Raw genomic sequence first — 115,343 nt, 5'->3', positions numbered from 1 at the left:
GCGCGCCAATATCCAGAACGTCACCGGCGCCAACTACTGGGCCACGACCGGGCGCGGGATTCTGAGCCCGGGCGCGCCGCGCACGTATCTGCTTTCAGCGAGTTTCGATTTCTGATTGGACGAGAAAGAGAAATTTGCCAGGGGACGCCAATCTGGTGAATGCTGACTCCGCCACATGGATCCCGCGCCTCCGGCGCGCGTTTATCCGGATACACCGATGGCTTGGATTCAGCGCCGGCGTCATCGTCGTGTTGGTCGGTCTCACCGGCAGTTTCATCGTCTTTTACCGGGAGATCGACGCGGCGCTGAACCCGGCGCTCTACGCTCCGGTTGGCCCAGAGCAAACAGTCGCTGTCAACGAAGTGATGCGGGCCGCAGCAGAAGTGGACGCGGCGCCGATCACGGCAATCGTAGCTCCAGACCGGATCTGGCCTGTCTGGGTCGTGATCCACACCCACCCGAGCAAGAAGGGCCGTTATCCAAATCGCTGGACGACCATGATCGATCCTTCGAACGGGCAAGTGCTCGGGCACCGCGACTACACGAACGCATTCGCGTTCACAGTCTATCGTCTGCACTACACGCTGTTGCTTTATGAATGGTGGGGCCGGGATCTGGTCGGCGTGGTTGGGTTGGCGCTCCTGGGTTCGACCCTGTCCGGTTTGTGCTTGTGGTGGCCAAGGCGAGGCGGTTTCCGGCGATCGATATCGGTTCGCAACGGCGTTTCGCCCCAGCGATTCACTATCGACCTTCACAATGCGGTCGGCTTTTGGGCGCTGATCGCGCTTGCCGTGATCTCGGCCACGGGTGTCGGCATCGTTTTCCCCGAGGCCATGCGTCCCGTCGTTAGCCTTGTGTCGCCGGCGACACCCTACCCCTCACCAAAGGTCGATATCCCACCCCCGAAAGGAACGCCGCTACTGTCGGCGGATGCGATCGTCGCGATGGCGCGGGCAACAAAACCGAGGCAGGACATCGCGGTCCTGAACCCTCCGGTCGAGATGCGCAACACGTGGCGCGTGCTGTTCCGCCCGGCGGCGGGAACCGATCCCGCCGTGCGTTCGCGTGGGGCGATCTGGTTTGACCCGTGGAAAGGCGCGGTCGTGCACGACCGCTTCTCGGACATGTCGATGGGCGATCGCTACATGACCGAACAGCTATGGCTCCACAATGGAGGAACGCTCGGCTTTGTCGGCCGCCTGATCGTATTCATATCCGGCTTCGCACCACTCGCCTTGTTCGTGACCGGCTGCACAATCTGGCTCAACCGGCGATCAGCAAGGAAGGCCTTGCAAAACTGACCGGTCGACCGCCGTGGCGGTCCTGATGCCGACCGACACCGCGAGCCAATTGATCCGCCTGGAGATGCAGGGGGCACTCTTGGAGATTTATTCAGAGATTTGCGCCAGCCCAGATTGGCTGGCGCCGCGCCTTGGGTTAGGCTGTGGTCGGCGAGCCCCAACGCCAACATGCCATGCTATGCCGCGCCAATCGGCCCTATTCGCCGCGCATCAGCGGCTACCGCGGCAAGACTATTACGATCGACATTTGGCTTCAGCATCGGCTCCAGCTCGCTCGCCCGCTGCGTTCCGCACCCAGCCATTGCCGATGTCGCAGCGCGGTTGGGTCGCTGCCTAACCGGCCACTGGAGAGCAGCTAGAATCATTCCAGTTTAGAACATTTCTTTTTGCCTGCGACATTTTGTCATGCCATTCCATGCGCACCTAATCGAGGGGGCGAGCATGGAAAAGAAAAGAACGCTGGCGCGGACCGCGCTGGCGTTGGGGATGCTGTTGTCTGGTTTCACGGCGCTAAGTAGTGCCGCGCAGGCAGAGGATTACACGGCATGGCGCGATATAGAGACCAAGTACATCTTCGGATTCACCACCGGCTCCGGCATCGGGCTGGAGGGTGAAAAGGAGTTCACGGTCGACGCCATCGGCCGCTTCGGCAAACGTGACGGCAGCTATGGGGCCAGCGAAACCAAGTACGAGTTCGAATTCACACCGTCGCAGTTCATCCAGATCGAGTTCGGCGCGCTTGGATCGACGCACGATATCCACAACGTGCCGGATCTGGATAATCGGCGGCAGGTCGCGCTCGCCGGTGGATTCGCCGAATTCCGCTATCTCGCGATCGAGCGTACGTCGAGCAATCCGCTCGCGGTGACGCTGGGGCTCGAGCCGACCTTCCGCCGTATCGATGAAACCGGCGGCGAGCGTATCCACAACTACGAACTCGAGACAACCATCAATGCCGATCTCGAGTTAGTCAAGAACCGGTTGTTTGCCGGATTCAATTTCCTTTACGAGCCGGAGGTTACCCTTACTGCACTCGATGAAACCGTGCGCGAAGCCAAGCTCGGCGGTTCGGCCGCGCTGGCGTGGCGAATCGCGCCGAACGTCGTGATCGGCGGCGAGGTCTGGTACCTGCGGCACTACGACAGCATCGGCCTGCAGGACTTCACCGGCGACGCGGTGATGCTTGGACCGACGCTCTACGTCCGCTTCGCGCCGAAGATGTTCATGACCGCAGCCTGGAACACCCAGGTCTGGGGCCGTGAAATCGGCAATCCGGTTTCGCTCAATCTCGCCGAATTTCAGCGCAATCGCGCGCGACTCAAGTTCGCCGTCGAGTTCTGACACCCAGCACTGGAGATATCTTCATGTTATTTGCACGCACGGTTCTTCTCGTCACTGCTTCGGTAGCCTTCGGCATCGCCGCTTCCCTGCCGATTGCACACGCCCAACAGGCGACGAGCCTGACAGTCACCTACGCCAACGGCAAGTTTCAGCTCTCGGCCTTGCATGCTCCGGCCAACACGCCGCTGGCGCTGACGGTCAAGAACCTCGATGCCAAGTCGATGGAATTCGAGAGCGCCTCCCTGCGCGTCGAAACAGTCATCGACGCGAAAAGCGAAGGCGTTATCAAGCTGCGGCCGCTCAAGCCGGGAAAGTATGATTTCTACGACGACTTCGGCGGCAAGGCGGAAGGCACCCTGACGGTCCAGTAACCGGTGCCGGCTCGATCTTCTGGCTTCACCGGCCAGGTCGCAATACGGTCGAAGCCAATGGCAACGACGGTGCATTCACAGGATGTATACATACAAGTAACCAAGTAATGCTCGACACACAAAACCTGATCGCTCCCGACGCCATTCGTCGGTTTGTTGGGGCCGGATTGAACGCCGATAGAATATGTCCTCGGCTTACGGCTAACCAAGGGCGCCTTATTCATCGACCCTCATTCATTCGCCATATACTTTTGCCGTATATTGCGCCGGCTCTATCATCCAAGAAGACACGGCTGTGAAAAAGCTCCTTCCGCTTGCATTTGTTGCGCTCTGTCTCGTTCCCACCGCTTCTCAGGCACACGATGGCCAAATTGCTGCCGGGGTTGCCGGTGGGCTTCTTGGTGGGATGCTGCTAGGCGGTGCATTAGCCCCCCGCCCTTACTATGCGCCCGCTCCGGTCTATGTTGAGCCCGAGCCCGTCTATGAGAGACGCTGCTACTGGTCCCGTGGGGAAGCCTATTGGGATGACTGGCGCGAGCGTTGGGTGCGCCCGCGAGTGCGGGTTTGTGATTGACACCAAGGCTGCCCGACCAGGGCGGCCTTCTTGTTTTTAGCCGCGATGATAACGAAAGCATTCAACGGGAGGCATACGACGCGTCGGTCCGCAATCCGCATCGCCGCGCGGGGCCGTTCTTGTCAACGGCGTGGAGATGGAGCACGCATTTGATCTCTGCGGCGACTATCGCAAAAAAGGGTTGTTTGCGTTTATGACGTGCGTCCAAAAATCTCGCGCAATAGTTGTCTGATTAATCGAGCAATCATAGTCGTCCGTACTAACACGGTCATTTGATGAATCCCCCCGATGCTGCGGGCGGTTGCCGATCGATGTTCATCGATGGTTCATCTGCTCCGTGAAAGATATGATGCGAGGGCGATATCTCTCATGATGGGAGAAACGTCATGACCTCCACACCTAAAATTAGAAAGACAATTACCGCTACGCTCGCTGCTGCGTTTGTCACCGCTGGCGTGATGACCTGGTCCGGACCGGCCGAGGCGCGTTTCGGCGGCGGTGGCATGGGAGGCTTCCACGGCAGCATGGGTGGCGGCTTCCACGGCGGTGGCTTCCATGGTAGCGGCTTCCATGGTGGTGGCTTTCACGGCGGTGGCATGCAGATGAGCGGATTCGCCGGACGCCCGTTCGTACACTCGGGGTTCGCCACCCACAGGGCCTTCTTCGGGGGCCACCGCTTCCACCATCGCAACTTCTTCTTCGGCCCCTCGTTCGCGCTGGCAGCCTTCGGCGCGCCCTATTACTACGACAACTACTATGACAATAACTACAATAACGATGATAGCTGCTATATCGTGCGAAGGCGTCACATAAATCAATGGGGCTACGTGGTAAGCCACCGCGAACTCGTGTGCTATTAAGAAGCTGTCGCCGGAGCAGGGCAAGAGTTGCCTATGCCCCGAAGTTCTCGCTGGACTGTGGCATCTTCTGAATTGCTGTCATGGCTGCCTTTCGCGACGAATGCAGCGCACCGAACTCGCTGGTCGCAGGCCGAAACCGGGACTTGTGCTATTCGATCTATCAAGCGGTCGGCTACCTGCCGAGAACCGGCTTCGGCCTCAAGGCGTTAGTCTCGTAGTGATACCGCCAGACGGTGTCGCCGCCACCCTGAGCGTGCGGTTCGGCGACGCCGTCGGCGATTTCCTGGGCAAGCGGTTGGCGAGCGGCGGCATGGCGTTGAGTCGATACACCGCCTCTGTCGCCCTTGCGGTGTTTATCGTCGGATGCATCGTATTGCCAAGGCCGCCGAAACCTGCGCGCAGAGCGCAATTGTTGAGGGCGTCGCGGTTTCCATGGACATCGAGCAGCTCACCTATGAAGCCGGACGCTTGGAAGAGAAAGGTCACTCCTTGAGGCGATTTTCCTCCTGGGCCTCGAAAACACGCTGCGCATAGCTTTCGAGCAACACTTCGCAATCCTTCAACTTCCTCTCCGCTTCAGTGGCTAGCGGGGCACCGTAGAAATCAAGTTTCTTGATTTTCTCAAGCCACCCCTGGAGCTTCTTGAGATCAGTGTCCTCCTCCTCGAGTTCGGCGTACGTGAACTTGTTGATGGAGAACTCCTTCGCAATCTCCTTCTCGAAGCCTACACAGCGCCCGAGGAATTCCCGGTACTGGTCGTCCCGATCGGCCTTGAAGCGGTCGACGACTTTCTCCTCTTGGCGTTTGTCGAGTGCAACCGTTTCCAGAATGACGGCGTCGCCGCCCATTTCGGCGACCTCGTTCTCGACCATTTTCAACTTCCGAACATGCGCATCCGTCTTCGGCAACAGGCAGACGCCGTTCTGAAGATAAACCGCGCCCATGCCTTTTAGACGGCGCCATAACGCGACCCGCCTGGCGCCCGGCTCCGCAGGTACTTTGTAGGTCAACAGTAGCCAATTTAGCTGTTGCATAGCTACAATATAATGATACGACTGTTACAAATCAAGCGAAATGGCTATGAATGCAACCTACCCTAGCGTCGTTCACTGTCGCGGTCTGACGAAGGCGTTCGGTGTCGGTTCTACCGCAACGTACGCGCTGCAGGGAGTCGATCTCGACGTCAGAGTTGGCGAGATATTGATGATTATGGGGCCTTCGGGATGCGGGAAGACGACCCTGCTTTCCGTAGTTTCTACCCTGCTCGACCTCGATGCGGGGACTTGCGAGGTTCTTGGACGAGATCTTGCGCGAATGAACCAGATCGAGCGTTCACGCTTTCGCTGCGCGACGATGGGGTTCGTTTTTCAAAGGTTCAATCTACTGCCGGGCGTTTCGATCCTCGACAACGTCACCGTCCCTCTTCTGATCGGCGGGCACTCCCGCAAAGACGCCGAAAGCAGGGCCGTTAGGATTCTGGACGAACTGGGTCTTCGCGATCGCACTTCGGCGTCACCGAACGAGTTGAGCGGAGGCCAACAGCAGCGAGTGGCTATCGCCCGCGCCCTCGTCCACAACCCGAAACTCATCGTTTGCGACGAGCCAACGAGCGCGCTTGATCAAAATACAGGACAGGTCGTGATGGAGACGCTACGCGACCGGGCTCGACAGACCGATCGCGCGGTGATCGTCGTTACCCACGACACACGCATCGTGAACTACGCGGATCGGATCGTGCGGATGGAAGATGGAGTAATCATCGGCTGCAACGGTGCCATCGAAGCGGAGATGCCGTCATGATCGGCAAATACGCATTGCCCGCGTTGGCGATCGTGGGCCTTGCTGCCGCCGCCTTCGAAATCCGCGCCGGGGAACACTCGCCCGCCCACTCGGCACCGGTTATCCGCTCGGTCGAATCTCCCTTCACCTCGAACGTGGCGGGTACGGGTATTGTCGAGGCCAGCACCGAGAACATTGCTATCGGAACGCCAGTCTCTGGCGTTGTTGCAAGCGTGCTGGCGAAGCCAGGTAGCCATGTCCGTGCTGGCGAGGCCCTCTTCAGGATCGACGATCGTGAATTGACAGCCCAACTGCTGCCGGCGACTGCTCAAGTGGGCGAAGCAGAGGCGACCCTCGCCAGGGACAAAGACATCCTCGACCGCGGAGAGGCTCTGTCAAAGGCCAACCGGGATGCCATTACTGTCGAGGAGTTACGACGGCGGCGCTTCGTGGTCGCGATCGATCAGGCCGCACTCGATCGCACAAAGGCCGACGTCGAGCGTCTCAAGATACTGTTGTCGAGATATACCGTCACCGCCCCGGTGAACGGACTCGTGATGCAGGTGAAAATCCGCGTTGGCGAATTCGCAACGACCGGCGTACTTGATCCCCCGCTGATGGTCCTGGGCGACGATGTACGGCTGCATGTCCGCGTGGACGTTGACGAACAACAAGCCTGGCGGGTGAAACAGGAAGCCCCGGCAGTTGCCTTCGTCCGGGGGAATCCTGACCTCAAGACATCGTTGAAATTTGAGCGGCTGGAACCGATGGTCGTGCGCAAGGCGTCGCTGACGGGCGAGAGCATCGAGCGGACCGACACGAGGGTACTGCAGGTGATCTACAGCTTTGATCCGGCCGCTCTGCCCGTCTACGTGGGGCAACGACTGGACGTGTTCATCGACGCATCACCGGACCAGCGCGTCGCGGGTGGAGTTCGATAAGTGTTTCGCCTGGGCATGCGGATGCTGATCGCCGACCGGGCCAGATTTCTGGCCCTGCTGTTCGGCATCGCATTCACCGCTTTTCTGGTCTCTTTCGCCGCTTCCTATTTCTGCGGGTTCATGACACGCAGCTTTGCATTGATCGCGGAGAATCCCGCGGCGGACGTTTGGGTCATGGACCCGGCGGTCGTGACGCCCGAGCAGACCGTGAACATGCCTGGAGCTACCCTGAACAGAATCCGCAGCGTCGATGGCGTGTCGTATGCAACACCGCTGATGCTCGGCTCTTCGGCCGTCCGATTCAGCAACGGCCGGATTCAGGTCTTTCAGATCATTGGCGTCGATGACGCCACGCTGGCTGGAGCGCCCTCGCTTGAGGACGGCCTTTCACAGACGGTGCTTCATCGCCCTGATGCCGCCGTTGCCGCAGCCGGCGGCACGGAGGACAAGCTGGAGACTCCGGCGCGACCAGCCGACCTCTGGCCGATTGATGGCCCCCATCTCGACATACCAACCCGGCAAATCACTGCCGGGGACGAGGTCGTGGTGAACGGACACCGCGTCAAGATCGAGGGCGTCGCATCGGCCTTGCCGCGCTTCCCGCCGCGGCCCCTCCTCTACATGACGTTTGCCAATGCCTCCCGCGTCCTGCCGCCCGAGCGTCGCATCCTGACCTTTGCACTGGTTAAGGCCAAACCCGCAACCGATGCACACGAACTCGCGTTACGCATCCAAGCATCGACAGGCTTGCGCGCACGAACTGCGCAGGATTTCCGGTCCGACACTGTCTGGTGGTTCCTGCTCAACTCCGAGGATGTTGGCGACGTTGCCTCGATGCTGGTGCTGGCCATGGCGTCGGCTTTGGGTTTGCGGGTGTGATGCTCTACATGTTTACCCACGCAAGCCTTGGCCAGTACGCTGTCCTGAAGGCGATGGGCGCGACGACGAAGATGTTGATGTCGATCGTCTGCGCTCAGGCCGGGTTTTGTGCGCTCGTCGGAACCGGCCTCGGCCTTGGCATGTGTGCGATCGCAGGTCATCTGGCGGCCTCTCAAGGATATCCGTTCCGGATGATGTGGTTCACTCCGTTAGCAGGCACCGTTGCGGTTCTTGTAGTCAGCCTGGCTGCGGCACTGATCTCCTTCCGTCCGGTTTTAAGACTGCAGCCGGCAACGGTGTTTTCGACCAATTGAACGTCGGCAACAATCCGCTCATCCCGTACGTCAAGGCGCGCATTTAGCGTCAAAGGCTTCTTTCCACTTTGGCGCGCGTTACCTGACAGGTCGAGGCTGGACAAGAGAGCCAGAATCAGCCGCTGAGGCGCTCCCCCGAGTTGGCGACCTCTTTCATTTCTTGCCGTTCTGCATGGCGACTGTGGTGGTCGGGAAATCATCCCCCACGACCCAGCAATCGAGGCCACCAGCCCTTCCTTTCGTTGGCCACGTTCCAACCGCAATCTATTCAGCCGCAGTTAATTCGGCGCGTCCTACGTTGCACCTCACATTTGTGATTGGAGGCTTCGATGAGAATGGTAATATTTGCAACTCTTGGACTTGGTGCGTTGGGTGCCGTTGCGGCAACGTCAACCGCAGTCTCTGCTATGCCGCTCCCGTCGGTTGCGGTGCCATCGTCAAACGCCGAACAAGTCCGCTACGTTTGTAACGAATGGGGCCGCTGCTGGTGGCGACCAGACTACCGTGGTTACGGCTATCGATATCGCCGCGATGACGATGAGGGGCCTCGCTATTATCGACGACCCTATGGCTACTATGGCGGGTATGAGGATGGTCGTCGTGGCTGGCATCACCGTTGGCACCACGACGACGACTGATGATATCGACGAAGTGTTGGCGTTATCGATAATGCGGCAATTGAAATTCACCGGTGCACTTCTCAGTCAGGCCATTGGCGGAAACACCGGAAGAACTCTCCTCGGCGCTGGCGCTGGCGTCCTGCTTGGGGCAGCAGTCGCTGACTCAACCAATCCGTGTCCGGGCGGTCCGCCGATATGAGGGGGACAGAATGCGCTTGCCTCGCGGATCAGGCACGTCACCGTCGAATCCATCTGCCATATCCTAAGCTGGCGTTAGGACGTTGCAGACCGGTGCTAATCGCTATCGGCAGAATGGTCTGAACCCCACCATAATTTGGACCGCTTTCGTTCAGACACCATTCAGGCCACACCTGCGATCAAATGCCAATTGGTACTGCGATGACCGGAGCAACACCCATGCGTGTCTTGGCCTGCATTGCGCTCGCCCTTATCGCACTCACGTCGTTATCTCCAACCAACGCGCAACAAGCTGAAAAGCGCGTTGCTTTGGTGATCGGTAACGCCGCCTATCAGTCAGAAGCATTGCCGACCACTGCGAACGATGCTGGTCTCATCGCCCAGACACTGCAGGCTGCCGGATTCGATGTGGTCGGCGCGCGCGATCTCGACCAGGACACGCTGCGCCGTACGTTCCGTGAGTTTCTCGACAAGGTCAGCGCGTCCGGACCAGACACCGTCGCCTTCATCTATCTCGGTGGATATGGCGTACAACTCGAAGGCGAGAATTACTTCGTACCGGTCGATGCGAAGCTCGCGCGCGATACCGATGTGCCGCTCGAAACGCTCCGGCTATCCGACTATATCCGGCCGCTGGCGGCGCTGAAAATCAAAGCGGGTATTGTCGTCCTCGATGCCGCGCGCGCCAATCCGTTCTCCGGATCGGACCAGCCGTTGGCCAGCGGCCTCGCACTGGTGGAGCCCGAACCGCACATGTTGATCGCCTTCAATGCGGCTCCCGGCACGGCGGCGCCGCAGGAGAAGGGGCCGTACGGCGCTTATGCGCAGGCGCTCGCCGAAATGATCCGCACCGGCGGCCTGCCGCTCGCCGATGTGTTCGACCGGACCCGTCTGCGCGTCAATGAAATGACCAAAGGCGGCGAAGTGCCCTGGAGCGCGTCGAAGATCGAGGCGCCTTTCATGTTCTTCGACCGCGCGCCTGACGCTCCACCACCGACCGCGTCAAATGAACAAATTGCCACGATGCGCGCGCGACCAATTCGCGATCTCGACGCGCAGGATGCATATGTCGCCGCGCTGGAACGCGATACGCTGCGAGGGTATCTCGATTTTCTCGCCGCCTATCCGAACGATCCGATGGCGAGGCGTGTCCGCGCCATTGTCGCCGCGCGCCGGGAAGCGATCACCTGGCGGTACACACGTAGCGTCGACACGCCACAGGCCTACTGGTCGTATCTGCGCCGCTATCCGCGCGGACCGCACGTCGCCGACGCCCATCGCCGCCTCGCATATCTCGCCGCTGCGTTCGAGCCGCCCCCGACTTTCACTGCTATCAGCTATGACGTCCCGCCACCGCCCGAAGACGAGATCGTGTATTTCCGTCAGCCGGTGCTGGTCTTTGACGATCCGGACTATGGATTCGCGCCACCGCCGCCACCGCCGGTGTTCTTCCTGCCACCGCCACCACCGGATTTCGTCGTGCTTGCACCACCGCCACCCGTATTTGCGGCGTTCGTGCTGCCGGTCCCCGATTATGTGCCGATGCCGGCATATTACAGCCCGCCGCCCTATGTGGCGCCGCCGCCGCAGAACGTCATCTATAACAACATCCACAATACAGTGGTGATCAACACCACCACCAACATGGTCACGATCACCAGGCCAGGCGGTCAGCCGCAGACGGTGACGCCGGCGCAGGCGCTTGCGTCGCAACCTGTATCCGCAACTCCGGCAGCAACACCAAGCGCCACACAGCAACCTGCCGCGCAGCAGCCTGCTGCGCCTGCATCGGGCGCGCCTACCACGCCGACCGCTCCCGGTATCGCAGCTACACCGCCGCACGGCGTATCTCCCGGCGTCGCTGCCGCCGGAGCGGCCGTCGCTGGCGCCGCTCTCCTCGCACCGGCATTACCGAAAACGGTGGCCAAAAAAGCGGCGATGATCCGGCCGCAGAATCCATCGGCACCGGCGCAACAATCAAAGTCTCCGGCTCAAGCAGGACAACCCGGGGCCGCACAGTCCGGCCAGCCGAACGCCGGTCGGGGACAGACAGCACCTGCCTCACTCGATCATAAGTTGACATCGCCGCCATTGCCGGGCGGTCCCGGCGGACAGCCGCTGCCTTCCGCGAACGGCAAACTACCGATCAAGGGCCAGCCACAACATTCTTTGCACGCGCCGTCAGGCGGCAAGGCAGCTGTGCGACCTCTACCAAGCCCCAGCGGTCAGCCGGGCTCTCCGGTGCAGTCGCCGAAGCGGGACACCGGTGCAGAACCTGTTGCCAGTCCACCGCAGACCTCGCCATCGCCTGATCATAAGCCGGCCGCACAACGATTGCACGGCGCGCCATCGCTCCCCTCCGTAAATGGCAAGCCACCGGTTCCAGGTCAGCCACACCGTCCGCAAACGCAGCAAGAAACGCTGTCGCCACCCGTTGCATCGCCTGCGCAATCGGGTCGCAAAACTGTCGTCCGGCCGCCAACTAGCCCGCATGGTCAAAGCGATCGACAGGTTTCACCAGCGCACCCTGCGCGACAAAAGCCTGTTGCCTCACAGCCTCGGACACGAGCCGCGTCGCCGCATATCGCACGTCCGACACCGCCGCCCGCTGTACGCTCCGCCCCACGTCCGGTCTCGCGGCCAGCACCTCCGCCGAGGATGCGGCCGTCGCCGCCACCCCAAATGGCGCGCCCACCTGTTGCGCGTCCTACGCCACCTCACGTGACGCGACCGACCCCACCACCCAAGGCCCATCCGACACCGCAGGCCACTAAGCCGTGCGTCCACGGACAACCGTGTAAAAGATAGGTCGATTTTCGGCTGGGAAGCGGCTGTTCATGGCGAAAAAGCGCGCGAAGCAGGAATTGCTTCTGCCTTCGGACTCGAAGAGATCGGTGTTACCCTAAACGTCTCAGAGCACCTCGTCGACAAAGTGGCACGTAAACTCCGCGCCAAGTTGAACGCAACGAGCCGCACCCAAATCGTCGCGCTCGCGCTCAGGCACAACATCATCCGCTAATCAAGGTACGGATTCGCGTACTTGCCCCCCCGGCTTCCTTTTGCCCTATTCGGCTTGGGCTTAGGTAGGGGATTTCGAATGATTCACATCGTCACGGCGGAAAATATCGGTGCGTACCAGTACGAGATGGAGCAGGCTTATCGATTGCGTCACAATGTCTTTGTTGACGAAATGGGATGGGAGGATATGCGGAAGCCTGATGGCCGGGAGATCGACCAGTTTGACGACGGCCGCGCAATCCACATGCTCCACGTCGACGAGGGTCGCGTCCTGGGATATCAAAGAATGCTACCCACGATGCGCCCTCACCTCCTCACCGAGGTGTTGCCCAACCTGTGTGAAGGCGATTTCCCTGTAGGGCCGCATGTTTGGGAGTGGACACGCTATTGCGTGACGTGTGAACATCGCGATCGTGGGCGTATTCTGAGTCCGGCCGGCAACCTTCTTTTGTCATCCATTGTCGAATGGGGCCTGGCGAATAGCGTCAAAAAAATCGTCATCGAGATGAATCCGTTGTGGCTGCTTCGCTTGGTGCAATTGCACTTCCGCGTGACGTCCCTTGGTTTACCCCAACAGATCGGGGAGGACTCCATTGTCGCCGTTACCGCGGCGTTCGACCGACGTACACTTAGAAAGCTGCAAGAGATGCGTGGCAATGACCTCCCGGCCATTGTGACCCAACCGGAAGCCGACCGGCGGTCGCTCGCTTAGGCAAGCGATTCCAAGTGGCGTCGGTCCCTTCAATCTGTGTCTCGGCCATGACCCGTCCCTGCATCGCGCTTTCGATGACATCGTTCTTCGATGGTAGACCTGCTTTCTTTTGATTTTCACGATCGCTTGGGTGACCGACCCCCACGAAGTAGTCCGTTTGGAATGTTAGCAACAGGGAATTTACAGGGAATTTGCGGATGTTCGGCCCCCACGGACGATTTGAGTATACCCCATGGCAAACACACGCCGAAGCGGCCGTATCGCGCGCGCTTAATCGCTTTGTCCTTCGGTGACTTATGTTATATATATGAATATATATCGATTGGCGGCGGCGCTAATTTGCCGCCCAACATTTCGTATGCGAGACAATCCTGATGACTGATAGCATATACGCGTCAACCGTGAGTTCGGAAATCGGACGTCCAGTGCCCGACGCGGGCAAGGCAGCAGGGCCCTTCCAGCTCGGCTTGTCCGGCTGCGCAGGCGGCCTTGAATCGATTTCGACCTCCCAGATTCTTGATCTGGCCGAGAAAGTCGAGACTTTGGGCTTCGCCGGGATCTGGCTCAACGAAGAGCACTTCCAGGGCAGCATCGTGGAGGTCGAGGGTCGGCGATGTCACTCCCCGCTCGTCCTGGCGTCCGCGATCCTGGCGCGTACCAAGCGGCTGCGCGTCGGCTTTTCCGTGCTGTTGGCGGCACTGCACAATCCGGTCCGTCTTGCCGAAGAAATCGCGACGCTCGATGTGCTCTCGGACGGCCGCGTGGACCTCGGCATTTCCCGCGGCAACAATCCCCGCTATCTCAATGCCTACGGCGTCAAACCGGAAGGCACCGCCGACCATTTCAGGGATATGCTGACATTCCTGCCCCGCGCCTGGGCGGTCGGCACGCTGCCATTCGGCGAAGCCAGTCACTCGATCGAGCCGAAGCCGATCCAGACGCCGCACCCACCCATTTATGTCGGCACCAACACCAACGAGACCGCCGCGTGGGCGACGCAAAACGGCCACAGGATCATCTGTCATGGCATCATCAGCATGCCGAACCAGCGCCGGCTGATGCGCGCTTATGTCGATGCCGGCGGCGATCCCGCGGAAGTGCCGTTCGGGCGCTTTGTCTATGTCAGCGAGACCGATGCTTCTGCGCGCAAGGAGTTATGGCCGACCATCGAGAAGTTGACCACACGGCTGAAGGGCTTCGGCTTGTTCAAGCGCGAAGGGATAATCGACGAGGCGCGCCTCCAACCGGAGAACTTCTACAGCGACATGGTGATCGCCGGCTCACCGGAGACCTGCGCCGAGAAGTTCATGGCCCTTCACGACGAACTCGGCGTGACCTACCTCAACGCGCTCTCCGCCTTCTTCGGCTTCCTGCCGCTTCCACTGCTCGAACGTTCACTCGACCTGATGGGAAGCGTGTTGCGGCCGAGACTCGAAAAGGCGCTGGCGACCGCCGCCTGATTCGGCAAAGACAAAAAAAGCGGCGCGCGGCGCATTTGCGCGGCGCGCTGCTTGATTTCGTCAGAACCTAATCGACAGCGATCCCACTACCGTTCGCGGCGCGCCAGCGTAGTAATTGGCGCCTGCGCTGAGATCAGTATCGTTCGGCGAGATTTGGGAGACGTAGCGGCGATCGAAGATGTTGAGCACTGAGAAGCTCGCTTTTACGCTTTCGATGCCGAGGTGCCTGCCAAGGTCATAGGATGCTGTGAAGTCGGCCACCGTGTACCCCGGGACGCGTTGCGTATTCGCGGCATCGCCGTAGCGCGGGCCGATGTATCGGACGATCGGCGAGATGGAGAGACCGTCCCACTGATAGGTGACGCCGCCCTTCACCATGACTTGCGGCGCGTTGGGGATTTGCTTGCCCTTGGTCGCCAGCGTGGCGCCGCCGCTGAGTGTCGGCGTGTCGGAGTCGAACGTCTCCGAAACCCATGTGCCGGTGCCAAACACGGCCAAACGCCCGGTTAGCGCATATGACGCTTCGAGTTCGGCGCCATATTCAGTGCTTGAGCCTGTGCCCTGATAATAGGCGATGTTCGGCCCGATCGTCGGGTCGACGATCTTGACCTGCTTGTTCTGATGCTTGGCGTAGAATACGCCCGGGACGATGGTGAGGCCGTTGTTGCTGTACCGCAGCGACGCATCGAACTGGTCCGCGATCTCCGGCCGAACCTTGTCCACCAGCGTCTGCAGCGTATAGCCTTTGCCGAGGAAGGTGGTGCGGTTGGAGATATAATTGCTTGCCTGCGGACCCCAGTCCGGGCGTCCGAACCTGCGGCCGTAGGAGACGTTGGCGCTCAGGACCGAGTTCAGATCCTGCCGGACGGCGATGTTAGGTAGCCAGGCGGTATAGTCGCGAGCCTGTACGTTTGCATCGGGATAGAGTGCCGGATTGGTCGCCAGTGCTTGATCGTAGGTGCCGTCGGGAATGCCCGCCGTGTTGAAGTATTGCATGTGCGGCGCGCCCAGGATCATGTAGCGCACGCCGGCGGTCACGAAAGTAGCACCGAACTGTTGCGAGACCTGGAAGTATGGACTGTTGACCGAAAAGTCGTCGATTTTGGCAAGGCTCTGCCAGTTGGCGAAAACCAGATTGCCGGCATTGACGGTGAAGCGACGCTGGTCTGTAGGCGGCGGCGGCGGTTGCACCGATTGCCACCAATAGCCGGCGACCACGTCCGTCCCGGTCGCAAACTTGCCCGTATACTCGAAGACATTGCCGATGTTCTGGTTCTGCTGACGCCAGATCTGCACCTGATTGCCTGCAGCCGAATAGTTGTAGCCGTTGTTGTTCCAGAAATACGGCTTGAACAGCAGATGCTGGCCTGGCGCAAAGTTGTAATCGACCTTGGCAAGGACCGCGAAATCCTCGGCGGTGGTACGATTGTATTTGTAATAGTTCACGTCGGTCGCCGGATTGCCCGTCAGCACCGTGTTGTAGTCGAACATGTAGTTGTGGCGGATATCCTGCGTCTGGGCGTAGCTCAGCCCGCGGTAGGCATTGCCGTCGAACTTGTTGTAGACGGCGTTGACGTCCACCGTAATGCGTTCGCCGATCGCCTGATTGATGCCAAGGGTTACGTTCTGGCGCTCGTTATCACCAGCACCCTTCCATTTGTCTGCACCGATGTTTGATAAGGACATAAACGCCTTGGTCCCCGTCTCCGGCAACAGCCCTGTATCGACACGAACGAATGTCTTGTAGAAACTGTCGCTACCGAATGCCTGCCGGCCCGTGACCCCCGCTTTGTCTTGCGGGCCGAGAATAAGCTGGTTGATGACGCCTGAAGCATTCGACAGACCAAGGCTTTGATCGGATGGTACCGCGCCGCGGTAGATGTCGATCCTGCGGATGTTTTCCAAATCGTAGAGGTCGGTGCCGCCGACGATGCCCATCAGCGGCAATCCTTCGATATTTTTAGAGAGATGGAAGTCGCCCTTACCGCGAATATTGATATTGCGGGTCGGGCTGAGACCGTACGGATCAGGGCTTTCAACCAGCACCGACGGCGTCATGGTCAATGCCTGGTAGAAGCTGGTCTGCGCGGGGCCGCCGAGAATGGCGATGCCCTGCGGTGTTACGCTGCTGGCACCAGCCGGCCGCGGGGCGGTGCTGAGAATCTGGTTTTGCGGCGCCAGCACACCGACGGGTTGCTGTTGTTGCTGTTGCTGCTGCGCCGGTTGTTGATTTTGCGGCGCAGCCTGACGCGAACGTCGCGCGGTCCGGCCCCGCGTATTCTTTTTCCCGTTCTGCTGCACGTTTTTCGGCTGGCCGTCGGCGGTAACGGTCACCGGCGGAAGCTTCTTTGAATCCTGCGAATCCTGCGCCACGGCCAGCGTGCCATACGACCCGCTGCTGAGCAGGGCACCGATGAACAGTATTCTCTTCACGATTTGGTCCCCCAATATTCCACGCAACGGCGCACAACCGCGCCGCCTCGCTCGCAATGTGTGAAAAGGTGCTGTATCCCCCGATACAGTCATCTGCTGCCCGCGCGATCCGTGGATTTCTCAGATCCGACCGGACCGATTTCGGTCATTCTCGCGCGCGAGGCGCGGCTCCCGACCAAAAAGCGGGAACGGTTTGAAGCATCGTGACGCGAGTACTTCAAATCGTTATATTTATAAAAATATCGCGTATAGAATGGAACTTACTGCGTCAAGCAACTCAGAAGCGAAGTCGCATGTAAGCAGCGCGAAATCCGCTCGTGACGTGGAGAACCTGTTTTGATTCAACGTAAAATAGTCGAACGCAGGCCGGTTGCACTTTTCGCGTGCGTTGCGGCGCTTATAACGTGGACGACATACGCGCTGGCTGACCGCACGATCACAGACATGGCAGGCCGCAGCGTGGTCATCGCCGATCGTGTGACGCGTGTGGCGACCATTGGCCCTGTCCCGGTACTCAACAGCTTCGTGTTCGCACTTGGCGAGGCAAAATCGCTCGTCAACGGCCTGCCGCCGAACCTGTCCGGTCCGCGCTGGCGCATGCAGTATCTGGTCGATCCCGATATCGCCCAGCTCCCCGTACTGCAGAGCGGCGGCGGCGCGCCGCTCGTCGAAGGCCTCGTCGAGACGAAGCCGGATATCATCCTCACCATGGACCGGCAGACTATCGATCTTGTGGCCCGCGCTCACACACCCGCGGTATTCCTGGCATGGCGGCAGCCGGAGGATGTGAAGGCGGTGATGCGTCTGCTTGGCCAGATCTACGGCAAGGCCGAGGCGGCAGAAGCCTATTGCAGCTACTTCGATGCCACCCTTGGCAACATCAGCGCGCGGTTGGCGCAGCAGCCGGCGCGGCGGCCACGGGTGCTCTATGCCAATCTCAAGCGCATGACTCAGCCGCACCTTATTGCCGAGTGGTGGATCACCAAGGCCGGCGGTCGCAGCGTCACGGATGGCGAACGTTCCACAGAGGCGCTCACCTTCTCCCGCGAGCAGCTTCTGGCATGGGACCCGGAAGTGATGATTCTCAGTGGCGCGGTCGAGGTTGCCGAGGCCTACGCCGATCCACGCCTCAGCACCGTCTCGGCCATCCGCAATCGTCGCGTCGTAGCTATTCCAGCCGGCGTGCATCTGTGGGGCAACCGCACCGTCGAGGAGCCGCTGACCGTGCTCTGGGCGGCGCAGCTTATCCATCCCGATCTGTTCAAGGATTGGGACATCCGCGACGAAGTCGCCGCGTTCTACGCGATGTTTTTTAAGACGCCGCTGACAAAGCCGCAGGTTGAAGACATACTGAGTGGCCGTCACTGAGAGATGGTGGCACGCGATTTCACGCCCCAATCGGCGACACACGCTCCATCGTCGGCACGATCACCATCCGGCCTTCGGCGTTCGTCAAGGTCGAGACCGCAACACCGTAGAGCGCGCGAATGAGTGATGGCGTGATAATTTGTGCTGGTGGGCCATCCGCCATGATCGCGCCGTCGCGCAGCACGGCTATGCGTGTTGCGGCCTGCACCGCGTGTTCCGGATTGTGGGTGCTCAATAGAATCGTGCGGCCGCTGCCCGCCAGATCGATCAAATGCTGCAGCAGCCGGACCTGATAGCCATAGTCGAGCCCCGTCATCGGCTCGTCCATGACGAGGATGCTGGCGCCCTGCGCGAGTGCGCGGGCGATCAGGGTCAATTGCCGCTCGCCGCCTGAAATCTCGGTATAGGGGCGCGCAGCAAGATGCGTGATCGCCAGCCGCTCCAGAACTTCCCCCACCGCCTGATGATCGGCGGGCTGCGGGGTGCGGAAGATGCCCGTCTCGGCAAGCCGGCCAAGCAGCACGACGTCGTGCACTCTATAAGGAAACGGCGCGATGTGCGCTTGCGGCACATAGGCGATGCGCTGCGCCAGCGCCCGGCGTGAAAATGCCGCGAGCAGTTCATCGTTGAGCCGAACCTCGCCGTGCTCGGGTTTGAGAAAGCCCAGGAGGATGCGAAACAGCGTGCTCTTGCCGGCGCCGTTGGCTCCGAGCAACGCGACGATCTCGCCCGAATGGAGGCGGAGGGTGATGTCAGACAGAATGACGCGCGTCCCGCGCCGGAAATGCACAGCGCGTGCCTCGAGACATTCGGTGGCGATTGCGGCCGTAATCATGTCCAGCCCTGCCGAGCCCGACGCAACACGATGATGAAGGCTGGAATGCCAAGCAATTCCGTGAGAATACCGATCGGGATCTCGGATCTTGTGATGCTGCGCGAAAGACAATCGGCGGCGACCAGAAAAATCGCGCCCGAAAATGCGCTGGCCGGAAGCAGCCGTGCATTGCCCGGCCCGAGCGCAAGACGCACCACATGCGGCACCACGAGACCGACCCATCCGATCATACCGGCAAGCGACACCGATAATGCGGAGACCAGCGTCGCCGCACCGATCACGCCGTAACGCACCTGCTGCGCCGGCACGCCGAGCGCGCGCGCCTCGTCGTCGCCCATCGACAGCGCATCGAGCGCTCGGCCGAACAGCGCGAGCACCATGAGCCCGCCGACGATCGGAATCGCGGCCCAGCGGATTTGCGTCATGTCCAAGCCACCCAGACTACCCATGAGCCAATACACGATGGCCGGCAATTGCTCGTACGGGTCTGCGGTGTATTTCACGATCGACAGCGCCGAGGTGAATAGTGCCGCCGAAATCATGCCGCCGAGCACCAGCATGATCATCGAGGCCTGGCCGAACATGTTGGCGATCAAAAGCCCGACGCCGACTGCGACGAGCCCCATGGCGAAGGCCGAGAGCTGGATCAACGCCCAGTTGCCGAACAGCAAGATCCCCAAAGCCGCGCCGAAACTCGCACCGCCGAGAACGCCGAGAATTCCGGGCGAGACCAGCGGATTACGAAATACCGCCTGAAATGCTGCGCCGGATGATGCCAACGCGGCTCCAACCAGCGCGGCGCCGAGAATCCGAGGCAGGCGGATTTCTACGATGATATTATGAAGCAGTTGATAGCGGTCCGGCGCCATCGGCTTCAGTCCGGCCATGGCTTGAAAGAAGGCAGCGATGTCTCTGATCTCGAGCGGATAGCGGCCGATTGTAAGAGCAAACAGGATCGCGCCGATCAGCAATAGAGGCAAAAAGATCCGACGCGCCATACGTATTTGCTCTTCCTTGATCGACGGACTGGAGCAGGCTGCGGGCTGCAGCGGTCGAAGCGCTATCATACCTCATATACAACGTCGATGGCAGCGGCACTACTGGCGGCGAAGGCCGCTTGAAATGTATCAACCGGAACTTCAAGGCTGCACGCGAGGCCAATCCAAACATTTTCAAATACAAAAGCTGGTATTATGAACGCTGCCGCAGCGGCCGGCCCCGGCTTACGGGCGCCCCGGTGCCCAGACCAGCGCGAGACGCTGACCCTCGTGGATCTGCGAGGGAGACATCTTCGAGGCCACGGCGTTGCGCAGCCGCAGGAAGTAGTCGCGATCGCGCCGCAAAGCGCGGGCAGCCGCCAGATTTAGTCATTTATAGGCCAGCACGACGTCACGCCGTACGCCGTGGCCTTTGTCGTACATCAGGCACAGCATACCCTGCCCGAATGGATTACCCCGGGTCGCCGCGTCGATATGCAGGTCAACCGCGGCATCAAAGGCCTGCGGCGCGCCATAGCCGTTTTCGTACATGAAGCCGAGAAAGGCTGCGCATGGCATTGCCCCGCAGGCCGAGTGGCTGTTAATCGGCGTAGAATCCCGACGCCGATCAGCGCGCTAAGCTATTGATCTGCTTGGCGCGCGAGGGGTCACTCTCCGACGCCTAATCACAGGTTGTCCCCTCGCATAATGGCCGGAGCAGTCCTGTGAGCCCGTTGGGACCCTGATCGCGCTCGTTCGGACATAAACTTCCACGACCCGCCGCCACCTGCCACCCACTGCCCTGCTGATATGCCAACGGCTCGTCGCCGGACGCCGGACGAATGTGGCGGGTCGCGCCGTTGGTGCGCAGCGTGTAGTTAGTAGTTAATGGTCACGTATTTCCCGACGCTAACCCGCTCAGGCGCACCGAAATGCGCCGGAGCCGGTTCATGATCGTGGTCATGTGATCATGCGTCGTGAGATACTACCATTCCAGCTTCTCCATCTTACGCACAACGACGTGCGTGTCGCGTGTCATGATCCCGGTGGGGCCCCAGTAGTTCCAGCCGTACGTGAACTGGGCATAGCCACCGGCCAGGAACAGCGGGTTGATGCGAATACGCGTCAGACTGTTGTGTCCACCGCCACGCCACTTACGCTCCTGCGATTTCGGAATGTACACCGTACGCTCGACCGCGTGGTAGTACATGCAGGTGCCAGGCTGAATACGGCGACTCACGTTGGCGCGGGTCACGACCACACCGTTGTCGTTGTAGACCTCGACCCAGTCGTTATCCTCGATCCCTACCTTCTCCGCGTCCCTGTCATTGATCCAGACCGGATCCATGCCGCGAGACAGCAACAGCAAGCGGTGGTTATCTTTGTAGGTCGAGTGAATGCTCCATTTTCCGTGCGGAGTGATGTAGTTCAGCACCAGAGAGCGGTCATCGACCCGGCTTTTCACGATATCGCCGGTCTTGCGCGGATTGAGCCGCGGCTTGTAGGTCGGTATGTGCTCGCCGAAATCAAGGTACCACTGGTGGTCGAGATACAGCGACTGCCGGCCGGTCAGCGTCCGCCAAGGCACCAGGCGCTCGACGTTCATACACCACGCCGAATACGCGCGACCGTCGTTAACCATGCCCGTCCAGCAGGGGCTCGTAATGATTCGCCTCGGCTGACGTGTGAGGTCATAGAACGTCGCTGAAACGTTTCGGTTAGGTTCAGCCAGGTCGACGAGCGGGAGACCAACATGCTGCTCCTCCTGAAGGAAGCCCTGATAAGAAGCCTCGCCGTTCGATACCGGAGAACACATCAGCACCGTGTTGCAGGCGTCCAATACGTCCTCAAGACTCGGGTAACGCTTGCCACCCCACTCCACACACCGCATATGCCTCGGATCAGGCATCGGCATGACGGGATTGTCGAGCATCTGGTCATACTGCTTCTTGATCGGGATCTGCACACCGACGGCCGAAACACCGTCCTCCCGCGCCTTCGGTCCGAACGAGATGAACTTGTTGTACAAATTCGCGTAATCGCGTTCGACCACCCGCACGTGCGGGAACGACTTGCCCGGCACCAGTTTGCACTCGCCCTCGGCCCAGTCGAGAATCTCCGGCTGCGCCATCTCGTCCGGCGTATCGTGCATGAGCGGCTGAAGGATCATGTCGCGCACCGGCTTGGAGAACGCCAGCGGAGCCAGCTCGCTGACCTTCTTGGCGAGCAGCTTGAAGATCTCCCAGTCCGTCTTGGACTCCCACACCGGCGGAACCGCCTGCCCCAGCACATGCAGGAACGAGTGCATATCTGTCGTGTTGAGGTCGTTCTTCTCGTACCAGAACGCCGTCGGCAGTATGATGTCGGAGTAAAGCCCCGTCGTGTTCATCCGGAAGTTGATGTCGACCACCAGGTCAAACTTTCCGCGCGGAGCTGTCTCGTGATACTTAACCGTCGTCGACTTACCTCTCGCACGATCTTCTGCGACCACGTTGTCGTGCGCCCCAAGGTAGTGACGCAGGAAGAACTCATGCCCCTTGGCGCTCGACTGGATCGCGTTGCCGCGCCAGATGAACCACACCCGCGGCCAGTTCTCGGCAGCATCGGGGTCTTCGATCGCGAGCCTCAACTTCTTGCTCGCGACCTGATCCGCGACGTAAGTCTCAATATCTTCCGTCGTCTTCGCGCCGGCACGTTCGGCTTCAGCCACGACCTCGATCGGGTTGCGGTGGAAATTCGGCGTAAACGGCATCCAGCCACAACGGACCGCCTTTGCCTCAAGGTCGATCGCATGACCCTTGGCCCATTTCGGATTCGGCGCCGTCAGGCCGTACTCGGTAAACTCCGCCTCGTAGCGCCACTGACAGCTATGGGCGTAGTGCCAGGTCGACGACTGCACGACCCGCGGCGGCTTGGCCCAATCGAGAGCCATCGCAACCGTGGCCCATGGCGCAACGGGCGCGAGCTTTTCCTGACCGACGTAGTGGTTGATGCCACCACCATTGACGCCGCAACAACCGCACAGGATCAGAGCGACCGTAGCCGACCGGTAACAAAGGTTGTTGTAGTACCAGTGATTGGCGCTGGCGCCCACGATCACCATGGATTTGCCGTTGGTGAGTTCTGCGTTGGTCGCAAACTCACGCGCAAACCTGATCGCCGTCTCACGACCGATACCGGTATGACGCTCCTGCCATGCCGGCGTATAAGGCGCATCCTCGTCGTCATAGCTGGTCGCAAAGGAGCCTTCCAGGCCGCGGCTGATGCCGAACTGGGACATCATGATGTCGAAGCCGGTCGCGCACAGAATCTCGCCCTTGTCCGTGGCGACGCGCTTCACCGGGACGCCACGCGCGACGACACGCCCGTTCGAGAAATCGTCGAACCCAACCTGCACCACGTCATCGGATCGATCGATAAAGCTCAGCACCGGATCGAGCGGACTGTTGTCCAGGGTGTCCTCGCCGGACAGGTTCCATTTACCGTGCACAGAACCCCAGCGGTCGCCGACCTGACCCTTCGGCGCCCGTAGCTCGCCGCTGTTGGCGTCAAGCAGCAGCATCTTCCAGTCGCCGTTCTCGACATCCTTGTAGCGAGGAACGCGGTTGGAACGCAGCAAGCGACCCGTCTTGTAGGTGTTGCCGTTGGACTCCAGTTCCACAAGGAACGGAAGGTCGGTGTAACGCTTGATGTAGTCGACAAAATAGGGAACCTGACGATCGACGTAGTATTCCTTGAGGATGACGTGATTGGCCGCCATCCACAACGCCGTGTCCTGTCCGGCCTGAATCGGAATCCATTCGTCGCAGTATTTGGCGACCTGGCTGAAGTCCGGCGAGAGAACCACGAACTTGGTTCCCTCGGTGCGCGCTTCCGAGATGAAATGCACGTCGGGGGTGCGCGTCATGTTCAGGTTCGACGCCATCGAAACGATGAACTTGCTGTTGTACCAGTCCGCGCTTTCGCACACGTCGGTCTGATCGCCCCAGATTTCCGGGAACGAGGTCGGCAGATCGGCGTACCAGTCGTAGAAGCTCATTAACCCGCCGCCGAAGAGCGACAAAAAGCGTGTGCCGGCCGCGAACGACAGCATCGACATCGCCGGGATCGGCGAGAAGCCCATCACCCGGTCCGGACCGTACTTACGGGCCGTATGCAAGCTGGCAGCGGCAATCAGCTCGACCAGCTCTTCCCACTTGGCGCGACGGAAGCCGCCCTTGCCGCGTGCCTTCTGCATGCGCGCCCGCTTTTGCTCGTCTCCGACCAGCGCACCCCAGGCCTGCACCGGATCGGCACTCGACGCCTTCGCTTCGCGCCACATGTCGAGAAGCGGACCGCGGACGTATGGATATTTCACCCTGATCGGGCTGTAGACATACCAGGAGGCGGAGATGCCACGCTGGCAGCCGCGCGGCTCATAAGGAGGCAGACTGCGCTCAAGGAGCGGATAGTCCGTCTGCTGCATCTCCCAGGTGATGATCCCGTCCTTGACGTAGATCGCCCAGGAGCAGCCACCGGTGCAGTTGACGCCGTGCGTACTGCGGAAAACGTTATCGTGGGACCAGCGGTTGCGGTAGAACTCTTCCCACTTGCGCTCCCGGGGATTAACGAGGTCAAGTATCCAGCTCATCAACGTCTCCTGTTTTTCGTCCGGCCGCGAGGCCTGTCGTCACTCACATTCTTTAACCGGCGTCTCAAACCTGCCATTCAGCCGTCGGCGCACTACCCGTAAACCGACCGCCGTAGTACGGACCCGTATTCGTCCGGTCGCAGATATCGGCCACGCCCGCGCTACTGAACGCGCAGGATCCATCGCAACCAGCTTGTCGGTCATACATTTCCAGCCTCAACATCAACGTGCGCGCTCAACTCCTCCAACTTCTCGAAGTGCGTGCATGGATGCCGATCACTCTTCTGGCGGGTGCGAACACCTGCCCAGGCTGAGATAGCGACGCGCTTCGGTGCAAGAAACGACTTGCGCCAAATACGATTGCGGCAATCTCGACAAGAAACGCGGGCTGAAGCTCGCGAGACCGAAAATGATCAATCCGATAACTGCTACCCAGCCGCCGGTTCGGTCAATGAACTCGGTCGCAGGCTTCTCGTCTAACCGCTATCGATACTGCCCATCGCACCTTTCCTTCTCCAAAGGATTACCCTTCGCCGGGAGGTGTTATTCCTCCGGTCGTTTGTCGTGCGCAGGATAATCGCGGCGAAAGCCTGCCTGCTCATTGCAGGAAAACAAGAATCCACCAACCTGGTAAGCTCGGGATAAACATCCCCACCGCGATCAATACCGCAGTAGGAGACATCAGCCTTGCAGCGGTTTGGTAGGACTTCACCCCAGATGATTGCCCAGCATAGACCCGAGCTTTCGGCTTTTGCAACGGCGCAATCCATGCGCGATGCGATGGTCTCCTCTGTGGTAATCGCGATGGTCGACCAATTGCGCAACGTTGACCAAGTGCACCCGGTGATGCCGATGTCGATTGCGCACAGCAAAGGCACGCCGTCGTCTGCGCAATCGGCCGTCGTCTTCTGCGAGCATAAGCGCTCATTGTTGACCCGCTCCGCGCAACGCGCAAAACTGGAAACAGGGAATGGTGTCTCCCTTTCACCGCCGACTGGCTGATGACTCCTGCTGACTGAAAGCGCGGCAAGCGTCCGGTGCGTGATGACCGGATGACGACGTCAACAGCCGCGCATTGTGGTGAGCGAGAGGTCGCGCGGCTCCATTTCGTAAAGGTTTCCCAAGCAGACCATTTGTCGTTGAGGTCATCCGTTCGCGCAGGGGACCGCCGCCGGTCTTCGTCATTTGTCCCGTCTGCCATCACGACAGCGTCAGAGCGAGGACCAGGTACATTGGTGCTCGTCCGACATGGGAAAGTGAATTTTCACGCCAAGGCCACGACAGCCTTCTTGTGGCTCGGCTTCGCGCGCCAACACCGCAAGCATGTCGTCCAGCACGCCCATCTCGATCCAGCGATAGTAACGCCGTCACCGCGCGGTAGTCGCCCAACCGCTCCGGCAGGTTGCGCCAGCGCCCGCCCCAACGGGCCATCCACAGCAACGCATCCAGAAATTTGCGGTTGTCGGTGCGCGGGCCGCGCTTGCCCCTGGTCCCGCCCGGTACAAAGCCCTTGAGCCGTTCCCACGGATCATCCCGAAGCGCATCGCAGTCCAGCGCTGACCTCCAAAATCAGCGTTGAATCGCGCCTCCGTGGGAATCCCAATCCGTTAAATTGTCACTACGGCCCAGTCGATCAACAGACAGTCTTTTGGCCGCGGCAGGCAGGCCGTCAGCCCGTCCTCATCGGCGTCCGACGTCCACCACGTCTCGGTCGGCCTCGGAGTAGACACCGACCGTCTCAATCTCAACTGGGCAAGATCGAAATTGCCACGTTTTAATCAAGTCTTCAGCCGACGAGTCCGCGGACCACGACGTAGACACCAACGCTCGCGACTATCACGGCGAACACAATAGACAGGGTTCTCTTTTGGCTTGCCAGCCGCGCGGCAATCCGGCCGCCGAAAAGACTGCCGGCGATGCCGCCCAGTACAAACAGGACGACCAACTGCCAGTCGATTAATCCGGAAAGGGCGTAGTTCGCGGCCGTCGTAAGTCCGAAGGCGAAGACCGACACCAACGACGATCCGATTGCACCCAACAAGGGCATTCTAGCTCCGGCAACGAGGCCCGGCACGACGAGGAAACCGCCGCCGATACCGAAGAATCCTGCTAGCAGACCTGCCCCGCCTCCGAAAACCGCCAAACGCGGTGCTACCGCTGCCGCATTTTCCCTCGTCAAGGGTACGAATCCCTTGATCTCGCCTCTCGGTCCTCTAAGCATCGAGAGTGCGATGACGATCATTAGCAATCCGAACAGGAAGAGCAGCTGTTGGCCATCGAACGACTTGCCTATCGTCGAACCCAGACCGGCGCCGACGATGCCGCAGGCCGCGAACACGAGCGCGCAAGGCCAACGCACATTGCCGGCGCGGGCATGAGCGACCAGGCTCGATAGCGCGCTCAGTGCGACGGCCACCGCGCTAGTCCCGATGGCCACGTGTGTTGATTGTACGCCTACCACATAGACGAGAAGCGGGACGGCGAGGATAGAACCTCCTCCACCGATCAGTCCGAGAACGAACCCCACCAGTGTCCCGGATCCGACCGCGAGTGCGTCATGAACCATGGACGCGCTCACCCTCAGCGCACGTCTGGAGCGGCCATCCACTCTTTGCCCTTGAGCATCGCATGCCAATAGATCGGCGGCAGGACTCTCTGCTTCAGCCACCAGGCCGCTCGGGTCGGCTTCTTACCGTTCAGGATGAAGGCAGGGAAGCTCGGCAGAAGCTTTCCGCCATATCCAAACTCGGCCAGAACAATCTTGCCGCGCTCGACGGTTAACGGACACGATCCATAACCATCATACACCGCCTGTTTCGCTCGGAGACGCAAATCGACGCATATATTCTCGGCAACGATCGGCGCCTGCTTGCGGGCCGCCGCGGCAGTCTTGGCATTCGGGGCCGAGCATACATCGCCCAGAGACCAGATGTTGTCGTATGTCTTGTGCCGCAGGCTTCCCTGGTCCACGTCGACCCATCCGGATACGTCCGCCAGCGCGCTGACACGGATGAAGTCCGGCGCGCACTGCGGCGGCGTCACGTGGATCATGTCGAATTGCACTTCGACGGTCTCCGCCGGACGATCAGGAGAGGTTTTGGTGAAGTAGGCCTTCCTTTCCGGCCCGTCGATGGCGACGAGATTGTGTTGGAAATTCAGCTTCGCATCATACTTCTTTACGTATTCCATCAAGGCAGGCACGTAATCGGCGACGCCGAATAGCACGCTACCGGCGTTATAGAATCCGACATCGATGTTGCGGAGGTGGCCACGGCGATACCAATGATCCGCCGACAGATACATCGCCTTCTGCGGCGCGCCCGCGCACTTGATCGGCATCGGCGGCTGCGTGAAGACAGCCTTTCCGGATTTCAGTGAACGGACAAGTTCCCAGGTATAGGGCGCAAGGTCGAAGCGATAGTTGGAGGTCACGCCGTTGCGACCGAGCGTTTCGGTTAACCCATCAACCTTCGACCAATCGAGCTTCAGACCGGGACAGACGACGAGGCGGCTATACTTGACGACGCGACATCCTTCCAGAATGACAGCGTTCTCGGTCGGCTCGAACGCGGTGACGGCAGCCTTGATCCAGGTCACGCCCGAGGGCACGACCGACGCCATCGTATGGACGGTGGACGCTGCGTCGAAGACACCGGCTCCGACCATGGTCCATCCGGGTTGGTAATAGTGAATATCGGCAGGATCGATGATGGCGATGTTGAGGTTGGGCGCGCGCGCCAGGAGGCTCGACGCGCAGGCGATGCCAGCGGCGCCGCCGCCGACAATGACGGCGTCATAGCTTGCGTCTGCCAGGTGCACCGGGGTCTTGCCGCCATTGGCAATCCTCCGCACGATGCCAGACATATCGTAGCCGGCTGCTTTGGCCGCTCCGAGAAGTGCCGGAAGGGGTTGCGTAGATGCATTCGCCAAACACCAAAGTGACGTGGACCGTGTTCCGGTACGGCAGAATGCCAAGGCCGGTTTCGGCAGGTTCTTCAATATCTGCCCAAATTTCACGGCGTCGCTATCGGACATCTTGCCGGAAACAACCGGCAGATAGACGAACTCAAGCTCACGGGCGGACGCTGCCGCTTCCAATTCCCGAGCCGTTGGTTGATCGGCGGCCTCGCCGTCTGGTCGATTGCAGATGATCGAACGGAAACCGGCCTGCTTCAGCGCGGCCATATCGTGCGGCATAATCTGTGCCGATACGCTCAGCTCATCGGATAATTTCTTCACATCCATGCGTTCTTCCTTCCCGCTCATGTTCAACTTGTCGCTCGGTTCTTAGAGTGCGTTGACCGGCACTTTCAGAAAGGTCTTTCCGCTTTCGTCCGGTTCGGGCAGGTGTCCGGCGCGTGTGTTGACCTGAAGCGACGGCACGATGAGCCGCGGCATCGAAAGGGTCTTGTCGCGGGCTTCGCGCATTTGCACAAAGGTATCTTCGCTCACACCATCGCGAACATGGATGTTGTGCATACGCTCTTCGCGGACAGTCGTTTCCCATCGAATTTCGCGACCGTTAGGTCCGTAGTCGTGGCATAGAAACAACCGGGTTTCTGGCGGCAGTGTCTCAAGGAGTTGCCGAACGGAGCGATAGAGTGTGCGGGCGTCGCCGCCTGGAAAATCCGCCCGCGCGGTACCGCCGTCAGGCATGAACAATGTGTCGCCGGTGAAGGCCGCGTCTCCGACGACGTGGGTCGTGCAAGCCGGCGTATGCCCCGGAGTGTGCATGACAAACGCAGTGATATTGCCGATCGAATAGGTATCGCCATCCTTGAACAGTCGATCGAATTGACTGCCGTCGCGCTTGAACTCCGTGCCTTCGTTGAAGATTTTTCCGAAGGTCCCCTGCACGATCACAATGTGTTCACCGATTCCGAGTTTGCCGCCCAGCTGTTGCTGGATGTACGGCGCGGCCGAAAGATGATCGGCGTGTGCGTGGGTTTCGATGATCCAATCGACCCGTAACCCTTTACGACGGATATAGGCGATAATCCGATCTGCCGATTTGTAGCTGATACGGCCAGCCGCGTAGTCGATGTCCATGACAGAATCGATAACCGCGCAGGACGACGAGAACGGATCTTTGACAACATAGCTGATGGTGTTGGTCGTCGGGTCAAAGAACGGAGTAACCTCGGGCTTAACCGCAATATCGATCGGATAGTTCATTTTGAGACTCCCTGGGTCTCCGACCGCTCCCCCATCATCGCGCCGAGGAACGTCCGCAGAATCTGCCGAGTTTTTCCGCCCTCTGCAGACCAACGTCATCAAGGGTGGTCATGACATCGGCCGCCTGCCGATCACTTACATAACATTACATACAGAAACTTATATGTATGAAATTGATAGATGTCAAGGTAAGGATTGCGATTCCTGCGGCTTGTATCTATCTAATTATTTTCATAGTTATAGGATAATGTAACTGTGCTAACCAAATTAATCGCACGATGGGAACCTGCAGGTGACTCCAAGATGGCTCTTCTGATGAACGACGTGACGCCTCGCCCCGCTCCTTCACCCTTGCGGATGGGGGACTCCGCTCCCGACTTCGAAGCCCGATCCACGAAGGGCCCGATCCGGCTTTCGGATTACAGAGGCCGATGGCTGGTGTTCTTCTCGCACCCGGCAGATTTTACGCCCGTATGCACGACCGAGTTTGTTGCGCTGGCCAAAGCGCGAGACCGCTTCACCGCGCTGGACTGCGCCCTCTTGGGCCTTTCGGTCGATAGCCTCTATTCACACCTCGCCTGGACCCGGACGATCACAGAACTGTTCGCGGTGGAGATTCCATTTCCAGTGATCGAGGACCCGTCGATGATGGTAGGCCGTGCCTACGGCATGATTGACGAAGCTGCCGAGAACAGCGCGAGCGTGCGGGCAACCTATTTCATAGATCCCGAAGGCGTCATTCGCGCGATCACCCACTATCCGCTAACGATCGGCCGCTCAATCGACGAGATGGTGCGGATGGTGGCGGCACTGCAGGCGACCATGTCGGGCCAGAAGTTGGCGCCTGCCAACTGGCAGCCCGGAGAAACGCTGCTGCTGCCTGCCGATGAAAAAACGCAAAAAGATACTAACTGGTTCTGCCGGAGCGCGGCATGATGGCGTTATGGCAATCGCGCGAGCAAGCAGACTTTGCAGCCGATAAATTGCGCAAGTTCGCTCAGCCTCAGCGCCTGATGATCCTTTCGCTGCTACGGGAAGGCGAAAAGTCCGTGACGGAAATCGATGTGGCAACCAAAATCGGACAGCCTGCGCTCAGCCAGCAACTCGCGGAACTCCGTAAAGCCGAACTCGTCACGACGCGGCGCCAGGCGAAGCAGATCTATTACAGCCTGGCTCATGAATCGGTGGCGCTTTGCGTTCGCAGCATCGAGGCCGTCTTCAATGCCGGGGATCCCGAACAGGCCTTGTTGAACATGGTGAGGCCCGTTCTCCGTCTAGAGAGTGAAGGCGTCGTCCGCGGAGCGGCGAATTTCGCGCGACTTCGTTGATCGTACGGCTTCTTGACGCGCCAACGCCAGCAATCTGTTGTTAGTCTTGGCGGGCCTTTCTGCCATGAAAGAAGAAAATTCTCTAAATTTCGGACTACGTGGCTGGCGGCGCAGTGCTGATTGCACATGCCTCCACACAAATTCCAGCTAACGGGGAATTCGCTCGTTTGGCGCGTGAGAGCAAATCGGATGCGAGAAGTGTCCGTATTGCAGCCACTTCTGGAGCAATTCCCTGCAAAAACTACCAGGGAATATTTTTCTTGCTGGTCGATGAACGCCGTAGCTCAGCTCGTTGGTGAGCGAAACCTCGGCGATCATCGTGTCGATCGCCACGTGCAACTGCGAGGATGCTCAATCCTCGATATTCGCTCGTCATTCTGTTCTCTCCATCTTCAAATTGAAGACGGGAATAGATCGCGTGCTCTCAAAATACGCGTTACGTTATGTGCAGGCAGATGGGCAGAGGCGGTTTGTTGACGGCGGTTACCAAGACGACGCATGACCATCCTCTGTTAGGGCCAGACCTACGGCAACCGAGAGCAACTCCCGAATGCAATTTCGTGCTTCATGGACGCGAAGCTCATTGACGCACGCGCGGCATCATTGCGGAGCCTGAGCCGGAGCGTCCTGCTTCGGAGCGCCGTCCTGCAGGTTGAAACGCTGGCCGTTGACGTCGATCGAGCGGATGGTCGCGCCGAGACCGCCACCGTTTCCACCTCCCGTATGGCCGCGGTGGTGGCTGGTCTGCGCAGTACGACGACGCTCGCGCTCACGTTTGCGCCGGTCGTCATCGGCCTTGACGGCGTCGTCAACTAACTTGACCGACTCCTCTACCGCCGCCGACTTCACGGATTGCGCAGCCGCTGCGCCGGCGTTCGCCAACGCGGGATCGGGCGGCGTTAGGGACGAGTTCTGCACGTTGCTCGTGATCGCATTCGCTATACTGCCCGCTTGCTGGACCAGAGCCTGCTGGGCAGCCGCACCCCCGGCCGTTGCACCCCCGGCCGTTGCACCCTCGGCCGTTGCACCCTCGGCAGTCGCAGCCGGTGCACCGGTGTTGGTGTTGGTGCCGCCACCTACAACCGTGGGAGCGCTCCCGGTAGTCCGCGCATCAACAGCCTGTTGCACTGCTGCCTGCTGCGCCGCCTGCATCGTGCTCTGGACCGTCGATGGTGGAGTCCCGCCCGGCAAAAAATTATCAGACAGGGACTGAGTGTTGCCAGGCCAGTCTATACCGACAAGTTGTCCAGGCCCCCTCCCTGGCCAGACCGCCCCGTGAACGTTCTCTGTAGACGTTCCGTAGGCATGAGAGTTGGTATCCACGCTCCCGTTGAAGTCCTGATAGCCAACCAATGTGCCGATGTTGTTGAAGTAGGGGAACGTAAGGTCTGGCGTATCCGTGTTGACGATCACCTTGGAAGTCGTGTTGCCGTCAACGATGGTGGCATTGTTCCGTCCCACCAGCCCGCCGGCGTTCTGGCCGGAGCCGGCGAGCGCCATCCAGTTGACGGTCACAGTCCCTGAGGAGAAGACGTGATTGAGCGCCGCGACACCACCGACGCTGGCGTTATACCCGGCGAAACCACCTACGGTACCACTATTCGCCGTCCATATGTCGCCGCTGGCATAGGAATTGGAAATGATGCCGCCATTGTTGTACCCGACGAATCCGCCATAGTAGTTGCTGCCAAGGTAGCCACCGGTCGAGTATTGGCCGCCTGACACCGTGCCGGTGGCGTAGGAATTCAGAATGATACCGGTCTGACGGTTAACGGCACGGGTATTCGACCCGACCAGTCCGCCGGTCGAGCCAGTTCGGCTGTAAACTGAAACGTCGGAATGGGAGTTGACAATCAGGCCGGTATTGTTGCCGACCAGTCCGCCAACACTATTCCCCCCCGAGAGCGCAGCGGTTATCTTCACCGAGTTCGTCTCGGGCACCAGTGTTCCGTCGAACGCACTTCCCGCCGGCACTTTCGCGTCGGGGTTACCGGTCGCGAAGGCATTGACGATGGAGCCGTAGTTGAGCGCCACCAGCGGGCCGACCGTGCCGGCGCCGATGTCCGGGTTCACCATGCTGCCATCGATCTCGACCCTGACAATGCCGATATCGCGCACCGTGCCGCTCGAAAGGCCGCCGGCGCTGGTTCCGAGAGTGCCGATCAGCCCTATGGTGCCGTCGGCCGCCTTCACCGGAACGATCGTCATGTTGTTGATGGTATGTCCAAGTCCTTCCAGGGTGCCGGTAAGGGTGGCGATGGGCGAAGATGTGTAGATGACCTGTGTCGCGCAGGTCGAACTTACACCGCAAGCCTCGATATCCGAAGCGAGGGCATAGTAGTTCGTCACAGCGGCAGGCGCCACCGTGGGTTTACCGGTCGCCGCCGTCGAGGCAAACCCGTCCAGCATGTCCAACTGCTGCATGCTGGTGATGAGGACGTAGTCATGGCTGTTGATATTAAGCGGATGGATAGCGGTATTGTTCACGAAATCGACCCTGCCAATGAAGGTTCCACTCGCGGGGTCGAACAGCGGATTGATACCGCCGTAAAGCGTTCCATACGTTTCCGTCGGCCTTGTGTCCGGGGTGGCGCCAGAATTCTTCGTGGCGATCTCCGTGCTCGTGTTCATCCCGGTATTGTAGCTCATCACCAGGCTGGCCGTTCCAGACGCGGTCATCACCGCGTTGAGATTGATGAAGCCGCTGGCGGTGCCGGGCTTCAGCGTCAGCGTTCCGGCGGACCAGGCGACCGTATTGTTGATCGTGACATTGTTCCCGGTAAGCATCAGATCGTTGTCGCTTGACCAGGACATCGCGTCGTTGAGCAAAACATTGCCCTTATACGACGTGAGCTTGAGATCGCGGACCGCCAAGTTGTTTTGGACGAGGTCGGCCGTGAAGGTCTGCCCCCAGCCTATCACGATATCGGCGTTCTGACTGTACGACCACGTACCGCTTATCCCGGTGTCCAGCAAAAAGCCGTTGTTGACCGCGATGACCTCGCCAGCCGTCTCGAAAATGCCGCCATTGCCACCGGTGGTGGCCGACGCGACATTGACGTTGCCGCTGACCGTCGTGGTGCCTGTGACGTCGGCAAGCGTGTAGCTGGTAAGGCCCGGCTCGGCCGTATTCATGGCCAGGGTCAGGTTGTTGACACCTGCCAGCACTGCCGAACCACCCGGCGCCTTTAGGCTGCCAGAGTTTGTCACGCCGCCATTGCCAGCGAGTATGATGAATTCGCCGCTTGCGGCGGTGATGGCGCCCCGGGCGGTAACCGATCCCATCCCGTCTAATGCCGCAAAACTATAGTTTCCGTTGGCAAAATCATTGTCGCTGATGTTCAACGTGCTCGCAACCAGCGCACCGACATTGACCTGTGACGTGCTGGAGAACAAAATTCCATTCGGGTTGACGATGAAAACCCGGCCAGTCGCATTCAATGCTCCAGCAATGACGCTCTGTTCATTGCCGGTCACTCTGTTCAGAATGACCGAGGTCGAAGACGGCTGAATGAAATCGACGGTTTCGTTACTTGCGATATTGAAGCGTAGCCAGTCGATGATCGTGTTGGGTAACGTCTGGGTCACGACCGTCGTAGTACCGAAGGAGGTGATGTTCGTGCCGTTAGGGACATGATCCACGGCAAGGCTGACGTTGCCGACTACGACCGAGCCGGTCGCGCCGATGAGCGTATAATTCGGGTTGTTGACCGTCGCACTGCTGAAATTGACGATGGGCTGAATGCCCGCGGCTGTTCCGGCCAGCGTGACAGTCCCGCTCAGGGCGACCTGATCACCCACGACCATGTTCTTGACGAAAAGATTGCCGGCCGCGAAGCTGGTGTTGTTTGCCGCGACTTCCGTCCCGTAAAGATCCAGCGGCCGTGGCGAAATCGTCGCACTCGACTGGATCGAGGTGGCTTGCAGCGCATAGTTGCTGCTGTCTACCCCCGTCAGAGTGAGGCCAGCCAGGGCGACCGTCTTGCCAACGGCTGCATTCGCATCGTTGAATTGCGCGGAAGTGTAGTTAAGAACGACATTGTCGCTGCCGATGACTCCCGGCAATTGCGTAGTGGCGACAGTGGCGTTAACCGAGCCATCATAGGTCTTGTCCAACGCCGTGAACCCGGCGCTGAGGGTTTTCGGCGCGATCGTCGCAGTAGCTGTGGTGGCGATGGTGTAATTGGTCAGTTTGCCGCCGTTTGTTCCATCGGAAGCGGTGTAAACAACATCCGCCGTTTGCGATCCAGCATTCCTGTTATTGAAGACAGCAGATTGATACGTGACATCCAATGTCTGGTCGCCGACGAGACCGACAAGGCCGTCGTTCGCCAGACCGTTGTTCACTGTGGCGGCTGTAGTGCCATCATAGGTCTTGTTCGAGACGACACCGCTTGCAAGCGTCAACGTCTTTGGATTGATGGTGAAAATACCCTGAACATTCGTATAGAGCGACGATATCAGGGCATCACTTACGAGATGGATGCCAGCATCGGGATAGCCGGTCAGTCCGAACTGATTAAGGGGAGTACCTGTATAATACTGTACCGAATTATCGCTGTTGTAAAAACTATAAACGGTACTATCAATACCCTGCGCGCCCACGACGGTGAAGTAATTACTGGTAAGAAAGGTGCTCGCCGCAGTGCCATAGCTCGCCACGGAAGATGTGGGTCCGACCAGAACCGGAAGTTGCCGGAGGATCGGCGTATCATTGACGATTAATGTACCATCGTCCTTGAGGTTGCTGACGCCGTTGAGGAGTGTGGTACGGCTCGCGCCTCCCCAAATGGCCAGATCGAATCCGACGAAGCTGGTAATATTGTTCGCTGCCAATGTCGTCACTTGCGTCGCCGTTACTCCCGCTGGACCGGCGCTTACTGCAGTATCGCCCCTCACGACATAATAGTCGTTCGTGGTTGTCCCGCTATTATTGATGGCCACAAACCCATAGGGGATGTTGCTGTTCGTTTCGGCATACGACGTGGAGATCGTACCGGAATTGCTGTAGGCGAAGCCGGAATCCCAATGCGGCTGACCTACTATATCCTGTGAACTGACGAGCGCTTGCTGCGGCGCCAGGGTGTAGGAGTTTGTGATGGTGCCCGCGTTGTCGCCGACGAATCCGGCCGTGTGCGTACCGCCTACTTCCTGCGCACTCGTGACTTGACCGAAACTTACATAGGATTGATCGATCGTACCCGTGCTCGTGTTGTTGCCGACGAAGCCGGCGGCAATCATAATGGTGGATTGTGGCGTGGAATCGCCGGGCTGCACAATTCCAACGCCTGCTCTATTGTAGCTCTGCGAGATCAAACCGGCGTTTTCGCCCGCAAACCCGCCGGCGTAGGCAATCGACGTCGTCGGCCCCCCACCGACCCAGACACTGCCGGGGAAGCCGCGGTCATTCAACCGAACGGCACTGGTGTAGATGGAACCGTCGGTCTCGTTAAAGCCGACGAATCCACCGACGTTCGTTGCGCTAGCGCCCAGATTGGCTGTCGTGCCACCAACACCGACGCCGCCGAGAGTATAGCTGTTGGCGATCAACCCGAAATTCTCGCCGACAAAACCGCCGACGTCGGTGACGGAGGCGTTACTCTGCACCTGAACGGTGCCGGTGCCGGAGGGACCCGCTGCGAAGCTGTTGAAAATGCTGCCCCTGTTGATATCGGCGAACAGGCCGAGCGCGGTCAGGTTGGCGGTCGGATCGGTGGTATTCGCGCCGAGGTTGTTGGCGGCGGTTTTGACGAGTCCGTTGACGGTAAGGTTGCTAACCACACCGGTCGTGCCGATGGTGTCGAAAAAGCCAGTGCCGGTGGTTTGGGTATTGACGGTGATCGTGTGGCCCAATCCGTTGAAGACACCCACGAATGGGTCGGCAGCCGTTCCGAGGCTCGTCAGCGTGCTGACGCTGAAGTTGGCGCCGATAACGTAATTACCGCTCATTGTAACCGACGGGAGACCCGTTGCACTGCTTATGACGGTATACTGCGTCCCGTTTAGTGTGACCATTCCGGTGCCGCTGAAATCGATGCGGCCAGCGAACGCTCCAGAGCTTGCGACACCCTGCAGCGTGTAGAGTCCGCAGGGCGTAACCTCATCTGCATTGACGCCAGTACCGGTGACTGTCGCGGAGACGCTGCCGTTCGAATTGATCACATGCCCGTAATTGGCGGCGAAATTCGCCGTGCCGGTCGCCGTCATGACAGCATTGACGTAAACATTGGCGCCGGCGTTCAGCGTCAGCGTGCCTGCCGACCAGGTTACCGGCGCGTCGACGTTGATGTTGTTCGCCGCCGCCAGGATCAGCGAATGGGTCGATGGCGTCGCCGACGTCGCAGACCAGTTCAGCGCCGCATTGATATTAATGTCGCCCGCGCCGGTTCCGGCCGAGGACGTCACGATTGTGACGTCGCCATTCGCAAGATTGCTCAGAAGCGTAGCGACGCCGATGCCACTGTCGGTCTGGGCACTGCTGCCGGTAACGATACTGAAATCCGTCGGATCGATCAGCCAGGCGCCGCTGTTGCCGCTCGCGGCCTTGGTGGTGATCACCGCATCGTCCGCGATCTTGACGTGATCGCCGCTCGTCTCGATGAAGCCGCCGTCGCCGCCTTTTGGAGCGGAGGCGTCGAGCTTGCCGGAGACCTTGGCGGTGCCGCCCTGCGCCAGCAGCTTGATCTTGCCGAGCTTCACGGTGCCGCCGTTGGAGCCCCCCTTCAGCGCCGCCATGGTGCGGGCCTGGATGATGCCGGAATTGTTGACCTGCGCCGACAAGACCTGATCGGCCGCCTTCGCCGTCATGATCACCTGCCCGCCATTGGCGATGATCGCGCGCTTGTTCTGCACCAGCGCGTTCAGCGTGCCCTTGTCGATCGTCACATCCAGCAGCGAATCGCCGCCGAAGTTCAATGTGATCTTGTCGCCGGCCGCCATCGCCACCGTGCCGAGCTTGGCCGCGATCATGCCCTCGTTCGACACCGTCTTGCCGAGCAGCGCCACATAACCCCCGCCATGCGCGCGGATGCGGCCCTGGTTGACGACGGACGCATTCGATGTGCCCGAGAACTTGTAGTTCCCGGCCATGAAGTCGTTGTTGGAAATATCCAGCGTCGAGGCGACGAGGCCGCCGACATTGACCTGCGCGCCCTGGCCGAACAACACGCCGTTGGAGTTGACGATGAACACCTGACCGTTGGCGTTGATGGCGCCGTTGATGACACTTTGCTCGTTGCCGATGACGCGGTTGAGCGTCGCCGCCGAACTGCTGGGCTGGTTGAAGTTGACGGTGTTCTGCGCGCCGACCGAGAAACCCTGCCAGTTGATGATAGCCTTCTGCGAGGACTGGTTGATGTTGGTGACCGCGCCCGCCTGTGAAATGCTGGCCGCGCCCGCGACCACATTGCCGCTGGTCGGGCTCTGCGCCGACGCCGGGCGCGCAAAAACCATCACGGCGCAGATCGCCGCAGTCGCCAACAAAGATGTCCTGAAGGATTTAAGCGAGAATGGGGAAGACGGGTTTAGGCGTGGATCAACTGCAGAGCAACCATGCGCCTGTATCGATCCTCCAGCAATATCAAACACAATAAGCCCCCGCTTCAATGACTCTGAAATCCATCAGCTCGAGACAATGCGGGTCAGACGCCGCCATTCGGACGGCAATGACGAGCGCACAGAAAAGCGCTGCCTCACCAGCACCGAGTTCCAGACCTATGTATTTATACGGATACAACGCGTAGATAGCAGAGGAGCTGGAGTCAAGGGCCCGCCCGTTGTTCAGTTCATTTAATCGTCGCGTCTGTTGCGACTCGGCATCTATTGCGCCTGCTCATCGCGTGCTGTGAGCGCCGCCGGCAATCCCTTGAATGATAGCGGCAGTTTCAACTGGTGATGCGCGCCATCTTCGAATTCCAGACGTCCCGGTTCGGCTTTGGCCTTGCCTTCAATATCTGGACGGTCTCCGGCTTGAGTTCGGCTTCAGCCATGCAGGTCTGAAGGCAGCGGGTGAACGTTGCGGCAAGCGGCGGCGTCTTGTCGTCAAGAACGAGACGTGCTCCCGAAGGGAGGTAAACCCCCGGCGGCAGCTGAATAATTAATTTGAACGGCTCGGTCTTGGCCAGCCGGCCGAATACGACTTCCGCGATGACATTCTGCTGTTGCTGCTGGTTACGCGCCGCGATCGTCTGCACCGCCTCACATACCTTGGACCCCGGCGGCTTCACTTCGCAGCGCACAATCCAATCCTCGAACGTAGAGGTCGACGTCGATGCTTGCGGGCTATTTGCAGCCAGGGAAGGAGGATGCGGAGAACGAGACGTCTGCGCGCACGCAAGGCCGCCTGACAGCACGGCCGTCATAATCGCGTAGATCGGTATTCCACCATATATAACGTATCGTAGCCGAGAACGAAGACGAGCCATAAGTGATCCTTTGCAATAGTGAGAGAGCAGCCTTTAGTGAGAGAGCAACCTTTCAAGCGCCAGCACCGGAGCGACCAATCGCCAAGGGGCTGGCATCCCCGGCCCTGCTCGCCCATGTTCTGGTCTCCAAATACTGCGATCACCTGCCCCTCTACAGGCAGAGCCAGATCTTCGCCCGGCAGGCGTCACGTTAGACCGTTCGACTTTGGCGAACTGGGTCGGCGGCGCCTGCTGGTGGCTGGAGCCCCTTCAAGCCAAGCTCGCCGAACACATCTTTGCATCGCAGAAGCTGTTCGCCGACGACACTCCGATTCCGGTACTCGACCCCGGCCGTGGCCGCACTAAAACTGGCCGGTTGTGGGTGTACGCCCGCGATGACCGGCCTTGGAACGGACCAGATCCGCCAGCCGCGGTTTATCTCTACAGCCCTAATCGCAAGGCTGAGCGCCCCGCTGCTCACCTGGCCACCTTCAGCGGCATCGTTCAGGTCGACGGTTATCCCGGATTCGATCGGCTTCGCGCCGGCGGCACCATCCAGCTCGCAGCTTGTTGGGCTCACGCCAGGCGGAAGTTCTATGAGGTGCAGCAGGCGACCGCCTCGCCTGTCGCAACCGAAGCGCTGCGACGCATCGCCGAGCTTTACGTGATCGAGGCCGCCATCCGCGGCCAGACCGCGGACGCACGGCAAAGCATGCGTCGATCAAAGTCGTTGCCTCTGGTCACGGCGATGAAAGCATGGCTTGAAATGCAACTCGCCCAAATCCCTCCGCGCGGCGGGCTCGCCGATGCCACTCGCTATGCCCTGAGCCGCTGGGATGCTCTTTGCTGCTTTCTCAATGACGGCCGCGTCGAGCTCGACACCAACGCCGTCGAGCGTGCCATCCGTCCGGTCACCCTCGGCCGCAAGAACCACCTGTTCGCTGGATCCGATGGCGGAGCTCAGCGCTGGGCCACCGTCTGCTCCCTCATCACCACTGCCAAGCTAAATGACGTCGAGCCCTTCGCCTATCTCAAGGACATCCTTGAACGAATGTCTGCCGGCCATCCCATGAGCCGGCTCGACCAGCTCTTGCCATGGAACTGGCGCCCGGCAACTATCCTCAACTAAGATGACGTGTCAGGAATAGACGCTTACATGTCAACCGCGGCAATGTCTCCGTAAAGAACGGCGTCCGCTGTCAGCTCAGCGCTCATGCGAGAAGACTGCTCGTTAGACAGCATCTCGGCGAATACGATTGAATGCGCGATACCGCCTTTGGCGTTATCGGCGGGAGTGCTACGCTACTTGGTTTCGCTGATCCTGGGCTTCCAGCCCTGCTTAAATGCACCAGCGCCACTTTCATGCCGCGCTGCTTTAGGCCCCAGGCCGCTTCCAGGCCTAGCAGGCCGCCGCCGATCACCACGGCGCGCCTGTGTTCGCGCGAGACCGCCAGCATGGTCTCGACATCGGCAATATCGCGGAAGGCGCAGACACCCGGCAAACTCAGGCCGGGGATCGGCGGTGCCACCGGCCTTGAGCCGGTCGCCACCAGCAGCCGATCATAATGCACCGACAGTCCTGACGCGGAATGCACCATGCGGTCGCCGCGATCAATGCGCGCGACGGCATCACCCGTGATCAGGGCGATGTCGTTTTGCGCGTACCATTCGCGGCTGTTGATGACGATCTCCTCCACCGTCTTGTCACCCGCCAGCACACTGGAAAGCATGATGCGGTTGTAGTTTACGTGCGGTTCAGCGCCGAACACGGTGATGCGGAAGCGGCCGGGGACCAGCTTGAGCGGCTCTTCCACGGTGCGCATGCCCGCCATACCATTGCCGATGACGACCAGATGTTTCGCGCGGGTCGGAGATCACGTTCATGACGTGCCTGCTCCGCGGCGACAGCGGCGGGGCTCGCGACGTGGCGCAACGTTGCGCTTGTTAAGCATTTAGCAATAGTCGTGCCAGGTTTCCGGATAAGAAATTTCAAGGATTTGGGAAAGGGACGCAGCAATTCGGTGCCTGCCGAGCGTGATCAAATCGCTCAATGTATAGGCATCGATTAAAAGTGCACCAGCCTGTAATGTCCGTATGCGGAGCGCTGTTTGTCGTCAGATAACTTGAGACTAGCGAGCATCGACAACCTTACGCCGGCCGGGTCATGCAGCCATCTCACTCGGCGACAAAATGACCGGGGTAAACCACGCGAAGCCGACCGGGCATGATGGCCGGCGCGGAACGTTCACATTGGTCCGACGTTCTTCCGCAAAATTGTCCGAGGACTGCATGATGATCCGCCATGATGATCCGTCGCTGGCCGACGCCTGCGGCTCGACCTCGCCGCATGCGGCGCCCGCGCCAATGTCAAACTCATGCCGAACCGGGTAAACCTGCCGCCGTTCAAGACAACTCTGCCGCAAACGCAACCTCGTCGAACGCTTCTTCACCAAACTCAAGCGTTTTTGAGCCGTCGCAACCAGATACGGCAAGGGCGACGATAGCCGCGATCCTAGGCGTCAGTGGGACGAGGCGCTCCACGGAATCCTCGACACCATGAACGCCGACTCTCTCTATCCTACGCTGCAATGGGCTGTGCCGATCCATCCGACCGTTTCGGAATTGATTTTGAGGGTTCTTGGAGATCTCCGGCCTATAAACTGAGCCGCATTCGACTGACGAAGGACAAAGCTGGATTCGAGGGCGACTTCTGCGGAATCGCCTTAAAGGATCAGACATGGCCGTCCTGCGATGGCGCATCGGTACGGTTGGCGGCTCCAAAGCTTCACCAAGAGCGCCTCCTCTCAGCTCTATCATTGACCGACCGGACGGTCTATGCAAAAAAGAGGCGTCAAAGCTCGGTGATCGTTGAGCGAGGGAGGAGAGAAATGCTTGTGCTCTCTGCGCTGTCCGACGGTGTGCTGTCGCTGACATTGAACCGCCCGGACAAACTGAATTCGTTCAACGGGGCGATGCACTTGGCGCTGCGGGCCGGCATCCAGCAAGCGCATGATGATCCGGCTGTGCGCGCCGTCCTGCTGACCGGCTCCGGTCGCGGGTTCTGCGCGGGGCAGGATCTGGGCGATCGCGATCCGCGCAAGGGCGGCCCCGCGCCTGACCTCGGCCATACGCTCGAGACCTTCTACAATCCGACGCTGCGTCTGATGCGTTCACTGGAGAAGCCGATCGTTTGCGCGGTCAACGGCGTGGCGGCCGGTGCGGGCGCCAACATCGCCTTTGCCTGCGACATCGTGCTCGCGGCGAAATCCGCCAAGTTCATCCAGGCCTTCGCCAGGATCGGCCTCATACCCGATGCCGGCGGCACATGGAGTCTCACCCGCATTATCGGAGAGCCCCGCGCCAAGGCGCTGACCATGACCGCCGAGCCCTTGCCCGCCGAGAAGGCCGCCGAATGGGGGTTGATCTGGAAAGCGATCGAGGACGCGAATCTCATGGATGAGGCGCGGTCGCTCGCGATATCGCTGGCTCGGGGCCCCACCTTAGGCCTTGGCCTCACAAAGCGCCTTATTCAGGCTGCTGCGACCAACGGCCTCGACGAACAGCTCGACATGGAGCGTGATTGCCAGCGAACGGCCGGCCACAGCGCCGATTATGCCGAGGGCGTCATGGCCTTCCTGGAAAAGCGCAAGGCGGAGTTCAAGGGCGAATGAAACCCGCGTCCCAGATGACACCGCAGGAACTGGCGGAGGCATCCGCCAAGGTGATGTGGAACGACGATCCTGCAAGCCAGCGGCTCGGCATGACGCTCGACCATATCGCGCCCGGTGGAGCCACACTTTCGATGACGATCCTCGAGGCCATGTCCAACGGCCATGGCAACTGCCACGGCGGCTACATATTCACCCTGGCCGACTCCGCCTTTGCCTTCGCATGCAACAGCTACAACCAGTTGGCCGTCGCGCAGCATTGCTCGATCACATACCTGATCCCCGGCCGCATCGGCGATCGCCTGACGGCGACCGCAAAAGAGGTTACGCGGCGCGGCAGGTCCGGCATCTACGACATCCGCATCACCAATCAGTCGGGCGAGCATGTGGCCGAGTTCCGGGGCCATTCGCGCCTGGTGAAAGGCACGCATCTGCCAGTCGAAGAATGAACCGACAGATTCCCGCAGAGAGAACACCATGGAGAATCTGACGCCATGCAAGGAAGAGCTTGAGCCGATTGAATATGCCTCGCGCGACGAAATCTCGGCGCTGCAACTCAAGCGCATGAAACAGGCGATCAAACACGCCTGCGAGAACTCGCCCTTTTTCCATAAGCGCTTCGATGAAACTGGCGTCCATCCGAACGACCTGAACTCGCTTTCCGACCTGCCGAAATTTCCATTCACCTACAAGCGAGACCTGCGCGACACCTATCCATTCGGCATGTTCGCCGTCCCGGTAGCTCGCTCGGAGGGCAAAGCCAAGCGTGTGGTGGACAACAGGCCGAAGGAATAACGGCCGAGGACCGGAGGTGTTTCTTCGCCCAGGTCCGGTTGCTAGAACGTGTCATGTTCAGCTTCTGACGGTCACGGATTGATCGCCCGGAGCATCAGAAGGTTGGATTGATATGGCTCGGACGCGAGCGCAAGACTTCGAAGAAAAGCAACTCGCCATATTGGACTATGCGGCGAATGTGCTGGCGACGCTGGGAGTCGATAAGGCGTCCATGTCTCAGATCGCCGGTCAAGCGCGGATATCGAAAGCCCTGCTCTATCACTATTATCCTAGCAAGGACGCACTCGTCTTCGCGATCATCTTCAATCACCTGGAGGAACTCGACTCGGATCTGGAAGTATCCGACGATCCGGCCATGGAGCCTTCAGCGCGATTGAAGTTTCTCGTCGGTGTCGTGCTCGAGCACTATCGCGGAGCCGGTGACCGGCACAAGGTCCAATTGAACGCGATGAGCCTGCTGACCAACGAGCAGAAACAGACGATCACCGAAGTTGAAAGGCGGATCGTGCGCCGGTTCGCGGGCGTCGTGCGCGAGATCAGTCCACGCCTGGACAACCGCAAACGCCCCCTGCTCATGCCGGTGACCATGTCGCTCTTTGGCATGATGAACTGGATGGACATGTGGTTCAAGGACGGCGGCCGCATCAGCCGAGAGGATTATGCTGAGGTCGTAACCACGCTCATCCTTGAGGGCATCAAGGCAGTGCGTTGAGATAGAATTGCCACATCGGTCGGACCGAACAGGCCCGCCTTCTTCTGACGTAGCCGGTTGACCTGTTATTCGGCCGCCTCTTGTGCTTGTGCCGGCGGCCAGATCTTCGCCACCATCGTCAGCACATCGTATTGCGCAACGATCTCACCCTTCTGGTTGGTGACTTGGCAGTCCCAACGCACTTCGCCATGGTCGGCGTTTTCGCGCGGGTTGATCTCCTTGCAGGTCAATCGCACCTGCACCGTGTCGCCGAAATAGACCGGGGTGAGGAAGCGCATATTGTCCACGCCGTAGTTGGCCAGCACCGGGCCGGGATTAGGTTCGACGAAAAGGCCGGCAGCGAAGGAGGCGATGAGGTAGCCGTGGGCCACGCGGTCGTCGAAGAACGGGTTGGCCTTGGCCGCCGCCTCATCCATGTGGGCGTAGAAAGTATCACCGGTAAAATGGGCGAAGTGCTCGACATCTTCCAAAGTGATCTGCCGCTTCGCGGTCATCAACTGGTCGCCGATCTTCAGTTCCGCCAGCGACTTGCGGAACGGATGTTCACCGTGCTGCACGTCAGCGCCCTCGATCCAGCGCCCGGTGACGGCAGATAGGAGACGCGGCGTGCCCTGCACGGCTGTGCGCTGCATGTAATGCTTCACGCCACGCATGCCGCCCATTTCCTCGCCACCGCCGGCGCGGCCGGGACCGCCATGGACAAGTCCCGCGAGCGGTGAGCCGTGGCCCGTCGATGTCTTGGCGGAGCGGCGGTTGCCGACAAGCACCCGGCCATGGAACGGCGCGATGTTGATGACGACCTCCTCCACCACCTTTGGGTCGTCGGTGAAGACAGACGAAACCAGCGAACCCTTGCCGAGCTTGGCCAGTCCGATGGCCTCCTCGATCGAGTCATAAGGCAGCACGGTCGAGACCGGACCGAACGCCTCCACATCGTGGACCTTGACGGCGCCGAAAGGATCGTCGGCATAAAGCAGGGCCGGATTGAGGAACGCTCCCTTCTCGGCATTGCCGGACGTAACCCGTACTTCATCCGGATTACCGGCAACAATCTCGGCGTCCGACAGCAGATCCTGAATGCGTGCGCGCACTTCGGTGCGCTGGTCGAGCGAGGCAAGCGGTCCCATTCGGGTCGCTTCGTCGTCCGACAGGCCGAGCGCGGTCTTGCCCAGCCTGTCGCCGAGTGCCTTGACCAGCGCATCGACATGGTCGCGCGGTGCGATCACGCGGCGGATCGCGGTACATTTCTGGCCGGCCTTCACCGTCATCTCGTGCGCCACTTCCTTCACGAACAGGTCGAACTCCGGCGTGCCAGGCGTGGCATCCGGACCGAGGATCGAGGCGTTCAAGCTGTCCGCCTCCATCGTGAAGCGCACCGAATTGGCGATCACCGCTGGATGCGCTTTCAGCTTCCGGCCGGTCCAGGCCGAACCCGTGAAAGTTACAACGTCCTGTCCGGTGACGTGGTCGAGCAGATCGCCGACCGAGCCGCAAATCAGTTGCAGCGCTCCCTCCGGGAGGAGGCCGGTCTCGACGATCCGCCGTACCATAAGTTCGGTCAGGTAGGCCGTCTGCGAAGCAGGCTTCACCACCGCCGGCACGCCGGCAAGCAAGGCCGGCGAAATCTTCTCTAGCATGCCCCAGATCGGAAAATTGAAGGCGTTGATGTGGACGGCGACACCCTGCAGCGGCGCGTAAATGTGTTGCGCACTAAAGCTGTTGTCCTTCGAAAGCAGCTCCACGTCGCCGTCGGTGAGGACACGCGTGTTTGGCAGTTCGCGTCGGCCCTTCGAAGCGAAGGTCAGCATCGTACCGATGCCGCCCTCGATGTCCACCCAACCATCGGCGCGGGTGGCGCCGGTGCGGAAGCTTTCGGCGTAGAACTCCTCCTTCTTTTCCATCAGCGCGAGGCCAAGCGCCTTCAGCATGGCCGCGCGCTCGTGGAACGACATGGCGCGCAGCTTCGGGCCCCCGACCGTGCGCCCGTAGTGCAGCACTTCCGCGAAATCGAGGCCCTTGGAGTCGATCAGGGCCACCGTCTCGCCGGTGCCTGCGTCGAGCAACGGCAACCCGTCGCCCTTGCCGGCGGTCCACGCCCCATAGACATAGCTCTCCAGTCGACGAGGTGCTGCGCTTGCCATGATGGCCTCCTTGATCTTGTGATAAGGGCTCGAGCGCCGGGCCTAACACCTTGAACGTCGATTTAACTCTACAGACCAAGCACGTCGAGCTTTTCGCCGGTCACGGTTTGCCACTGCGCCAGCAATTCCTCGTTGGAGGTGTGGCGCAGGCCGAATTTTTTCAGCGTATCGAAACGGTTCGAGCCGGCGACACCGAAAGTGGTCGCAACTCGCGGTTTCCAGTAGGCGATTGCTTCCCGCGCGGCCTGCTTGCCCTCTGGTGTCGAGGCAATCCGTTGCAGGCCCTCGTAGCCCAGTTCAGCATGGCGCCGTTCGCGCGGTGCGATCTCGCGGAAGACATCCGCCAGCGGGGCATAGGAGACGCGGGTCAGTTCGTTCATCTGAATGCCGGCCGCCAATCCTTGCAGCACGTTCATCACCACCGCATCGGTCCAGTTCTCGATCGGGTAGTGAAAGACGGCGAGTCGCATGTCGTCGCCGCGGTGCGCCGCGGCGAGATCGGCGTTGCGCTCGACCCGCGCGCTCCAGTCGTGCTGCGCCTGGTAGCGGTCGGCATCGGTGCCGAAGTCGCTCATGATGTTCAAAACGCGCTGGGCGTGGTCCGCCTTCTCAAGCGTGATGCGGCTTGCCGCGATGCGCTCCTTGATGCCGGGCGCGAAGTTGATCGCTCCGGCGAAACCGGCAGAGGCCGCCAGTTCGCTGTCGACGAAAGACGACATCAGCCGCATCAACTCGCCGCGATAGCGCGCCGGCGCATTGTCGGGTGCGGTCAGCACACCACCCTGGGCGAGATAGTCCTCGATAGTCATCGTATCGGACATGCTCTCCTCTCCTCAACGCTATTCGTCGTAGGTCACGACGAGGCGGTCGGTCAGTGGAAACGCCTGACAGCTCAGCGCATAGCCGGCGCGCACCTCGTAATCCTCCAGCGCATGGTTCACCGCCATTTCCACTTCGCCTTCAAGCACCTTGCAGCGACAGGTCGAGCACACCCCAGCTTTGCAGGAGTAGGGAGCATCCATATTGGCGGCGAGCGCTGCATCGAGCACGCTCTTGCTCTCGCGCGGCATGATGAAGCTGCGGGTCGCGCCATCCAGTGTCACCGTCGCTTCAACCCCAGTGCCGGATACGACGGCCGTCCTGGACACGGCCTTGACCTTGGCCCGGCCCGGCTGGCCGGAGGCAAACAGCTCGAACTTGATCTGCGTGTCGTTCAACCCGTGCTCGCGCAGCGCCGCGGCAATCGCCAGCATCATCGGCTCGGGGCCGCAGATGAAAGCCATGTCGACCGCGTTGGAATCGATCCAGTGCGTGAACAGGGCCTCCACCTTGTCGCCGTCAATGCGGCCGGTGAAGAGATCGATGTCTTGCGCTTCACCTTCAAGAACATGAATAATGGCGAACCTGCCGAGATGCTGGTTTTTCAGGTCTTCCAGTTCCTCGCGGAACATGATCGTGCTGATCTGGCGGTTGGCGTAGACGAGCGTGAAGCTCGCGTGAGGCTCCCGGACGAGCACGGTCTTGATGATGGAGAGCACCGGCGTGATGCCCGAGCCGCCGGCGAAGCCAATGTAGTTCCTCCGCGCATCCGGTTCGATCGGCGTGAAGAACTTTCCCATAGGCGGCATGGCTTCGATCTCGTCGCCGGCTGCAAGGGCCTCATTCGCCCACGTCGAGAACGTGCCGCCATCGACGCGCTTGATGCCGACCTTAAGAACACCTTCGTCACACCCGGCGCAGATCGAATAGGAACGGCGCAGTTCATCACCGTCGAAGTTGCGGCGGAAAGTCAGGTACTGGCCGTGCGTGAACGCGAACAGGGCGCTGTCTTCCGCACGCGGCACCAGCGTTACCACGACGGCATCGCGCGTCTCGCGCCGCACATCCGTGACTTTCAAGGTGTGGAAGCGAGCCATTCGCGATGTCCTTCCGCCCTCAAATGCACTTGAAGTAGTCGAACGGCTCAAGACAGTCCTTGCAGCGGTAGCTGGCCTTGCAGGGCGTTGAGCCGAACTGACTCACTTTTTCCGTTTGCGTTGAACCGCAGCGGGGGCATGCGATGGTCAGGCTCGATCGTCCCGCGAGTCTGGCGACGCGGCCAGTGAGGCGGCCATCCGCGGCGGTTCCGTCGATCGGCGGCACAATGCCGTAATCGTGCAGCTTTTCGCGGCCCTCGCGGCTGATCCAGTCGGTCGTCCACGGCGGGAAAAGCTTGCGCTCGAGCCTGATCTTCTCGACGCCGCGGTCGCGCAGCGCGCGCTCGATATCCAGGTTGATGATGCTGGTGGCGGGGCACCCCGTATAGGTCGGAGTCACCGTCACTACCAGGGTGTCGTCGTCCCATGCGACATCGCGGATGATGCCGAGATCGGTCAAAGAGATAACAGGGATCTCAGGGTCGGGAATCTGGCCCAGCCAGTCCCATACCTGATCGGTGCTGGGCAGCGTGCTCGCCTGCATGGCCCAACCTCACCAGCTTGCACCGGGATAGGCGCGCTGCAGGAACTGCATGTCGGCGAGGATGTAGCCGAGATGCTCCGTATGGATGCCGCGCTTGCCGCCCTTATGGGCAAATTTGCTCTCCGGAACCGTCAACGTTGCCTCAGCGAGCACGTCGCGCACCGTCTTCTCCCACGCCGCGCGCAGGCTTGCGGAATTCGGCGCGATGCCCACAGCGGCGACCGCCTCGTCCTTCTCGTCGGCAATGAACATCTCGCCGACATAAGGCCACAACGCGTCGAGCGCGACCTGCATGCGGCGGTGGCTCTCGTCGGTTCCATCGCCGAGGCGCACGATCAGATTGGAAGTCCTCTCGACATGATAGGCTACCTCCCTGCCGACCTTGGCGGCGATCTCGGCGACCCGCCGGTCGGACGACGTCGCCAGCGCCTGAAGCAGGGCAAGGTGATAGATGTCGAACAGGAAATGCCGCATCAGCGTATGGCCGAAATCGCCGTTTGGCCGTTCGACCAGCAGCAGGTTGCGGAAGTCCCAGGCGTCGCGCAGATAGGCGAGATCGTCCGCTGTGCGGCCCTTGCCCTCCACCTCGGCGGCGAGGCCGAGCCAGAGCTGGGTCTGGCCGATCAGGTCCAGCGCCATATTGGCCAGTGCGATGTCCTCCTCCAGCACGGGCGAATGTCCGCACCATTCCGAGTCCCGGTGCCCCAGGATCAGGGTCGTGTCTCCGATCCGCAGCAGGAATTCGAAAAAGGCGTCCCGGTTCGCATCGGGCGAAGGCGCATGCAGTCCTTGACCATGCGCGGTGGCCTCGCGGGCGAGTTCTGCTGCGTCGGCCTGGGCGATATCGGGGAGCGATGGCATCACATATGCCCTGCTTCTTCAGGGATCTCGTAGAAAGTCGGGTGGCGGTAGACCTTCGCGTTCGCGGGATCGAACAAAGGCCCCTTGTCGGAGGGGCTCGATGCGGTGATTTCGGACGAACGCACCACCCAGATCGAAACGCCCTCGCTGCGGCGGGTATAGACGTCGCGGGCGTTCAGGACCGCCATTTCGGCGTCGGCGGCATGCAGGCTGCCCACATGACGGTGGTTCAGACCATGCTGGCCCCGGATGAACACTTCCCAGAGCGGCCATTCCTTGGACATGTTTCTCTCCCGTGACCGGGTTGGAGCCACCCGAACGGCGGCCTGACCCGGTTGCTACTCGGTGGCGACGGCGTATTGGCGCGCGGCCTTCTTGTCGGCATGCGCCACCATCGCCTCGCGGAACCACGCGCCATCCTCCCACGCCTTCACGCGCGCGCCGAGGCGGTCCTTGTTGCAGGGCCCATTGCCGGCGAGTACATCGTAGAACTCGTTCCAGTCCGGCTCGGAGAAATCGTAGCCGCCTTTTTCCTCGTTCCACTTCAGGTTCGGATCTGGCACCGTCAGGCCGATGAGCTGGGCCTGCGGCACTGTCTGGTCGACGAACTTCTGGCGCAGTTCGTCATTGGTGTTCATCTTGATCTTCCAGGCCATCGACTGGGCGGAATGGACCGAATCCTTGTCCGACGGGCCGAACATCATCAGCGCCGGATACCAGAGACGGTTCAACGCATCCTGCGCCATGCGCTTCTGCTCAAACGTGCCGGCGGCCATCTTCATCATGATTGCGTAGCCCTGCCGCCGGTGGAAGCTCTCCTCCTTGCAGATGCGGATCATGGCGCGGCTGTAGGGGCCGAAGGAGGTGCGCTGCAGTGGCACCTGATTCATGATCGCGGCCCCGTCCACCAGCCAGCCGACGGCGCCCATGTCCGCCCAAGTCAGCGTCGGATAGTTGAAAATCGAGGAGTACTTCATGTTGCCTGAATGCAGGCGCTCAACCAGTTCGTCGCGCGAAATGCCCAGTGTCTCGGCGGCACAGTAGAGGTAAAGGCCGTGGCCGGCCTCGTCCTGAACCTTGGCGAGCAGGATCGCCTTGCGCTCCAGCGTCGGCGCGCGGGTGATCCAGTTGGCTTCCGGCAATTGCCCGACGATCTCGGAATGCCCGTGCTGGCCGATCTGGCGGATCAGCGTTTTGCGGTAGCCTTCCGGCATCCACTCCTTAGGTTCGATCTTCTCGCCACGGTCGATGCGCGCCTGGAATGCGATCTCTTCCGGCGTCATTTCGTCTTTCGACTTGCCTTCCGATTTCACGAGCTGCGCATACATGGCTCGGTTCTCCTCGCTCAGACCCGTTCAACGATAACGGCGATGCCCTGACCCACGCCGATGCACATCGGTGCACAACGCATAACGTCCACGGGGATCGGTGAAGTTGGTGCATAACTATCGTCACCAGCCGTGCGCCCGACATGCCCTGCGGATGGCCGAGTGCGATCGCGCCGTTAGGGTTCACATGGGTCGCGTCGTCCGGCAGTCCGAGATCGCGCAGCGTCGTGTCCTGACCGCATCGCAGACAAATGCTTCCGGCACCAAATCCTCCAATTAATTGACCGACCGGACGGTTTATATCATAATTGCACTAACCTTAAAAGAGAGGTGGTCCAAAAATACCGGCCGGTTCTACGGCTACGATCGAGCCCTCGACCTGGCCGAAGCCGACGCGATAGCCGTCTCCCTGACACCAACCGCGAATGCGGAGCGAATCGCCGTCTTCGAGGAACGAACGGCGCTCGCCACCATCAAGCTCAAGCGGCTTGGTCCCGTTCCAACTTAGCTCCAACATGCTGCCGCGCTCGCCCTTTTCGGGGCCACTGATGGTGCCTGAACCCAAAAGATCGCCGACATTCATTGCGCAACCTGAAGAGGCATGATGCACGAGCTGCTGCACTGACGACCAGTACATGTATTTGAAATTGGTCCGGCAGATGCTGGCCGGCTTTGCCATCTTCTCCGTTCGCAGGTCTACTGCGAGCTGTATGTCGTAATTGTTCGGTTGTGCCTGATGCAGATAAGGTAACGGCCTCGGCTCCTGCGCCGGACCCTGAACCCGAAACGGCTCCAATGCCTCGCGCGTCACGATCCACGGGCTGATCGACGTGCCGAATGCCTTCGCCTGAAACGGCCCAAGCGGCACGTATTCCCATTGCTGGATATCGCGCGCGCTCCAGTCATTCAGCAGCGTGAAGCCGAAGATCATCTCTTCCGCTTGTCGTTCGGTCAACATCTCGCCCATCGCGGAGGCCTGCCCGATCACGACGCCCATTTCCAGTTCGAAATCGAGCCGCTGGCACGGGCCGAAGTTCGGAAGCTCCGCCGTTGGCGACTTCAACTGCCCGCGTGGGCGACGGATCGGCGTGCCGCTGACCACGACAGTCGATGCCCGGCCATTGTAGCCGATGGGAATATGCAGCCAGTTCGGCAGCAGCGGATTCGTCTTATCGCGGAACATGGTGCCGACGTTGGTGGCGTGTTCCTTCGAGGAATAGAAGTCAGTGAAGCCTGCGACGTGGATCGGCATATACATTTGCGCGAGATTCTGAGGTACAAGCGCGCGCACGCGCAAGTTCGTATTGTCGCGCAGTTCCGGATTATCATGACGCAGCAATTCGCTAATCCGCGCGCGCGTCTGCGACCACACCGTCTGTCCGAGCGCCATGAAGGCATTCAACGAAGGCTTTGCAAAAACTCCGCTAACCCCGTCGCAACGGATCAGACCGGCGGCTTCCAGCACGGCGAGATCGAGAATCTGATTGCTGATCGCCACGCCGACGCGCAACTCCGGCTGCTCCGGCGTTAAGAACACTCCGTAAGGCAGGTTCTGGATCGGAAAGTCGGATGCCGCATCAACATCAACGAAGGCGCAAAGCTTGGGATCGTTCGGGTGCATTTTCTCATCCGGATTGCTCTTGCTTGATATGCTGCGCGGCGTTCCCGGCCGAGTTCAGCAGCGGCTTCGGAGCGTCTCGTCGAGATATTTAATGATCGCAATCGACTGCGCCAGTTCAAGATCAGCGCTGACCTCGGCAGCCAGCCGGTTCAGTCGAAATGGCACGAATTTGAACAGGTCGAGCTTCGCAACAAATGCCCGGTCGGCGGCAAGATTCAGCGGCACCTTAATAGTTGCAGTTGCGACCATTTTAGCGATGGTCTAGCCTCTTGGCCAGATTTTCAATTGCGACGGAGTTTGATCCGGAGCGACCATGTCCCAGCGGTCTGTCACGCAATTTGCTTATCGCCGGCACCCCGATCAGGAGCGCACTGAAGGCAAAGCCGCGCACCATCCAGTCATCATCGTCGGCGCTGGGCCGGTCGGCCTCTCACTCGCGATCGATTTGGCACAGCGCGGACAAGCCGTCGTACTGCTTGATGATACAGACAGGATCGGTGATGGGTCACGAGCGATCTGTTTTTCCAAGCGATCGTTGGAATTGTGGGATCGCCTCGGTGTCGGCGAACGGATGGTTGAAAAGGGAATTGCCTGGAAAGTCGGCAAGATATTCCTCAAGGACGAGATGGTCTATCGGTTCGATCTGCTGCCCGAAGAAGGGCATAAGATGCCGGCTTTCATCAATCTTCAGCAGTACTATGCCGAAGCCTATTTGGTCGACCGCGTTCAGGAATTGCCGCTGATCGATCTGCGCTGGCGAAACAAGGTCGTTGGTCTGGAGCAGCACAACGACCACGCCATTGTTGAGATTGAGACTCCGGACGGACGATACAAATTGAAATCTGATTTCGTGATCGCCTGCGATGGCGCGCGATCAGCTTTGCGCGGTTTCGTGGGCGCGGAATTTTCCGGCGAATCCTTCAACGATCGATTTTTGATCGCAGACGTAAAGATGACGGCCGCGTTTCCAACCGAACGCTGGCTCTGGTTCGACCCTCCATTCCATTCCGGGCAGTCCGCGCTGCTTCACCGCCAGCCCGACGACGTCTGGCGCATAGATCTGCAACTTGGCCCAGACGCGGACCCCGCCGTTGAACGGCTACCGGAGAATGTGCGGCCGCGGATCGAACGCATGCTGGGGCACAGCGAATTCGAATTCGAATGGATATCGATTTATAAGTTTCAGTGTCGGCGCATGCAGCGGTTTATTCATGGGCGGGTTCTCTTCGCAGGCGACTCCGCTCACCAGGTCTCCCCGTTTGGAGCACGGGGTGCGAATTCCGGGCTCGAGGATGCCGAAAACCTTGCCTGGAAGCTCGCCCTCGTCTTGCGGGGCAAGGCTGCGGTTTCCCTGCTCGATAGTTATGAGAGCGAGCGTAGCGCGGCGGCGGACGAAAATATTCGCGTGTCGACCCACTCGACAGATTTCATTGCCCCCCATTCAAAACACGAACGGCGGATGCGCCATGCCGTGCTTCGGCTTGCGAAAGAGGTCGATTTCGCCAGGCGGATGGTGAACGGCGGACGGCTATCAACGCCGTCAACGTACAATACGCATTTGTCTACGCGCGACGTAGATACATGGCGTGCCGGCCCACCTCCGGGGGCGCACATCGTGGATGCGCCATTGACGGCTACGAATGGCGAACGTGTTTATCTTACCGAAGCTTTCAAAGCCGCCGGCGGCAATTTTGTTCTGCTGAAATCTGGAAACGGATCAGCTCTCGCTCCGCTTGATTGTCACTGCATCAGCATTGGACAAAATGCGCCGCTGCACGACATATCCGGACTATTTGCAAAGCGCTATGATGCTTCCGATGGGACCGCCTATTTGCTTCGACCAGATGGATACGTCGCGGCAAGGTTCAGACATCCCACATTACCCGCAGTACAAGCCGCCATCGCGCGGGCGAGTGCACTAATCGAGGGCACGCCATGACGCTTTCGACGCGATCCAACTTTCCCGACCCGGACGCAGCTTATCGCCTGGTCGTAGAGGCGCATCGTGGCTTGAGCGATGAGCAGAGCGCGTCGCTCGACACCGCCCTCGTTTTGATTCTTGCCAATCATATCGGGGATGTGGAGGTCCTTCGCGAGGCGGTTTTGCTTGCAAAACGACACCTCGGGGATGATCACGCCGGTGCGGATGAGCAGAGTCCGAGGAAGAGAGAAAACAAATGAGCGCCAAGGGTTTCGCTTCCACGACCGATATGGCGGAGAAGAAAATCACATTCTCCGAAATCGGGCCCGACATCTATGCGTTCACCGCGGAGGGCGATCCAAATACGGCGGTTATTGTCGGCGATGACGGCTGCATTGTGTTTGACGCACAGGCGACGCCCGCAATGGCGAACGGCGTCATCGAACGCATCAGAACCGTAACCGACAAACCCATCAAGTATGTGGTTCTATCGCATTATCATGCGGTGCGCGTGCTCGGCGCTTCTGCATATCACGCGCAGGGGATCGTCGCTTCGAAAGAAACCCACAGGCTGATCGAAGAGCGCGGCCAACAGGATTGGGATTCCGAATTCGGACGATTTCCGCGGCTATTCCGTGATGCTGCAAGCATCCCGGGGCTGACTTGGCCGACACTGACGTTCGAGACCGAGATGACAATCGATCTCGGCAAGCGCGCGGTGAGGCTGATGCATTTGGGTGCCGGCCACACATCCGGAGATATCGTGGCATGGGTCCCCGACGCGCAGGTGATGTGCTCAGGCGATCTGATCGAATACCATTCCGCTTGCTATTGCGGAGATGCTTATTTGCACGAATGGCCGATGACATTGAATGAAATTCGCAAATTCAATCCCAAAGCAGTCGCTCCCGGCCGCGGTAACGCTCTCAAGGGGCAGTCCATTACACGAGAGGCAATTGCGATGACGCGTGATTTCGTCACTGCATTGTATGGCTCGGCGGAATTGTCTGTTGCCAAAGGGCACAACCTGAAGGAAACGGTTGCCGCGGCACGCGAAGTCATGGACCCGAAATTCTCGAGCTTCGCCATTTATGAACACTGCCTACCGTTCAACGTCTCCCGGGCTTTCGATGAGGCGTCGGGCATCGACAATCCGGTGATTTGGACCGCGGACCGTGACCGCGAGATGTGGGCGACCATTCAAGGAGGATAAGGCGATGAACACCAGTTTCGATCCTGTCGCCGCCAATTCCAACAGTGCCAACGTGACGCCCGGCTATATGTCAGGCTTTGGCAATAGCTTCGAGACCGAAGCTCTGCCGGGCGCCTTGCCGATCGGGCGTAATTCACCTCAACGCTGCGCCTACGGATTGTACGCGGAACAATTGTCCGGCTCGCCGTTCACCGCGCCGCGCGGCGCCAACGAACGCTCGTGGCTTTATCGGATCCGCCCCTCGGTTCGTCATTCCGGGCATTTCGTTAAAATCGACGCAAAACTCTGGCGCACGGCGCCGTGCCTCGAGCACGACATGCCGCTCGCGCAACTACGCTGGGACCCCACGCCGATTCCAGAGGACGAACTGACTTTCGTGCAGAGCGTGCGAACGATGACCACCGCCGGCGACGCCCACACCCAGACCGGCATGGCCGCGCATATCTATCTCATTACGAGATCCATGGTCGATCAGCATTTTTACAATGCCGATGGCGAGATGCTGTTCGTACCGCAGGGGGGCAGCCTTCGCTTCGTCACCGAATTCGGCGTGATCGACACCGAGCCGGGCGAAATTGCCGTTATTCCGCGCGGCGTCAAGTTTCGCGTCGAAATTCCATCCGGCCCCGCGCGCGGTTATCTGTGCGAGAACTACGGCGGCGCATTCACACTGCCTGAACGGGGCCCCATCGGCGCAAATTGTCTTGCCAATTCACGCGACTTTCTCACCCCTGTTGCCGCTTATGAGGATGATGACAAGCCAACCGAGTTGTTCGTGAAATGGGGTGGAGCGTTATGGTCCACGGCTCTGCCTCACTCGCCGATTGATGTCGTGGCATGGCACGGCAATTATGCGCCCTATAAGTACGATTTAAGGACGTTCTCACCAATCGGTGCAATCGGATTCGATCACCCCGATCCATCGATCTTCACCGTGCTGACGTCGCCTTCAGAAATCGCCGGCACCGCGAATATCGATTTCGTGATTTTCCCGGAGCGATGGGTGGTCGCAGAGAACACGTTCCGTCCACCTTGGTATCATATGAACGTCATGTCCGAGTTTATGGGCTTGATTTACGGCGTTTACGACGCCAAGCCGCAGGGCTTCGTACCTGGCGGCATTAGCCTGCATAATTGCATGCTTCCTCACGGGCCCGACCGCGAGGCGTTCGACCATGCCAGCAATACCGAACTCAAGCCCGTCAAGCTTACCGGCACGTTGGCCTTCATGTTCGAAACACGCTTCCCGCAGCGCGTGACTGAATACGCCGCAACATCCGACGCGCTGCAGGACGACTACGCGGATTGTTGGCAAGGGCTTGAGCGCCGTTTCGATCCGACCAGGCCGTAAGGTGCGAGCTGCAAGATGAACAACAACGACGCTTTGCTATACGGATACTTCCGGTCAACCGCAGCCTACCGCGTCCGCATCGCGCTCGGACTCAAGGGATTGAGAGCGGAGAACAAATTCGTACATTTGCGCAAAGGCGAACAAATCCAGCAGGCCTACCGCGACATCAACCCAGCTGGACTGGTGCCCTATTGGATCGAAGGTGACTTTCGCCTGGCTCAGTCACTCGCGATCATTGAATATCTCGATGAAACGCACCCGGCGCCCCCGCTGCTGCCATCTAGTCCGAAAGCACGCGCTGTCGCGCGAGAAATCGCGCTGGTGGTGACAAGCGACATTCATCCGATCGGAAGTCTCCGTGTTTTGAATCGGCTGGCCGAAATGGAAGTCAATGAGACCGCCCGCACGACATGGTCGCAGCACTGGATCAGAGTCGGATTCGAAGCGATCGAAGCACGCCTTGCGCACCTTCCGGGCCCCTTTGCGCTCGGTGAACGGCCGACGGTAGCCGATATTTGCATTGTCCCGCAGGTGTTCAATGCGCGACGCTTCGGTGTTGATCTTTCCCCGTACAAACGAATCCTGGAAATAGATGCGACAGCGTCGGAGCTCGAGGCATTTGCCACGGCTGAGCCAGGCCGTCAGCCCGATGCAGAATAGAAATCTCACTGGAAACACGATGCATCCCAACCGCCTCGCCTGCAGTATGCGGATCTGAGTTGCGATCGGTGGACACCCGTGTTTACAAGCGCACGCTGTTTCAATGCTAATACCAGAGGTCGCACCGGCGGACGCTTTGCCGCTGTATTGTTAATCGGCGCGGGGTCCGGACGGTGCATTCGGCCGGATGTAGGCAACCAGGTGGACCAAGGAATCCCAACAAGCGCCGCTGTCTACGATCTGGATCGCTGCCGAACACCTTCACATGCAACGGATTATCACGCATGCTGTGGGCCAGGGTGGTCGCCGCCGCGCGCAACTCGCCAGGCATCAGCGCCCTGATGTCGACGAAGAGGTCGCCATCGACTTGGTTGTATGATGTCGGTTGTCGACCACCAGGCGCCGTTGATGAACGCGGATCCGATTCTAATCGACCAGCGGTCAGCCCGCGACAGAATGGCAGCGCCATCGCCGGCCAGCGCACGCGCGCCAACCCCTGTTATGTTCATATCTCACCGAGCGGGCATTGTGCATCGGGCATCTCATGACGGGTCGGCATGCGTCAGCTCCGTCGATGCCCGGGTCGGGCGAGCATCGGACCATAGACCAGTGCGAACAGGCCGAAGGCCAGCGACCAGCAGGCGGCGGACAGCACCAGCAGCTCCGGATAGATCGGAATTGCGAACGGCGCGAGCACGCGCGTCACGGCAGCGGCATTGACCAGAGCGTAGATGATCAGCGTGGTGGTGTCCGCGCGGCGTTCACGCCCGGTATGACTGCGGCTGGTGCGGGTCATCATGGCCAGCGTCATGACGCCGATCGCGCCGGTGGTTAACGCATGGATCGCCGCGGTCTCGGGAATATTGGCTGGTAACAGGATCGAAGCTCCCAGTATGGCAAGACCAAGCGCACACCAGAAATAGCCAAGATGGAGAATGAGCACCATCCCGTCACTGGCTGCGACCCATCCTCTCCAACGCAGGAGACGGACGAGCAGGCCGGCGCCGGCAATCGCCAGCAGGACGCCACTCAACGGCGCAAATGGCGCCGTGTGTGGGAGGAAGGCCGTCCTAAATTCAAATCGCCGCAGTCCGGCTGACGTTAAGGAGGGTAAGACCAGTTCTGTGATCCGGTAATGGGAATTATTCGCTTGCGCGTTCCAAACGGCTCCGGTTGTAGCCCCATGATCCACGCCAACCTTTAAAGGCACGCTGGGCCTGATGCGAAGCCAGCCCTCCGGCGCTCCGCCCAATTGGCTGGACCCGGACGATAGGTGGCAGGCTCAAGACTTCTTCCTTGCGACCCCGCCGCCGGATGCGGGATCAACGGCACAAAGCTTTCCTTCATACCGCGCCCGGCAACAGCGATCAGCGCGCCGCTACTTGATGAACGGATTCTGGAAGCCGCGGCTCGGTACGGCGCGCGGCGGGAACGCCGCCTCCAGATAGTTCAGTACAACTTCACGATCCCTGCCCTCGAGGGCGGGCATGCCATGCTTCGACGTCATGAGATTAATCGTCGCGTCCCATTGGACGCGACTCATCCCTTGTGCCGCGACCAGCTTAAAGCCGTGACACGCGGTGCAGGCATAAAAGGCGCCGTCGCGGCCGTCGCCGGGCGGATAATCCTCCGGCGCTTCGTCCTGCGCGCGTGCCATGATGCCGGCCGCGAGCAACACCGCCGCGGCCAGAGAGAGCTGCCGCGCAATGCGCGCGGCAGCCGTGCGAGTGTGCAAAGGCATCATTCCGATCAACCCACCAAAACGGCAACCCGGTGCATGGCGTTGCCGCCATAGCCCTGCGGATTCCAGAAGCCGGCCATATGCGGCTGCATGACGCCTTTCGAGTCGGTGCCGCGCGCCCAGATTTCATAATAGCCGTCGGTCGGCAGCTTCACCGTCGTGGTCCAGCGCTGCCAGTCGTACTTGTTCTTCGGCTTCGACAGCTTAACCCGCGTCCACGTCGCGCCGAAATCGGTCGAGACATCGACGTGATCGACGGTGAAGTCGCCGGCCCAGGCCGCGCCACGCAGCTTGATCTCCTTGGTGCCGGCGGCGATTTTATCGCCGTTGGCGGGACTGGTGATGATCGAGCGTATCGGCATGGATTCCAGAATCTGGAAATTCTTCGGATCGCCCTTGGCGCCGGGGATCATCGGCTTGATCGGCACGCGATAAGCGAACTCAGTCATGCCCGGGCCGTCGTGCTCCTTGTCGCGGATCCAGATGCGGCTCAGCCACTTCGCCGATAGCGATCCCGGCCAGCCGGGAATGAACAGTCGCACCGGCCCACCGTGAATGTTCGGCAGCGGCTTGCCGTTCAGCGCGAAGACGATGAGGTTGTTCTCATCCATCAGCTTCTTGATCGGCACACCGCGCGACAATGTCGGCTTGCTCTCGTCGCCGGAGAGATGCAGGTCGCGGCCGTAATGGCCGGAGAACACCGCCGACGGCTTCAGTCCGGCGCTCTTGATGATGTCCGCAAGCTTGACGCCGGTCCATTCCGGACAGCCGACGCCGCCATTGGTCCACTGGTTGCCGCGCGCCTGCGGCGTGAAGAAGGAGCGGCCGTTGCCGCCGCATTCGAGCACCAGACGGCGGGTGACCGGCTTGTGCTTCGCCTTGAGTTCGCCAAGCGTCAGCGTCAGCTTGTTGTTGACCTCGCCATCGATGACGAAGGACCACTTATCCGGGTCCTTGCTTTCCTCCGGAATCTGGCCGTTGTTGCGCACGAACAGTTTGTCGGTCGGCGTGGTGTCGTCGTCGAGCAGGTTCTCTGGCGTCTCCGCCACCAGTGGCCGATCACCGAGCACAACGAGCCCATCACTCTTACCAGGAAACTGTAAATGCTGCGGCCCTTTCGGCGCCGGGGCTGGAGACTCGCCGGCAGCAGGCGCATTTTGCGCGAGCGCCGCTGGAATCAGCCCGCCCGGCATATTGGCAGCAAATGGGATCGCACCACCAACCGCCGCGCTCATCGCGGCAAGGCCGGCTCCGCCGAGAAAACCGCGGCGGCTCGCGGAGACTTTCCGGCCGAATACCTCGGCATCCGCGCGTTCGGCATCGTCGTTGTAAAGTTCGTCAAGCGAGCGCTCTACCGAACGTTCATGAGATTTGAACATCTGCATTTTCGACATGTGCGTATCGCTCCTTGCCGACCCAACGCCCGGGACTTGCCACCAGCCTTCGGATTCCGAATGCTAACATTCGAACCAGAGCCTAGGATGCCATAGATAGAGATAAAGACCAACGCAATCGGCAGCGGAGTTGGCTCCAGCGACTCTGGCGTACCCACGATAGGTTGCAAAGTACGGAGATATGCGTCTCGCAAATCGATTCAAAATCAAACGCTTGTCAACGAGACCGGAGCGTGAATTCTAGTCTAGGTCGGGGCCACGCCGATGCCCTTCTCCCTCAACTCGGCTCTCGCCCTCTCGGATTTGTCGGGCGAGATCTGCATCGCATTCAGAACGGCATCCGTCTTTGCAAACTGCACGTCGCGGTATTCAACCACTTCGACACGGTTGCCCCACGGGTCGAAGAAGTTGAACGAACCTTCGACCATCCTCGCCCCCGCCAGTTCGGCGAGTTCGCGCACTTTCGAGCGGTCATCGACGACAAGACCAAAATGCCGCGCGTCGTCGGGACCCTGCTTGCGGCCCTCGCTCAGCGCGAGAAACTGGTCGCCCATGTCGATGAAAGCCATGGTCGTCCGGCCTGCCTCGTCCAGGTGGCTTCCCCTCAGTTCAAAGTCGAATATTGCGCCGTAGAAAGAGAGTGCCTCCTCGACGTTTCCGACTTCCAGAGCTACGTGATTGATGCCGACCAGGTTCGGCCTGGAATTGTTTGCCACGTTCGCCTCCTCAATCTAAACGCGCGTGCTACCCGTGTACGACACCGGATCGCTGGCCGGGAAGGATTGAATCGAACCCTCGTCCACGGCTCCATCCTGCTTGCCGTCGGGCGGGAGCGGATGCGGCTTGCGGGCTGGTGCCGCTGATAATTCCGACCGCTCGCCCAACAGCTGACGCAACACGTACCGTAGGATCCCGCCGTGGCGGAGATAGAGCACCTCTTGCGGCGTTTCGATCCGGGCGCTGACCTCGAACGCGATCGCGCTATTGTCTTCGCTATAGGCGCGCACCGTCAGTCGGCGCGATGTGGCGAACCCGCTCGCGACCCCGGCGGTGATACCCTCAATATCAAAAGTCTCCCGACCCGTGAGCCCAAGGCTCGCCGCTGACGCTCCCTCCACGAATTGCAGCGGCACGATCCCCATCCCGACGAGGTTCGACCGATGAATCCGCTCGAAGCTCTCGGCGATGACGGCACGCACGCCTTGCAGGTAGGGTCCCTTCGCCGCCCAATCCCGGCTTGAGCCGGACCCGTAGTCCCGGCCTGCGAGAACGATCAGCGGAACTCCGTCCGCAAGATAGCGTTGGCTTGCCTCGTAAATCGGCGTCTGTTCGCCGCTGGGGAGATGGATGGTGCAGCCGCCTTCGGTGTCCGGAGCGAGCCGGTTACGAATCCGCACATTGGCGAACGTCCCGCGCACCATCACTTCGTGATTGCCGCGACGCGCACCGTAGGAATTGAACTCCTTCGGAGCCACGCCTTGCGTGACCAGATACTGTCCTGCAGGCGAGCCCTGCTGAATCGTTCCGGCAGGAGAAATATGGTCGGTCGTGATACTGTCGCCGAACACTGCAAGCACACGCGCCCCGCGGATCTCTGCAACCTGCTCAGGAGCCGTATGGGGCATGTCCGTGAAGAAGGGCGGGCTGCGCACATAGGTCGAGCTCTCGTTCCACTGATAGATGTCGCCGGAGGGAGCCGCCAAGGCGCGCCATTGTTCATCGCCGGCGAAAATCTCGCGATAGTTCTCACGATAGAGATCGGATCCGATCGCTTGCTGCAGGGTCCGCTGGATCTCCTCTTGGCTGGGCCAGAGGTCGCGCAGGAATACCGGGCGCCCCTCTCGATCGTGGCCAAGCGGCTCGGTTTCCAGATCGATCGTGATTCGTCCGGCAAGCGCGAAGGCCACGACAAGCGGTGGCGACATCAGATAGTTCGCTCGCACTTCGGAGTGGATACGGCCTTCGAAGTTGCGGTTGCCGGACAGCGTCGCGGCGACGACGAGGTTCCTGCTTCGGATCTCCTCGGAAATCTCGGCCGGGAGAGGGCCGGAATTGCCGATGCAGGTGGTGCAGCCGTAGCCGACGAGATTGAAGCCAAGCTGATCGAGATAGGGCGTCAGCCCGGCGCGCTCGTAATAGGCCGTCACGACCCGTGATCCGGGCGCAAGCGAGGTCTTGACCCATGGCTTGCGATTCAGCCCGCGCGCGACCGCGCGCTTGGCGAGGAGGCCCGCCGCCAGCATCACAGAGGGATTGGACGTGTTGGTGCAGCTCGTGATGGCGGCGATCACGATGGAGCCGTGCTCCAGCGCTTCAGCCCTACCCACGTGCGGCTGCATCGCTCCCGGCCGGACCTCTCCTGCCGTCGACTCGCCCCAGACAGTCAGCCGCTCGTCGGCCGAAATCCGCGCGTCCGCGCCTTTCTGACTGCGCGGCGGTTCGGGCGGCAGGAGCGACGGCAGAGAGGCTTCGAAGGCCGCCTTGGCGCGGCCGAGCGGCACGCGATCCTGCGGCCGTCCGGGACCTGCAATGCTGGGTTCGACGTCGCCAAGATCAAGCTCCAACGTGTCACTGAAAGCCGGCTCCGGCGCGGCACTGTCGTGAAAGAGCCCCTGTTCTTTCATATAGGCTTCGACGAGCGCCACCCGCTCCTCGGAACGTCCGGTCAATCGCAGATAGTCGATCGTGGCCACATCGACCGGAAAGATCGCGCATGTCGATCCGTATTCCGGCGACATATTGCCGATGGTCGCGCGGTCGACGACGGGCACGTTGCTGACACCTGGTCCATAAAACTCCACGAACCGGCCCACAACGCCTTTTTTGCGCAGCAGCTGCGTTACAGTGAGCACGAGATCGGTAGCGGTCGCGCCCTCGCGAAGCTTGCCGGCGAGCTTGAAACCGATCACTTCCGGGATCAGCATCGAGATCGGCTGACCGAGCATGGCCGCCTCGGCCTCGATGCCGCCGACGCCCCAGCCGAGGACACCAAGGCCATTCACCATCGGCGTGTGGGAGTCGGTCCCGACCAGCGTGTCGGGATAGGCGAGCGACCGCGTATCGCCGCCCTCACCTACCTTGCTCGCCAGCTCGTCTGCTCCGAACACGACCCGTGCCAGATATTCGATGTTCACCTGATGGCAGATCCCGCTGTTCGGCGGGGTGACGCGAAAATTCTTGAACGCCTGCTGGCCCCATTTCAGCAGCGCGTAGCGCTCGCCGTTGCGGCTGTAGTCGAGCATCTGATTGATCGCCATCGCGCCCGGAACTCCGAACGCATCGGCCTGGATCGAATGATCGATGACGAGTTCAACTGGCTGCAGGGGATTGATCTTGGCGGGATCGCCACCGAGCCGGACCATGGCGTCACGCATCGCCGCAAGATCGACAATCGCCGGAACACCTGTGAAATCCTGCAACAGTACGCGGGCCGGCTGAAACGCGATCTCGGTGCGCTCCGACGCGTTCGGCTGCCAGCCTGCAAGCGCCTCAATATCGGCCCTGCTGACCGACGCGCCGTTCTCGGTCCGGAGCAGGTTTTCAAGCAGGATGCGCAGTGAATAGGGCAGGCGCTCGACTGCAAAACCGGCTCGCTTGAGGGCATCCAGACGGTAAATCGTGTATGAGCGATTTCCGACGTTAAGCTCCGAGGCGGCTCCAAAGCTGTCCAGATGCGCTGCGGTCATTCGGCCCTCCGATCCATTTGCATGTTTGGCCTTCCTCGCAGTCGCTGTCGCGAGCCTGGGAGGGCACACACCTATGTCGTCGCGTTACTTGCTACGTTGCAGGAGGCTGCTCAGCATCCAGGCCGTCTTTTCGTGTTGCGTCACCCGCTGCGTCGCGAGATCCGCTGTTGCAACATCTCCTTGTGTCCCGGCCTCTGTCACCACCTGCAGGGCGGTACGCGAGGCAGTGGTGTGATCGGATAATAGCTGGCTGATCATCGCATCGGCCGCCGGCGCATCCGCTTCTTCGCCGATGGACGTCAATGTCTGGAATTCAGCAAAGCTGCCGGGCGCCTTGACGCCGAGTGCGCGGATCCGTTCGGCGATCTCATCGATCGCCTGCGCGAGTTCAGTGTATTGATCCTGAAACAGCGTGTGCAACGGTTCAAATTGCGGTCCAACAACGTTCCAGTGGAATCCCTGCGTCTTCACATAAATGATGTAGCTGTCCGCGAGCAGGCGCCCGAGTAGAGCCGCAGTTTTAGCGCGTGCTGCTTGATCGTTGATGTACGGGCTAGGCATGTCGGTTCTCCGAAATTGAAGCGTCTTGCTGTCTGATACGGCCGTAACGCAAAGCAGCGCGGGTTTGCCAAGATTACTACCCCGTTCGACGTCAATAGTTCCTGGTATGATTATCGGCTCCAGTCGACGCGATCCGTATCCGACCCACCGCGCGCCAGTGACGCGAACCCGATCAGCCGCCCTAAACCGGATAACGCAGGATCGCCGCCAACGTCCCCTCGCGCGGGATGTCGGCCTTGCGCACTCCGATTACCCGGCCGCCTGCCGCGAGGACGCGTGCCGCAATTTCGTCGACGACGCCATATTCACCCTCGTCCTGTTGCTCGGGGAAGCTGACTGCCCCTTGTTCGTCGATCCGCCCGGGAATGATCTGGTCGATATCGACCAGGATCATGTCCACGGCGCCGAACGTTGCCGCACGCGCTGCCTGGGCGACATCCGTTGTCGCCCGGCCCTGATTTTCACGTTGCTGGAAGAGCGCCCGCCAGGTTGCGAGTTCATCCCGGTAGAGTTCGTCCAAGATGGGGCGCGCCCGCTCAGCGAGTTGAGCCTCGGTCAAACCCTCGGGACTGCCCTCGATTCCCGCCTCGGCGAGTTGAGAATAGGTGTTCACGGAACGATAGATTGAAGCCAATGGCTCGGCCGCTGCGAGGATGAGCGGCAGACCGCTGCCGCCTAACAGGGGCCGCAACGCCCGATCGACCTTCCGGGCGAACTGACGCAGCAACACTTTTTGACCCTCTGCGCCCTGAATCCGGCCGCTCGGCCAATGATCGATCTCACCCACGCCCCGCACGGCCCGCCCGGCATCCTGCGGCATCGCCTCGACCTCGACCGGCACCGCCGGCAGGTCGGCTGACACTTCGACGAGCCGAACGCTCCGCTGCGCCAACGCCAACACGTAACAGGCATTGGGAAAACTTACGGCTCGTAGCAGCGGCTTCACGTAAAACCGATCCGACACGCTGACGATGCGCGCGAGTGCATTGGGGACACGGAACGTCTGCAAATTCTCCGGTGTCGCGAAGATAGCCAAGCTGTGCGCCTGAAAGCGCCAGAACTCGTCGTCGTCGACGAGATCGTCCAGTTGTTCGGCAATCAGCGCCGCCCGGTGCCTGTCGCCTCCTGCCGCGTGGATCTGCTCAATCGCTTGCTTCGCGAGATTCTTGAGCTCGATCCGGTGGCCTTGGGCCTCTTGAGTGACGGGTGTGGTCGGCAAGTAGATCGAAACACAGAGATCGCCTCGATGGGAGGTCAAGGCCGCGATGTCGACAGAACTCGGAATATCCACGTACAGCATTGCGTACTCCCTCTCCGAGATCTGAGCTGACATTCCATGCGGAACTATCGCCAGAGCAAGATGCCAAGGAATCGTGCAAATCCGTCGCGTTGGCCGCCCGGGGCCCGATGAGCCTAAGAGCTGCGGCTACCCACGTCCACATGTTATCTGCGGCAGCGGTGCTGCGAGCCTGACAAGCGCGCGGTTTCTCAGATGAGGGTAGGCCCGGCTGGCGCCCGTCGGGTCTACCGATGAGGTCCCGACAAACGAGTTGCGGCGCGCCCACCTTGGGGCGAGGAGAACCTTGATCTATCGGCCACCGGATGAGCCCGAGCTTTTCGAGAAAGGGGCATTGTGGAACCTAACGGAACATCGGACGTTCTTTATCCACGAATGAACAGCGCAATTGCCCGACAGCGTGTCCGCGTGCTGAAGCGTTTTCGGTTGCGCGAGGAGCGCAAGCCGGAAGCGGCTAAGTAAGAATGCTACGCTGTGCATAGCGAGACATGCCAATGCTGGGAGGTGGGCGTGGCGAGAAAGCGCATTGGCATTCTAACGGGCGGCGGCGACGTCCCCGGTCTCAATGCAATCATTAAGACCGTGACTTATCGCGGCAGTGAGGACGACATCGAGGTCGTGGGTCTTCGCCGTGGTTGGGAGGCCCTGACGCATCTGAATCTCGAGGACCCGACCAGCAGGTCTCACTACCTCATCCCGCTGAACCGTGAAAACACGCGCACCGTCGACCGGCGCGGCGGCACCATGCTGCATTCGAGCCGCACCAATCCGTCCAAAATGAAAAAGTTACCCGACCATCTCGTCGGCACTGACCTTCCAGTTACCACGAATACCAACGGCGGCACCGAAACCAGGACCTGGGACCTGACCGGCCAGGTGCTCGCGAACTTGTCAGGACTAGGCATCGAACACCTAATCGCCATTGGCGGAGACGACACGCTCAGTTATGCGGCCAGGCTCGACGAACTCGGCGTCAAGATCATCGCCATTCCGAAGACGATGGACAACGACGTTCGCAACACCGAGTACTGCATTGGCTTCTCGACCGCGATCACCCGCGCCAGCGATGCCATCCAGCGGCAGCGCACCACTATCGGCTCCCACGAGCGCATTGGTATTTTCCGGGTCTTTGGCCGCGATGCCGGATTTACGGCACTCTATACCGCGTACGCGACCTCGATCCGGTGCGTCATACCGGAGTACAAGGTCAATCTCGACAAACTGATCCGGTTGCTGCTCGAGGAGAAGCGCGCCAACCCAAGCAACTACGCGCTGATCGTGCTCAGCGAGGGCGCCGAGTGGGAGGGCTACGAAGCGCATGAATACGGCGAGCCTGACCCCTACGGTCACCGCAAGAAGGCGAGCGTCGCCGAAGTGCTTGCTGACGAAATCAAAGCGCACACCGGCGAGGAGACTATCGTCTCTGACCTAACCTATGACCTGCGATCGGGCGATCCGGACTTCATCGACAAGCTCGTCGCCCTGACTTTCGGTAACATGGCCTACGATGCGGTCCTGGAAGGCAGGACCGGCCTGATGTCGGCGCTGGTCGAGGGCTGTTACGACCTGGTGCCCATCCCTGACGCCAACCTCGGGCCACGCAAATTGGACGTCGCCAGCACGTACAACATGGAACGCTACCGCCCCATCTACGCCGATAAGCGGGGGCTGCCGATCTTTCTCAACCGCGCGTCATAGGGTGGCAGGTGGTAACCCCAAGAACGTCTCCTATGGGGGCAGCCTCGGAAGTAGTGCCCGGCCAGATGGGTCTGCCGACGCGGAGTCAGGGCCGCGCGCGGAGATCATGAAGGAGTCAGGTCCTGGAGATCGAACGCACTACATTCGGCACCATCACGATTGACGGAAAGACCTATGAACACGACGTGATCATAGGTCTCTCCGGTGAAGTGGCAAGGCGGAAGCGGGCCGGCCGCGACTGCGCTGCGGCGCATGAGCAAAAGCCCGAGAGCGCATCGAGAAGATCGATTGGTCGCACGGTCGTGCGTGCTGACCGGTGGCGGAAACCACCATCGTCCAGGTTCGCAAGAGGCCCTGCCCGCGTTGCACTGACGTGAGCACAGCGGGACACGAGAGTCGGCTTTTGGTCAATCGCGTCACTTTGGCCGTCTGCGCGCTACTTCTGGTCTTCCCCTGTAAACAGACGTAGTGAGGGTCAGTGAGTATGTCTCAAAAGGGCCAAAGGCAGTCGCTCACAGCTTGCAGGCGATCCGAAAGTGCGGCAATTAGGATGCGTCGTCGACGCGATGAAATCTGCCTGATCCTGTTGGCAGCGTTCCGTCTGGGAGCGGCGTGTCGTCATTTTTCAAGCATCAGTTATTGCCGCCGTGAATCGGTAGGTAGCGTGATTTTGAGCATGGGAGCGACAGACATTTCTCGCTGCAAACTCGCGCCGATCTAGCCCGTCGCCTTTCCTGCAGCTGTCGCCTCAGTCACTTCGTCCAGGTGCCCCGTCTTTACATCGTAGATAAATCCATAAATTGGGACGTGCTTCGGCACTAGCGGATGGGTACGGATCCGCAGTACGTCTTCGACGACGCTCTTCGTGTTGTCCTCGAAGGTGTGCCAATGGATAAATTTTCCAGCCACGGAACCTCCGCCGTGTTTTGGGTTCGACCACTTCTTGCCGTCAAATTGCGCAGTGCTTAGATCATCCGCGAGAAGGTTGCCGATGATTTCGTTGGTGAACAATTGCATTCCACAATCGCTGTGGTGGATCACGAACCATTCGTTGGTTCCGAGCAGCTTGTGAGAGATAACGAGCGAGCGAATTGCATCATCGGATGCACGGCCGCCGGCATTTCGGATGACGTGGGCATCCCCTTCCGCAAGGCCTGCATATTTTGCAGGATCGAGCCGAGCATCCATGCAGGTGAGAATCGCGAAGCGTCGAGCCGGAGGCAATGCAAGCTTGCTCTTGTCACCGAAGTCGCTGGCATATTTTTCGTTCGCCGAAACGATTTCCTTGAATACGGTGCTGCGCGTCGTCATGGTAGATATCCTTCGGTTGCAGACACACGATCAAAGCGAAACGAGATCAGCGCGCAGCTGGCCGGTCAAGATAATTGATTTTCGTAGTTTACGACAACGCGAAACGAACTTTTCCGGGAACCGCCGCGCATCGGGTTAAAACATTTCAATTGCCGAAGTGGGGCGCGAACCCTCGATCAATTTGCGCGGAGTGGACGGCGATTGAGCGCACCTGACAGGGTGAGATCACACCTGCAGGCGGCGGCTCGCGAGCAAATATTCCTCTCGGCACGAGATGATTGATCAAGACACGCAAGGTGAAGCCGCCGCTTAAGTCAGTTCCGGGTCAAAACCCGACCTCTAGGAGGCAGCCACTCTCAGCGTCTAGCGGACCAACTGGGATTACGTGTTCCTTTCATGCACCGGTCCTGGCCTTTCGCCGGCCCTATCTCTCATACCAACCGATGAGGCGGTAGTTCTGTGAGCGCATCGATCAACTATTCCATGAACGGGGATTCGGGACTTTCACTGTTCCGATTAATGCTACGGCGTGCTTTCCTTAAGGCACGGACGCATTAACACGCAGCCAGTCGCACCTCGCTTCAGCATATCCTGAAATGTCGAGCGCTGCCGAACACCGGCAGGAACTGCTTCGGGCTTTTTTAACAATTCAGTTTTTTAGCGGCGTCGGCGCGGGACTGGCTGACGCTGATCCGGTTGTTCGAAGAGCTTCGCAGCCTGGGCTATACCGGCGGCTATGATGCGGTTCGTCGTTATTCCCGCCAGCTCCGACAAGGCAATAGGCGATCACGTCGCGGCTTTTCGGAAGTTTGCCCAGGGGCCCGAGAACCGTGGTATTCCTCGGATCAGAAGTCTTTTCGGTTATTCGCTTTAGCCCGGCAGCAACAATGTCTGCATCAGACGACGATCTCCGCGATCTCAAAGAGAACCGGCGCCGTAAACGCCGGAACTCGCTGCTACTGCTTCTCCTCGCCGGACTGCTGGTGTTCGCCGCCGCCACGGGCGGACTGTATTACGCCTTGCGGCCGGTCACGCTTCGGATTGCGGTTGGTCCGCCCGGAAGCGACGATCAGAAGCTGATCCAGGCGATGGCGGAAACCTTCGACCGCGACCGGAATGCAGTGAGGCTGTCTCCCATCGTCACCGAGGGAGCGGCGCAAAGCTTGGCTCTTCTCGGCGCCTCCAATGCAGATCTCGCGGTTGCGCGCGGCGATCTGGCCATGCCCGGCGAAGCCGAAGCGGTCGTCATCGTGCGCAACGATGTGGTCGTGCTGTGGTGGCCTCCCGGTCTTCCTGGCAGAGTATCGAAAAAAAGAAGGGCGCCGAAAATTAAGGCCATCGACGAACTCGAGGGCCATCGGCTTGGCGTGATCGGCACGACGCCGGCTAATATCGCCTTGCTACGGATGATCCTGACTGAATCTGGCGTTGCTCCTGACAAGGTCGCGGTAACGCAGTTCGGCACCGACCAGATCGAAAAGCTGGCGCGAGACCCGAACCTCGACGCCTTTATGACGGTCGGCCCGGTGGGCAGCAAGATCACCGCCGACGCGATTGCCGCGACGGCGCGCGCCAGAGGCGAGCCGAAATTTCTCCCGATCGACGTCTCGGAAGCGATCGCCCTGAAGCACCCACTCTATGAATCCGAGGAAATTCCGGGCAGCGCCTTCAATGCGAAGCCGGCATGGCCGGATGACAAGGTTGAAACAGTCGGCGCGAGTCACCTGATCGTGGCACGAAAATCTTTGTCGGAGACCACAGTCGCCACCCTCACGCGGCAGGCGCTTGCTGCGCGTCATAGGTTGGCGAGGGAAGTGCCGGGCGGCCCCCACATCAAGAAGCCGGACACCGACAAGGACGCAGCGCTGCCCGTGCATCGCGGAGCGGCGGCCTATATCGATGGCACTGAACGCACCTTCCTGGACCGGTACAGCGATTACTTTTGGTTCGCTATCCTGCTTCTCTCCGGTATTGGCTCAGCCGGCGCTTGGTTGCGTCAATATCTGAAGCGCGACGAGCGGGACGAAAGCACTGAACTCCGTAACAGGATCATGACGATGATCTCGAAGATGAGCACCACGCAATCCGTTGAGGCATTGCTGGTGATGCGGCGCGATGTCGATGCTATCATACGTGAAACGCTCGAGTACCACGATGACGGCGCCATCGACGAAGAAGACCTTGCAGCCTTTGGACTAGTACTCGAACTGTTCGATCATGCAGTCGCCGACCGCCGCGCAGCATTGGAAGCGGAGCCACCCGAACCGACCCACCTGTGTCGAGCGCGAGCGGTCGTCGAACATTAGATGCCGTAATGGGCCGGCCTTCGCGAACATAGCCAGGTTGGGTGGCTAAGAGCCTGTTTGAAAATTGGGCTAGGCGGGGATTCCGGTATCGCTGCGAATATGACTCACACTTCGGATGTGGACACGCAAGCAGCGAGGCCGAATGGCCAGGATCGCCCGGAAAACCATCGTCGGCCGAAAGCGTCATGTCGCGGTCGACACGGACGGGCGATTGCTGATGATCAATCTGACAACCGCCGACATCTCCGACAGCGCAGGCGCGCAAGCGATCCTCGATGCCATCCGCAAACGCTGGCCGTGGATAAAACATCTGTTCGCCGACGCCGCCTACGACCGACTGAAACTGATGGACAAAGCCGTCTATCCGCAGTTCGCACTCGAAATCATCCGACGCCGCGACGGGCAGAAGGGCTTCGAAGTCCTGCCGCGCCGCTGGGTGGTCGAACGAACTTTCGGCTGGATGATCCGCTGGCGCAGGCTCGTGCGTGATTACGAACGTCGCATCGATGTCTCAACCGCCATGATCCATGTCGCCATGGCCGGTGTCCTCATCCGCAGAAACGCTCATCCCTGATTTTCCAAACAGGCTCTTACAGGTTTGGCGTGAAGGGGCTTCACCGGGGGCTGCGACCTGGATCGGGTTTGTTGGTAAGCCGGAATTCTTGGCCTTGTGCTAGAGATATGCTGAGTTGCCGACGCCCGGACAATATGGTCGGCTCTGACAAAGGAGCCGCTGAAGATGCAGTTTCCCGACCTCGCCGACGAATGGGGCTCGTGGGATGAGCCGCCGGCGTCCGCGCCCGACCAACGCAGAAATATCGGCAAGCCTTGCCGACATCACCATTCTTGTCAGCGTGTCGGAGCACCCGCAGCTCCACATCGCGCCTGAACTTATGAATCCTGATCATCCTTCCTGCCCTTGGCTCAAGAGAAAGGATGTCTCGCAAGTTCGTACATTCCTACAGACAAGGGAGCCGCCATCCTCGCGGATGCGCTATCTGTCTCGCGGATGCGCTATCTGTCGACGGTACTCGCCGACTTCTCGCGATACATCGTCGCCTGAAGGCTCGAATCCACCATGTGCACCTCCGACGTCTCGGCTAAGTTCGACCAGAGCCCGATGCTGCTGGTAGGTTCGATGCACGCAACAGCTATCCATGCTCGCGAGGGCTTTGCTCCGGAGGCACGAGATGATCTCTCGATCAACCTGGCCCGACGACGTCACCGTCAATAAAGACACTTCTGCGCTACGGCATTTGATGCAACGCGGCCTGAGCGCAAGCATTGTCGTATTGGGAAACGGCGTTAGGATTTGTCGCTGGATTGCCCGGATTTCCAGCATATGTTTTCGTTGCGCTCGGATTGAACGGGGATCCGTTTCCGGAGTTCACTTTGGCTCCGGCACCGATGGACGGAAAGCCCGTCGTGAGACCACAGCTTGCAAGGACATTCGAGCCAGTCTGTCCGGGTGCTGCTGATGCTGCTCCGGGATTAAGATTGGGGCTAGGCACCAATTCATGGAGGTTATCGGCGAAGGCCACTCCGGCCGAGAGCATCAGTACGCCGGAGGCGATGGCAATGGAAACCTTGAAACTCCTCATGTTCCGTCTCCTCTATGCGGAGTGATTCCCAGTGAGCAACGACATCAACACTAGAGGCCTGTCAGATGTTCCAGCGCTCCAGATTCTTGTTTGAACTTTGATCTTATCGGAGGAACGCCGCAGACTTTGCGCTAACGCAGCCCAGCGGGTTCCAGATCACGCTTTGGAAACCACGGACCGCCGATGACGAGCGGAGCGCGCAATTGCGTCAAGCCGTCTTATGATCGATGCCCTGCCGAAGAGGGGCGTCGGCGCCAAACGGCGGCTCAAAAAGTCCGGACAGCATGGGAACAATTTGCACCTTTCCAGTATTCGTTGACAGCAGCCAAAACATTAGACGCTAGTAAATTGTGTTTGAACTGACCACACGTTCCAGCGCCAGAGTGTAGCCTGAAGGCGCCGATGGACCGGTGAAAAACAGATGCGGGTCACAGCCACATGCGTTTCCTTGTGGCAGGTGTGCTATGTGCATTAATTCTCGGGCTCGGCTACACCTATAGCCAGGAGAATCCGGCGCCGACGTATCTCATCGCACCCGTAGAACGCGGCAACATCTCAACTCTCGTAAAGGCCAGCGGCACTGTCGAGCCGGTCGTAAGCGTTGATGTCAGCTCGCAATTGTCAGGGCGAATTGCGGAGGTGTTCGTTAGCTTCAACGATAGCGTCACGGCCGGGCAGCCGATTGCACAAGTCGATCAAGAGATCTTTGCCGCCCGCGTCAATGAAGCCAGAGCCGCTCTGAGAGTGGCGAAAGCTACTGCCCAAGTGCAAAGAGCGGCGCTGAAACGAGCGAATGTTGCAATGACGAATGCGAAGACTGCTGAAACATTGGCGAAGGACCAATCGGCCGCTAACGAAGCCAGACAAGGCGAAGCCGAAAGGGAGTTTTCGCGAAAATTAGCATTGGCGCGCACCGGCAGCGGAACTGAGCGAGACCTAAGCCAGGCGCGGGCTCTGCGCGACGCGGGGGCTGCCGACCTGCGCGCTTCCCTTGAGCAGATCCAGATGAAGGCCGAGGCCATTGCGATTGCGGAAGCAGAAAAGCACATGGCCGAGGCCAATCTCGAGAATGCAGACGCTGTTGTCGAGCAGAGGCAGGCGACCGTCGATCAGGCGGAACTTGATCTTGATCGTACCGTGCTCCGTGCGCCGATTGATGGAATCATCATCAAGCGGGATGTCAATCCGGGACAAACGGTCGCCGTCAGTCTCGAAGCCAAAACATTGTTCAAGATCGCGAACGATCTGCGTGAGATGGAGGTCCACGGCAAGATCGACGAGGCCGACGTCGGACAGTTGAAAGTGGGCCAGACGGCCCGGTTCTCGGTGGACGCTTATCCGGACCGCACCTTCAGCGGACAGGTTCTCCAGATCCGCAAGTCTCCTGAAGTCCTACAAAACGTCGTCACCTATACGGCAATCGTGTCCGCGCCAAATTCGGACCTCCTGTTGCTGCCGGGAATGACCGCCCAGCTTCGAATTGTGGTGAGTGATACCCGCGGGGTCCTCAAAATTCCCAGCCAAGCGCTGCGCTTCCGGCCGAACGATGCCGGTCTTCCGTCTGGTCACCAGGATGCGACTCAGGCCGCCTCCTCCCAGACCTCCGCGACGGTATGGCTGGTCGGCGACGGGGGGCGACCAAAGCCGGTCGCAGTGAGACTGGGTGTGAGCGACGACAACAGCGCAGAACTGCTAGAGGGCGCGCTTGCGGAGGACCAGCAAGTGATCGTCGGGACTGCGAACTCCCAAAAGCAGAGGAGCTATTTCGGCTTGCGCCTTGGATTTTGAGACTGGATTCAAAGATGGTGCCGCTGGTCCGAACCGCTGGAATTTCAAAACACTATCCCTCCGGAGGGACGATCGTTTGCGCAGTATCAAACGTGTCGCTCACGATCGGGCACGGCGAGCTTGTGGCAATTCGCGGCCGCTCGGGTTCGGGAAAGTCGACCCTGATGAACCTTTTGGGTCTTTTGGATCGGCCGGATTGCGGTGAATATGCGCTCAACGGTCGAGAAGTCGCGAAGCTGAGCGAGGACGGACGCGCGGCCATCAGGAGCCACGACATCGGCTTCGTATTCCAACTGCCGGCCCTTCTGCCGCGAGCAACCGCGCTGGAAAATGTCGAGCTTCCGCTCGTTTATGCTGGCGTTCCTCCCTCCAGAAGACGTCGCGCAGCCAAAGATGCGCTTGACCGCGTAGGCTTGGCCAACCGGGGTCATCATTGGCCAAATCAACTCTCAGGAGGAGAGCAGCAGCGGGTGGTCATTGCCCGTGCGACGGTGAGCGATCCCGCTCTCATCCTGGCCGACGAACCGACCGGTTCACTGGACAGCAGCACCAGCGATGAGATTCTGTCGCTATTCGAGACACTTCATCGCGATGGTCGCACGATCATCGTGGTTACGCACGCCACCGAGGTCGCCGATCGCGCGCGGCGACAGATCATCCTGCACGATGGACGTATCATCAAGGACACTGCGGCACCGGACAAGAATTTGCTTCCGAACGGCATCGTTTTGGATTCTTCCCGATGAGTGCCCGGGAGAGCTTGCGAATTGCCATTCGAGCGCTCCGCGCGAACAAGCTGCGGAGCGCCTTAACCGTGCTTGGGATCATCGTCGGCGTCGGAGCAGTGGTCTGCATGGTATCGGTGGGAGCCGGCGCACAAGCGGAAGTTTCCGAAAAGATTCGAACGCTCGGAGCCAATCTCCTGCTCGTCCTGCCCGGAGCCCGAAATTCAGGTGGAGCGAGGCTTGAATCCGGAACACAACCCACGCTGACGGAAGAGGACGCCGCTTCTATCCGCCGGGAACTGGTGCACGTGCAGGTCGCGGCTCCGCTGTTGTCGCGCACCATGCCGCTCGTGGCCGCGAACAAGAACTGGGTGACGCTGGTGGCTGGAATTAATTCCGACTATCTGGTGGCTCGCGAATGGCAAGTTGCCAACGGCCGATCCTTTGCGAGCGGCGAGATCGCATCCGGATCCAAAGTTGCCATCGTGGGGTCGGTTATCGTCGAGGAGCTTTTCAATGGGCGGGCGGGAGTCGGAGAGACCTTTCGGATCGGCAACGTCCCCTTTACCGTGATTGGTGTGCTGGACAAAAAGGGGGTGGGCGCAGCTGGCCGCAGCCAAGACGATGTCGTGTTCATTCCACTGTCGGCTGCGAAAAGCCGAGTGCTCGGCGCTGTGCGGGGCACGACGCGCGAGGCATTGGATTTCATAACAATCAAGATATCCGATGCGGCCGCCATGCCGGAGATCGAACGCGGACTCGAGGCGTTACTTCGGCAGCGACACCGTATTCGCAGGGATGCCCCCAGCGATTTCAGGATCGAGAATCCAGCGGATATCCTATTTGCACGCGGGGCCGCCGTACGGCTCCTCGGCAGTTTGTTGATCACGGTGGCAGCGGTTTCGCTGGTCGTTGGCGGGATCAGCATCATGAACATCATGCTGGTTTCAGTAACCGAGCGTACCCGGGAAATCGGTTTGCGCATGGCCGTCGGGGCCAGCCGCCGCGATATCCGGGGGCAATTTCTGATCGAAGCCTTGATCCTGGCATTGATCGGAGGGCTTGTGGGCGCGATAGTGGGAGCCGTCGCGGCAGTCGTGATAGCATGGGAAGCTGGCTGGCCTATCCTGATCAGCCCGTGGGCGATCATTTTGGCTTGCGGGTTTGCGGGGTTCATCGGAATTTCGTTTGGCCTTTATCCGGCCTATCGGGCCGCGCGGCTTGATCCAATCGTGGCGTTACGCTTCGAATAGCCTCGATGTTGGATCTGGATGTCTGAAACCTCTTATTCTAAGAGCCTGTTTGGAAAATCAGGGATGAGCGTTTCTGCGGATGAGGACACCGGCCATGGCGACATGGATCATGGCGATTGAGACATCGATGCGACGTTCGTAATCACGCACGAGCCTGCGCCAGCGGATCATCCAGCCGAAAGTTCGTTCGACCACCCAGCGGCGCGGCAGGACTTCGAAGCCCTTCTGCCCGTCGCGGCGACGGATGATTTCGATCACGAACTGCGGATAGACGGCTTTGTCCATCAGTTTCAGTCGGTCGTAGGCGGCGTCGGCGAACAGATGTTTCACCCACGGCCAGCGTCTATGACCAGCGCTTTCATACCGGTGTCAATATCATCAGGGGCGAAAATGGCTCCGGCAAATCCACCATCGCAGATTTCATCTCCTATATTCTCAGCGGGGAGTTCGACAATTGGAAGACGGTCGCCGCCAATTGCAGTGAAGTGCAGGCCGAAGTCGTGACACAGGGCGGCGTGCTGACGCTTCGCAGAGAGATCGGTCGCGCACAAACGCCCATGCAGGTTTTCTTTGGACCAATGACAGAGGCCGAGCAGCACGGGCTGGATGGATGGGAAACTTATCCGATCCGCCGGTCGGAAAGTCGGGAGAGCTTCTCTCAGGTTCTGTTTCGCGCATCGGGCATTCCCGAGGCGCAAAGCCAGGTCGCCGCCAACATCACAATGAACCAGTTATTGCGGCTGCTCTACTCTGACCAGCGCACGCCAGCGGCGTTCCTTTTCCGGTTTGAATCCTTTGATACGCGCGAGATCCGCGAAGCGGTCGGCGATCTCATTTGCGGCCTCAGCGTATATGAGCTCTACGACAGTCTGCGCGATCTTGACTGTTATTCGGCCTGCAATATTGCCCCCCTGAGCCGGGGGATCGGCGTCCAAAATTGACCCCCGATAGGTTGGTCTGTTGCGCTGCCTGCTTTGGAACGAAGCAGGTGGTTGGGGATGCTGATCGTGGAGACGATTGCGCGGATACGCCGCGAGCACTTCATCAAGGGCACGACGATCAAGGAGATCGCACGCGACCTGAAGGTGTCGCGGAACACGGTCCGCAAGGTGTTGCGGTCTGGGGAGACCTCATTCGAGTACGAACGTGCGGTGCAACCGCGGCCGAAGCTGGGGCGATGGGCCGCTGATCTCGACGGATTGCTGGCGTCGAACGCGGCGAAGCCCGCTCGCGAACAGCTGACGCTGATCCGGGTCTTCGAAGAGCTTCGCGGGCGCGGCTATGACGGCGGCTACGATGCTGTGCGACGTTACGCCAGACGGTGGAGCCAGGAGCGCGGACAATCGACGGCGGCGGCCTATGTCCCGCTGAGCTTTGCGCCGGGAGAAGTCTACCAGTTCGACTGGAGCCATGAGGTTGTCCTGCTGCATGGCGTGACGGTGATCGTGAAGGTCGCTCATGTCCGGCTCTGCCACAGCCGAATGCTGTTCGCTCGCGCCTATCCGCGCGAGACGCAGGAGATGGTGTTCGATGCCCACGACCGGGCGTTCGCCCTGTTCAAGGGCACCTGCGGACGTGGCATCTACGACAACATGAAGACCGCGGTGGAGACGATCTTCGTCGGCCAGGATCGTCGCTACAATCGCCGCTTCATGCAGATGTGCAGCCACTATCTGGTCGATCCGGTCGCCTGCACGCCGGCTTCGGGCTGGGAGAAGGGCCAGGTTGAGAACCAGGTTGGGCTGGTCCGGGAGCGCTTCTTCACGCCGCGGCTGCGGTTCAGAACTCTCGACGAGTTAAACGCATGGCTGCTGGATAAGTGCATCGCCTACGCCAAGGCGCACCGTCATCCGGAACTGACCGAACAGACGGTCTGGGAAGTGTTCGAAGCCGAGCGGCCGAAGCTCGTTCCCTATGCCGGCCGGTTCGATGGATTCCATGCCGTGCCGGCATCGGTCTCGAAGACCTGCCTGGTGCGCTTCGACAACAACAAATACTCGGTTACGGCCAGCGCCGTCGGGCGGCCCGTCGAAGTGCATGCTTATGCCGACCGCATCGTGATCCGCCAGGACGGACGCATCGTCGCCGAGCATCCGCGCTCCTTCGGCCGCGGCGAGACGACCTACGATCCCTGGCATTATGTGCCGGTGCTGGCTCGCAAACCCGGCGCCTTGCGCAACGGCGCTCCGTTCAAGGACTGGGTGCTGCTGGCCGCGATCGAACGTGTACGGCGCAAGCTCGCCGGTGCCGACGATGGCAATCGGCAGATGGTCGACATCCTCAACGCGGTGCTGACCGACGGACTGTCGGCAGTCGAGGCGGCTTGCGCCGAGGCAATCGCCCACGGTGTCCATTCCGCCGATGTCGTTCTCAACATCCTCGCCCGCCAGCATGAGCCGGCGCCACCAGCCAACATCCTCACCCCGGCGGCACTGACCTTGCGTTATGCGCCGATCGCTGACTGTGCCCGTTACGACAACCTCAGGAGACCGGTCTGATGGAACGCACTCAACTCTTCGACCTCATGAGCGAACTCAAGCTCTATGCCATGAAGGCCGCCTTCGACGAGATCATGGCGACCGCCGTCAAGCGCCAGCACGAACCGCAACGCATTGTCGGCGACCTGCTCAATGCCGAGATCAACGAGAAGCAGGCGCGTTCGATCAAATACCAGCTCACTATCGCCAAGCTGCCGCTCGCCAAGGATCTCGATGGCTTCCAGTTCGAGGGCACCCCTATCAACCAGACGCTGGTCAATGATCTCGCCGGCGGTGGCTTCATCGCCCAGCAACGCAATGCCGTTCTGGTCGGCGGTACCGGCACCGGCAAGACCCATCTGGCCATCGCCATCGCCCGAAGCTGCATTCGATCCGGTGCCCGCGGGCGCTTCTACAACGTCGTCGACCTCGTCAATCGTCTCGAGATCGAGACCCGCAACGGACGCCAGGGTCGTATCGCCGAGCATCTGACCCGAATGGACTTCATCGTCCTCGACGAACTCGGCTACCTGCCATTTGCCCAATCCGGCGGACAACTTCTGTTCCATCTCGTCAGCCGGCTCTACGAGCGCACCTCCATCGTCGTCACCACCAATCTCGCCTTCGGCGAATGGCCCAGCGTGTTCGGCGACGCCAAGATGACCACCGCGCTGCTCGATCGTCTGACCCACCACTGCGACATCGTCGAAACCGGCAACGACAGCTGGCGCTTCAAAAGCCGCGACGATGATCAAACAACCCGCGCTCGCTCCGTCTCCGCAATCCCGGCCAGCTCCGACGGACCGAGCGCTACCGCTAAACCCCGTCGATCAAAGGGGTCAAATTTGGACGCCAATACGGGGTCAAACTTCGGCGCCGATTGACACCGAAGGGGACGCACACCGCGTCGTTTGAAAGCGACGTGCCAACCGTTCTGCAAAACGTGATCGTGGCCGAGCAGGTGCCGCGTAAGCCCAAACTATGGAAATTATCGGTACGCCGACATGCCTCCATGCTTCCGCTCGGCGTAGTCCAACTGGGCAGTAGCCCGGGCTCGCTCAAGAAAAAGCTGGCATTTCCAACGGCGCCGCCGATTCCGAAGATATCGCCGATCTCATCAGCCAGTTGATACCGGAAGTACCATCTGACCCTGAATTGCGTGAGCTTGCGGATTTGGCGCGCAAAAGCGTTCACCCGCGCTACAGGCTCGCACCGCTCGTCGAGCGAGGCGCTGCCTTTCATTATGGCAACATGCCGTCGCTCATCCGCTCGGAGGTCGAACGGCTATTCCGGTCCGGCAAGATTCGGTTTCTTGTTTGCACCTCGACGCTCATCGAAGGTGTCAATCTGTCGTGCCGGACCATTGTACTGCGCGGGCCAAGAAAGGGCATCGGTCATCCGATGGAGGCGCACGATTTCTGGAATCTTGCCGGTCGCGCCGGTCGATGGGGCGATGAATTCCAGGGGAACATCATCTGCATCGATCCGCACAACGCGCAGGCCTGGCCTCATGGCGTTCCCGAACGTGCTCGCTTTCCGATCAAGCGCGAAAGCGACGCGGTGATCGAGCACGGGGATAGCCTTGCAGATTATCTGGACCGCCGAGCAGCGACTGATTTGGCAGATTTCGAGGATCCCAATGAGTTCGAGCAGGTCGCCTCGTATTTGCTTGCTACATTTCTACGGCAGGGATCAATCTTACAATCGGGCCTCGCCAAGCGCCACAATCCTGCGACCATCGAACGGCTTGAAGCGAGCCTTGCAAATATCGCTGCGCAAATCGCGATGGGCCCAGATATCGCGGCCCGACATCCCGGTGTCAGTGCCCTCGGCATGCAGCGTCTGCTCGACGCATTTCGCAACTATAAAGGCGATGTCGAGAATCTTCTTCCGGCCGCCGTCGACAGCCAAGACAGCTACGATCGCTTCGTGACAATCATGCGCCGGATCAATCAGTATCTGTTTCCGGCGTTCACGCCTGATACGATCATTCCGCTTCACGCACTGATCGTCGTGCAATGGCTAAAGGGTTTCTCCTTGTCTCGAATGATCGAGCGGAACATTAATTACCATCGCAGGACCGGTCGGTCATTTAAACTGCCGGTCCTGATCCGCAGCACGATGGAGTTGGTCGAACAAATCGCCCGGTTTCGGGCACCACAATATTTGTCCGCCTATGTCGACATTCTCAGTATGCATCTGGTTGCAATTGGACGAGAAGACCTGATCGATGGTGATGTTGATATCGGAACGCAGCTCGAGTTCGGCGTTTCTTCGCGGACCTTGCTCTCGCTTATTGAGCTCGGATTGTCGCGCATGAGCGCTGTTGCGCTGTACGAAAAGATTGCGCGAGATGACCTCAATAAAGAAGATTGCATCGCTTGGGTAAGAGAGCGCGACACTCAGTTTGAGGGAATGGATATTCCGGTCATCATCCTCCGCGAAATTCGCGCCAAACTACTGCCAGAGGGTAGCGCAGGAGCTGCGACGTCAACATCCTAATTTTGGTTGGGAGACTCTTATGGTCAAGAAGCCGATCACCATCGGCCCTCACCACTTCAGTAAGAAGGGAGATGCCGCCACGTTTTTAAAGACGATGCTTCATAAATATGATGTTGGAGACAAAGTCAGCGCGGGAGATGCTGCGGTTCTGCTTGCCGCACTGGCGCTCCACCCGGATGCCGCTGCGAAAATGGGGGCAGGCATCACTCATTTCAGCGTCAGGAGCGCGGATTTCGGCTCAAAATGCTTCTGGGTCAATCGTATCGATGGTAGCACCGAAAAGTTTTCATACAAAGCCTGCATCCGCGGTTAGCGGAGGAGGTGTATTTCATTTCTACGCGCACAAAGCGTTCAGGGATCGGCATTTTGCCGCGAATGTGGGACATCCTGTCGTCGACCACAAATCCGGAGACGTGATCGCTATAGGCGCCTGGCAATTGGGTGGCCCCTGACTGCAAAATAAACTCGTCGGAAGTCTCGTTTTCGATGCAGGTTTTTAAGAAATCAGCTCGACGGTTTTGGGATACAAATGCTGCGCAGTAATTCCTTGCCAGGTAAGAATCTGCGCTTCGCCTTGCAGAGTGGTCGGTGAGGTTGCGGCGGCGCCTACCTGCCCGGCGCCAGGCTCGCAGTTTTGTTCTGAATGGCGGCAAATTGGCGCGCCCGAAGAGATTCGAACTGTCAGCGCGAATGCCTCGCGCGAGTTGGATGAGAAAATGGCGGCGGCTTTTTGTCTTTTAGCCAGGAAGGCAGATTGATTGGTTGCGCAATAAGATGGCCGGTCAATGTCGGCATCTTGCACACGAGATCGTACATGGCCGCAATTTCAGTTGCCTCGCAGTATCGCTCAGAGGTTTCCGATTTTCCGCTGTGACCCAAAAGATCGGCGCGAAGCTCTTCCCGCACATGCTTCTTTTTGAGCGTCGCACCAAATGCATGTCGAAGCGCATGAGAACCCAGTCCGTCCTCGGTAATCCCTGCTGCGATCAAAACCGGTTTGAATAGTTTGTAATAGCGGTTGCCCTACGGAGATTTGGTTGTGGCTGAAAACAAATCAGGGAAGACCAGTTCATACCCGAGCGAGCGGATGAGCGCGACGTATCGAAGGAATCCAAGTCTGATCAACTCCGGATGAATGACGATATTGCGCTTTGACTGGCCATTTTTGATGCGTCGAAATTTGTTTTTCGCGATGTGTAAATACGGATACGCTCCTTTATTGTCGTCAATGACATCGCTTGTCATCAACCCACAATACTCTTCGCGTCGACCGCCTCCATAAAATATCAACATCGGAATAAAATAAAGGGCGCCATGGAAAACCAGAGATTTTCCGGCGGCCCCTTCTTTTGATTGTCGATTCCAATCAGCACAGTTCACGAATGGCGGTTGTGCAAATAGATCTTCGATCTTCGAAAGCGGCAGCTTGAGACGTTCATCCCGTTCGCGCTCATCGGCGCCATCAATTGCGCGCAGCTTTGTGACCTTGAGTTTCGGATCGAGGTCGACGCCCTCGGCCTCCGCGAGGTCGAACAGTTGATCGATAAATGTCAGGTGCCGGTTGAGCGTGCCAGCCTCTAGCCCACGAAGATTTTCAGGCTTTGAGAGTGCGACAATGCGCATTTCAGAAATCGAACGATTTTTGTCATTCTTACTTTTCCCATGATGCTTATAGATTTCGGTCTCCAGAAAGCCGACGAGCGCCGCGAGGTCTTTCTGTTTTACGGCGCTCATGTTTTCGAGTGCGCGTTCCTCCTTCATAAATTTCGCCAACAACGTAAATGTCTGTGTGGCCTGTTGCTTGCTTTTCGTGGTCCAACGCTCTGCCTTGCTGCGCTTCCGCAAGAGTAAATCGGCCATAGTTTTGAAACGGTCGTCGACGGCATCCAGATCTTCCTGCACCGGATTGTCGTCGACCGGATATGGTACAGGCGCTCGTGGCTGCATGCGCTCGACAGGCGTCTCAAACTCTCGAGGCACGGATCGAACTCTGTCCTTAAGAATTTGGTCGACGAAATCACCAGCTTCGACGATTTTGCCGCCGTAGCGTCGTTCGGACTGCGCAAGCGCCATCCACATTCCGCGAAAATACACATCTTGTGCTGTCGCCAAGTTCATCGCGTTGGCAGGCGCACCGTTGGCGACGAGCAAATTTTGTAGGATTCCGTGCCGCGTGGGCACGAGGTCATTGATGCGCAGCATCGCCAAGTGGTCTTGGACCGCAGCAATGTCAGCAGCGGTCATGCCGTCCGCTGACATTTCGGTCTCGTCGGTCGGACGAACGACGGCGCCCGGTCCTTGCGCATGGAGCAAGCGATAGGCCCAAGCGGCGCGGCGGTCGTCGCGCTCGGCTTGAGCAGCGTCGAAATTTGGAAACGATTTCGCCGCCGCGGACAATCGCTCCAGCTTGTTCAAATGCTTTGTCACAACGTCGCGCAGCAAGCCGTCTACTCGCGCCGGAGTTAGATGCATCTCAGCATGCTCGAAGGCCGTCACGACCTCCTCCAATTTTGCATCGAGCAGAACCACCAGACGCCGCGCGAAATTGGGATCGGGTGTTTGCAAGCTCAGGAACAGATGGCGTTTATGAAACCAGCTGGCGAGCGCATTCGGAAGACGTCGACGCCAGTAGTACACGGCTTTTCGTCGGTAGAGATGGGTTGCGGCCGACATGATCGCCCCTGTGAAGCAGTCATGTGTTGCACGCTGTGGCTCAGCGCCCCACCTAGGTCGAATTACTTTGTGTTTTCAGCCACTTGCTGTTTTCTGGCTGGCGGCGCAGTGCTGATCGCGCCTTTCTCCAGACGAATTCCCTGCAAACAGGGAATTTAACAGGGATTTTCATGGCTTTAGCGAGATGGAAGCGGTTCTCGTCGGATAAATGCTTGATACTACAGTACTTTAGCGCGAAATCCCTAGCACTCAAAACAGGGAAATAGAATCGAGAAACAGCGATCTAGCCGATCGAGATCAGGGAACATGCTTCGCGGGAGATCTTACTTTCGCTACCCTAGTTGGAGCTTTCAATAGTTGTCCATCCGGACCAGACCCGCCGCGCAGCGAGACCGGCAGGCACCTCATCTACGGAAAGCCACCCGGCATTGATTCAAATCAAAGCCAGCCTCCCCGGCACTGAAAGCATCCCCTTGCTATGATCTTTAGCTGACCATGCGTCGAACACCTCGACCATCAGTCGGCTGAGTTCGTTCCTGTGTCAACCACGGCGGAGGAAGTCATGAATCTCGTCAAAGCAGTGTTTCTAGCCGCACTTGCCATCACCACCACCGGTGCCTTTGCCCCACAGGGTGAAGCGGCGCCTTTGCCAACCAGTACCGCCGCAATGAAAGCCGCGTTGGACACGCCTGTCCTGCAAGTGCGTTACGGCCGCTGGCACGGAGGCTGGGGCTATCGAGGTGGGGCCGGCTATCGCGGCTGGGGCCACGGGGGCTGGGGGTATGGGGGATGGGGTTTGGGCGGGGTCGCGGCAGGCGCGATCGTCGGCGGCGCGATCGCACGTTCGGCCTACTACGGCGACGCTTATCCTTATTACGATGGAAGCGTTGCCTATGGTAGCGGCTATGCCGATGACTATTGCTCTCCCTACGGCTACGAGGGCAATTATCCCGGCTACGCAGCGCGGCATTACTATTACGGCTGGTAACCTCGGGACCGATCCCTATTACCTGAACCGAGCTCTCCGAAGGCACGCGGCGCGCCAGAAACGCGCTACGAAATGGAGATGTCGCCGGAAGACATGGCGCCGGATTGCGCGTCCGCGCGCCGGATTGGGTCTACCTCAATCCCAAGGGCGAGCGCCGATAGCCGCTATCCCGGGCCTCATTCCTGCATACGAAGCTGCCGTATACCCCGAAGCATAGCGCCTCTGACCTTTCAGGTAGTAACGCTCTCTTCCGAAATCGAGCCAGACGATCGAATCCCCCGGACAATGGCGTTGCGCCTGGTATTCATAGCGGAACGGCGTAAGAACTTGCGCCGCCGCGCTATATGGCGCACATGAAATGAGGGCTAAAAACATAGCAGAACAGCCGCAGAAACTTGCTCGCATGTGGCGCCTATTTCGTTTACCTCCGGTACACCGCAACACCTTTCCCAATATTGCGCCAACCACGCTATTTAGCCACGCGCAAGATTAGGGCGCAACGACATCAGACCGATCCATGCGATCCAGGCGGAACCATGTAGAGGGTCATGGCGAATACAGCGTAGATGAACAATAGCAGAGCGCCAATAAACCATGCCGAACGACCGCTGTTCGTGACAAAGGTCGCCGTCACAGTAGCGATCATTACCATCGTCACTGCACCCGGCCAAAACTGCAGATCCATTGGCTTGGGTCCGACGACGTAGCTCAGAAGTACAAGTACCGGTGCAACAAATAGCGCGATCTGGGACGCACTTCCGAGCGCGATACTGACGCTCATATCCAGGCGGTTCTTGCGCGCGGCAGAAAATGCTACCGCCATTTCAGCCGCAGCACCGACCAAGGCTACAATGATGAATCCAACGAAAGCCGGGCTCATCCCCAGCGTCGCCGCCGCATGTTGCACCGACTCCACGAAGATTTCGCTCACCAGCGCCACCAACACCGTAACAACGAAAAGTGTTCCGATCGCGAGGTTGATCGGCCACTTTGCCTCCTCCGCCTGGCCGCGATCTTCGCTCGCAAAAAGCTCCTTATGGGTCTTGAGCGAGAATAGCAGGCTCAATCCGTATGCCACGATAAGCAAGATCGCCAGGGCGAGGCTGAAATTCTGGGTCATCACTTCGCCCCGCGCCAAATCGAGTTCGGAGACCGCCGCCGGCGCGAGTAACGCAATCGTCGCCATCAACAACAGCGCCGAATGCATCCTTCCTCCGGCGCGATTGTATTCCTGAACGTGGTACCGAAGGCCGCCCAACAAAAAAGAGGCTCCCAGCATAAAAAGCGAATTCGTGACGATAGCGCCGGCAATCGACGCCTTCACCAGCATATACTCTCCAGCATGGAGTGCTGTCACTGCGATAATCAACTCTGTCAGATTTCCAAGCGTCGCATTAAGCAACCCGCCAACTGCATCACCCGTTTTTTCAGAGATGGCTTCGGTAGCATGACTAAGGAGGGCGGCGAGCGGAACGATTGCCACGACTGCCAACACAAACAGCAGCGTGTGAGCGGCAGGCACAATTCTTGCCGCAATCAGTACGGCTGGCACAAATATCAGCAACCAGAGCAACGGGGTATGTCGTATTTCCCTTAGCAGGGAGCTCATGGTACTAGCCGCCTCCTTACTTGGTTTTCGACAAAGCATATTCACATGTGACATCGGCAACCTAAGTTGGCGCCAAGAATGGAGCGACGGTCACGGTTTCGTACCGGTCCGGGCGTCGATTGAATGGAAGGCAGCAGAGCACGAAAAGGTGTATGACTGCCGCTGGAACCATTTGGCCGCCCAATAGTCTCCAATCACTTCGTTAAGGAGACAATTGCCCGCTTGAAGATCTCAGCGGAAATCGAGCGTAGAATCACTCCTCCACAGCACGACCCGTGTTGATCTAGATCAACGGACGAATGCGTAGGGTCTGGAGCATAGCTTGGAAGTAGTGAGCCTTGCGCTGACGAGCGAGTTGAAGACCATCAGGTCGGGAGCTGCTCCCTTGTCTCAACTGGAAGGCAGCTCTTATTCAGATGCTTTTCACTTGGAGGTTTGTAATGACCGACACACCAAAACTCTCTGTCCAGAAAGCGCTGGAAAAACTACGGTCCGCCGATGCGGAAAAATCCAAAAAGGCGCGACGTACTGAAGAAATGGACGCACTCGACGATGAGATAAAGCGCTTGAGAGCGCAGAGACTTCGCCTAGACCAGCACCGCCGACCGAGCGGATCGTAACGGGCATTCGGCGGATCATGAGCAATGTTCAGTCGAAAAGAAGATCATCCGATCGTTTTGGACGGCCTGCGCGATGCGGTAGCACCGCGGATGCTATACCGACGTGAGGGCATTGCCGAAAAGGACCTCGATCATGACGACTTTCGACAAACGTGAACAGGCCTTGAAAACAAATTTGTCCACGATGAGGAGATAAGGTTCAAGGCGACGGCAAGGCGCAACAAGATGTTGGGTAATTGGGCCGCTGCGCAGCTCGGTCTGACCGAAGACGCTGCCGGGACCTACGCCAATGAACTGGTCACCACAAATCTGGGAAATCAAAGCGACGACGACATCCTGCGCAAAGTCTCGAAGGATCTCGCGCAGAAGAACGTTTCCGCACAGGTGGTCGCATTGAAAATGGAAGAGTTCTACCACTTCGCCCTGAGCCAGATTCAGGCCGGAAATTGAAGGCGCTTCGTCTGCGATATGTCCAGCGCGCTTTGGACGACGACAGAAGGTTTCCGGCCAACCTCGGGTTTTCCGTATGCCGATAACGATCTTATCCGGCAGCAAGTCGCAAGCCCCTCTAGAAGGCGGTCGCCGGGGCCAGAGCAGTGTGGATTGCCTTGAAGTGATCGAACTTGGCAACAGCTCGATCGAGTTCGTCGCCAACGGATTGCTTTGCGAGGCTTTCCTGCATCTCGTCGATCTGCGCCTTTAATCGAGTAAGATCAAAGCCATCGACGGACGACGCTGAATCCGCTAGGATCGTCAGTTCTCCCTGCGAGAATTCCGCCAAGCCTCCGAGGATTACGAACCTGTCCCTGATATCTCCTGCGACTGTCGTCACGATCCCCGGACGAAGCATCACAACGATTGGTGCGTGACCAGCAAGGACACCAAGATCGCCTTCGATGCCGGGCAGATCAACTTGGTCAACCTGGCCAGAAAATAACAGGCTTTCCGGGGATACGAGACTCACCTGGAACCTCGTCATGCTCGATAACCTCCTTGATCTCTGCCGACGTGTAAGCTTACGAATTGAAGATAGGTGGTTGCGTCGGGGATGCCTGATCAGCCATGCTGTGTCTCCTGTGCCCGGTTCATCGACGAACGTAACCGTCTGGCACCGCTCTGGTTCGGTAAGCGACTTTCGCCGGCACCGCCGATCCGCGAATTCCTGATCATGAATTGCAAGGCCGGCCCTGATCAGTCGCTAGCCGGCACTGCTCCCAGCCATAAGGAGACCCACGATCTGCGCCGCGATCACCTTCACCAGTGTCATGGAAGGAAAGATCATAGCGTAACCGATGTCGGGCCGTTCGGTCGGCGCCATCTTGGTCGAATAGACGAGAATCGCCGGGTTTCCTGTGGCGCCGGATGCCACGCCAACGAGATCGTCATACGGGATTTTCAGAACGTAGTGGCCGACCACCAAGACGATGAATACCGTCGTCAGCAGAACCGCAACCCCGATAAAGAACATAGTGAGCCCGGATTCCGCGACGGTTCGAACAAAGGGCTGCCCTGCGTTGACGCCGACGGTGGCAAGGAACATCGCAAGTCCAAAGTTTCGCAAGACAATGTTCGCTGGTAACGGCATGGTCCAGAGCATCGGACCCGTACGGCGCAATTTGCCGAGGATGAGAGCGACGATTAGCGGTCCCCCTCCAACACCAAGCGTCACCACGCCGATCCCAGGAATCGGAATCGGAACTAGCCCAAGCAAGACGCCCATCACCATTCCGATTCCGAGTGAAACGTAGCTGAATTCGGCCGCGGCCTTGACGGTATCGCCGAAGTGACGCCGAATCTCATCCTTGCGGTCCGGGGGCGTCAGCACTCCGATCCGATCGCCGAATTCGAGCATCAGGTCCGGCGCCGGCACGAGGTCGGCATCATAGCGACGCACATGCAATAGGCGCGTCGGAAAGCCGGATGGCATAGGAAGACTGGCAAGGGGCACTCCGACCACGCTGGCTTTCCCGACAAAGACTCTGATGTAATCAAGATCCGCGCGGTCGCTGGCCAAGCGGCCCGACTCCAGTTTCCCGAGCGCGGCGGCCGCTTTGGCAATCGCTTCAGTCTGCTCCGCGACCACGAGAATGGCGTCACCGGCGGACAAGACAATATCGGCTGCCGGAACGAAGTTGTGCCCGCCCTTTCGAACCATCGTGACCTGTACTTCGCTGAGCGCCCCAGCCATCAGCTCGTCGAGTCTCTTTCCGGCATGGCTTTTGCCGATCGAAATTTCGCCCATCTGGAACCGCTGCGCTTTAACCGGAAACTTCGGCTTTACCATCCGGGTCATGAAGTAGATGCACAGGATCGGGCCGATGACCCCAAAGGGGTAAGCAATCGAATAGCCGATCGACGGATCCTTGTTCTTCATAACGTCGAGCGCAGCCTGGAGCGTGGCAGTGCTTGTCACTGATCCCGCATAAATACCGAGCGTATGTCCGATCTTGATACCGAAAATGTGTCCGAGCCCAAGCGCAACCAACAAGCTGGACAGGCATGCGACAAGCGCCAGCAGATTGTACTTCTGCCCAACGCCGACCATGCCTTCGAAGAACTGCCTGCCGTAAAGGATTCCGATCCCATACAGGAACATGATCAATCCCGTCAGCCCGATGGGTCCCGTGATCTGGGCTTTGGGCGCGAGCGCACCGATGGCAAGACCGACGAAAAGAACCGCGCCGACACCGAGAGAAAATCCACCGATACTGATCTGACCGACCAGGTAGCCCAATCCGATCGCCAGAAATGCCGTCAGTATCGGCTGGCTTCCGATGATCTCACGGGCAAGGTCCAACATTTTCGTTTCCTCCCGAGCCCCTGTTGTCGGTCTTAACGCACCTGGCACCCTGCTGCGTGGAACTGTCCAATCACCCGGTTTACCAAGTCATTGCTGGCAGGCGGCGTGTTGAGCAGCTTGTAGTCGATCCCCATCGCCTTCCACTTGAAAGAACCCATCTGATGGAACGGTTGCACCTCCACCCACTCGACATTCTTCATCGGCGCGACGAATCGAGCGATGCCGTCGACGTTGGCGGGATCGTCGGTCTCGCCGGGAACGAGCGTGAAGCGCACCCACACCGGCTTGGACAGCGAAGCGAGCCGTTCGGCAAAGCGCAGCGTCGGTGCGAGGTCGTGACCTGTCACTCGCCGGTATGTGTCGGGATCCGAGCTTTTGATGTCGAGCAGCACGAGGTCGATGTTCGACAGATAATTTTCGTCGGCACGATCTCCCAGAAATCCCGAGGTCTGAATGGCCGTGTGCAGACCCAATGCCTTTGCTCCGGCGAATATCCGCCGGGTGAATGCAAGTTGAACCATCGGCTCGCCGCCGGAAATTGTAAGACCCCCACCAAGCGGAAGAAGCGCGGGGACGAAATCACTCAGGCGACGAAGCACATGATCGGCCGAAACGTACGTCCCATCCTTCAGATGCCACGTATCCGGATTGTGGCAGTACGTGCAACGCAACAGGCAGCCGGAGACGAAGAGCACGACGCGCAGACCCGGCCCATCATATCGGGACGAAGTTTCGTAGGAGTGGCAATACCCGAATGTGCCCTCTTCATCCTTGAGCTGGCCTTCGTCTGGCGCGTCGGGTGAAATTCCCGCCCGGAGGTCATAGCGACTTCCGGGTTCAAGTATCTGCACCGTCGACATGGTGCACCTCGGTTCAGATCTGGCCGTGGAAAGTGCGGCTGATCACATCTCTCTGCTGTTCCGGCGTAAGGCGGACGAAGTTGACGGCGTAGCCAGAGACTCGAATGGTGAGCTGAGGGTACTTATCCGGATTCTTCATCGCATCCTCGAGCGTATCTCTATCAATCACGTTCAGATTCATATGGAATCCGCCTCGATCGAAGTAGACGTCGAACGCCTTGACGGCTTCATCGATCAGCTGGCCTTCCGACAGATGCGTCTTCTGTGGAGCGACGGAAACCGTGTAGCTAATGCCGTCCTGCGCGTCTTTATAGGGAAGCTTTGCAACCGACAGGCATGAGGCGAGCCAGCCGTGGCTGTCTCGACCGTGCATCGGGTTCGCGCCCGGCCCGAACGGCTCGCCCTTGCGGCGGCCATCGGGAGTATTTCCCGTAGCCTTGCCGTAAACTACGTTCGAAGTAATGGTGAGCACGCTCTGTGTGTGCGTCGCATTGCGGTAGGTTGGGTGCTTTCGTATCTTTCCCATGAAGCTGGTGACGATGTCCGACGCTATTTGATCAACGCGGTCGTCGTTGTTGCCGAATTGCGGCGTCGCCTTATTCCCCTCATTCTGATAATCAACCACCAATCCTGCCGCATCGCGGGCCACGCGGATCTTGCCGTACTTGATCGCGCTGAGGCTATCGGCCACCACCGACAGGCCGGCGATGCCGAATGCCATGGTCCTGAGAATATCGCGATCATGGAGCGCCATCTCCAGGCGTTCGTAGAAATACTTGTCGTGCATATAGTGGATGCAGTTCATCGCGTGGACATATGTGCGTGCCAGCCACTCCATAATGGTATCGAACTTGGCCATCACATCGTCGTAGTCGAGGAAGTCGCCCGCGACCGGCAGCGTCCGGGGAGCTACCTGCTCGCCTGAGACTTCGTCGCGACCGCCATTGATCGCATACAGCAGCGCCTTCGCCAGGTTTACGCGGGCACCGAAAAACTGCATCTGCTTGCCCAGGCGCATCGCCGAAACGCAACAGGCAATGCCATAATCGTCACCCCAGAACTGACGCATGAGATCGTCATTCTCGTACTGAAGAGATGATGTATCGCGGCTGACCTTGGCGCAGTAGCGCTTGAATGTTGCGGGCATATGGTTGGACCACAGAACTGTAATGTTCGGTTCGGGTGCCGGGCCAAGATTTGTAAGCGTATGCAGCATGCGATAACTGCTCTTGGTCACCAGCGTGCGTCCGTCCAGATCCATACCGCCGACGCACTCGGTCGCCCAATAAGGGTCTCCACTAAACAGCGCATCGTAGTCGGGCGTGCGCAGAAAACGGACTATGCGAAGCTTCTGCACCAGCTGATCCCAAAGTTCCTGAGCTTTGCCTTCGTCCAAAACGCCCTGCTTCAGATCCCGCTCGATGTAGATGTCGAGGAAGCTCGATATACGGCCGATGGACATTGCTGCCCCATTGGCCTCCTTGATTGCCCCCAGATAGGCAAAGTAGGTCCATTGAAATGCTTCCTGGGCATTGCGAGCAGGCTTCGATATGTCGTGGCCGTAAAGCTTGGCCATCGAGGAGAGGTCTTCGAGCGCGCGCATCTGGTCGGACAGTTCTTCGCGTAACCGAATGATGTCATCACTCGGCCACATGTCATCGATCTGTTCCCGCTCGGCTCGCTTGGCCGCGAGAAGGCGGTCGATCCCGTAAAGAGCTACCCGCCGGTAGTCCCCAATAATACGGCCACGACCGTAAGCATCCGGCAGGCCGGTGATAATCCCGGACCTTCGGCAATTCATGATTTCAGGTGTATAGGCGTCGAAGACGCCGTCGTTGTGTGATTTTCGGTATTTCGTGAAAGCCTCGTGAACAGCCGGGTCGGGCTCGTAGCCCGCCGCCTTGAGGCCCGTTTCGACCATCCGCAAGCCGCCGAAGGGGAAAATCGCCCGCTTGAAAGGCTGGTCGGTCTGAAGACCCACGATGATTTCGTTGTCGCGATCGATGTAGCCGGCCTTGTGTGCAAGCAATGTCGAGGGAGTTTGAGCATCGACTGCAAGCACCCCCTTTTTCCGTTCCTCGGCGAAGTACGGCTGCAATTTCGCCCAGACGGCCTTGGTGCGCTGCGATGGTCCAGTGAGAAAAGCTTCGTCGCCTGTGTAAGGCGCAACGTTTCGTACGATGAAATCGCGAACGTTGATGGAACTGAGCCAATCTCCAGGCTGAAAATCGTTCCAGCAATCACCGGCCTTAGCTTCCTTCCTCAGGGCTGCGCTTGCCTTCATGGTGCATCTCCCACCGGCCTAGACTGACAAGTTAGACGCCCTCGATATTGAGGGTGACAATGCGGCGTGTGCCCTGACCATCGGAGCGCTAGCATCTCCAGCTTTGATTTAGGTCAAACAAATGAACGATCAGTCGAGCTCGACATTCCCGGCTTCAAGATAGTCGATGCATTGGACAGCATGGCCGCGGCTGCAAAGGCAGTCGATTTCAACACCGACAAGCTGTTGCTTAGCGTCGCAGCGGCCGGCGAATTAATCATGTGTTCGTGATGGACGTGCCTTCTTCGCCCATGCCGCACAGAACATTGCCGACCATCTGGGTCTCATCGAAACGGTGAGCCAGAAGCCCGACCAAGCGCGCTAGGATCTTCTGGATTGCCGTGATTAAGGGTTGCCCGCGTTTGTTTGATCCAGATCAAGCAGCGACGCTTCGGGCTCGCTATGTAGCAGACTCGCACGGCGAGTATCCCTCGTACGGCTGGCTCAAAAGTTGCTCGATTTTGAGGATCTAGGGCGCATGGTCGACACGTTAGATAACAATGACGCGCAGCCGAACAACGCACGTGAGACCGGCCGGCGTGAGGAACTGATCGTATTTGCCGTTATCGCCGCCTTTGTCTGGCCGGTAATAGCCGTAGGCGTCGTTGGTGGATATGGATTTCTTGTCTGGATGTCCCAATTGATCCTAGGGCCACCCGGCCCCCCGGGGACATGAGGTCGTCATGATAACCCAGGACCTTCGCGCCGGGCATTCCTTCGCGGCCAACTCCTCTCCAGGCCAGTCGCCGTCATCGGCGACGCCTGCCTCGCCGAAGCCGGCATCGTATGCCGTTCCTGCGAAGATGCATGTCCAGAACTTGCCATTCGCTTCCGTCCCAGAACTGACCTCCCTCCCCAAGCTATTGTCAATGAAGCCGTCTGCACGGGATGCGGCGAATGCGCCAGTGTGTGCCCGGGTGATGCCATCATCCTAGGCAGCGCGCATCGGAGAAGCGCCTCATGACGGAGCAAGCAACCATCCACATTTCAAGCGGGGTGGTGTCCGTGCTGCCGGAACGCCGGGAAGAGGTTTTGCGCACGCTCGCCACCCTGCCACTGGCAGAGGTCGATGATCCGCTAACGGGCAAGGCCGTGAATCGCCGGCGTTGGTCCGTGACGTCATCGTTTCTACTGCATTCAAGGTTTCGTTGCATCGATCTTCTTCCAAGTCCGGTCCGGATCGAACAGAATGATGCGTTTAGCGAGAGATTCCGTCCTTTCACCGAGGTCCTTTTGATAGACAGTGCCGGCGTGATTGACCATGAAGGTCATGACGCCAGAGTTGCCGTATTCGGCAGGATAGGCAATCAGCGCGAAACCACCGATCATCTTGCGCTTGACGACGTAGTTGAAAGCACCTCCGAGGGCATCGGCCCCCTGCCCTCTTAATATTCGAAAGAAATATCCGTGATACGGGACGCCGTGCCCATCGACCTTATAACCCTCCGATGATGCTTGCGCCGCCAACTCGCCAAGCGGGCTGGGGTCGCGATCGTCGCGCCAGAATAGTCCGTCCTTCTTGCCCGGATTGCTGACAATGCGTTGCGCGTAAACGCCAACACCTTCGCCTGTACGATCCTTCCCGGCATATTCGTTCTGGGCATCTACGAAAGCGAGACAGGCCTGGATCGCATCCAGCTCATTGCGTCCAATGCGGCGAGAAAGAATCTCAACACGCCCGGCGGCCGTGTCGAATTCCCAACCGCTCTTGCGATTGACAAGTGGAATTGGAAACGGAAATTCATCGGCGCCCAGAATGAGCGTGGCCTTCTTGTTTCCCTCAGCCTTGATGGAGTGCTTGGCATCGTAAGCGGAAAGAAAACGCTCTTGTATCTCTTTGTCAGCAACGCTATCGCCGGATTCGACCACGTCTTCAGCACCTCTGCCGAGGACTTTCAGAATGGCGCTCGTGCCAGTCTTGACCGCCGTGGCCAGTCCCGTCGCCGCGTCTTCCGGCGAAGAGAAAGCCTGCTGAGCTTGGCTCACACCGATCGACAGCGCGACCGCTACGATTGCCGTTGCACCCGTCGAAGCGGCGCGGGAGATCCACATTGACTTGATCATGGCGATACCTCCAGCGGCGCAGGAATTTTTGCACCCGTAGCCAACCAGTCGCTGTAAGTTCGGAGCTTCAATCCAAGCTTCTCGTAGTAAACTCTGAGGTAACCATCACTACCGCGGGTCACGGCTTGCGGCACCAGGCTCTGCACTTCCTGTGCGATCACGCCGACATATGACTCGCTGCTACCGAGATAGCTGAAGCGGTAGTAGCCGAGGCCGTTGGCGAGATAACCCAGCAGTACGATGTCGTGTTTCAACTTGACGTCGGACCGCCGTCCGCCGCCACGGAAGCCGCCGCCACCACCGCGGAAACCGCCACCTCCGCCACGGAGGGCAGCGCCACCGCGCTGGAAACCACCGCCACCGCGTCGAGCGAAGCTGGCAGCACCTCCTCGCCCGCTCAGACTCGCATAACCGCGAGCCGAGGCCGCGGCAGCCGCCCTGCCCGACGATATGTTCATGGCACCGCCACGACCACCGCCACCGCGCGCCGCGCCGCCAGCACGATTAGCAGCCCTGTTACCTGCCTTGGCACGGCCGCCACCACCCTTGGCACGATCCGCTGTGCCCGGCCGATTGCCACCGCCCGGCCGGTCACGTGAGGCCGCACGGTCGCCTGCACGATCCCCCACTGCGCGATCTCCACCGCCAGGTCGATCCTGCCCCGGGCGAAGCACCTGCTGTCCATCGCGGCCACGAAAATCCATGCGGTTCGAGGCACCGGCCTTCAGATTGTTGTTACCGAAGCGCTGCTGAACATTCGCATTGTTGTATCGCACGCCTTGGCGATGCGCCGGATTGTGCTGCCAGTTGTTTCCGGCGCTGTTAATCCTGTTGTGGTGGTTGACGTACAGATTGCGGTTGCCCCAGTTGAATCCGCCACCCCAATAGTTGCCCCAGCGCCCGATCGCCCAAGCCGTGCCGAACGCGAGCCCCGTTGCGATCACTCCCGCGCCGATATAGGACGGATACCCGAAGTAGTAGGGTGGATATTCTGCATAGGGCCAAGTCCCGTAAACCGCTGCCGGATCGTAGTACGGCACGTACATCGTATCGGGGCTGGTCGACTCGATGACGATCGCCTGCTTGTTTTCCTGTGTCTGAACACTGACTTTCTGCTGCTTGGTGGTAACAAGCTTCTTGCTGTCATAGGCTTTGGAACGCAGGCGCTGGATTGCATCCATGACATCTGCCTGCTGCGCGAGAACGGCATCACCGAGACCCTTGGTCCAGTTGATCTTATCGCTCATCATAGAAATGACGTCTGGAGTGCTCGAAAGCGCCTTGACGCTGTTGTCCCACGATTGCTTTTCAACCTCCTTCTTCAACGCATCGCCTTTCAGGGTTTTGCGTTCCTTGAGCCAGCGATCGGCCTGCACGACTTCCAGCGGATAGGTCGACGCCGCCAGTACGTTTGCCAGCAGTTCATCGGGATAGAGCGCAATCGGGGAAGCCAGCGCTTCGAGTTGCTCGGGCTTCAACAGCTCTGCACCAGGCAACGATTTGGTCGCTAGTTGCGGCGTGCTGCTGGGACCCGGCGGATTATCGGCCGTTTGGGCGGAGACGGCGACAGGATTCGCCATTAGCAATGCGAGCGTGATCAGGGTCTTGCCGCAGCGGAACATCACACCTCTCCTTAGGTTCATCGCTGCAAAAATGGATCCAAGCCGAGTTCGTTCTTTGATAAAGATCAACGAACCAACGGCATCGCTTTGCTGCGGCGCGAGGGCAGCGTGGCCGCATGTATCAGGCCGAAGCAGATCGATCGCGGGCAATCGGAAGCCTGATCGTGAAAAGCGCGCCGCCGGATGCCTGATTTGCTGCAGAAATCTGTCCGTGGTGCGCTTCGACGATGGAGCGGACGATCGCAAGCCCCATGCCCATGCCCTGCGGTTTTCTCGTGAAAAACGGATCGAAAACGTACTTGAGATCGGTGATCGCGATACCCGGGCCAGTGTCGCTAATCCTGATTTCCGCGCTGGCGCCCGAACGGTTCGTGGTAACGCTGACTTCCCGCTCCCTTGCCTCCGCTTCGGATATCGCGTCCATCGCGTTGATAATCAAATTCAGAAAGACTTGTTGCAGATGAACAACATCTCCCATGACGTTCAGGTCGGCCGAGCACGTGCTGTACTTCAATGCGATATCGCGACCGCGACTTACGGTTGCGATAAACCCGATCACTTGTCGCACCGTTTCGTTCAAGTCGATATATGTCATTTCAAATGGTGTTTTCTTCAGCACGCTGCGTAGCCGACGTATCACTTCGCTGGCGCGCTGATCGTCACGCCTGATGTCAGCGAGAATTTCCTTCATTTCATCGAGATTCGGTGAAGAGCTCTTCAACATGATCTCGGCTGTTTCGGTGTTGGTAAGAATTGAGCCCAGCGGCTGGTTCAGCTCATGCGCGATAGAAGTCGTCAGTTCGCCGACCGCCGAATTACGGTTGATATGCGCAAGCTCGGTCAGGCGTTGGCGCGATTCGGCTTCGGCAAGACGACGGCGACGACGCTCATGCAGCAGTCCGCCGATCAACGCTCCCTGGACCAGGATTACAGCCGCAATCAACAACAACTGCCAACGATATACTCCCCAGATGCGGGGCTCGCGAAACAGGACTTCGCTTCCCGGAGGCAGGTTACTCTCGCTGATGCCCCAGCGCTGCATTTCCCGCCAATCGAACTTGGGATTGGCATATTTGATCGCGGCGGGCCTTATATCGCGAGGTTTTTGTCCGCTAAGGATACGAACCGCCACGGCAGCCGTAAGCCTGCTAATTTCGAGAACGGAATACATCGGCCCGCCAACGATCTCATTGCCAAAAAAGCCATCGTCGTAAGAAAACATCGGAGCATTGGACACTCCGTGGAGTTGCCGAAGCGCGGTATTGCCCTCGTAAGAAATCCCCGTTGCGTCGACGTTCATCAGATGCCAGAAGATGGCCGTGTTGGGCGGCAGCGTTTCGCTTTTCTTCAAAAAATCCTGGAACGAAATATCATCGGGCCAGATGAACTCAACCTTCTTCTCGAGAGATGCCGCGTCCTTGCGGAGCTCGCCGAGCCAGAATTTCTCGTTGGGCGACGTTCCGTTCACGACGACAATGCGCTCCGTGCCGGGAAGAACACGAAGGATCGTCTCGAAAGAAAGACGAAAATCGTGAGAAACAGCAATAATGGTGTCGTTATCCGGCAAATTCGAGAGCTGGATACGACGCTGCTCGACAGCCGTCAGTATCAGGGGAATTTGAGTGAACAAACGTTGGCGGTTATGCTGAACAAAATTCGAGGCAGGGGCGCCGATGGCAATGACGATATCCGGAGGGTGCTCGGAATAAAGCGCATTCAGGTAGGCAATAAACGGCGACTCAGGATTTTCATCGCCGGAACGTGCGGAAACTAACGAGTGGTCCTGAATATCGATCCGCCACGGCGACAACCGTTCCAGATTCTCCCGAATGGCTTTGGCATATAGTCCCCATGGTCTGAAATCCCGTCCAAAGGAATGCAGGATCAACACTCGCTTGATCTCGCGACTTTGAGCACCGCGTGCAAACTCGGACGGGATGCTCGCCCAGACCAGCAGGCAGACGCATAGACGAGTAACGAGACCCATCCAGGATGGGTTAGTCGCTACCATCGGGACGCGTCCGTTCATCCTCGTACCCCGGCTGTCCGAACGGCTGCATTGTAGCACTTTTCAGTGCAGGCGAACTACAGCCAATGGTCTCAGCCGAGGCAGAAAAGCCGTCAACAGCGCGTAGTGACCCGACCGTAGGCATCCACGACCTGGACGCATGAGGATCCATAATATGCGCCCGCGGCGCCGACAGCACCCACGGCAGCGCCAGCGGCAACGGCCCGGCGCGTCGTCCTGCGGGCGACCCCGGCATAGCTCATCGGTGTGAGCGGCCGACCGATCCTGGCCTCGGCTTCGGAGAACGCTCCATTGCTGACGACGTTGCCGTCGTTGCAGCACAGTCCTGCAGTGAAGGCTGCAAGGACAGCCGCCGACATAATGATTTTTCGTGACGCGATCATTTTTTTGCTCCTGACGGTGCACCAGGGGGAAGCTCGTCGAATTCTGCCATGGCGCCGGAATCCAGATCGACCTTGGTCACGCCGGCGGGTGGCTTGAACACGAAGGTATCCGCATCCGTATTTTCATCCGTCGTCCAGTTCTTGATCCTGAGTGTATATTGCGGCGCGCCGGCCACCGTCTTGCTGGTGATCACGTATTTTCGAGGTATCGGCCGCGCGCCGCTCTCGATCCAGATCTGCCAGTCGCTATCGATCCCACGGAACGCCAGGTGCTCGCATTCAACGCCATCGACCACCCCCTGCCCGATATGGCTGCCCAGGATGACGTTAGACATCAACTCGTCATAGGCATGGGAGAGGAGCAAATCCGTGCCCGGCATTGCCGCGCCGGATTTTGCCTGAATCAGATCAACCAATTGATCGATCGTGCCGGCGAGATCAGCCTGCGCATAAGCCTTCGCATTGTTACCGTAAATCGAAACCGTCTTGCCGTCGTAAACCATCTGAACGTCGGCATAGCCGCCGGTCCGACTGATCTTCAACTTGTCCGGCCGCGTGAGCTGTAGTTTTCCAGAGCTCGTAAACTGGATTTTTTCCAGCTCGGGTGTGATGACCTCGATATCGCTGTCGAAAGTCGCTGAAATCGATTTCTGCGCGGCGGTGTAGTCGGTCATCGCCTTGAGAAACTTTGCTGCATCGTCCGCCCGCGCCGTATCCCCGGTGAATGCGATGACGACCGCGCCCAAGGCTGCACTCAGAATCAATGTGCTCGTTCTTTGTCTGACACTCATGGCGTTTCTCCATTAGCCAACGCCATTCGGTCGCATGCACGCGAATTTCTATTGATCTAAGTCAAACTCCATCGGTCAAATTGCAATTCGCTAAATACGGCACCGGTGATACTCGACATTCATTTCTTCTATGCCCGGAAAGTCCCGGATGATGGTGTCGGCATCGATCACCTTCAGGAAGAACTGGATTTTTGAAAGCATGACGCCTGAGGCGCAAGCGACCACCAGGTTGACAGTCTGACCGCTTTCGTTCTTCGACTTGATCACGCAGTTCCCGGACTTCCCTCTTAGGCGATTGGCTTCAGCGATGAATCCGCCGCCGTAAGCACCCGAAAAATTCGTAAAACCGACCTGGTTTGCACGGCCCTTGCGAGCGAATACCTTGCTGCATAGTTCCGTGCTCGTGGCCCACGCACCGGAAAGCTCGAACGCATTTACCGCCTGCGGCGACAGCAGGACGGAGCTTGCTGCAATAGCCGTAGCAAGGACGAGCTTTCGGAGCATACTCATAGCCTCCTCCTTGAAGCTGTCAGTGACCGCTCAGCACCAGTGTCTTAATCGGCAGGAGCAGCGCCTGGATCCGAAGCAGTAGTGCATGCACCAATCCAACGCCGTCGATCACATGCAGGACGATTTTCCGGGCCGTGCTGGTCTCCTTTGCAACAATCTCGTCGTGATTGCTGGTGTAGGCATTGACGATGCAGCTGCTGCCAGCCGTCACCCCTGTGAGACCGCCCTTATAGAGGGGTTCCAGGTGGACAAGGATTGTGCCGGGTCTTGCAACGCTCTGCGCTTCTACCAATTGCTCTCCGCCGCGAAACTGACCAGCGGCGATATAGTCCTGAACCGTGGTCACGACCATCGGGATGATCACCCAAGGCTTGGAGATGCAGGTCGCCTCCGCCACCATCCCTTCCTTCATGACTTGAGCCTCAATCTGGCCGAACCCGGCCTGCAGCACCCGCTGGCCAGCGCCCTCCGGGATGAGAATCCCTGCGGGCCGCATTAGTGGATTGACGACATCGCCTACGCGCAGCGCGAACTGCTCGACCCGTCCCGTAACGCCAGCGCGGACGAAGGTTTTGTCCAGATCTACCTGTGCCTGCGCCAACGACGCTTCGGCGCTCGCCTTTTCCGCCGGCAAGAGCGTCGAGACCCGGGCGACCACGGACTGCTTGCCGGCCACTGCGACGTCGATTCCAGCTTGACGCTGATCCACAACCACCTGCAGTTTTTCAATGTCGCGTTGCGGGACGATCCCGGGATTGCGACGCTGCAGCTCGCTCTTCACATTCAATTCGTCCTCGGCCTGCTGATGGGCGCTCCTTGCTTCCTGGATCTGGGCCTCTGCCTTCGTAACGTCGGCCTCCGCTGTCACGGTTGCGGCACGACTTCAGCAATCTTCCGCTTGGCCGTTTCAAGTGCCGCCTCCTGTTTTGAACTATCGAGCCTGAAGATCACGTCTCCCTTGGAGACCGGCGCACTGAAGTTGGCATTGACCTCCGCCACCCGTCCCGACACCTCGGGAAGAATCGGGACCGTCCTGAAGAACAGCGTGGCGGAGTTGGTCGAGGGATGAAAATAGAAAATCATCGTTATCAGCGAGATCGTAAGCAGTAGACATCCGGTGATGCCCCATCTGAGCTCGTACCAAACCGAATAAAACGTGATCTCTTTTCCAAACCGCTTGTTCTGGAGATAGCGGCGATAGAGATAATCGGGAAGGATAGTCACAAGGGAGCAAATGATTAGCTCAAACATGGCTGCCCATCGCCTCCTCTGCGCCACTGTCACTCTTCTTCTCAGGAGAATCGGCTGCACGTGGGGCCGAGGCCGACTTGGCTTCTCGCTTCTCTTCAGCACCTACATCCAACTTGGTGTCTGCTATCTTTTCGACCGAGCCCGCGATGCTGCGCAACGGTGTACCGAAATCGGGGATATCGATCATGGCAAGCAGCAGTCCCGCAACCCAGAACAGGTGGATGTGCGTAAAGAGTGCCAGCAGGCCCAAGATGGCTACGATCTCGAATTGCAATTTCTCCGACTTGTGAGCCATCCGCTCCGGCAAGCTGTGCAACCGTAAATATAGCGTTCCGACCCAGATCAGGGCGGCAACCAGAAAGATGCCCATCGCCACCAAAAGGACATCAGTTCCGTCCCCGGGGGCAAGATAAAAGGGCAGATGGTGCGGGGCTATCGGATGTATCTGCTCGTTCAACTCTGTCCCCCCCTGAACCGACCCTTGGCCGCTAGAGACCTTGTGTGCACGGTACGTGCCGCCGATGCGAATTGCTTGATTTGGATCAAGGCAACGACATCGACCCGGCCTAGCCTCATGGCAACGCTGAAGTAAAACAATCGTCAGGAGTCCCTCGTCATGCCAGGCAGCATCGATGATCTTATTCCCAGTGCGAAAAATATCCGGAAAGAAGCGGCCCTCAAGGAGGCCGAAAAGGCGGATCAATATGCCCGCCTGGCGGCAGCCGCCGAAGCCGAGAAACATGCGCTGATCGAGCGGCTCAGTCGTCCGTCAGGCAAATCCGAGGAGGAGAAAATCCAACTCGCCTCGACCATCATCCAGCGAGCGGTGCGAAACGGACTAACCGAGGTACAGGTGTATCGGTTTCCCAACTCGCTGTGCACAGATGGTGGCCGCGCCATCAATCAGATGGAATCCGGTTGGGAGAACACACTGACGGGGATACCGAAGGAAATCTTCCAGCTCTGGGGCGACTACCTGAAACCGCGGGGCTATCGCATTAGCTACCAGATCATTGATTACCCCGGGGGTATTCCGGGCGATATCGCCATCACTATTTCTTGGGGAGACTGAGGACAATCGCGATGGAGTTCGATCTGAAGCAGCGGAAGGTGAGCATGTCAACCGACGCGGACACGCCACGGATGAAGCGGAAGGCCTATGAGAAGGAGCTGGGAAAGCTCCAGGTCGAGCTTTGCTACCTCCAGGAATGGGTGAAGGCGAACAAGCTTCGGATCATCGTCCTGTTCGAGGGCCGGGATGCCGCCGGCAAGGGCGGCACGATCAAGGCGATTACGGAGAAGGTCAGTCCGCGCGTGTTTCGCGTCGCCGCCTTGCCAGCTCCGTCCGATCGCGAGAAAACGCAGTTATTCCTTCAACGCTACATGCAGTATTTTCCGGCTGCAGGTGAAATCGTGATCTTCGACCGGAGTTGGTACAACCGCGCCGGCGTAGAGTATGTGATGGGCTTCTGTACGCCGGCCGAGCACAAACGATTCCTTTCCCTCTGTCCCCAGATGGAAAAATATATCATCGAAGGGGGCATCATCCTGATCAAACTCTGGCTTGAGGTCGGAATGGGCGAACAGGAGCGTCGCTTCAAGGCGAGAATCGACGATCCGCTGCGGCAATGGAAGTTAAGTCCGATGGATACGGAATCCTACCGACGATGGTACGACTATTCGGAGGCGCGAGACCTGATGCTGAAGGCGACAAGCACGAAGGACTCGCCATGGTACATCGTTCGCTCCGACGATAAGCGCCGAGCACGGCTGAACTGCATCGCGCATCTGCTAAAGTTGATTCCGCATAAACGCATGCATCGGGATAAGATCAAGCTGCCAAAGCGTTCCACGAAGGAACGCTTTGACGACCAGGCGGGCCTGCGTGGGATGACGTTCGTGACGGAACGTTACTGAGTGGACCGGGCCGCAAACTGCGCGGTCCGACTGGTTCGTAGCTATTTCAAGCGTATCGATACCCCAGCGAGTGCGACCGATGCTTCGGCGCCTACCTTCGGACCACTCAGTTGCAATATCACACCATTGGCGTTCTGCAATTGAACCCCACCCGCCCCAGCCACAAGGGCACCCCCGGCTCCGACGGCGCTGTATATGCCTTCGATCGAAGTCGGTCCCTTCAGATTGAGGGCCCGTCCAACAAGCTTGGTGGTCGAGGCTCCGATCGTGAAGCCGACGCTCATGCCCGATACAGTGAACCGATAGTGGTTGCCCCGGAGCGTCAGCACGCCCTCGCCGCGACCTACTCCTACCACCAACCCGCCCTTGGTGAAGATCACTGCGACACGACCTATTTCAGCGCGGGCTGGCGTACCGATGGCAGCCGCGCCCACGACCAAGACAACCAGGGCGACGCTTATGCTAGACCTTTTCATGACGTTTCCCTTTGATGACTCACGCTCCGATGAACCGGCAGCTCCGAACCGAACCGCGAGAGAATTGATCGACGCGCTTGTGCGGGCTGGTGTCGTTGGACATTTTCCCCTTACCGTTCTGCCACCTTGATCCAAGTCAATGTCTCGCTCTCTTGAAACAACTCGCCAGGCTGCGGCGAATGCAGGCAATTGGACGTCAGATAGGTCTACCCGTCTGCAGAGGCATAGGCTTCGATCGCCGTCGAACTCGAGAGCAGGTCACCGTCCATGCGGCCGTTCGTTCCGGAGACCAGATCGCTCGCTGGCATTGTCCTCGCCCAGCACGCTGTCGAGCGTGCGGAGCCAATCGCTGCTGTCCATCTTCTCAGCCAGCCCTTCAGCCCGTAGCAACTCACGCAACTGCGCGTGAGCGCCGGCAATGCAGAACGCTATATGACGCGACGTCAGCTCATCATAGAGATCGAGCAACATCCGTGCCCCAGCCAGATCGATGTAGGGAGATGCCGAAAGATCGCAGGCAACCAACCTGACGTCAGACGATTTTCGCAGCGCTTTCAAAACGGCCTCCAGAATCGTCTCGGCGTTGATGTAGAGCAACGAGGCTTCAGGGCGGAACGCAATAATACCAACCAGCGGCTCCACGCCCTCGTGCCTGACGCTGTCGGAATAGCGGCCCGACCCAGGAAGCCGTCCGAGAAACGCTATGTTGGGCTGCGACGCTCGGACAAGCAGCAGGAAGATGGATGCAAGGGCAGCAAGCAGCACACCCTGGAGGATCCCAAGCAGCAACACGGACACGAGGGCAATAGCCGCGGCATAGAAGTCGATACGGCTCACTTTCCACATGCGAAGGAGAGCGCGGACGTCGACCAGTTTGTAAACCGCAGTAATGACAATTCCAGCCAACACTGCCCGCGGAAGGTTGGTCAGCAACTCCGTAAAGAAAAGCAGGCAGAGCGCGAGGGTAAGCGAGCAAAACAGCAATGCCAGAGGCGTGCGCGCTCCCGCCGTATCATTGACGGCGGACTGCGACAATCCGCCTGCGACGGGATACCCGTGGCCAAATGCAACTGCGAGGTTGGCAACCCCGAGCCCCAAAAACTCTTGCCGAACATCAAGGCTGTATCCATGCTTCGCCGCAAAACTCCGGGCCGCCGAGACGCCTTCTATATAGGCCAGCAGCAGACATCCGGCTGCTATCGGAAATAGCTCTTGGAAATCCAGCATTCCGAAAGTGGGCACCTCGAAGGCAGGCAATCCTTCCGGTATATTCCCGGTGACAGGTACGCCCAGTGCCGGAAGTCCGAACAAGGTTGCCATGAGAATCGACAACGCCAACACCGTAAGTCCGACAGGCCTGCCCGTCAGGAATCGCTCGCCGAGGAGCAAGAGCACGATCGCCGCAACTCCAATTGCCAATACGAGCAGATTGATGTTGCCGACCTGACCTGCGAGGTGAATTGCGCGGTCAAAGAAGTTGTGACCGCCACCGGCTACGCCGAACAGGCTCGGTAACTGACTCATTATAATTGTAAGGCCAGCCCCCGCCTTGAAGCCGACGAGAATGCTGTCGCTAACCAGACGCACAAGAATGCTCAGCTTGAAAAGCCAGGCGATCAGGCAAAGCAGCGCCACAGCGAATGCCGAAAGACTCGCGATCTGAGCGAAACGTATCGCGTCCCCCCCTGCCAGCGTCCCGACGCTGCCAGCGATCATGAGCGAGATTGCGGAGGTGGGACCAACGGCAAGCTGGCGGGATGACCCAATGAGAGCATAACCCAAGCCGCCAAGCAGATAACCATAAATGCCGACCTCGGGCGGCAACCCCGCAAGGCCCGCATAGGCCAGTGACACTGGGATCGCATAGGCGGCGAGTGTCACTCCGGCGATCGCATCATGACGCAACCAGGATGATTTATATTCGGCAAGCCACGTCAACGACGGAAAAATCCGTGTCCAGCCCGCTCGCTGAAACGCGCGCAACTTCATGGGCACTCCTTGTTGGGACGTATCTCGCGGCGGAACAAGACGATCAGCAAGGCTCCCACCGGCAGACTAAGAGCGAGGTTTGGTCTGCCCCTCGTTGCATAGGCGCCCACGGCCGCCCCTATGCCAAAAGCGACACACAGTGCGAAGAAGATTCCGGAGCGGCGAAGCGAACTGAGTTGCCCGGAAACCACGGCAACCAGCCCTTCAATCGCCTGGCGCAGGTTGCCGGTGATCATCACCGAGTTGTATGCCACCCCTTCGACCCTGGTGAAGATCGCCGTTTGCATCGCGGCAACGAATGAAATGCCGAGCGTGCCCGCCAGATCCGGCAGCCGATTGTGCAGGATACCGACCGCGACCAGCAGCACAATTTCGATGAGCGTGCTGATCGTAGTGGCCCGATCTCCAATGGAGCGACGCATCCACGCCGCGATGACAACGCCCGCCGCGAATGCGGCAATCGGAGGAACAAAACGAACGGCTTGTTCCCATTCGCCAACCGTGCCGTGAACCCAGAGCAAGACCAAGTTGGCCGTCTGCGCGTTGGCCATCACGCCGTGGATAATCCAAGTATAGGCGTCGAGATAACCGCCGGCGAAGGCGAGCAGCAGCGATATCTGTACCGTTTCGTCGCCGCGCCTCGGCGAACTGGCAGCAACATCCAGAGAACTCATATCAGACACAAGTTGTCGTAAATCCTGGCGACATAGGCGACGCGTCGAGCCCCACGCAGCTTGATCTGGATCAAGCTCTCGACGAACTTCTAAAGCCAAACCGATAGACGATCGAACGGCGTCCCGGGACCATGGACACTGTCGGGTGGCCCATCCCCATCGTTGCCGGTTTATTGAATTGAATTTTTCTCAACTCGCTGTGTCGAGGAGAGAATCCGACCGATCGGCTAGAATGACGCTCTGCGCGCTTTTTTGACTGACTCGATCAGCGACCTTGCCGAAAATGGCTTGGTCAGGTACGCGATGCACCTCGAGTCGATTGCGGCCGAGCGGTTCGCGTCACTATCGTTGCCGGTAATAAAGATGACTGGCAGCTTGACGCCTCTGCCGGCAAGTTGACGATGCAAGTCTATGCCAGATTCATTATTCAGATCGATGTCAAGGATAACGCAAAAGGCGTCGTCGAAATCAGCATGACCCAGCAGCGCGGCACTGGAATCGAACAGTGTTACGTTGAAACCATGCACTCTCAACAACCGTTTCATGCCTTTGAGCATCGACGGATTATCGTCCACTATAAAGATCGCCTTGGATTTGGATATCATCATCATTCCAAGAACGCGCTGCAGGTCCATCGCACCATGGCTCGTTTCAACGGTGCTGGAGACGCTCGTCAACCGAGATGCTTTAAGTCTCCTCCACGTTCATTTAAACGCCATGCCGACCAATTTTTATATTGTCCTTGTGTACACGGTCCGGAGAATTTTGGCGGCGGACAAAAGTATCGGTTAGCTACCGGTATTTTCGTTGGGATCAATCAGGCCAAGCCGTTCCGCGATCGAAACCAGTTCCGCGAGCGAGTGCACCCGCATCTTCTCCATCACCTCATGACGATGCGCCTTCACGGTGCGCTCGGTCGTTCCCAGTTCTCTGGCAACTTGCTTGTTGATCCTCCCGCGCACGATCAGATCGAAGACCTGTCGCTCGCGGGGCGTCAATTTTGCAAGAAGAGCGAGAACCGTATCGAGCCTGCTCCGTTGGCTGCGGACTGACTCATGGCGCGCCAGGGCGCGCTCAATCGCGCCGATCAGTTGTTCGGATGGTACCGGTTTGATCAGGAGGTCTTCGGCGCCTGCTCTGATGGCTCGTACGGTCGTTGGGATGTCAGCATGGCCGGTGACGAAGACGACCGGCAAGATCGAATGGAGCTTGATGAGGCGGCTTTGCAATTCCAGCCCGTTCAGTCCAGGCATCCGTACGTCGAGCAAGACGCATCCCGGTCTTTCCGAGCCCTGAAGACGATCCAGCAGCGTTTGAGCCGACGAGTATTTTTCGACTTCATAGCCAGCAAGTTTCAGACGGCGTTCAACCGCTGTCAGAAACGAAGCATCGTCGTCCACAATATAAACAAGGCCAGGCAAGTCCGCCTCCTAGCCGTCACTCTTGCTTATATCTCGCTCCCAGGATCACTACGGCATTTGGGGCCAAATCCATGGCCTCCAGCACAAGCTGATCCTCACACGGCGAGCAATCGATCTACTCAAACAATGTCTGCTCAAGAAATTGAAATATCAAAAGATCCAAACGTCAGGGCTAGTGGATGGAATCTAACACTTGGTGCCCGCGTCTGACGGCTCGGATAATTTTGTTGGGATCGGCAGTCCATGTGAAGGGCTTCGGTTCGGCGTTATGTTCGATTACGAAGCGATTGATTGCAGCCTGCAGGTCGACGACCGATCGGAAGATGCCGCGTTTCAGTCGTCGTTTTGTGAGTTTGGCGAAGAAGCCCTCGACGGCGTTGAGCCAGGATGCTGATGTGGGCGTGAAGTGGAAGGCCCAGCGGGGATGCCGGGCCAACCACTGGCGCACTTTCGGGTGCTTGTGGGTTGCATAGTTGTCGACGATAGCGTGGATTTGCTTTCGCGGCGGCACCTGCGCTTCGACGGCGTTGAGGAAGCGGATGAACTCCTGGTGCCGATGGCGCTGCATATTGCGGCCAATGACGGTGCCGTCGAGGACGTTGAGGGCCGCAAACAGTGTCGTCGTGCCATGACGCTTGTAGTCGTGGGTCATCGTCCCGGCGCGACCCTTCTTTATTGGCAAGCCGGGCTGGGTGCGGTCGAGCGCCTGGATTTGGCTTTTTTCATCGACCGAGAGAACGACGGCATGGGCGGGCGGATCGACATAGAGGCCGACGACATCGCGCAATTTGTCGACGAAGCGCGGGTCAGTGGAGAGCTTGAACTGTTTCACCCGGTGCGGCTGCAGCCCATGGGCGCGCCAGATGCGTTGAACGGAACTCGCGCTGATATCGACGACCTTCGCCATCATGGCCGAGGTCCAGTGGGTCGCCTCTGCTGGCGGCTCGGTCCGGGTGAGCGCCACGACGCGTTCAGCGATGCCCGACCCCAGCGGCGGAATGCGCGAGGGGCGTGTCTTATCGTGCAGGAGGCCGTCATAACCCGCCACCATGAAGCGTTCCTGCCAGCGCCACACACAGGTCTTCGACTTGCCGGTCCGGCGCATGATCTCATGGGTGCCGAAACCGTCCGCGCTCAACAGTACGATCTCGGCCCGCCAAACATGCTTGTGTGGGGTGTTGCGATTCCGCGCCAGCGCCTTCAGATGGCGGCGGTCGGCAGGCTTAAGGGTGATGAAAATTCCGGTTCGCATGCGCCAGACTCGCATGCATCCAGTCAGATGGGAATCCCATCCCGGATTCAAATGTCAGACGCGATCCACTAGGAACGGTATCCCTGCCCCGAGCTATCTTCTCTGACATCCTATTACAGACCTGTCCTTTGGTACAATGACCCTTCAGACAATGGTCAAAAAATAGGTCTTAGCGGAAGCTCCACGGCCACGACAAAGAGCGTTCCACCCACGGAAACACCTCGTAGAGGCAGACCATATCCAACAACCGGTTGTTATATAGGAGTTGGCCATGTTTGTCCGCGTTACCACCGATTTGGCATATCGCGCCACCTCGCTCGGCGAACTCGGAATAGCGAGTGATTCAAATCAAAAAGTAAGTTTAAACGAATTTACCTACAAGAAAGGTACTGAAATCTACGGGGAAAAGGAGCCTGCGGAGTACGTCTATCAGGTCAAGGCGGGCGCCGTGCGAAGCTACAAACTGCTTTCAGACGGCCGCCGCCAGATCGGCGCGTTCCACCTCGTCGGCGACATCTTCGGACTGGAAAACGGAAGCGAGCACCGGTTTACGACAGAGGCGATCGTGAGCACCACGGTTCGCTTGATCAAACGACGGAGCCTTGAGATGATGGCCGAGAGCGATCCTATGGTCTCGCGAAACCTGCTCAGCATGACGACGGACAATCTGCAGCATGCGGAAAATCACATGCTCCTGCTCGGTCGCAAAACTTCTCTGGAGCGGGTCGCAGCCTTCCTGATCGAGATGGACCGACGGCTCACGGCGGCCGGCGTCATACCACTGCCGATGTCGCGGCGCGATATTGCCGACTATTTAGGGCTGACACTGGAAACAGTGTCTCGCGCACTATCGCGGCTGCATGAACTCGACGTCATCGGATTCGTTGGCAGCGATCAGCGCCAGATCGTCCTTGTGAATCGACGGCAGCTCGCTAGACTCGATCTGCAGAACTGAACCCGGGAGTCTCGATCGGCGCGAAGCGGTCGAGCGTCTTGCGGAGTACCTCGAACAGAACCGCAGTTGACCAACCGAACATAAGGATGCCGTTCATTGCGGTCATCGACCCAGTCAGCTGCCAAGGTCCCACTGGCGTGATATCTCCATAACCGAGTGTAGTGTAAGTGAGATTCATCGAATGCCCAATGCCGGGGACAACAACGAGCCGGCATTGCGGCAGCTACCGTCCGGAGATGGGCAACAGCCGCAGCACACTAATGAAGTACCGCCGCATGGCTTGTCTCACGGTCATGGCGGATTTTTTCTCCCGATCATCCTTGGTGCGAGGCTAGGCGCGGGAGGACCCCGTCCTTTGACTCAGCTCAAGGAAAAATCTCAACGGCGCGCACAGGCGAGCTTTGGATCAGAACGCTCGAAGACGTCGGCATCACCATCGGTCGATCCGATTAGCCAAAAGCCTTGATGCAAATCAATAATGCGCTGCCGGCGCCCGTCAAACATTCCCTCACTCCCACGTTCCAAGGATTATCGTCGAGCGGAGTTTCGATCATGCGGACCCTTTCCACCGAAGAGGCCGTTGCAATGATCCCGCGAGGGGCGAGTGTGATGGTTGGGGGCTTTATGGGCGTCGGGGCGCCGGAACGTCTGCTCGACGAAGTGGTTCGCCAGCAAAAATCCGAGCTTTCGATCATCAGCAACGACGCTGCAACACCCGGCAAAGGTGTCGGCAAGCTGTTCGACGCGGCACTCGTTTTGCGCCTCACAGCAACCCATATCGGTCTCAATCCACTTGTGCAGCAGCAGATGCTGGCCAACAAGCTTGCCGTCGATCTCGTTCCGCAAGGGACCTTCGCCGAGCGCATTCGTGCCGGCGGATGCGGTCTCGGAGGGGTTCTCACGCCGACAGGCGTCGGCACTTTGGTGGCTGAAGGCAAGCGCCAGATCCAGGTAAACGAGACCACGTTTCTGCTCGAGACCGCTCTACGCGCGCAATTCGCCCTGGTTCACGCATTTCTGGCAGATTACCTCGGTAACCTCGCCTACGCGCTGACAGCGCGCAACTTCAATCCGATCATGGCGATGGCAGCCGACACGGTCATCGTGACGGCGGAGAACATCGTTCCGGTAGGCGTGATCGCCCCGGACCATGTCGTAACTCCGGCGCCGCTGGTCGATTACCTTATTGCGAACGGGTGAACCATGGATGCGCAGACAGTCATCGCCCGGCGTGTCGCAAAAGAACTACATGCCGGTGCCCTTGTGAATCTGGGGATCGGCATACCGACGCTGGTCGCCAACTATGTTCCGTCCGAGCTCAAGGTATTCTTCCAATCGGAAAACGGATTGATCGGTACCGGACCTATACCGGAACAAGGCTTGGCTCACCCGCTTCTGACGGATGCGGGCGGGCGCCCGATCAGCGCCCTGCCGGGCGCCAGCACCTTCGACAGCGCGATATCCTTTGGATTGATCCGCGGCGGCCATGTCGATGTGACGGTGCTGGGCGGCCTCCAGGTCGATACGCATGGACATCTCGCGAACTGGATGATCCCCGGCAAGATGGTGCCGGGGATGGGCGGAGCGATGGATCTCGTGAGTGGCGCCAAGCGAGTTATCATCGCTATGCAGCACGCCGCGAAGGGCAAATCGAAGATCGTCAGCAAGTGCACTCTGCCGCTCACTTCGACAAGGCCGGTGAGTTTGGTCGTCACCGACATGGCTGTCATCGCTTTCCCGGAAGGTCGGGCGACGTTGCTGGAAACCGCACCGGGTATCAGCGTGGCCGAGGTTGTGGCTGTGACAGACGCCGAGCTTGTCATCCCCGACACCGTCCCCGAGATGAAAATCTGATCAGGTGAGCACGCGGATATTCCGCGGCTTCAATGAGATCAAATCTGCCATTGGCGCTGGGATTGCCACGAACGACCGGACTGAAGTCTCGCAGGCGTCGGCACACTCAATCAATGATGTGATAACCACCGTCGATATAGAGGACGCCACCCGTGATGAGCTTGGCGCCGTCGAGCGCCAGAAATGCAGTTGCGTTTCCGACGTCGTCGATACTGACTAGACTGCGCGTCGGCGCCTTCGATTGCGCCTTGTCCATCAATTCGTCGAAGTCCGGGATTCCCGACGCTGCCCGCGTGGCGAGCGGCCCGGGCGAGATCGCGTGAACGCGGATCCCCTTCGGACCCAATTCCGCAGCCAGGTAGCGGACGGCCGCTTCAAGGGCCGCCTTCGCAACGCCCATCACATTGTAGTTCTCCACCACCATCTGGCTGCCATAATAGGTCATGGTGAATATCGTACCGCCCTTCTTCATCAGTGGCTCGGCGAGATGAGCCATTCGCATAAATGACCAGCACGAGACATCCATCGTCTTAAGGAAGCCATCGCGACCTACGTCCACCACCCGTCCATGGAGCGCCTCCTTCGGGGAAAAAGCGATGGAATGCAGGAGGAAATCGAGCTGCCCCCACTCCTTGGCGATCCGCTCAAACACCTGTTCCACCTGGCCCTCGACCATGACATCCAGCGGCATGAAGATCGGCGACTTCAATCCCTGTGCAAGCGGCTCCACGTGTTTTTTCGCGCGCTCGTTCAGATAGGTCACGGCGAGGTCAGCCCCGAGCGCACGAAATGCCTTGGCGCACCCCCAAGCGATCGATTGATCGTTGGCGATGCCGACGATCAAGCCCTTCTTGCCTTTCAGGGCGACCTTAGCATCCGGGAATTCGGGAATCATGACACCCTCTCATGCCTGACACTCGATGACGATCTGTCCAACAGCAACGACAATGTATGCTGCGCAATCATCAACTCCTCGTCGGTCGGTATGACATAAACCGGGATGCGGCTGTCGGAACCGGATATCAGGCGCGCGTGGCGGGAATTTTGGGTGGGATCAAGCGTGACGCCAAGCCACGCCAGTTGATCGGCGATGCGCGCCCGGATACGCATCGAATTTTCGCCGATACCGGCGGTAAAGACGAAAGCGTCGAGCCCCTGCAGTGCGGCTGCGAGCATGCCAGCGTTGAGGCCGACCCGATAGACGAAATAATCAACCGCGAGTTTCGCCTTAGGATCCTCGCTTGCCTCCAGTTCGCGCATATCGTTGCTGACACCCGAGAGTCCTTTCAATCCGCAATCCCGGTAAAGGAAGTCTTGTGCTTTGGCGGGCGACATGCCCTTCTCAGAGACCAGATAGAGCACAACACCAGGATCGATTTGCCCTGGACGCGTTCCCATAGGTAGCCCGTCGAGCGCAGTGAACCCCATCGTGCTCTCGATGCTTCGCCCACCCTTTAACGCGCACATCGAGGCTCCACTACCGAGATGCGCAACAATCACCCGCCCCTTGGCGATTTCGGGCGCGACGTGCGGCAAGGTCTTTGCGACATATTCATATGAGAGACCGTGAAATCCGTAACGCCGCACGCCCTCGACGTAAAATTGATATGGAATTGCATAGTAGTCAGCGACAGCGTCATGCGTGCGGTGAAACGCAGTGTCGAAACAAGCCACCTGCGGGAGAGCTGGAAAATT

At 59.2% G+C, this 115,343-nt stretch carries 96 protein-coding genes, 15 pseudogenes and 1 riboswitch (2 of these 112 running past the window's edge); of the genes and pseudogenes, 49 read left to right on the top strand and 62 right to left on the bottom strand.

The genetic code is table 11. From position 1 onward, the window contains the following. The 6 genes from NHAM_RS04975 to NHAM_RS26465 all read left to right on the top strand — a co-directional run. Positions 1-115: the final stretch of a TonB-dependent receptor gene (locus tag NHAM_RS04975; RefSeq protein ID WP_011509520.1), read on the top strand. 2,174 nt of this gene lie to the left of the window's left edge; 115 of the gene's 2,289 nt are visible here — the last part of the coding sequence; the start codon falls outside the window, past its left edge; it ends in the stop codon at positions 113-115. 40 nt (positions 116-155) lie between these two features. Next, positions 156-1,301 carry a PepSY-associated TM helix domain-containing protein gene (locus NHAM_RS04970; protein WP_011509519.1) on the top strand — a complete coding sequence of 382 codons (1,146 nt, stop codon included), beginning with the start codon at positions 156-158 and terminating at the stop codon, positions 1,299-1,301. A gap of 441 nt (positions 1,302-1,742) precedes the next feature. Then, complete coding sequence (locus tag NHAM_RS04965; RefSeq protein ID WP_011509518.1) at positions 1,743-2,642, top strand: hypothetical protein; 900 nt, start codon at positions 1,743-1,745, stop codon at positions 2,640-2,642. 23 nt (positions 2,643-2,665) lie between these two features. Then, a complete protein-coding gene (locus NHAM_RS04960) occupies positions 2,666-3,013 on the top strand; it encodes a cupredoxin domain-containing protein (protein WP_011509517.1) in 348 nt (115 codons plus the stop codon). A 960-nt stretch (positions 3,014-3,973) separates the two neighbouring features. Then, positions 3,974-4,447 carry a hypothetical protein gene (locus NHAM_RS04955; protein ID WP_011509515.1) on the top strand — a complete coding sequence of 158 codons (474 nt, stop codon included), beginning with the start codon at positions 3,974-3,976 and terminating at the stop codon, positions 4,445-4,447. Positions 4,448-4,527: 80 nt separating this feature from the next. After that, positions 4,528-4,665 carry a hypothetical protein gene (locus NHAM_RS26465; RefSeq protein ID WP_157043534.1) on the top strand — a complete coding sequence of 46 codons (138 nt, stop codon included), beginning with the start codon at positions 4,528-4,530 and terminating at the stop codon, positions 4,663-4,665. A 264-nt stretch (positions 4,666-4,929) separates the two neighbouring features. On the opposite strand, the gene NHAM_RS04945 is transcribed toward NHAM_RS26465, so the two are convergent. Continuing rightward, on the bottom strand, positions 4,930-5,391 hold the full coding sequence (locus tag NHAM_RS04945; protein WP_430707702.1) for a Chromate resistance protein ChrB: 462 nt from the start codon (positions 5,389-5,391) through the stop codon (positions 4,930-4,932). 136 nt (positions 5,392-5,527) lie between these two features. On the opposite strand from NHAM_RS04945, the gene NHAM_RS04940 reads away from it, so the two are divergent. The 8 genes from NHAM_RS04940 to NHAM_RS04910 all read left to right on the top strand — a co-directional run bounded on the left by NHAM_RS04940 (position 5,528) and on the right by NHAM_RS04910 (position 14,368). Further along, positions 5,528-6,247, top strand: coding sequence for an ABC transporter ATP-binding protein (locus tag NHAM_RS04940; protein ID WP_041357721.1), 720 nt, complete (start codon positions 5,528-5,530; stop codon positions 6,245-6,247). Next, the gene (locus NHAM_RS04935; RefSeq protein ID WP_011509511.1) at positions 6,244-7,167 is read left to right on the top strand and encodes an efflux RND transporter periplasmic adaptor subunit; all 924 of its coding nucleotides are present in this window, start codon (positions 6,244-6,246) and stop codon (positions 7,165-7,167) included. The genes NHAM_RS04940 and NHAM_RS04935 overlap by 4 nt, the downstream gene beginning before the upstream one ends. Beyond that, the gene (locus NHAM_RS04930; protein ID WP_198136999.1) at positions 7,168-8,046 is read left to right on the top strand and encodes an ABC transporter permease; all 879 of its coding nucleotides are present in this window, start codon (positions 7,168-7,170) and stop codon (positions 8,044-8,046) included. After that, a complete protein-coding gene (locus tag NHAM_RS27465) occupies positions 8,046-8,360 on the top strand; it encodes an FtsX-like permease family protein (protein WP_245270051.1) in 315 nt (104 codons plus the stop codon). Before NHAM_RS04930 ends, NHAM_RS27465 begins: the two co-directional genes overlap by 1 nt. Positions 8,361-8,864: 504 nt before the next feature. Next, a complete protein-coding gene (locus tag NHAM_RS26460) occupies positions 8,865-9,179 on the top strand; it encodes a hypothetical protein (RefSeq protein WP_049769294.1) in 315 nt (104 codons plus the stop codon). Between the two features lie 218 nt (positions 9,180-9,397). Then, positions 9,398-11,986 carry a caspase family protein gene (locus NHAM_RS04920; RefSeq protein ID WP_011509509.1) on the top strand — a complete coding sequence of 863 codons (2,589 nt, stop codon included), beginning with the start codon at positions 9,398-9,400 and terminating at the stop codon, positions 11,984-11,986. Positions 11,987-12,275: 289 nt separating this feature from the next. Then, a complete protein-coding gene (locus NHAM_RS04915) occupies positions 12,276-12,908 on the top strand; it encodes an acyl-homoserine-lactone synthase (RefSeq protein WP_011509508.1) in 633 nt (210 codons plus the stop codon). Between the two features lie 374 nt (positions 12,909-13,282). Next, positions 13,283-14,368: an LLM class flavin-dependent oxidoreductase gene (locus tag NHAM_RS04910; protein ID WP_011509507.1), complete on the top strand. Its 1,086-nt coding sequence runs from the start codon at positions 13,283-13,285 to the stop codon at positions 14,366-14,368. A gap of 60 nt (positions 14,369-14,428) precedes the next feature. Here NHAM_RS04910 and NHAM_RS04905 read toward each other — a convergent pair whose 3' ends face one another. Beyond that, positions 14,429-16,801, bottom strand: coding sequence for a TonB-dependent receptor (locus NHAM_RS04905; protein WP_011509506.1), 2,373 nt, complete (start codon positions 16,799-16,801; stop codon positions 14,429-14,431). 459 nt (positions 16,802-17,260) lie between these two features. Between NHAM_RS04905 and NHAM_RS04900 the strand changes: the two genes are divergently transcribed. Next, positions 17,261-18,169: an ABC transporter substrate-binding protein gene (locus NHAM_RS04900; protein WP_245270006.1), complete on the top strand. Its 909-nt coding sequence runs from the start codon at positions 17,261-17,263 to the stop codon at positions 18,167-18,169. Between the two features lie 19 nt (positions 18,170-18,188). Here the strand turns inward: NHAM_RS04900 and NHAM_RS04895 are convergent, their stop codons facing one another. From NHAM_RS04895 to NHAM_RS04860, 8 genes and pseudogenes are all read right to left on the bottom strand, one after another. Further along, complete coding sequence (locus tag NHAM_RS04895) at positions 18,189-19,004, bottom strand: ABC transporter ATP-binding protein (protein WP_011509504.1); 816 nt, start codon at positions 19,002-19,004, stop codon at positions 18,189-18,191. Beyond that, positions 19,001-20,002: a FecCD family ABC transporter permease gene (locus NHAM_RS04890; protein ID WP_041357718.1), complete on the bottom strand. Its 1,002-nt coding sequence runs from the start codon at positions 20,000-20,002 to the stop codon at positions 19,001-19,003. Before NHAM_RS04890 ends, NHAM_RS04895 begins: the two co-directional genes overlap by 4 nt. A 225-nt stretch (positions 20,003-20,227) precedes the next feature. Continuing rightward, positions 20,228-20,548: pseudogene (locus tag NHAM_RS04885) on the bottom strand (tetratricopeptide repeat protein); the annotation flags it as partial. Positions 20,549-20,966: 418 nt separating this feature from the next. Further along, a complete protein-coding gene (locus NHAM_RS04880) occupies positions 20,967-24,611 on the bottom strand; it encodes a nitrate reductase subunit alpha (protein ID WP_011509502.1) in 3,645 nt (1,214 codons plus the stop codon). Between the two features lie 957 nt (positions 24,612-25,568). Continuing rightward, a riboswitch (Fluoride riboswitch) is annotated at positions 25,569-25,629 on the top strand. A 277-nt stretch (positions 25,630-25,906) separates the two neighbouring features. Then, positions 25,907-26,165 (bottom strand): annotated as a pseudogene (locus NHAM_RS24570) (transposase); the annotation flags it as partial. 232 nt (positions 26,166-26,397) lie between these two features. Continuing rightward, a complete protein-coding gene (locus NHAM_RS04870; protein WP_011509500.1) occupies positions 26,398-27,177 on the bottom strand; it encodes a sulfite exporter TauE/SafE family protein in 780 nt (259 codons plus the stop codon). A 14-nt stretch (positions 27,178-27,191) separates the two neighbouring features. Beyond that, positions 27,192-28,856, bottom strand: a complete 1,665-nt coding sequence (locus NHAM_RS04865) for a bifunctional protein tyrosine phosphatase family protein/NAD(P)/FAD-dependent oxidoreductase (RefSeq protein ID WP_011509499.1) — start codon at positions 28,854-28,856, stop codon at positions 27,192-27,194. Positions 28,857-28,898: 42 nt separating this feature from the next. Continuing rightward, positions 28,899-29,786: an MBL fold metallo-hydrolase gene (locus NHAM_RS04860; RefSeq protein ID WP_011509498.1), complete on the bottom strand. Its 888-nt coding sequence runs from the start codon at positions 29,784-29,786 to the stop codon at positions 28,899-28,901. Positions 29,787-30,089: 303 nt separating this feature from the next. On the opposite strand from NHAM_RS04860, the gene NHAM_RS04855 reads away from it, so the two are divergent. Beyond that, complete coding sequence (locus NHAM_RS04855; protein WP_011509497.1) at positions 30,090-30,722, top strand: peroxiredoxin; 633 nt, start codon at positions 30,090-30,092, stop codon at positions 30,720-30,722. Beyond that, complete coding sequence (locus NHAM_RS04850; RefSeq protein ID WP_011509496.1) at positions 30,719-31,114, top strand: ArsR/SmtB family transcription factor; 396 nt, start codon at positions 30,719-30,721, stop codon at positions 31,112-31,114. The genes NHAM_RS04855 and NHAM_RS04850 overlap by 4 nt, the downstream gene beginning before the upstream one ends. A 600-nt stretch (positions 31,115-31,714) precedes the next feature. Here NHAM_RS04850 and NHAM_RS04845 read toward each other — a convergent pair. Together NHAM_RS04845 and NHAM_RS24565 are read right to left on the bottom strand one after the other, a co-directional pair. Beyond that, complete coding sequence (locus NHAM_RS04845; RefSeq protein WP_041357716.1) at positions 31,715-38,593, bottom strand: filamentous hemagglutinin N-terminal domain-containing protein; 6,879 nt, start codon at positions 38,591-38,593, stop codon at positions 31,715-31,717. Between the two features lie 404 nt (positions 38,594-38,997). Continuing rightward, on the bottom strand, positions 38,998-39,474 hold the full coding sequence (locus NHAM_RS24565; protein ID WP_198136997.1) for an invasion associated locus B family protein: 477 nt from the start codon (positions 39,472-39,474) through the stop codon (positions 38,998-39,000). A gap of 116 nt (positions 39,475-39,590) precedes the next feature. On the opposite strand from NHAM_RS24565, the pseudogene tnpC reads away from it, so the two are divergent. After that, positions 39,591-40,645: pseudogene (tnpC, locus tag NHAM_RS04835) on the top strand (IS66 family transposase); the annotation flags it as partial. 82 nt (positions 40,646-40,727) lie between these two features. On the opposite strand, the gene NHAM_RS04830 reads toward tnpC, so the two are convergent. After that, the gene (locus tag NHAM_RS04830; protein WP_011509493.1) at positions 40,728-41,348 is read right to left on the bottom strand and encodes an NAD(P)/FAD-dependent oxidoreductase; all 621 of its coding nucleotides are present in this window, start codon (positions 41,346-41,348) and stop codon (positions 40,728-40,730) included. A gap of 330 nt (positions 41,349-41,678) precedes the next feature. Then, positions 41,679-42,008 (bottom strand): hypothetical protein, encoded by a 330-nt coding sequence (locus tag NHAM_RS26455; protein WP_041357714.1) that lies wholly within the window; start codon positions 42,006-42,008, stop codon positions 41,679-41,681. Positions 42,009-42,019: 11 nt separating this feature from the next. Between NHAM_RS26455 and NHAM_RS27995 the strand changes: the two are divergent. The 5 genes and pseudogenes from NHAM_RS27995 to NHAM_RS04805 all read left to right on the top strand — a co-directional run. Further along, positions 42,020-42,180, top strand: a pseudogene (locus tag NHAM_RS27995) (pyruvate/2-oxoglutarate dehydrogenase complex dihydrolipoamide dehydrogenase); the annotation flags it as partial. Between the two features lie 224 nt (positions 42,181-42,404). Continuing rightward, positions 42,405-43,187, top strand: coding sequence for a 2-(1,2-epoxy-1,2-dihydrophenyl)acetyl-CoA isomerase PaaG (gene paaG / locus NHAM_RS04820; RefSeq protein WP_011509491.1), 783 nt, complete (start codon positions 42,405-42,407; stop codon positions 43,185-43,187). Beyond that, complete coding sequence (paaI, locus tag NHAM_RS04815; RefSeq protein ID WP_011509490.1) at positions 43,184-43,633, top strand: hydroxyphenylacetyl-CoA thioesterase PaaI; 450 nt, start codon at positions 43,184-43,186, stop codon at positions 43,631-43,633. Before paaG ends, paaI begins: the two co-directional genes overlap by 4 nt. Positions 43,634-43,661: 28 nt before the next feature. Further along, a pseudogene (locus tag NHAM_RS04810) lies at positions 43,662-43,922 on the top strand (phenylacetate--CoA ligase family protein); the annotation flags it as partial. A 169-nt stretch (positions 43,923-44,091) separates the two neighbouring features. Further along, positions 44,092-44,691, top strand: a complete 600-nt coding sequence (locus NHAM_RS04805) for a TetR/AcrR family transcriptional regulator (protein ID WP_011509488.1) — start codon at positions 44,092-44,094, stop codon at positions 44,689-44,691. Positions 44,692-44,756: 65 nt separating this feature from the next. Here NHAM_RS04805 and paaZ read toward each other — a convergent pair whose 3' ends face one another. The 10 genes and pseudogenes from paaZ to NHAM_RS27990 form a co-directional block, all read right to left on the bottom strand. Next, positions 44,757-46,832, bottom strand: a complete 2,076-nt coding sequence (paaZ, locus tag NHAM_RS04800; RefSeq protein WP_011509487.1) for a phenylacetic acid degradation bifunctional protein PaaZ — start codon at positions 46,830-46,832, stop codon at positions 44,757-44,759. Positions 46,833-46,900: 68 nt separating this feature from the next. Next, the gene (locus NHAM_RS04795; protein WP_011509486.1) at positions 46,901-47,653 is read right to left on the bottom strand and encodes a Phenylacetic acid catabolic protein; all 753 of its coding nucleotides are present in this window, start codon (positions 47,651-47,653) and stop codon (positions 46,901-46,903) included. A gap of 18 nt (positions 47,654-47,671) precedes the next feature. After that, positions 47,672-48,748 carry a 2Fe-2S iron-sulfur cluster-binding protein gene (locus NHAM_RS04790; RefSeq protein WP_011509485.1) on the bottom strand — a complete coding sequence of 359 codons (1,077 nt, stop codon included), beginning with the start codon at positions 48,746-48,748 and terminating at the stop codon, positions 47,672-47,674. Between the two features lie 19 nt (positions 48,749-48,767). After that, the gene (gene paaD, locus NHAM_RS04785; protein ID WP_011509484.1) at positions 48,768-49,292 is read right to left on the bottom strand and encodes a 1,2-phenylacetyl-CoA epoxidase subunit PaaD; all 525 of its coding nucleotides are present in this window, start codon (positions 49,290-49,292) and stop codon (positions 48,768-48,770) included. Positions 49,293-49,301: 9 nt separating this feature from the next. Continuing rightward, complete coding sequence (gene paaC, locus NHAM_RS04780) at positions 49,302-50,153, bottom strand: 1,2-phenylacetyl-CoA epoxidase subunit PaaC (protein ID WP_011509483.1); 852 nt, start codon at positions 50,151-50,153, stop codon at positions 49,302-49,304. Beyond that, entirely contained in the window at positions 50,153-50,437 is a 285-nt protein-coding gene (paaB, locus tag NHAM_RS04775; RefSeq protein ID WP_011509482.1) for a 1,2-phenylacetyl-CoA epoxidase subunit PaaB, read from the bottom strand. The genes paaC and paaB overlap by 1 nt, the downstream gene beginning before the upstream one ends. Positions 50,438-50,491: 54 nt before the next feature. Further along, positions 50,492-51,481 (bottom strand): 1,2-phenylacetyl-CoA epoxidase subunit PaaA, encoded by a 990-nt coding sequence (paaA, locus tag NHAM_RS04770; RefSeq protein WP_011509481.1) that lies wholly within the window; start codon positions 51,479-51,481, stop codon positions 50,492-50,494. Positions 51,482-51,498: 17 nt separating this feature from the next. Next, positions 51,499-51,704 (bottom strand): annotated as a pseudogene (locus NHAM_RS29020) (3-oxoadipyl-CoA thiolase); the annotation flags it as partial. A gap of 96 nt (positions 51,705-51,800) precedes the next feature. Then, positions 51,801-53,102 carry a fumarylacetoacetase gene (gene fahA / locus NHAM_RS04765; protein WP_011509480.1) on the bottom strand — a complete coding sequence of 434 codons (1,302 nt, stop codon included), beginning with the start codon at positions 53,100-53,102 and terminating at the stop codon, positions 51,801-51,803. Between the two features lie 117 nt (positions 53,103-53,219). Then, positions 53,220-53,351 (bottom strand): annotated as a pseudogene (locus tag NHAM_RS27990) (MarR family winged helix-turn-helix transcriptional regulator); the annotation flags it as partial. Between the two features lie 64 nt (positions 53,352-53,415). Between NHAM_RS27990 and NHAM_RS04755 the strand changes: the two are divergent. The 5 genes from NHAM_RS04755 to maiA are packed head-to-tail and all read left to right on the top strand — an operon-like array spanning position 53,416 to position 58,247. After that, entirely contained in the window at positions 53,416-55,041 is a 1,626-nt protein-coding gene (locus NHAM_RS04755; protein ID WP_011509478.1) for an FAD-dependent oxidoreductase, read from the top strand. Continuing rightward, a complete protein-coding gene (locus tag NHAM_RS04750) occupies positions 55,038-55,283 on the top strand; it encodes a DUF2783 domain-containing protein (RefSeq protein ID WP_011509477.1) in 246 nt (81 codons plus the stop codon). The genes NHAM_RS04755 and NHAM_RS04750 overlap by 4 nt, the downstream gene beginning before the upstream one ends. Beyond that, on the top strand, positions 55,280-56,236 hold the full coding sequence (locus NHAM_RS04745) for an MBL fold metallo-hydrolase (RefSeq protein WP_011509476.1): 957 nt from the start codon (positions 55,280-55,282) through the stop codon (positions 56,234-56,236). Before NHAM_RS04750 ends, NHAM_RS04745 begins: the two co-directional genes overlap by 4 nt. A gap of 4 nt (positions 56,237-56,240) precedes the next feature. Continuing rightward, complete coding sequence (gene hmgA, locus NHAM_RS04740; protein WP_011509475.1) at positions 56,241-57,587, top strand: homogentisate 1,2-dioxygenase; 1,347 nt, start codon at positions 56,241-56,243, stop codon at positions 57,585-57,587. A 15-nt stretch (positions 57,588-57,602) separates the two neighbouring features. Continuing rightward, positions 57,603-58,247, top strand: a complete 645-nt coding sequence (gene maiA, locus NHAM_RS04735) for a maleylacetoacetate isomerase (protein ID WP_011509474.1) — start codon at positions 57,603-57,605, stop codon at positions 58,245-58,247. A gap of 562 nt (positions 58,248-58,809) precedes the next feature. Here the strand turns inward: maiA and NHAM_RS04730 are convergent. From NHAM_RS04730 to NHAM_RS04700, 7 genes are all read right to left on the bottom strand, one after another. After that, positions 58,810-59,439, bottom strand: coding sequence for an NnrS family protein (locus NHAM_RS04730; RefSeq protein WP_283805363.1), 630 nt, complete (start codon positions 59,437-59,439; stop codon positions 58,810-58,812). A 186-nt stretch (positions 59,440-59,625) separates the two neighbouring features. Continuing rightward, complete coding sequence (locus tag NHAM_RS04725) at positions 59,626-59,991, bottom strand: hypothetical protein (RefSeq protein WP_011509471.1); 366 nt, start codon at positions 59,989-59,991, stop codon at positions 59,626-59,628. Positions 59,992-59,996: 5 nt separating this feature from the next. Continuing rightward, positions 59,997-61,382: a sulfite oxidase gene (locus tag NHAM_RS04720; protein ID WP_011509470.1), complete on the bottom strand. Its 1,386-nt coding sequence runs from the start codon at positions 61,380-61,382 to the stop codon at positions 59,997-59,999. A 245-nt stretch (positions 61,383-61,627) separates the two neighbouring features. Further along, the gene (locus NHAM_RS04715) at positions 61,628-62,098 is read right to left on the bottom strand and encodes a VOC family protein (RefSeq protein WP_011505000.1); all 471 of its coding nucleotides are present in this window, start codon (positions 62,096-62,098) and stop codon (positions 61,628-61,630) included. 15 nt (positions 62,099-62,113) lie between these two features. Beyond that, a complete protein-coding gene (acnA, locus tag NHAM_RS04710) occupies positions 62,114-65,068 on the bottom strand; it encodes an aconitate hydratase AcnA (RefSeq protein ID WP_011505001.1) in 2,955 nt (984 codons plus the stop codon). 84 nt (positions 65,069-65,152) lie between these two features. Continuing rightward, entirely contained in the window at positions 65,153-65,629 is a 477-nt protein-coding gene (locus NHAM_RS04705; RefSeq protein WP_011505002.1) for a Dps family protein, read from the bottom strand. A 181-nt stretch (positions 65,630-65,810) separates the two neighbouring features. After that, a complete protein-coding gene (locus tag NHAM_RS04700) occupies positions 65,811-66,929 on the bottom strand; it encodes a hypothetical protein (RefSeq protein ID WP_011509469.1) in 1,119 nt (372 codons plus the stop codon). A gap of 507 nt (positions 66,930-67,436) precedes the next feature. On the opposite strand from NHAM_RS04700, the gene NHAM_RS04695 reads away from it, so the two are divergent. Then, the gene (locus tag NHAM_RS04695; protein WP_041358761.1) at positions 67,437-68,624 is read left to right on the top strand and encodes a 6-phosphofructokinase; all 1,188 of its coding nucleotides are present in this window, start codon (positions 67,437-67,439) and stop codon (positions 68,622-68,624) included. A 717-nt stretch (positions 68,625-69,341) separates the two neighbouring features. Here NHAM_RS04695 and NHAM_RS04690 read toward each other — a convergent pair. Beyond that, positions 69,342-69,935 carry a beta-class carbonic anhydrase gene (locus tag NHAM_RS04690; protein ID WP_011509467.1) on the bottom strand — a complete coding sequence of 198 codons (594 nt, stop codon included), beginning with the start codon at positions 69,933-69,935 and terminating at the stop codon, positions 69,342-69,344. Positions 69,936-70,822: 887 nt separating this feature from the next. Between NHAM_RS04690 and NHAM_RS04685 the strand changes: the two genes are divergently transcribed. Together NHAM_RS04685 and NHAM_RS04680 are read left to right on the top strand one after the other, a co-directional pair. Further along, a complete protein-coding gene (locus NHAM_RS04685) occupies positions 70,823-72,241 on the top strand; it encodes a TAXI family TRAP transporter solute-binding subunit (protein WP_041357711.1) in 1,419 nt (472 codons plus the stop codon). Between the two features lie 141 nt (positions 72,242-72,382). Next, positions 72,383-72,815: pseudogene (locus NHAM_RS04680) on the top strand (IS5 family transposase); the annotation flags it as partial. Between the two features lie 673 nt (positions 72,816-73,488). On the opposite strand, the gene NHAM_RS26445 reads toward NHAM_RS04680, so the two are convergent. Next, complete coding sequence (locus tag NHAM_RS26445; RefSeq protein ID WP_011509465.1) at positions 73,489-73,842, bottom strand: hypothetical protein; 354 nt, start codon at positions 73,840-73,842, stop codon at positions 73,489-73,491. Positions 73,843-74,280: 438 nt separating this feature from the next. Here NHAM_RS26445 and NHAM_RS04670 point away from each other — a divergent pair, with 438 nt between their 5' ends. From NHAM_RS04670 to NHAM_RS04660, 3 genes are read left to right on the top strand one after another with little or no spacing between them, the layout of a single operon-like run. Further along, the gene (locus tag NHAM_RS04670; RefSeq protein ID WP_011509464.1) at positions 74,281-75,630 is read left to right on the top strand and encodes an efflux RND transporter periplasmic adaptor subunit; all 1,350 of its coding nucleotides are present in this window, start codon (positions 74,281-74,283) and stop codon (positions 75,628-75,630) included. A 14-nt stretch (positions 75,631-75,644) separates the two neighbouring features. Beyond that, positions 75,645-76,376 (top strand): ABC transporter ATP-binding protein, encoded by a 732-nt coding sequence (locus NHAM_RS04665; RefSeq protein WP_011509463.1) that lies wholly within the window; start codon positions 75,645-75,647, stop codon positions 76,374-76,376. Beyond that, on the top strand, positions 76,373-77,608 hold the full coding sequence (locus NHAM_RS04660; RefSeq protein WP_011509462.1) for an ABC transporter permease: 1,236 nt from the start codon (positions 76,373-76,375) through the stop codon (positions 77,606-77,608). The genes NHAM_RS04665 and NHAM_RS04660 overlap by 4 nt, the downstream gene beginning before the upstream one ends. Before the next feature lie 57 nt (positions 77,609-77,665). Here NHAM_RS04660 and NHAM_RS04655 read toward each other — a convergent pair. After that, positions 77,666-77,953: pseudogene (locus NHAM_RS04655) on the bottom strand (transposase); the annotation flags it as partial. A gap of 23 nt (positions 77,954-77,976) precedes the next feature. Here NHAM_RS04655 and NHAM_RS24550 point away from each other — a divergent pair. From NHAM_RS24550 to NHAM_RS04625, 6 genes and pseudogenes are all read left to right on the top strand, one after another. Beyond that, positions 77,977-78,549: pseudogene (locus NHAM_RS24550) on the top strand (ATP-binding protein); the annotation flags it as partial. A gap of 57 nt (positions 78,550-78,606) precedes the next feature. Next, positions 78,607-80,097 (top strand): annotated as a pseudogene (gene istA, locus NHAM_RS04640) (IS21 family transposase); the annotation flags it as partial. Positions 80,098-80,105: 8 nt separating this feature from the next. After that, positions 80,106-80,969: an IS21-like element helper ATPase IstB gene (gene istB, locus NHAM_RS04635; RefSeq protein ID WP_011509460.1), complete on the top strand. Its 864-nt coding sequence runs from the start codon at positions 80,106-80,108 to the stop codon at positions 80,967-80,969. A gap of 38 nt (positions 80,970-81,007) precedes the next feature. Beyond that, a complete protein-coding gene (locus NHAM_RS27980) occupies positions 81,008-81,214 on the top strand; it encodes a hypothetical protein (protein ID WP_245270002.1) in 207 nt (68 codons plus the stop codon). Between the two features lie 26 nt (positions 81,215-81,240). Further along, complete coding sequence (locus NHAM_RS04630; protein WP_245270001.1) at positions 81,241-82,587, top strand: helicase-related protein; 1,347 nt, start codon at positions 81,241-81,243, stop codon at positions 82,585-82,587. Between the two features lie 19 nt (positions 82,588-82,606). Next, positions 82,607-82,900 carry a DCL family protein gene (locus NHAM_RS04625; RefSeq protein ID WP_011509459.1) on the top strand — a complete coding sequence of 98 codons (294 nt, stop codon included), beginning with the start codon at positions 82,607-82,609 and terminating at the stop codon, positions 82,898-82,900. Positions 82,901-83,083: 183 nt separating this feature from the next. Here NHAM_RS04625 and NHAM_RS27460 read toward each other — a convergent pair whose 3' ends face one another. The 3 genes and pseudogenes from NHAM_RS27460 to NHAM_RS04620 form a co-directional block, all read right to left on the bottom strand. Next, complete coding sequence (locus tag NHAM_RS27460) at positions 83,084-83,389, bottom strand: hypothetical protein (RefSeq protein WP_011509458.1); 306 nt, start codon at positions 83,387-83,389, stop codon at positions 83,084-83,086. A gap of 41 nt (positions 83,390-83,430) precedes the next feature. After that, positions 83,431-83,589, bottom strand: a pseudogene (locus NHAM_RS29215) (hypothetical protein); the annotation flags it as partial. A 21-nt stretch (positions 83,590-83,610) separates the two neighbouring features. After that, positions 83,611-85,260 (bottom strand): DUF6538 domain-containing protein, encoded by a 1,650-nt coding sequence (locus tag NHAM_RS04620; RefSeq protein WP_011509457.1) that lies wholly within the window; start codon positions 85,258-85,260, stop codon positions 83,611-83,613. Between the two features lie 562 nt (positions 85,261-85,822). Here NHAM_RS04620 and NHAM_RS27455 point away from each other — a divergent pair. Beyond that, positions 85,823-86,248 (top strand): hypothetical protein, encoded by a 426-nt coding sequence (locus tag NHAM_RS27455; RefSeq protein ID WP_011509456.1) that lies wholly within the window; start codon positions 85,823-85,825, stop codon positions 86,246-86,248. Between the two features lie 130 nt (positions 86,249-86,378). Here the strand turns inward: NHAM_RS27455 and NHAM_RS27975 are convergent. Both NHAM_RS27975 and cax read right to left on the bottom strand, forming a co-directional pair. Then, positions 86,379-86,623, bottom strand: a pseudogene (locus NHAM_RS27975) (hypothetical protein). A gap of 130 nt (positions 86,624-86,753) precedes the next feature. After that, the gene (gene cax, locus NHAM_RS04610; protein ID WP_011509455.1) at positions 86,754-87,857 is read right to left on the bottom strand and encodes a calcium/proton exchanger; all 1,104 of its coding nucleotides are present in this window, start codon (positions 87,855-87,857) and stop codon (positions 86,754-86,756) included. A 440-nt stretch (positions 87,858-88,297) separates the two neighbouring features. On the opposite strand from cax, the gene NHAM_RS24535 reads away from it, so the two are divergent. Further along, a complete protein-coding gene (locus NHAM_RS24535; protein WP_081434948.1) occupies positions 88,298-88,477 on the top strand; it encodes a hypothetical protein in 180 nt (59 codons plus the stop codon). Positions 88,478-88,570: 93 nt separating this feature from the next. Here the strand turns inward: NHAM_RS24535 and NHAM_RS29210 are convergent, their stop codons facing one another. The 5 genes from NHAM_RS29210 to pflB all read right to left on the bottom strand — a co-directional run bounded on the left by NHAM_RS29210 (position 88,571) and on the right by pflB (position 94,421). Next, positions 88,571-89,032, bottom strand: a complete 462-nt coding sequence (locus tag NHAM_RS29210; protein WP_430707695.1) for a hypothetical protein — start codon at positions 89,030-89,032, stop codon at positions 88,571-88,573. Between the two features lie 13 nt (positions 89,033-89,045). Beyond that, positions 89,046-89,456: a F0F1 ATP synthase subunit epsilon gene (locus NHAM_RS04600; protein ID WP_011509454.1), complete on the bottom strand. Its 411-nt coding sequence runs from the start codon at positions 89,454-89,456 to the stop codon at positions 89,046-89,048. Positions 89,457-89,675: 219 nt separating this feature from the next. After that, positions 89,676-91,277: an aspartate:alanine exchanger family transporter gene (locus NHAM_RS04595; RefSeq protein WP_011509453.1), complete on the bottom strand. Its 1,602-nt coding sequence runs from the start codon at positions 91,275-91,277 to the stop codon at positions 89,676-89,678. Between the two features lie 32 nt (positions 91,278-91,309). Further along, positions 91,310-92,137: a pyruvate formate-lyase-activating protein gene (gene pflA, locus NHAM_RS04590; RefSeq protein WP_011509452.1), complete on the bottom strand. Its 828-nt coding sequence runs from the start codon at positions 92,135-92,137 to the stop codon at positions 91,310-91,312. Positions 92,138-92,150: 13 nt separating this feature from the next. Continuing rightward, the gene (pflB, locus tag NHAM_RS04585) at positions 92,151-94,421 is read right to left on the bottom strand and encodes a formate C-acetyltransferase (protein ID WP_011509451.1); all 2,271 of its coding nucleotides are present in this window, start codon (positions 94,419-94,421) and stop codon (positions 92,151-92,153) included. Between the two features lie 517 nt (positions 94,422-94,938). Here pflB and napE point away from each other — a divergent pair. Then, complete coding sequence (gene napE, locus NHAM_RS24530; RefSeq protein ID WP_081434947.1) at positions 94,939-95,136, top strand: periplasmic nitrate reductase, NapE protein; 198 nt, start codon at positions 94,939-94,941, stop codon at positions 95,134-95,136. Positions 95,137-95,211: 75 nt separating this feature from the next. Further along, positions 95,212-95,424: a 4Fe-4S binding protein gene (locus NHAM_RS29205; protein ID WP_081435053.1), complete on the top strand. Its 213-nt coding sequence runs from the start codon at positions 95,212-95,214 to the stop codon at positions 95,422-95,424. A gap of 173 nt (positions 95,425-95,597) precedes the next feature. On the opposite strand, the gene NHAM_RS04580 is transcribed toward NHAM_RS29205, so the two are convergent. The 8 genes and pseudogenes from NHAM_RS04580 to NHAM_RS04545 all read right to left on the bottom strand — a co-directional run bounded on the left by NHAM_RS04580 (position 95,598) and on the right by NHAM_RS04545 (position 103,567). Beyond that, positions 95,598-96,524, bottom strand: coding sequence for a DUF2950 domain-containing protein (locus NHAM_RS04580; RefSeq protein ID WP_011509449.1), 927 nt, complete (start codon positions 96,522-96,524; stop codon positions 95,598-95,600). Further along, the gene (locus NHAM_RS04575; RefSeq protein WP_011509448.1) at positions 96,521-98,146 is read right to left on the bottom strand and encodes a DUF3300 domain-containing protein; all 1,626 of its coding nucleotides are present in this window, start codon (positions 98,144-98,146) and stop codon (positions 96,521-96,523) included. The genes NHAM_RS04580 and NHAM_RS04575 overlap by 4 nt, the downstream gene beginning before the upstream one ends. Before the next feature lie 121 nt (positions 98,147-98,267). Next, positions 98,268-100,157 carry a sensor histidine kinase gene (locus tag NHAM_RS04570; protein ID WP_245270000.1) on the bottom strand — a complete coding sequence of 630 codons (1,890 nt, stop codon included), beginning with the start codon at positions 100,155-100,157 and terminating at the stop codon, positions 98,268-98,270. A 110-nt stretch (positions 100,158-100,267) separates the two neighbouring features. After that, positions 100,268-100,558: a hypothetical protein gene (locus tag NHAM_RS04565; protein ID WP_011509446.1), complete on the bottom strand. Its 291-nt coding sequence runs from the start codon at positions 100,556-100,558 to the stop codon at positions 100,268-100,270. Further along, positions 100,555-101,304: a DUF2092 domain-containing protein gene (locus tag NHAM_RS04560; RefSeq protein WP_245269999.1), complete on the bottom strand. Its 750-nt coding sequence runs from the start codon at positions 101,302-101,304 to the stop codon at positions 100,555-100,557. The genes NHAM_RS04565 and NHAM_RS04560 overlap by 4 nt, the downstream gene beginning before the upstream one ends. Before the next feature lie 135 nt (positions 101,305-101,439). Further along, complete coding sequence (locus tag NHAM_RS04555) at positions 101,440-101,853, bottom strand: hypothetical protein (protein WP_245269998.1); 414 nt, start codon at positions 101,851-101,853, stop codon at positions 101,440-101,442. Positions 101,854-101,878: 25 nt separating this feature from the next. Further along, positions 101,879-103,110 (bottom strand): annotated as a pseudogene (locus NHAM_RS04550) (HlyD family secretion protein). Beyond that, on the bottom strand, positions 103,103-103,567 hold the full coding sequence (locus NHAM_RS04545; RefSeq protein ID WP_011509443.1) for a hypothetical protein: 465 nt from the start codon (positions 103,565-103,567) through the stop codon (positions 103,103-103,105). The pseudogene NHAM_RS04550 and the gene NHAM_RS04545 overlap by 8 nt, the downstream one beginning before the upstream one ends. A gap of 159 nt (positions 103,568-103,726) precedes the next feature. Between NHAM_RS04545 and NHAM_RS04540 the strand changes: the two genes are divergently transcribed. Both NHAM_RS04540 and ppk2 read left to right on the top strand, forming a co-directional pair. Continuing rightward, positions 103,727-104,182, top strand: a complete 456-nt coding sequence (locus NHAM_RS04540) for a hypothetical protein (protein ID WP_011509442.1) — start codon at positions 103,727-103,729, stop codon at positions 104,180-104,182. 44 nt (positions 104,183-104,226) lie between these two features. Continuing rightward, positions 104,227-105,027, top strand: a complete 801-nt coding sequence (gene ppk2, locus NHAM_RS04535) for a polyphosphate kinase 2 (RefSeq protein WP_041358753.1) — start codon at positions 104,227-104,229, stop codon at positions 105,025-105,027. Positions 105,028-105,068: 41 nt separating this feature from the next. On the opposite strand, the gene NHAM_RS04530 is transcribed toward ppk2, so the two are convergent. From NHAM_RS04530 to NHAM_RS04505, 6 genes are all read right to left on the bottom strand, one after another. After that, the gene (locus NHAM_RS04530) at positions 105,069-105,503 is read right to left on the bottom strand and encodes a hypothetical protein (RefSeq protein ID WP_011509440.1); all 435 of its coding nucleotides are present in this window, start codon (positions 105,501-105,503) and stop codon (positions 105,069-105,071) included. Between the two features lie 258 nt (positions 105,504-105,761). Further along, a complete protein-coding gene (locus NHAM_RS04525; protein WP_011509439.1) occupies positions 105,762-107,492 on the bottom strand; it encodes a SulP family inorganic anion transporter in 1,731 nt (576 codons plus the stop codon). Next, positions 107,489-108,166 carry a YoaK family protein gene (locus NHAM_RS04520; protein WP_011509438.1) on the bottom strand — a complete coding sequence of 226 codons (678 nt, stop codon included), beginning with the start codon at positions 108,164-108,166 and terminating at the stop codon, positions 107,489-107,491. Before NHAM_RS04520 ends, NHAM_RS04525 begins: the two co-directional genes overlap by 4 nt. A 227-nt stretch (positions 108,167-108,393) precedes the next feature. Continuing rightward, entirely contained in the window at positions 108,394-108,843 is a 450-nt protein-coding gene (locus tag NHAM_RS04515) for a response regulator (protein WP_347336432.1), read from the bottom strand. A 111-nt stretch (positions 108,844-108,954) separates the two neighbouring features. Continuing rightward, positions 108,955-109,587, bottom strand: coding sequence for a response regulator transcription factor (locus tag NHAM_RS04510; protein ID WP_011509436.1), 633 nt, complete (start codon positions 109,585-109,587; stop codon positions 108,955-108,957). 172 nt (positions 109,588-109,759) lie between these two features. Further along, a complete protein-coding gene (locus NHAM_RS04505) occupies positions 109,760-110,839 on the bottom strand; it encodes an IS630 family transposase (protein ID WP_081434946.1) in 1,080 nt (359 codons plus the stop codon). 271 nt (positions 110,840-111,110) lie between these two features. On the opposite strand from NHAM_RS04505, the gene NHAM_RS04500 reads away from it, so the two are divergent. Continuing rightward, entirely contained in the window at positions 111,111-111,794 is a 684-nt protein-coding gene (locus NHAM_RS04500) for a helix-turn-helix domain-containing protein (protein ID WP_011509435.1), read from the top strand. On the opposite strand, the pseudogene NHAM_RS24520 reads toward NHAM_RS04500, so the two are convergent. Continuing rightward, a pseudogene (locus tag NHAM_RS24520) lies at positions 111,772-111,966 on the bottom strand (ion channel); the annotation flags it as partial. The gene NHAM_RS04500 and the pseudogene NHAM_RS24520 sit on opposite strands and share 23 nt — an antisense overlap. A gap of 206 nt (positions 111,967-112,172) precedes the next feature. Then, a complete protein-coding gene (locus tag NHAM_RS28815) occupies positions 112,173-112,298 on the bottom strand; it encodes a hypothetical protein (protein WP_283805362.1) in 126 nt (41 codons plus the stop codon). A 48-nt stretch (positions 112,299-112,346) separates the two neighbouring features. Between NHAM_RS28815 and NHAM_RS04495 the strand changes: the two genes are divergently transcribed. Next, a complete protein-coding gene (locus tag NHAM_RS04495) occupies positions 112,347-112,994 on the top strand; it encodes a CoA transferase subunit A (protein ID WP_011509434.1) in 648 nt (215 codons plus the stop codon). A 3-nt stretch (positions 112,995-112,997) separates the two neighbouring features. Further along, a complete protein-coding gene (locus NHAM_RS04490) occupies positions 112,998-113,648 on the top strand; it encodes a 3-oxoacid CoA-transferase subunit B (protein WP_011509433.1) in 651 nt (216 codons plus the stop codon). Between the two features lie 106 nt (positions 113,649-113,754). On the opposite strand, the gene fabI is transcribed toward NHAM_RS04490, so the two are convergent. Both fabI and NHAM_RS04480 read right to left on the bottom strand, forming a co-directional pair. Beyond that, positions 113,755-114,543 carry an enoyl-ACP reductase FabI gene (fabI, locus tag NHAM_RS04485; RefSeq protein WP_011509432.1) on the bottom strand — a complete coding sequence of 263 codons (789 nt, stop codon included), beginning with the start codon at positions 114,541-114,543 and terminating at the stop codon, positions 113,755-113,757. Then, positions 114,540-115,343, bottom strand: the 3' portion of a protein-coding gene (locus tag NHAM_RS04480) for an acetate/propionate family kinase (RefSeq protein ID WP_011509431.1). Its footprint extends 411 nt past the window's final position; 804 of the gene's 1,215 nt are visible here — the last part of the coding sequence; the start codon falls outside the window, past its right edge; its stop codon occupies positions 114,540-114,542. Before NHAM_RS04480 ends, fabI begins: the two co-directional genes overlap by 4 nt.

It is taken from the genome of Nitrobacter hamburgensis X14, from assembly GCF_000013885.1.
Lineage (GTDB): Bacteria > Pseudomonadota > Alphaproteobacteria > Rhizobiales > Xanthobacteraceae > Nitrobacter > Nitrobacter hamburgensis.
Note: the sequence above shows the minus strand (reverse complement) of the source record. Positions and strands in the feature narration are given on the sequence as shown.

What these genes read in the sequence shown, in the direction of transcription:
- NHAM_RS04965 (WP_011509518.1), top strand. Translation starts at nt 1,743, where the DNA reads ATGGAAAAGAAAAGAACGCTGGCGCGGACCGCGCTGGCGTTGGGGATG.
- NHAM_RS04960 (WP_011509517.1), top strand. Translation starts at nt 2,666, where the DNA reads ATGTTATTTGCACGCACGGTTCTTCTCGTCACTGCTTCGGTAGCCTTC.
- NHAM_RS04955 (WP_011509515.1), top strand. Translation starts at nt 3,974, where the DNA reads ATGACCTCCACACCTAAAATTAGAAAGACAATTACCGCTACGCTCGCT.
- NHAM_RS26465 (WP_157043534.1), top strand. Translation starts at nt 4,528, where the DNA reads ATGGCTGCCTTTCGCGACGAATGCAGCGCACCGAACTCGCTGGTCGCA.
- NHAM_RS04945 (WP_430707702.1), bottom strand. Translation starts at nt 5,391, where the DNA reads ATGGGCGCGGTTTATCTTCAGAACGGCGTCTGCCTGTTGCCGAAGACG.
- NHAM_RS04940 (WP_041357721.1), top strand. Translation starts at nt 5,528, where the DNA reads ATGAATGCAACCTACCCTAGCGTCGTTCACTGTCGCGGTCTGACGAAG.
- NHAM_RS04935 (WP_011509511.1), top strand. Translation starts at nt 6,244, where the DNA reads ATGATCGGCAAATACGCATTGCCCGCGTTGGCGATCGTGGGCCTTGCT.
- NHAM_RS27465 (WP_245270051.1), top strand. Translation starts at nt 8,046, where the DNA reads ATGCTCTACATGTTTACCCACGCAAGCCTTGGCCAGTACGCTGTCCTG.
- NHAM_RS04920 (WP_011509509.1), top strand. Translation starts at nt 9,398, where the DNA reads ATGCGTGTCTTGGCCTGCATTGCGCTCGCCCTTATCGCACTCACGTCG.
- NHAM_RS04915 (WP_011509508.1), top strand. Translation starts at nt 12,276, where the DNA reads ATGATTCACATCGTCACGGCGGAAAATATCGGTGCGTACCAGTACGAG.
- NHAM_RS04910 (WP_011509507.1), top strand. Translation starts at nt 13,283, where the DNA reads ATGACTGATAGCATATACGCGTCAACCGTGAGTTCGGAAATCGGACGT.
- NHAM_RS04895 (WP_011509504.1), bottom strand. Translation starts at nt 19,004, where the DNA reads ATGATTACGGCCGCAATCGCCACCGAATGTCTCGAGGCACGCGCTGTG.
- NHAM_RS04890 (WP_041357718.1), bottom strand. Translation starts at nt 20,002, where the DNA reads ATGGCGCGTCGGATCTTTTTGCCTCTATTGCTGATCGGCGCGATCCTG.
- NHAM_RS04880 (WP_011509502.1), bottom strand. Translation starts at nt 24,611, where the DNA reads ATGAGCTGGATACTTGACCTCGTTAATCCCCGGGAGCGCAAGTGGGAA.
- NHAM_RS04870 (WP_011509500.1), bottom strand. Translation starts at nt 27,177, where the DNA reads ATGGTTCATGACGCACTCGCGGTCGGATCCGGGACACTGGTGGGGTTC.
- NHAM_RS04865 (WP_011509499.1), bottom strand. Translation starts at nt 28,856, where the DNA reads ATGGATGTGAAGAAATTATCCGATGAGCTGAGCGTATCGGCACAGATT.
- NHAM_RS04860 (WP_011509498.1), bottom strand. Translation starts at nt 29,786, where the DNA reads ATGAACTATCCGATCGATATTGCGGTTAAGCCCGAGGTTACTCCGTTC.
- NHAM_RS04855 (WP_011509497.1), top strand. Translation starts at nt 30,090, where the DNA reads ATGGCTCTTCTGATGAACGACGTGACGCCTCGCCCCGCTCCTTCACCC.
- NHAM_RS04850 (WP_011509496.1), top strand. Translation starts at nt 30,719, where the DNA reads ATGATGGCGTTATGGCAATCGCGCGAGCAAGCAGACTTTGCAGCCGAT.
- NHAM_RS24565 (WP_198136997.1), bottom strand. Translation starts at nt 39,474, where the DNA reads ATGACGGCCGTGCTGTCAGGCGGCCTTGCGTGCGCGCAGACGTCTCGT.
- NHAM_RS04830 (WP_011509493.1), bottom strand. Translation starts at nt 41,348, where the DNA reads ATGGCGGGCATGCGCACCGTGGAAGAGCCGCTCAAGCTGGTCCCCGGC.
- paaG (WP_011509491.1), top strand. Translation starts at nt 42,405, where the DNA reads ATGCTTGTGCTCTCTGCGCTGTCCGACGGTGTGCTGTCGCTGACATTG.
- paaI (WP_011509490.1), top strand. Translation starts at nt 43,184, where the DNA reads ATGAAACCCGCGTCCCAGATGACACCGCAGGAACTGGCGGAGGCATCC.
- NHAM_RS04805 (WP_011509488.1), top strand. Translation starts at nt 44,092, where the DNA reads ATGGCTCGGACGCGAGCGCAAGACTTCGAAGAAAAGCAACTCGCCATA.
- paaZ (WP_011509487.1), bottom strand. Translation starts at nt 46,832, where the DNA reads ATGGCAAGCGCAGCACCTCGTCGACTGGAGAGCTATGTCTATGGGGCG.
- NHAM_RS04795 (WP_011509486.1), bottom strand. Translation starts at nt 47,653, where the DNA reads ATGTCCGATACGATGACTATCGAGGACTATCTCGCCCAGGGTGGTGTG.
- NHAM_RS04790 (WP_011509485.1), bottom strand. Translation starts at nt 48,748, where the DNA reads ATGGCTCGCTTCCACACCTTGAAAGTCACGGATGTGCGGCGCGAGACG.
- paaD (WP_011509484.1), bottom strand. Translation starts at nt 49,292, where the DNA reads ATGCAGGCGAGCACGCTGCCCAGCACCGATCAGGTATGGGACTGGCTG.
- paaC (WP_011509483.1), bottom strand. Translation starts at nt 50,153, where the DNA reads ATGCCATCGCTCCCCGATATCGCCCAGGCCGACGCAGCAGAACTCGCC.
- paaB (WP_011509482.1), bottom strand. Translation starts at nt 50,437, where the DNA reads ATGTCCAAGGAATGGCCGCTCTGGGAAGTGTTCATCCGGGGCCAGCAT.
- paaA (WP_011509481.1), bottom strand. Translation starts at nt 51,481, where the DNA reads ATGTATGCGCAGCTCGTGAAATCGGAAGGCAAGTCGAAAGACGAAATG.
- fahA (WP_011509480.1), bottom strand. Translation starts at nt 53,102, where the DNA reads ATGCACCCGAACGATCCCAAGCTTTGCGCCTTCGTTGATGTTGATGCG.
- NHAM_RS04755 (WP_011509478.1), top strand. Translation starts at nt 53,416, where the DNA reads ATGTCCCAGCGGTCTGTCACGCAATTTGCTTATCGCCGGCACCCCGAT.
- NHAM_RS04750 (WP_011509477.1), top strand. Translation starts at nt 55,038, where the DNA reads ATGACGCTTTCGACGCGATCCAACTTTCCCGACCCGGACGCAGCTTAT.
- NHAM_RS04745 (WP_011509476.1), top strand. Translation starts at nt 55,280, where the DNA reads ATGAGCGCCAAGGGTTTCGCTTCCACGACCGATATGGCGGAGAAGAAA.
- hmgA (WP_011509475.1), top strand. Translation starts at nt 56,241, where the DNA reads ATGAACACCAGTTTCGATCCTGTCGCCGCCAATTCCAACAGTGCCAAC.
- maiA (WP_011509474.1), top strand. Translation starts at nt 57,603, where the DNA reads ATGAACAACAACGACGCTTTGCTATACGGATACTTCCGGTCAACCGCA.
- NHAM_RS04725 (WP_011509471.1), bottom strand. Translation starts at nt 59,991, where the DNA reads ATGATGCCTTTGCACACTCGCACGGCTGCCGCGCGCATTGCGCGGCAG.
- NHAM_RS04720 (WP_011509470.1), bottom strand. Translation starts at nt 61,382, where the DNA reads ATGTCGAAAATGCAGATGTTCAAATCTCATGAACGTTCGGTAGAGCGC.
- acnA (WP_011505001.1), bottom strand. Translation starts at nt 65,068, where the DNA reads ATGACCGCAGCGCATCTGGACAGCTTTGGAGCCGCCTCGGAGCTTAAC.
- NHAM_RS04705 (WP_011505002.1), bottom strand. Translation starts at nt 65,629, where the DNA reads ATGCCTAGCCCGTACATCAACGATCAAGCAGCACGCGCTAAAACTGCG.
- NHAM_RS04700 (WP_011509469.1), bottom strand. Translation starts at nt 66,929, where the DNA reads ATGCTGTACGTGGATATTCCGAGTTCTGTCGACATCGCGGCCTTGACC.
- NHAM_RS04690 (WP_011509467.1), bottom strand. Translation starts at nt 69,935, where the DNA reads ATGACGACGCGCAGCACCGTATTCAAGGAAATCGTTTCGGCGAACGAA.
- NHAM_RS04685 (WP_041357711.1), top strand. Translation starts at nt 70,823, where the DNA reads ATGTCTGCATCAGACGACGATCTCCGCGATCTCAAAGAGAACCGGCGC.
- NHAM_RS26445 (WP_011509465.1), bottom strand. Translation starts at nt 73,842, where the DNA reads ATGAGGAGTTTCAAGGTTTCCATTGCCATCGCCTCCGGCGTACTGATG.
- NHAM_RS04670 (WP_011509464.1), top strand. Translation starts at nt 74,281, where the DNA reads ATGCGTTTCCTTGTGGCAGGTGTGCTATGTGCATTAATTCTCGGGCTC.
- NHAM_RS04665 (WP_011509463.1), top strand. Translation starts at nt 75,645, where the DNA reads ATGGTGCCGCTGGTCCGAACCGCTGGAATTTCAAAACACTATCCCTCC.
- NHAM_RS04660 (WP_011509462.1), top strand. Translation starts at nt 76,373, where the DNA reads ATGAGTGCCCGGGAGAGCTTGCGAATTGCCATTCGAGCGCTCCGCGCG.
- istB (WP_011509460.1), top strand. Translation starts at nt 80,106, where the DNA reads ATGGAACGCACTCAACTCTTCGACCTCATGAGCGAACTCAAGCTCTAT.
- NHAM_RS04625 (WP_011509459.1), top strand. Translation starts at nt 82,607, where the DNA reads ATGGTCAAGAAGCCGATCACCATCGGCCCTCACCACTTCAGTAAGAAG.
- NHAM_RS04620 (WP_011509457.1), bottom strand. Translation starts at nt 85,260, where the DNA reads ATGTCGGCCGCAACCCATCTCTACCGACGAAAAGCCGTGTACTACTGG.
- NHAM_RS27455 (WP_011509456.1), top strand. Translation starts at nt 85,823, where the DNA reads ATGAATCTCGTCAAAGCAGTGTTTCTAGCCGCACTTGCCATCACCACC.
- cax (WP_011509455.1), bottom strand. Translation starts at nt 87,857, where the DNA reads ATGAGCTCCCTGCTAAGGGAAATACGACATACCCCGTTGCTCTGGTTG.
- NHAM_RS24535 (WP_081434948.1), top strand. Translation starts at nt 88,298, where the DNA reads ATGACCGACACACCAAAACTCTCTGTCCAGAAAGCGCTGGAAAAACTA.
- NHAM_RS04600 (WP_011509454.1), bottom strand. Translation starts at nt 89,456, where the DNA reads ATGACGAGGTTCCAGGTGAGTCTCGTATCCCCGGAAAGCCTGTTATTT.
- NHAM_RS04595 (WP_011509453.1), bottom strand. Translation starts at nt 91,277, where the DNA reads ATGTTGGACCTTGCCCGTGAGATCATCGGAAGCCAGCCGATACTGACG.
- pflA (WP_011509452.1), bottom strand. Translation starts at nt 92,137, where the DNA reads ATGTCGACGGTGCAGATACTTGAACCCGGAAGTCGCTATGACCTCCGG.
- pflB (WP_011509451.1), bottom strand. Translation starts at nt 94,421, where the DNA reads ATGAAGGCAAGCGCAGCCCTGAGGAAGGAAGCTAAGGCCGGTGATTGC.
- napE (WP_081434947.1), top strand. Translation starts at nt 94,939, where the DNA reads ATGGTCGACACGTTAGATAACAATGACGCGCAGCCGAACAACGCACGT.
- NHAM_RS04580 (WP_011509449.1), bottom strand. Translation starts at nt 96,524, where the DNA reads ATGATCAAGTCAATGTGGATCTCCCGCGCCGCTTCGACGGGTGCAACG.
- NHAM_RS04575 (WP_011509448.1), bottom strand. Translation starts at nt 98,146, where the DNA reads ATGTTCCGCTGCGGCAAGACCCTGATCACGCTCGCATTGCTAATGGCG.
- NHAM_RS04570 (WP_245270000.1), bottom strand. Translation starts at nt 100,157, where the DNA reads ATGGTAGCGACTAACCCATCCTGGATGGGTCTCGTTACTCGTCTATGC.
- NHAM_RS04565 (WP_011509446.1), bottom strand. Translation starts at nt 100,558, where the DNA reads ATGATCGCGTCACGAAAAATCATTATGTCGGCGGCTGTCCTTGCAGCC.
- NHAM_RS04555 (WP_245269998.1), bottom strand. Translation starts at nt 101,853, where the DNA reads ATGCTCCGAAAGCTCGTCCTTGCTACGGCTATTGCAGCAAGCTCCGTC.
- NHAM_RS04540 (WP_011509442.1), top strand. Translation starts at nt 103,727, where the DNA reads ATGCCAGGCAGCATCGATGATCTTATTCCCAGTGCGAAAAATATCCGG.
- ppk2 (WP_041358753.1), top strand. Translation starts at nt 104,227, where the DNA reads ATGTCAACCGACGCGGACACGCCACGGATGAAGCGGAAGGCCTATGAG.
- NHAM_RS04530 (WP_011509440.1), bottom strand. Translation starts at nt 105,503, where the DNA reads ATGAAAAGGTCTAGCATAAGCGTCGCCCTGGTTGTCTTGGTCGTGGGC.
- NHAM_RS04525 (WP_011509439.1), bottom strand. Translation starts at nt 107,492, where the DNA reads ATGAAGTTGCGCGCGTTTCAGCGAGCGGGCTGGACACGGATTTTTCCG.
- NHAM_RS04520 (WP_011509438.1), bottom strand. Translation starts at nt 108,166, where the DNA reads ATGAGTTCTCTGGATGTTGCTGCCAGTTCGCCGAGGCGCGGCGACGAA.
- NHAM_RS04505 (WP_081434946.1), bottom strand. Translation starts at nt 110,839, where the DNA reads ATGCGAACCGGAATTTTCATCACCCTTAAGCCTGCCGACCGCCGCCAT.
- NHAM_RS04500 (WP_011509435.1), top strand. Translation starts at nt 111,111, where the DNA reads ATGTTTGTCCGCGTTACCACCGATTTGGCATATCGCGCCACCTCGCTC.
- NHAM_RS28815 (WP_283805362.1), bottom strand. Translation starts at nt 112,298, where the DNA reads ATGTTTGACGGGCGCCGGCAGCGCATTATTGATTTGCATCAAGGCTTT.
- NHAM_RS04495 (WP_011509434.1), top strand. Translation starts at nt 112,347, where the DNA reads ATGCGGACCCTTTCCACCGAAGAGGCCGTTGCAATGATCCCGCGAGGG.
- NHAM_RS04490 (WP_011509433.1), top strand. Translation starts at nt 112,998, where the DNA reads ATGGATGCGCAGACAGTCATCGCCCGGCGTGTCGCAAAAGAACTACAT.
- fabI (WP_011509432.1), bottom strand. Translation starts at nt 114,543, where the DNA reads ATGATTCCCGAATTCCCGGATGCTAAGGTCGCCCTGAAAGGCAAGAAG.